The sequence below is a fragment of the Bacillus sp. 005/A4HT-01/001 genome (assembly GCF_004634445.1).
Lineage (GTDB): Bacteria > Bacillota > Bacilli > Bacillales > Bacillaceae > Bacillus > Bacillus altitudinis.
On record NZ_SEIZ01000003.1, the window covers coordinates 470591 to 585933 of the forward strand.

General features: G+C 42.1%; 123 protein-coding genes, 1 riboswitch and 1 other annotated feature (2 of these 125 running past the window's edge). Of the genes, 121 read left to right on the top strand and 2 right to left on the bottom strand.

Features of this window, described 5'->3' with window-relative positions:
• The 37 genes from sigG to ES896_RS12270 form a co-directional block, all read left to right on the top strand.
• Nucleotides 1-160, top strand: the end of a protein-coding gene (sigG, locus tag ES896_RS12085) for an RNA polymerase sporulation sigma factor SigG (RefSeq protein ID WP_003211879.1). Its footprint begins 620 nt before the window's first position; only the last 160 of its 780 coding nucleotides appear in the window; the start codon falls outside the window, past its left edge; it ends in the stop codon at nucleotides 158-160.
• A 150-nt stretch (nucleotides 161-310) separates the two neighbouring features.
• The gene (locus tag ES896_RS12090) at nucleotides 311-1249 is read left to right on the top strand and encodes a sugar-binding transcriptional regulator (RefSeq protein WP_007499742.1); all 939 of its coding nucleotides are present in this window, start codon (nucleotides 311-313) and stop codon (nucleotides 1247-1249) included.
• 243 nt (nucleotides 1250-1492) lie between these two features.
• The gene (locus ES896_RS12095) at nucleotides 1493-2737 is read left to right on the top strand and encodes an NAD(P)H-dependent oxidoreductase (protein WP_135226833.1); all 1245 of its coding nucleotides are present in this window, start codon (nucleotides 1493-1495) and stop codon (nucleotides 2735-2737) included.
• Nucleotides 2738-2749: 12 nt separating this feature from the next.
• Entirely contained in the window at nucleotides 2750-3181 is a 432-nt protein-coding gene (locus tag ES896_RS12100; protein WP_008354650.1) for a transcriptional regulator GutM, read from the top strand.
• Nucleotides 3182-3198: 17 nt separating this feature from the next.
• Entirely contained in the window at nucleotides 3199-3729 is a 531-nt protein-coding gene (gene srlA, locus ES896_RS12105; RefSeq protein ID WP_003210918.1) for a PTS glucitol/sorbitol transporter subunit IIC, read from the top strand.
• Nucleotides 3730-3742: 13 nt separating this feature from the next.
• On the top strand, nucleotides 3743-4753 hold the full coding sequence (srlE, locus tag ES896_RS12110; protein WP_024720315.1) for a PTS glucitol/sorbitol transporter subunit IIB: 1011 nt from the start codon (nucleotides 3743-3745) through the stop codon (nucleotides 4751-4753).
• A 26-nt stretch (nucleotides 4754-4779) separates the two neighbouring features.
• Nucleotides 4780-5136: a PTS glucitol/sorbitol transporter subunit IIA gene (locus ES896_RS12115; RefSeq protein ID WP_007499733.1), complete on the top strand. Its 357-nt coding sequence runs from the start codon at nucleotides 4780-4782 to the stop codon at nucleotides 5134-5136.
• Between the two features lie 128 nt (nucleotides 5137-5264).
• Complete coding sequence (locus tag ES896_RS12120; RefSeq protein WP_019743283.1) at nucleotides 5265-6041, top strand: ABC transporter ATP-binding protein; 777 nt, start codon at nucleotides 5265-5267, stop codon at nucleotides 6039-6041.
• 79 nt (nucleotides 6042-6120) lie between these two features.
• On the top strand, nucleotides 6121-6357 hold the full coding sequence (locus ES896_RS12125; protein WP_008344958.1) for a YlmC/YmxH family sporulation protein: 237 nt from the start codon (nucleotides 6121-6123) through the stop codon (nucleotides 6355-6357).
• Between the two features lie 212 nt (nucleotides 6358-6569).
• On the top strand, nucleotides 6570-7433 hold the full coding sequence (gene pgeF / locus ES896_RS12130; protein WP_135226834.1) for a peptidoglycan editing factor PgeF: 864 nt from the start codon (nucleotides 6570-6572) through the stop codon (nucleotides 7431-7433).
• Nucleotides 7434-7439: 6 nt separating this feature from the next.
• Entirely contained in the window at nucleotides 7440-8129 is a 690-nt protein-coding gene (locus tag ES896_RS12135; RefSeq protein ID WP_234922855.1) for a YggS family pyridoxal phosphate-dependent enzyme, read from the top strand.
• Between the two features lies 1 nt (nucleotide 8130).
• Nucleotides 8131-8589, top strand: coding sequence for a cell division protein SepF (sepF, locus tag ES896_RS12140; protein WP_017359354.1), 459 nt, complete (start codon nucleotides 8131-8133; stop codon nucleotides 8587-8589).
• A 6-nt stretch (nucleotides 8590-8595) separates the two neighbouring features.
• Nucleotides 8596-8877, top strand: coding sequence for a YggT family protein (locus ES896_RS12145; RefSeq protein WP_017367203.1), 282 nt, complete (start codon nucleotides 8596-8598; stop codon nucleotides 8875-8877).
• A gap of 54 nt (nucleotides 8878-8931) precedes the next feature.
• Entirely contained in the window at nucleotides 8932-9708 is a 777-nt protein-coding gene (locus ES896_RS12150) for a YlmH family RNA-binding protein (RefSeq protein ID WP_017367204.1), read from the top strand.
• 26 nt (nucleotides 9709-9734) lie between these two features.
• Nucleotides 9735-10229, top strand: a complete 495-nt coding sequence (locus ES896_RS12155) for a DivIVA domain-containing protein (RefSeq protein WP_008344947.1) — start codon at nucleotides 9735-9737, stop codon at nucleotides 10227-10229.
• Between the two features lie 59 nt (nucleotides 10230-10288).
• Nucleotides 10289-10526: a binding site (T-box leader), on the top strand.
• 58 nt (nucleotides 10527-10584) lie between these two features.
• Nucleotides 10585-13350 carry an isoleucine--tRNA ligase gene (gene ileS / locus ES896_RS12165; protein WP_008344945.1) on the top strand — a complete coding sequence of 922 codons (2766 nt, stop codon included), beginning with the start codon at nucleotides 10585-10587 and terminating at the stop codon, nucleotides 13348-13350.
• Nucleotides 13351-13510: 160 nt separating this feature from the next.
• The gene (locus ES896_RS12170) at nucleotides 13511-13885 is read left to right on the top strand and encodes a TraR/DksA family transcriptional regulator (protein ID WP_008344944.1); all 375 of its coding nucleotides are present in this window, start codon (nucleotides 13511-13513) and stop codon (nucleotides 13883-13885) included.
• A gap of 94 nt (nucleotides 13886-13979) precedes the next feature.
• Nucleotides 13980-14447: a signal peptidase II gene (gene lspA, locus ES896_RS12175; protein WP_008344942.1), complete on the top strand. Its 468-nt coding sequence runs from the start codon at nucleotides 13980-13982 to the stop codon at nucleotides 14445-14447.
• Nucleotides 14444-15358, top strand: coding sequence for an RluA family pseudouridine synthase (locus tag ES896_RS12180; RefSeq protein ID WP_007499719.1), 915 nt, complete (start codon nucleotides 14444-14446; stop codon nucleotides 15356-15358). The genes lspA and ES896_RS12180 overlap by 4 nt, the downstream gene beginning before the upstream one ends.
• A 170-nt stretch (nucleotides 15359-15528) precedes the next feature.
• A complete protein-coding gene (gene pyrR / locus ES896_RS12185) occupies nucleotides 15529-16071 on the top strand; it encodes a bifunctional pyr operon transcriptional regulator/uracil phosphoribosyltransferase PyrR (RefSeq protein WP_007499718.1) in 543 nt (180 codons plus the stop codon).
• A 155-nt stretch (nucleotides 16072-16226) separates the two neighbouring features.
• Nucleotides 16227-17555 carry a solute carrier family 23 protein gene (locus tag ES896_RS12190; protein ID WP_135226837.1) on the top strand — a complete coding sequence of 443 codons (1329 nt, stop codon included), beginning with the start codon at nucleotides 16227-16229 and terminating at the stop codon, nucleotides 17553-17555.
• A gap of 130 nt (nucleotides 17556-17685) precedes the next feature.
• Nucleotides 17686-18609: an aspartate carbamoyltransferase catalytic subunit gene (locus ES896_RS12195; RefSeq protein ID WP_017367206.1), complete on the top strand. Its 924-nt coding sequence runs from the start codon at nucleotides 17686-17688 to the stop codon at nucleotides 18607-18609.
• The gene (locus ES896_RS12200) at nucleotides 18593-19879 is read left to right on the top strand and encodes a dihydroorotase (RefSeq protein ID WP_025207306.1); all 1287 of its coding nucleotides are present in this window, start codon (nucleotides 18593-18595) and stop codon (nucleotides 19877-19879) included. The genes ES896_RS12195 and ES896_RS12200 overlap by 17 nt, the downstream gene beginning before the upstream one ends.
• Complete coding sequence (locus ES896_RS12205; protein ID WP_019743288.1) at nucleotides 19876-20970, top strand: carbamoyl phosphate synthase small subunit; 1095 nt, start codon at nucleotides 19876-19878, stop codon at nucleotides 20968-20970. The genes ES896_RS12200 and ES896_RS12205 overlap by 4 nt, the downstream gene beginning before the upstream one ends.
• Nucleotides 20955-24170: a carbamoyl-phosphate synthase (glutamine-hydrolyzing) large subunit gene (carB, locus tag ES896_RS12210; RefSeq protein ID WP_007499710.1), complete on the top strand. Its 3216-nt coding sequence runs from the start codon at nucleotides 20955-20957 to the stop codon at nucleotides 24168-24170. Before ES896_RS12205 ends, carB begins: the two co-directional genes overlap by 16 nt.
• Entirely contained in the window at nucleotides 24167-24943 is a 777-nt protein-coding gene (locus tag ES896_RS12215) for a dihydroorotate dehydrogenase electron transfer subunit (protein WP_116306838.1), read from the top strand. Before carB ends, ES896_RS12215 begins: the two co-directional genes overlap by 4 nt.
• Entirely contained in the window at nucleotides 24937-25869 is a 933-nt protein-coding gene (locus ES896_RS12220) for a dihydroorotate dehydrogenase (protein ID WP_017359348.1), read from the top strand. Before ES896_RS12215 ends, ES896_RS12220 begins: the two co-directional genes overlap by 7 nt.
• Nucleotides 25841-26545 (top strand): orotidine-5'-phosphate decarboxylase, encoded by a 705-nt coding sequence (pyrF, locus tag ES896_RS12225; protein WP_017367211.1) that lies wholly within the window; start codon nucleotides 25841-25843, stop codon nucleotides 26543-26545. Before ES896_RS12220 ends, pyrF begins: the two co-directional genes overlap by 29 nt.
• 7 nt (nucleotides 26546-26552) lie before the next feature.
• Nucleotides 26553-27191, top strand: a complete 639-nt coding sequence (pyrE, locus tag ES896_RS12230) for an orotate phosphoribosyltransferase (RefSeq protein ID WP_017367212.1) — start codon at nucleotides 26553-26555, stop codon at nucleotides 27189-27191.
• Between the two features lie 159 nt (nucleotides 27192-27350).
• A riboswitch (SAM riboswitch) is annotated at nucleotides 27351-27453 on the top strand.
• A gap of 74 nt (nucleotides 27454-27527) precedes the next feature.
• Complete coding sequence (locus ES896_RS12235) at nucleotides 27528-27674, top strand: YezD family protein (protein ID WP_008344920.1); 147 nt, start codon at nucleotides 27528-27530, stop codon at nucleotides 27672-27674.
• A 45-nt stretch (nucleotides 27675-27719) separates the two neighbouring features.
• Nucleotides 27720-28421, top strand: a complete 702-nt coding sequence (locus tag ES896_RS12240) for a phosphoadenylyl-sulfate reductase (protein WP_008344917.1) — start codon at nucleotides 27720-27722, stop codon at nucleotides 28419-28421.
• Nucleotides 28422-28434: 13 nt separating this feature from the next.
• Nucleotides 28435-29499 carry an inorganic phosphate transporter gene (locus ES896_RS12245; protein ID WP_008344915.1) on the top strand — a complete coding sequence of 355 codons (1065 nt, stop codon included), beginning with the start codon at nucleotides 28435-28437 and terminating at the stop codon, nucleotides 29497-29499.
• A gap of 57 nt (nucleotides 29500-29556) precedes the next feature.
• Nucleotides 29557-30693, top strand: a complete 1137-nt coding sequence (sat, locus tag ES896_RS12250) for a sulfate adenylyltransferase (protein WP_008344912.1) — start codon at nucleotides 29557-29559, stop codon at nucleotides 30691-30693.
• A 13-nt stretch (nucleotides 30694-30706) separates the two neighbouring features.
• Nucleotides 30707-31300: an adenylyl-sulfate kinase gene (gene cysC / locus ES896_RS12255; RefSeq protein ID WP_008344911.1), complete on the top strand. Its 594-nt coding sequence runs from the start codon at nucleotides 30707-30709 to the stop codon at nucleotides 31298-31300.
• A gap of 28 nt (nucleotides 31301-31328) precedes the next feature.
• Nucleotides 31329-32084 (top strand): uroporphyrinogen-III C-methyltransferase, encoded by a 756-nt coding sequence (cobA, locus tag ES896_RS12260; RefSeq protein ID WP_008344909.1) that lies wholly within the window; start codon nucleotides 31329-31331, stop codon nucleotides 32082-32084.
• A 43-nt stretch (nucleotides 32085-32127) separates the two neighbouring features.
• Nucleotides 32128-32946 (top strand): sirohydrochlorin chelatase, encoded by an 819-nt coding sequence (locus ES896_RS12265; RefSeq protein ID WP_346427549.1) that lies wholly within the window; start codon nucleotides 32128-32130, stop codon nucleotides 32944-32946.
• A complete protein-coding gene (locus tag ES896_RS12270) occupies nucleotides 32927-33430 on the top strand; it encodes a precorrin-2 dehydrogenase/sirohydrochlorin ferrochelatase family protein (protein WP_116306841.1) in 504 nt (167 codons plus the stop codon). Before ES896_RS12265 ends, ES896_RS12270 begins: the two co-directional genes overlap by 20 nt.
• A 31-nt stretch (nucleotides 33431-33461) precedes the next feature.
• Here ES896_RS12270 and ES896_RS12275 read toward each other — a convergent pair whose 3' ends face one another.
• Entirely contained in the window at nucleotides 33462-35171 is a 1710-nt protein-coding gene (locus ES896_RS12275; RefSeq protein ID WP_135226838.1) for an Rqc2 family fibronectin-binding protein, read from the bottom strand.
• A gap of 165 nt (nucleotides 35172-35336) precedes the next feature.
• Between ES896_RS12275 and ES896_RS12280 the strand changes: the two genes are divergently transcribed.
• The 17 genes from ES896_RS12280 to spoVM all read left to right on the top strand — a co-directional run bounded on the left by ES896_RS12280 (nucleotide 35337) and on the right by spoVM (nucleotide 52907).
• On the top strand, nucleotides 35337-38012 hold the full coding sequence (locus ES896_RS12280; protein WP_135226839.1) for a calcium-translocating P-type ATPase, SERCA-type: 2676 nt from the start codon (nucleotides 35337-35339) through the stop codon (nucleotides 38010-38012).
• Between the two features lie 83 nt (nucleotides 38013-38095).
• A complete protein-coding gene (locus ES896_RS12285) occupies nucleotides 38096-38971 on the top strand; it encodes a YicC/YloC family endoribonuclease (protein ID WP_007499682.1) in 876 nt (291 codons plus the stop codon).
• A 76-nt stretch (nucleotides 38972-39047) separates the two neighbouring features.
• Nucleotides 39048-39317 (top strand): extracellular matrix/biofilm regulator RemA, encoded by a 270-nt coding sequence (gene remA, locus ES896_RS12290; protein ID WP_008344898.1) that lies wholly within the window; start codon nucleotides 39048-39050, stop codon nucleotides 39315-39317.
• A gap of 9 nt (nucleotides 39318-39326) precedes the next feature.
• Nucleotides 39327-39941 (top strand): guanylate kinase, encoded by a 615-nt coding sequence (gmk, locus tag ES896_RS12295; RefSeq protein WP_007499680.1) that lies wholly within the window; start codon nucleotides 39327-39329, stop codon nucleotides 39939-39941.
• A 3-nt stretch (nucleotides 39942-39944) separates the two neighbouring features.
• Nucleotides 39945-40148, top strand: a complete 204-nt coding sequence (gene rpoZ / locus ES896_RS12300) for a DNA-directed RNA polymerase subunit omega (RefSeq protein WP_008344896.1) — start codon at nucleotides 39945-39947, stop codon at nucleotides 40146-40148.
• A gap of 115 nt (nucleotides 40149-40263) precedes the next feature.
• Nucleotides 40264-41481 (top strand): bifunctional phosphopantothenoylcysteine decarboxylase/phosphopantothenate--cysteine ligase CoaBC, encoded by a 1218-nt coding sequence (coaBC, locus tag ES896_RS12305; protein WP_058213789.1) that lies wholly within the window; start codon nucleotides 40264-40266, stop codon nucleotides 41479-41481.
• Nucleotides 41478-43886, top strand: coding sequence for a primosomal protein N' (priA, locus tag ES896_RS12310; protein WP_135226840.1), 2409 nt, complete (start codon nucleotides 41478-41480; stop codon nucleotides 43884-43886). Before coaBC ends, priA begins: the two co-directional genes overlap by 4 nt.
• Nucleotides 43887-43901: 15 nt before the next feature.
• Complete coding sequence (gene def / locus ES896_RS12315) at nucleotides 43902-44384, top strand: peptide deformylase (RefSeq protein WP_076821731.1); 483 nt, start codon at nucleotides 43902-43904, stop codon at nucleotides 44382-44384.
• Nucleotides 44385-44389: 5 nt separating this feature from the next.
• Nucleotides 44390-45343 (top strand): methionyl-tRNA formyltransferase, encoded by a 954-nt coding sequence (fmt, locus tag ES896_RS12320; RefSeq protein ID WP_017359336.1) that lies wholly within the window; start codon nucleotides 44390-44392, stop codon nucleotides 45341-45343.
• Nucleotides 45330-46673 carry a 16S rRNA (cytosine(967)-C(5))-methyltransferase RsmB gene (gene rsmB / locus ES896_RS12325; RefSeq protein WP_135226841.1) on the top strand — a complete coding sequence of 448 codons (1344 nt, stop codon included), beginning with the start codon at nucleotides 45330-45332 and terminating at the stop codon, nucleotides 46671-46673. The genes fmt and rsmB overlap by 14 nt, the downstream gene beginning before the upstream one ends.
• Before the next feature lie 3 nt (nucleotides 46674-46676).
• Nucleotides 46677-47765 carry a dual-specificity RNA methyltransferase RlmN gene (gene rlmN, locus ES896_RS12330; protein ID WP_007499669.1) on the top strand — a complete coding sequence of 363 codons (1089 nt, stop codon included), beginning with the start codon at nucleotides 46677-46679 and terminating at the stop codon, nucleotides 47763-47765.
• A gap of 3 nt (nucleotides 47766-47768) precedes the next feature.
• Nucleotides 47769-48539 carry a Stp1/IreP family PP2C-type Ser/Thr phosphatase gene (locus ES896_RS12335; RefSeq protein WP_034647887.1) on the top strand — a complete coding sequence of 257 codons (771 nt, stop codon included), beginning with the start codon at nucleotides 47769-47771 and terminating at the stop codon, nucleotides 48537-48539.
• Nucleotides 48533-50488: a Stk1 family PASTA domain-containing Ser/Thr kinase gene (gene pknB / locus ES896_RS12340; RefSeq protein ID WP_025207318.1), complete on the top strand. Its 1956-nt coding sequence runs from the start codon at nucleotides 48533-48535 to the stop codon at nucleotides 50486-50488. The genes ES896_RS12335 and pknB overlap by 7 nt, the downstream gene beginning before the upstream one ends.
• Before the next feature lie 12 nt (nucleotides 50489-50500).
• The gene (rsgA, locus tag ES896_RS12345) at nucleotides 50501-51397 is read left to right on the top strand and encodes a ribosome small subunit-dependent GTPase A (protein WP_135226842.1); all 897 of its coding nucleotides are present in this window, start codon (nucleotides 50501-50503) and stop codon (nucleotides 51395-51397) included.
• Between the two features lie 3 nt (nucleotides 51398-51400).
• Nucleotides 51401-52051, top strand: a complete 651-nt coding sequence (gene rpe, locus ES896_RS12350) for a ribulose-phosphate 3-epimerase (protein WP_135226843.1) — start codon at nucleotides 51401-51403, stop codon at nucleotides 52049-52051.
• Nucleotides 52052-52110: 59 nt separating this feature from the next.
• Nucleotides 52111-52755: a thiamine diphosphokinase gene (locus tag ES896_RS12355; protein WP_135226844.1), complete on the top strand. Its 645-nt coding sequence runs from the start codon at nucleotides 52111-52113 to the stop codon at nucleotides 52753-52755.
• Between the two features lie 71 nt (nucleotides 52756-52826).
• The gene (gene spoVM / locus ES896_RS12360; RefSeq protein WP_008354550.1) at nucleotides 52827-52907 is read left to right on the top strand and encodes a stage V sporulation protein SpoVM; all 81 of its coding nucleotides are present in this window, start codon (nucleotides 52827-52829) and stop codon (nucleotides 52905-52907) included.
• 69 nt (nucleotides 52908-52976) lie between these two features.
• Here the strand turns inward: spoVM and rpmB are convergent, their stop codons facing one another.
• A complete protein-coding gene (rpmB, locus tag ES896_RS12365) occupies nucleotides 52977-53165 on the bottom strand; it encodes a 50S ribosomal protein L28 (RefSeq protein WP_003212514.1) in 189 nt (62 codons plus the stop codon).
• A gap of 271 nt (nucleotides 53166-53436) precedes the next feature.
• Here rpmB and ES896_RS12370 point away from each other — a divergent pair, with 271 nt between their 5' ends.
• The 67 genes from ES896_RS12370 to rpsB all read left to right on the top strand — a co-directional run.
• Complete coding sequence (locus ES896_RS12370; RefSeq protein ID WP_008344871.1) at nucleotides 53437-53799, top strand: Asp23/Gls24 family envelope stress response protein; 363 nt, start codon at nucleotides 53437-53439, stop codon at nucleotides 53797-53799.
• 15 nt (nucleotides 53800-53814) lie between these two features.
• Nucleotides 53815-55488 carry a DAK2 domain-containing protein gene (locus ES896_RS12375; protein WP_048002836.1) on the top strand — a complete coding sequence of 558 codons (1674 nt, stop codon included), beginning with the start codon at nucleotides 53815-53817 and terminating at the stop codon, nucleotides 55486-55488.
• Nucleotides 55489-55637: 149 nt separating this feature from the next.
• Complete coding sequence (sdaAB, locus tag ES896_RS12380; RefSeq protein WP_008344864.1) at nucleotides 55638-56300, top strand: L-serine ammonia-lyase, iron-sulfur-dependent subunit beta; 663 nt, start codon at nucleotides 55638-55640, stop codon at nucleotides 56298-56300.
• A 20-nt stretch (nucleotides 56301-56320) separates the two neighbouring features.
• Nucleotides 56321-57223 (top strand): L-serine ammonia-lyase, iron-sulfur-dependent, subunit alpha, encoded by a 903-nt coding sequence (gene sdaAA, locus ES896_RS12385; protein ID WP_024720342.1) that lies wholly within the window; start codon nucleotides 56321-56323, stop codon nucleotides 57221-57223.
• On the top strand, nucleotides 57201-59249 hold the full coding sequence (gene recG, locus ES896_RS12390) for an ATP-dependent DNA helicase RecG (protein WP_135226845.1): 2049 nt from the start codon (nucleotides 57201-57203) through the stop codon (nucleotides 59247-59249). Before sdaAA ends, recG begins: the two co-directional genes overlap by 23 nt.
• A 112-nt stretch (nucleotides 59250-59361) precedes the next feature.
• Complete coding sequence (gene fapR, locus ES896_RS12395; RefSeq protein WP_017359102.1) at nucleotides 59362-59928, top strand: transcription factor FapR; 567 nt, start codon at nucleotides 59362-59364, stop codon at nucleotides 59926-59928.
• Nucleotides 59929-59943: 15 nt separating this feature from the next.
• Entirely contained in the window at nucleotides 59944-60942 is a 999-nt protein-coding gene (plsX, locus tag ES896_RS12400; RefSeq protein ID WP_050827257.1) for a phosphate acyltransferase PlsX, read from the top strand.
• A gap of 15 nt (nucleotides 60943-60957) precedes the next feature.
• The gene (fabD, locus tag ES896_RS12405) at nucleotides 60958-61902 is read left to right on the top strand and encodes an ACP S-malonyltransferase (RefSeq protein ID WP_060832326.1); all 945 of its coding nucleotides are present in this window, start codon (nucleotides 60958-60960) and stop codon (nucleotides 61900-61902) included.
• Nucleotides 61902-62645 (top strand): 3-oxoacyl-[acyl-carrier-protein] reductase, encoded by a 744-nt coding sequence (gene fabG, locus ES896_RS12410; protein ID WP_060832327.1) that lies wholly within the window; start codon nucleotides 61902-61904, stop codon nucleotides 62643-62645. Before fabD ends, fabG begins: the two co-directional genes overlap by 1 nt.
• Nucleotides 62646-62726: 81 nt before the next feature.
• On the top strand, nucleotides 62727-62960 hold the full coding sequence (acpP, locus tag ES896_RS12415; protein WP_008344853.1) for an acyl carrier protein: 234 nt from the start codon (nucleotides 62727-62729) through the stop codon (nucleotides 62958-62960).
• 184 nt (nucleotides 62961-63144) lie between these two features.
• Nucleotides 63145-63888, top strand: coding sequence for a ribonuclease III (gene rnc / locus ES896_RS12420; protein ID WP_008344850.1), 744 nt, complete (start codon nucleotides 63145-63147; stop codon nucleotides 63886-63888).
• Between the two features lie 105 nt (nucleotides 63889-63993).
• Nucleotides 63994-67554 (top strand): chromosome segregation protein SMC, encoded by a 3561-nt coding sequence (smc, locus tag ES896_RS12425; RefSeq protein ID WP_135226846.1) that lies wholly within the window; start codon nucleotides 63994-63996, stop codon nucleotides 67552-67554.
• 21 nt (nucleotides 67555-67575) lie between these two features.
• Complete coding sequence (gene ftsY / locus ES896_RS12430) at nucleotides 67576-68562, top strand: signal recognition particle-docking protein FtsY (protein ID WP_007499644.1); 987 nt, start codon at nucleotides 67576-67578, stop codon at nucleotides 68560-68562.
• Between the two features lie 141 nt (nucleotides 68563-68703).
• On the top strand, nucleotides 68704-69036 hold the full coding sequence (locus ES896_RS12435) for a putative DNA-binding protein (RefSeq protein ID WP_008344844.1): 333 nt from the start codon (nucleotides 68704-68706) through the stop codon (nucleotides 69034-69036).
• 13 nt (nucleotides 69037-69049) lie between these two features.
• The gene (gene ffh, locus ES896_RS12440; RefSeq protein WP_008344842.1) at nucleotides 69050-70393 is read left to right on the top strand and encodes a signal recognition particle protein; all 1344 of its coding nucleotides are present in this window, start codon (nucleotides 69050-69052) and stop codon (nucleotides 70391-70393) included.
• A gap of 105 nt (nucleotides 70394-70498) precedes the next feature.
• A complete protein-coding gene (gene rpsP, locus ES896_RS12445) occupies nucleotides 70499-70771 on the top strand; it encodes a 30S ribosomal protein S16 (protein ID WP_008344841.1) in 273 nt (90 codons plus the stop codon).
• A complete protein-coding gene (locus ES896_RS12450; protein ID WP_012009937.1) occupies nucleotides 70771-71016 on the top strand; it encodes a KH domain-containing protein in 246 nt (81 codons plus the stop codon). The genes rpsP and ES896_RS12450 overlap by 1 nt, the downstream gene beginning before the upstream one ends.
• A 103-nt stretch (nucleotides 71017-71119) precedes the next feature.
• Nucleotides 71120-71506, top strand: coding sequence for a YlqD family protein (locus ES896_RS12455; RefSeq protein ID WP_046526650.1), 387 nt, complete (start codon nucleotides 71120-71122; stop codon nucleotides 71504-71506).
• Between the two features lie 8 nt (nucleotides 71507-71514).
• Nucleotides 71515-72039, top strand: coding sequence for a ribosome maturation factor RimM (rimM, locus tag ES896_RS12460; protein ID WP_076821719.1), 525 nt, complete (start codon nucleotides 71515-71517; stop codon nucleotides 72037-72039).
• Nucleotides 72036-72770, top strand: coding sequence for a tRNA (guanosine(37)-N1)-methyltransferase TrmD (trmD, locus tag ES896_RS12465; RefSeq protein ID WP_007499635.1), 735 nt, complete (start codon nucleotides 72036-72038; stop codon nucleotides 72768-72770). Before rimM ends, trmD begins: the two co-directional genes overlap by 4 nt.
• A 137-nt stretch (nucleotides 72771-72907) precedes the next feature.
• On the top strand, nucleotides 72908-73255 hold the full coding sequence (rplS, locus tag ES896_RS12470) for a 50S ribosomal protein L19 (protein WP_008344834.1): 348 nt from the start codon (nucleotides 72908-72910) through the stop codon (nucleotides 73253-73255).
• Between the two features lie 90 nt (nucleotides 73256-73345).
• Nucleotides 73346-74194, top strand: coding sequence for a ribosome biogenesis GTPase YlqF (gene ylqF, locus ES896_RS12475; RefSeq protein WP_007499632.1), 849 nt, complete (start codon nucleotides 73346-73348; stop codon nucleotides 74192-74194).
• Nucleotides 74195-74270: 76 nt separating this feature from the next.
• Nucleotides 74271-75035 (top strand): ribonuclease HII, encoded by a 765-nt coding sequence (locus tag ES896_RS12480; RefSeq protein WP_076821715.1) that lies wholly within the window; start codon nucleotides 74271-74273, stop codon nucleotides 75033-75035.
• A 28-nt stretch (nucleotides 75036-75063) separates the two neighbouring features.
• Nucleotides 75064-76797, top strand: a complete 1734-nt coding sequence (locus ES896_RS12485; RefSeq protein WP_135226847.1) for a glycosyltransferase — start codon at nucleotides 75064-75066, stop codon at nucleotides 76795-76797.
• Nucleotides 76794-77069, top strand: a complete 276-nt coding sequence (locus ES896_RS12490; RefSeq protein ID WP_008344827.1) for a FlhB-like flagellar biosynthesis protein — start codon at nucleotides 76794-76796, stop codon at nucleotides 77067-77069. Before ES896_RS12485 ends, ES896_RS12490 begins: the two co-directional genes overlap by 4 nt.
• Nucleotides 77070-77235: 166 nt before the next feature.
• Nucleotides 77236-78396 (top strand): ADP-forming succinate--CoA ligase subunit beta, encoded by a 1161-nt coding sequence (sucC, locus tag ES896_RS12495; RefSeq protein ID WP_008344824.1) that lies wholly within the window; start codon nucleotides 77236-77238, stop codon nucleotides 78394-78396.
• A 22-nt stretch (nucleotides 78397-78418) separates the two neighbouring features.
• Nucleotides 78419-79321 carry a succinate--CoA ligase subunit alpha gene (sucD, locus tag ES896_RS12500; protein ID WP_017367239.1) on the top strand — a complete coding sequence of 301 codons (903 nt, stop codon included), beginning with the start codon at nucleotides 78419-78421 and terminating at the stop codon, nucleotides 79319-79321.
• Between the two features lie 63 nt (nucleotides 79322-79384).
• Entirely contained in the window at nucleotides 79385-80287 is a 903-nt protein-coding gene (gene dprA / locus ES896_RS12505; RefSeq protein ID WP_041090524.1) for a DNA-processing protein DprA, read from the top strand.
• A 194-nt stretch (nucleotides 80288-80481) separates the two neighbouring features.
• Nucleotides 80482-82557: a type I DNA topoisomerase gene (gene topA, locus ES896_RS12510; RefSeq protein ID WP_008344821.1), complete on the top strand. Its 2076-nt coding sequence runs from the start codon at nucleotides 80482-80484 to the stop codon at nucleotides 82555-82557.
• 70 nt (nucleotides 82558-82627) lie between these two features.
• Nucleotides 82628-83932, top strand: coding sequence for an FADH(2)-oxidizing methylenetetrahydrofolate--tRNA-(uracil(54)-C(5))-methyltransferase TrmFO (gene trmFO, locus ES896_RS12515; protein ID WP_135226848.1), 1305 nt, complete (start codon nucleotides 82628-82630; stop codon nucleotides 83930-83932).
• A gap of 62 nt (nucleotides 83933-83994) precedes the next feature.
• On the top strand, nucleotides 83995-84912 hold the full coding sequence (gene xerC / locus ES896_RS12520) for a tyrosine recombinase XerC (protein WP_135226849.1): 918 nt from the start codon (nucleotides 83995-83997) through the stop codon (nucleotides 84910-84912).
• Between the two features lie 14 nt (nucleotides 84913-84926).
• Entirely contained in the window at nucleotides 84927-85472 is a 546-nt protein-coding gene (gene hslV, locus ES896_RS12525) for an ATP-dependent protease subunit HslV (protein ID WP_007499614.1), read from the top strand.
• A gap of 16 nt (nucleotides 85473-85488) precedes the next feature.
• The gene (gene hslU / locus ES896_RS12530; protein WP_017367242.1) at nucleotides 85489-86889 is read left to right on the top strand and encodes an HslU--HslV peptidase ATPase subunit; all 1401 of its coding nucleotides are present in this window, start codon (nucleotides 85489-85491) and stop codon (nucleotides 86887-86889) included.
• A 34-nt stretch (nucleotides 86890-86923) separates the two neighbouring features.
• Nucleotides 86924-87703 carry a GTP-sensing pleiotropic transcriptional regulator CodY gene (gene codY, locus ES896_RS12535; RefSeq protein WP_007499612.1) on the top strand — a complete coding sequence of 260 codons (780 nt, stop codon included), beginning with the start codon at nucleotides 86924-86926 and terminating at the stop codon, nucleotides 87701-87703.
• Between the two features lie 288 nt (nucleotides 87704-87991).
• On the top strand, nucleotides 87992-88381 hold the full coding sequence (gene flgB / locus ES896_RS12540) for a flagellar basal body rod protein FlgB (protein WP_017359092.1): 390 nt from the start codon (nucleotides 87992-87994) through the stop codon (nucleotides 88379-88381).
• Nucleotides 88381-88833 (top strand): flagellar basal body rod protein FlgC, encoded by a 453-nt coding sequence (gene flgC, locus ES896_RS12545; RefSeq protein WP_007499610.1) that lies wholly within the window; start codon nucleotides 88381-88383, stop codon nucleotides 88831-88833. Before flgB ends, flgC begins: the two co-directional genes overlap by 1 nt.
• Before the next feature lie 11 nt (nucleotides 88834-88844).
• Nucleotides 88845-89162, top strand: coding sequence for a flagellar hook-basal body complex protein FliE (fliE, locus tag ES896_RS12550; protein WP_007499609.1), 318 nt, complete (start codon nucleotides 88845-88847; stop codon nucleotides 89160-89162).
• A gap of 50 nt (nucleotides 89163-89212) precedes the next feature.
• Nucleotides 89213-90805, top strand: coding sequence for a flagellar basal-body MS-ring/collar protein FliF (fliF, locus tag ES896_RS12555; RefSeq protein WP_017359091.1), 1593 nt, complete (start codon nucleotides 89213-89215; stop codon nucleotides 90803-90805).
• Nucleotides 90806-90816: 11 nt separating this feature from the next.
• Complete coding sequence (gene fliG, locus ES896_RS12560) at nucleotides 90817-91833, top strand: flagellar motor switch protein FliG (RefSeq protein ID WP_008344808.1); 1017 nt, start codon at nucleotides 90817-90819, stop codon at nucleotides 91831-91833.
• Nucleotides 91826-92590, top strand: a complete 765-nt coding sequence (gene fliH / locus ES896_RS12565; RefSeq protein ID WP_017359090.1) for a flagellar assembly protein FliH — start codon at nucleotides 91826-91828, stop codon at nucleotides 92588-92590. The genes fliG and fliH overlap by 8 nt, the downstream gene beginning before the upstream one ends.
• On the top strand, nucleotides 92587-93903 hold the full coding sequence (fliI, locus tag ES896_RS12570; RefSeq protein WP_008344803.1) for a flagellar protein export ATPase FliI: 1317 nt from the start codon (nucleotides 92587-92589) through the stop codon (nucleotides 93901-93903). Before fliH ends, fliI begins: the two co-directional genes overlap by 4 nt.
• 8 nt (nucleotides 93904-93911) lie before the next feature.
• Nucleotides 93912-94355, top strand: a complete 444-nt coding sequence (gene fliJ / locus ES896_RS12575) for a flagellar export protein FliJ (RefSeq protein WP_024720352.1) — start codon at nucleotides 93912-93914, stop codon at nucleotides 94353-94355.
• A 12-nt stretch (nucleotides 94356-94367) separates the two neighbouring features.
• Entirely contained in the window at nucleotides 94368-95054 is a 687-nt protein-coding gene (locus ES896_RS12580; RefSeq protein ID WP_007499599.1) for a MotE family protein, read from the top strand.
• Nucleotides 95055-96377 (top strand): flagellar hook-length control protein FliK, encoded by a 1323-nt coding sequence (locus tag ES896_RS12585; RefSeq protein ID WP_135226850.1) that lies wholly within the window; start codon nucleotides 95055-95057, stop codon nucleotides 96375-96377.
• Complete coding sequence (flgD, locus tag ES896_RS12590) at nucleotides 96377-96820, top strand: flagellar hook assembly protein FlgD (RefSeq protein WP_052320406.1); 444 nt, start codon at nucleotides 96377-96379, stop codon at nucleotides 96818-96820. The genes ES896_RS12585 and flgD overlap by 1 nt, the downstream gene beginning before the upstream one ends.
• 21 nt (nucleotides 96821-96841) lie before the next feature.
• Complete coding sequence (gene flgG / locus ES896_RS12595; protein WP_008344796.1) at nucleotides 96842-97636, top strand: flagellar basal body rod protein FlgG; 795 nt, start codon at nucleotides 96842-96844, stop codon at nucleotides 97634-97636.
• A gap of 37 nt (nucleotides 97637-97673) precedes the next feature.
• Nucleotides 97674-97889, top strand: a complete 216-nt coding sequence (gene swrD / locus ES896_RS12600; protein ID WP_008344794.1) for a swarming motility protein SwrD — start codon at nucleotides 97674-97676, stop codon at nucleotides 97887-97889.
• Nucleotides 97886-98314 (top strand): flagellar basal body-associated protein FliL, encoded by a 429-nt coding sequence (gene fliL, locus ES896_RS12605; protein ID WP_007499592.1) that lies wholly within the window; start codon nucleotides 97886-97888, stop codon nucleotides 98312-98314. The genes swrD and fliL overlap by 4 nt, the downstream gene beginning before the upstream one ends.
• A gap of 32 nt (nucleotides 98315-98346) precedes the next feature.
• The gene (fliM, locus tag ES896_RS12610) at nucleotides 98347-99345 is read left to right on the top strand and encodes a flagellar motor switch protein FliM (RefSeq protein ID WP_008354483.1); all 999 of its coding nucleotides are present in this window, start codon (nucleotides 98347-98349) and stop codon (nucleotides 99343-99345) included.
• Nucleotides 99335-100456 (top strand): flagellar motor switch phosphatase FliY, encoded by a 1122-nt coding sequence (fliY, locus tag ES896_RS12615; RefSeq protein WP_007499588.1) that lies wholly within the window; start codon nucleotides 99335-99337, stop codon nucleotides 100454-100456. Before fliM ends, fliY begins: the two co-directional genes overlap by 11 nt.
• Nucleotides 100457-100483: 27 nt before the next feature.
• On the top strand, nucleotides 100484-100846 hold the full coding sequence (locus tag ES896_RS12620; protein WP_007499584.1) for a response regulator: 363 nt from the start codon (nucleotides 100484-100486) through the stop codon (nucleotides 100844-100846).
• Between the two features lie 18 nt (nucleotides 100847-100864).
• Entirely contained in the window at nucleotides 100865-101524 is a 660-nt protein-coding gene (gene fliZ / locus ES896_RS12625) for a flagella biosynthesis regulatory protein FliZ (RefSeq protein WP_135226851.1), read from the top strand.
• Nucleotides 101517-102182, top strand: coding sequence for a flagellar type III secretion system pore protein FliP (gene fliP / locus ES896_RS12630; protein ID WP_007499580.1), 666 nt, complete (start codon nucleotides 101517-101519; stop codon nucleotides 102180-102182). Before fliZ ends, fliP begins: the two co-directional genes overlap by 8 nt.
• 16 nt (nucleotides 102183-102198) lie before the next feature.
• A complete protein-coding gene (fliQ, locus tag ES896_RS12635) occupies nucleotides 102199-102468 on the top strand; it encodes a flagellar biosynthesis protein FliQ (protein WP_003211206.1) in 270 nt (89 codons plus the stop codon).
• A gap of 6 nt (nucleotides 102469-102474) precedes the next feature.
• On the top strand, nucleotides 102475-103254 hold the full coding sequence (gene fliR / locus ES896_RS12640) for a flagellar biosynthetic protein FliR (RefSeq protein WP_007499578.1): 780 nt from the start codon (nucleotides 102475-102477) through the stop codon (nucleotides 103252-103254).
• A complete protein-coding gene (flhB, locus tag ES896_RS12645) occupies nucleotides 103251-104339 on the top strand; it encodes a flagellar biosynthesis protein FlhB (RefSeq protein WP_041090513.1) in 1089 nt (362 codons plus the stop codon). Before fliR ends, flhB begins: the two co-directional genes overlap by 4 nt.
• A gap of 29 nt (nucleotides 104340-104368) precedes the next feature.
• Nucleotides 104369-106402: a flagellar biosynthesis protein FlhA gene (gene flhA / locus ES896_RS12650; RefSeq protein WP_008344782.1), complete on the top strand. Its 2034-nt coding sequence runs from the start codon at nucleotides 104369-104371 to the stop codon at nucleotides 106400-106402.
• The gene (gene flhF, locus ES896_RS12655) at nucleotides 106402-107520 is read left to right on the top strand and encodes a flagellar biosynthesis GTPase FlhF (RefSeq protein WP_017359083.1); all 1119 of its coding nucleotides are present in this window, start codon (nucleotides 106402-106404) and stop codon (nucleotides 107518-107520) included. Before flhA ends, flhF begins: the two co-directional genes overlap by 1 nt.
• Entirely contained in the window at nucleotides 107517-108422 is a 906-nt protein-coding gene (locus ES896_RS12660; RefSeq protein ID WP_052320407.1) for a MinD/ParA family protein, read from the top strand. Before flhF ends, ES896_RS12660 begins: the two co-directional genes overlap by 4 nt.
• The gene (locus tag ES896_RS12665) at nucleotides 108419-109501 is read left to right on the top strand and encodes a protein-glutamate methylesterase/protein-glutamine glutaminase (protein WP_008344775.1); all 1083 of its coding nucleotides are present in this window, start codon (nucleotides 108419-108421) and stop codon (nucleotides 109499-109501) included. Before ES896_RS12660 ends, ES896_RS12665 begins: the two co-directional genes overlap by 4 nt.
• Nucleotides 109502-109506: 5 nt before the next feature.
• On the top strand, nucleotides 109507-111534 hold the full coding sequence (locus tag ES896_RS12670; protein WP_052320408.1) for a chemotaxis protein CheA: 2028 nt from the start codon (nucleotides 109507-109509) through the stop codon (nucleotides 111532-111534).
• Nucleotides 111535-111558: 24 nt separating this feature from the next.
• Nucleotides 111559-112020, top strand: coding sequence for a chemotaxis protein CheW (locus ES896_RS12675; protein ID WP_135226852.1), 462 nt, complete (start codon nucleotides 111559-111561; stop codon nucleotides 112018-112020).
• Nucleotides 112021-112032: 12 nt separating this feature from the next.
• A complete protein-coding gene (locus tag ES896_RS12680; RefSeq protein ID WP_017367253.1) occupies nucleotides 112033-112659 on the top strand; it encodes a chemotaxis protein CheC in 627 nt (208 codons plus the stop codon).
• Nucleotides 112659-113159 (top strand): chemotaxis protein CheD, encoded by a 501-nt coding sequence (locus ES896_RS12685; RefSeq protein WP_007499566.1) that lies wholly within the window; start codon nucleotides 112659-112661, stop codon nucleotides 113157-113159. The genes ES896_RS12680 and ES896_RS12685 overlap by 1 nt, the downstream gene beginning before the upstream one ends.
• Nucleotides 113160-113183: 24 nt before the next feature.
• Nucleotides 113184-113951 carry a FliA/WhiG family RNA polymerase sigma factor gene (locus ES896_RS12690; RefSeq protein ID WP_007499565.1) on the top strand — a complete coding sequence of 256 codons (768 nt, stop codon included), beginning with the start codon at nucleotides 113184-113186 and terminating at the stop codon, nucleotides 113949-113951.
• A 21-nt stretch (nucleotides 113952-113972) separates the two neighbouring features.
• Nucleotides 113973-114512, top strand: a complete 540-nt coding sequence (locus tag ES896_RS12695; RefSeq protein ID WP_017367254.1) for a hypothetical protein — start codon at nucleotides 113973-113975, stop codon at nucleotides 114510-114512.
• Between the two features lie 155 nt (nucleotides 114513-114667).
• Nucleotides 114668-115343 carry the 5' portion of a 30S ribosomal protein S2 gene (gene rpsB, locus ES896_RS12700; protein WP_007499561.1) on the top strand. Its footprint extends 59 nt past the window's final position, so 676 of the gene's 735 nt are visible here — the first part of the coding sequence; its start codon is at nucleotides 114668-114670; the stop codon falls past the right edge of the window.

Consider the following 115343-nt stretch of genomic DNA (forward strand, 5'->3'; position numbering starts at 1 on the left):
AATGCGCAGATTGAATGATCGAGAAAAAATGATTCTTCGTAAACGCTTTTTCCAAGGCAAAACACAAATGGAAGTGGCAGAAGAAATCGGCATTTCTCAAGCACAAGTATCAAGGCTTGAAAAAGCAGCAATCAAACAAATGAATAAAAATATTTTTTAAAGCCGCCGCTAATGTGCGGCTTTTTTCATTCTTTTTAGAGAACCCATCTCTAGTATTGACTCTGTTATTTTTTTCATTTAATCTGTTTTTAACAAATGTTATTTGAAATATCATTTGTGAGGGAATAGAGAAGCGGAAAGAAGGGTTATTATGACATTCCATGATGAAAGAAGGCTGCTCATTAAGGTTGCGCATATGTACTATGAAGAAGGCGCCACTCAATCTAAAATTGCAGAAGCTGTTGGGGTTAGCCGTTCGCTCATATCGAAATATTTGGCAAAAGCACGTGAAGCAGGAATCGTGGAAATCATTATTCATGATGAAGTAAATCAACAATATGGTTCGTTAGAAAGAAAAATAGAGCGAAAATATGGGCTGCGAGAAGTCGTGTGTGTGGAATCTCTCAGTCAAGAAACAACAAAAAGTCGGATAGGAGCTGCGGCTGCGGGCTTTTTATTAAAAGTCATGAAGGATGGACAAGTCATCGGTTTTTCATCAGGGACAACCTTGCATGAAATGGCGAAAGCGCTTACGTCTGTTCAGCATTTTCCGTCTGTGACATTTGTTCCGCTTGTCGGAGGCGTCGGAAATGAAGATGTTGATATTCATGCCAACTATATTATTGGAAGATGCTCAGAAGCACTCAAATCCAAATGTGAGTTTTTACATGTGCCTGTCATGCTTGATACGAAAGAAGCGAAAGATGTACTCATTAGACAGCCGTCGATCAAAAAAGTCATTGAATTAGGAGAATCATCAAATATCGCGGTCGTAGGAATAGGCGGGGTTCCGCAACATTCAACGATGGTGAAATCCTATATGACAAGTGGTGAGGAAGATATCCTGCAAGCGAAAGATGTCGCGGGTGACATTTGTTATAACTTTATTGATCATAAAGGTGAAGTGTATCCGCATCCGTGGAACGACCGGGTGATGGGGATCAGTCCTCAAAAACTGAAAGAGATCCCGCTTGTGATAGGTGTCGCTGGAGGAGAAGAAAAAATTGAAGCGATCAGGGCAGCGTTAGAAGGTGGATTAATTCATGTGTTAATTACAGATGAACAAACCGGAGATGCCCTATTAAAGTAACTACCTAAGCCGATTAGGTAGTTTTTTTGAGTCTTTAGACTCAAAAAGATTGAAAATTTTATCGATTTTATCTTGACACAAAGTTGACACATCATATAAACTAAGTTCATAACAAATGATAAATAAAATAACAAATGTTACAAGAAACAGATTTTTGTTAATTTTTATAACATTTGTTAAAAGTTTCAGATTATTTTTCTAGCAATCTATTGTGAAGCAAGAAAACCTGAAAGGATGATTTAGATGTCAATTTATCAACAATTGTTAGCACGAGAACGCAGCGGAGATCAAATTAAAGTTGGGATTATCGGGGCAGGCCAAATGGGCTTTGGACTCATTTCACAAATTTCTAAAATTCCAGGCATGATTGTCGCAGGTGTTTGTGATATTCATCTTAGTGCAGCTGAGAAAGCAGCGAATTTTTACAAGCAACATGCGAAACCACATCAAATGGTCGTCACAAATGATTACAGAGAAGTGATTCAATCAGATTCTGTGGAAGTCGTTGTGGATGCAACAGGTGTTCCAGAGGTCGGAGCAAACATTTCTTTGGAAGCGCTTAATTCAAAAAAACATCTCGTTCTTTTAAATGTAGAAGTCGATATTACGATCGGCTTGGTCATGCATAAATTATTCACGAATGCAGGACTTGTTTACTCTGGATCAGCTGGAGATGAACCAGCAGCAACGCTAGAACTATATGAATTTGCAAAAACAATGGGGCTTGAAGTATTGGTTGCTGGGAAAGGTAAGAACAACCCATTCTTCCCAGAAGCAAACCCAGATACGTGTAAAGCTGAAGCAGATAGTAAACATATGAGTGCCCACATGCTGGCAGCATTCCAAGACGGAACAAAAACGATGGCAGAAATGAACCTATTAAGTAACGCAACAGGACTTTTGCCTGATAAAGTCGGCATGCATGGAGTAGAAGCGAATTTAGAAAATGTAGCAGATAAATTAAATCAAAAACAGCAAGGCGGCGTACTGGATAACTTCGGAGTCGTTGAATATGTAAACGGACTGGCACCAGGTGTCTTTGTCATCGTCAAGAGTGATCTTGAGCCAGTAGATGAAGAACTTCGCTACTTAAAAGTTGGAAAAGGTCCTCACTACACACTGTATCGTCCTTTCCACTTAGCAAGTCTTGAAACACCAGTGACGATCGCAAAAGCAGTCTTACAACATGATTCTTCAATCCATCCAATTGGTGTACCAGTATCAGAAACTGTCGCTGTGGCGAAAAGAGATATTAAAGCAGGAGAAACACTTGATGGTATTGGCGGATACTCCGTAAGAGGTGTACTTGAAACACATCAAGACATGAAATCGAACGGCCACATCCCAATTGGCTTAATCAGCGGAAAAGTGGTAGCGAAAAAAGATATCAAATTGGGGCAATTCCTATCTCATGATGATGTAGAACTTGATGCAAACACAACGGTCTGGAAGCTGCGTTCATTACAAGATCACTTATTTCAATCATAAGGACGTGAGGCTATGGAAAAATTAGCAATCGTACTTTGTATCATTCTAATTGTGCAGTATGGTTTATCGTTTATTCAAATCAAGTACTACCGCAAAAGCATGGATTCACTGATTGACGACTATAAAGGGAAACAAGGCTATCACTTGTTTTCAGGAATGGAGCGGCGCAAATTTGGTCCTGGAGCCATTGCGCTCATCATTGTCGATGAATCATACATCATTCAAAAGTGTCATGTGCTGGGTGGCGTCTCGATTTTGTCTAAATTTAAGGAACTGCCTTCCTATGAAGGAAAACATGTGGGGGCTGTGCTTGATGAGCATCACATGATGAAACAAACATTGAAAAAGCGCAAAAGGGGACCAGCTGTCATGCAAGCACTCTCCATGGCAGCGGAGCAGGCGCTTGTCTCGATTTCTAAAAAAAATATAACAAATGTGAACTAAGAAAGGGGAGATGAAACATGGAATGGATTCAATGGTTTGGAGAGCACTTTATCGGGATGTTTGAAGCCGGCGGAAAGCAGTTCATGGGTCTTGTTACAGGTATCGTTCCAACGCTTGTTGTGTTACTTACTTTCACTTATGCTGTCATGAAGTTTATTGGAGAAGAGCGAGTGAATAGAGCGATTCAGTTTGCAGCGAAATATACCATTTTGCGCTATACGTTAATGCCGATCTTATCCGTTCTTATTTTGACAAACCCAATGGCTTATACGTTTGGCCGCTTCTTACCTGAAAAACAAAAACCAGCATTCTATGATTCAGCTGTTTCATTTGTTCATCCGGTGACATCGCTGTTCCCGTATGCCAACGCAGGAGAACTGTTTGTCTACTTAGGAATTGCGAACGGGATTAAAGAAGCTGGATACTCTATGTCAGAGCTGGCTGTTCGTTACTTCTTAGTCGGGATCGTTGTCATTTTACTTCGCGGAATCATTACGGAATGGATCACAAAGTACTTAGCAGGAAAAATGAAAGCGAATTCACAATAGGGGAGGGTTAGACATGACAAACCACAAAGTATTTGTTGCAAAAGGTGCTGGCGGATGGGGAAAAGGATTAGAGCTTGAACCAACCGGTAAAAGAAGAAAGGTCGTTTCCATTACAGGAGGAGGCATTCACCCAGTTGCACGTAAAATTGCAGAAATGACAGGGACAGAAGCATGTGATGGCTTTAAAAATTCTATACCAGAAGATGAAATGATGTGTGTTGTCATTGACTGCGGAGGAACAGCGCGAATCGGACTTTATCCAATGAAACGCATTCCTACTGTCGATGTGCTAGCATCCTCTCCTTCTGGACCGCTTGCAAAACACATTACAGAGGATATCTTCGTATCAGGTGTCACAGAAAAAGATATTTCCTTTGCTGAAGCATCTGATAGTGAAGGGAATGTAGAAGGTCAAGAAAGCAGCGGCCCAATTGACAAAGAGAATTTCAAAGAAACCTATTCAAAATTGAAAGAGGAAAATATCGAACGTCAAGAAAAAGGGAATTTCCTCATGAGATTCTCAAGAGGAATCGGAAAAGTAACCGGCACATTCTATCAAGCTGGTCGTGATTCTGTTGATATGCTCCTTAAAAACATTATTCCATTCATGGCCTTTGTCAGTATGTTAATTGGAATTATCAATTATACAAAAATCGGTGATCTGATTGCCCATTTCCTTTCACCTTTGGCAGGATCTTTATGGGGGCTCTTACTGCTCGTTGTTGTCTGTACCTTACCGTTCCTGTCGCCTGTCTTAGGACCTGGGGCAGTCATCGCACAAGTCATCGGTGTACTGATTGGTAGTCAAATTGCACTAGGAAACATTCCGCCTCAATTTGCTCTTCCAGCACTGTTTGCGATCAACGGTCAAGTAGGGTGTGACTTTATCCCGGTTGGGCTATCACTTGGTGAAGCGAAGCCGGAAACGGTACAATATGGGGTACCAGCTGTTTTGTATAGCCGTCTCATTACAGGCGTTCTATCTGTTGTGATCGCATACGTTGCCAGCTTCGGTATGTATTAAACGTATTAAAGGAGGAATCGAGATACATGGTAACACAATCTGTCGTAAAAGAAATTGGGATCTTAGTCCCGCAGTTTAAAGAAGATAAGCTGATTGTTTTATTTGGACCAGCAGCGCCGCAGGAATTAAGAGATATGTCTGTCATTCATGAGTTTGAACACTTAGAAGAAGAGCCGCTGAAATTAGGCGGAACGATTCAAGTGGGCGACCAAACTTATACCATTACTGCTTTAGGCAATAAAGCAAATGACAACTTTAAGGAACTCGGCCATATTTCGATCTACTTCCAAGAGCCGTTTGATGATGTATTACCGGGAGCTGTCTTTGCATCCCCACATACGTTTCCTGATATTAAAGAAGGCGTACGAATTGAAATTTCGTAACCATGGAAAAAAGCTGTTCCTTATAGGGAGCAGCTTTTTTGCGTTAGGTTTACTGATTGAAACATTTGCGATATGCTGTAGACGTTATTATTTGTATATTCAGAATTTTTATTCAGGGGGAAAAGATCGTGTCGCTTGACTTGAAGGATGTTTCTTTAAAACGAAATGGAAAATGGCTGCTTCGTTCTATTGACTGGCAGGTGAAAAACCAGGAACACTGGGTGCTTTATGGTTTAAATGGTGCTGGGAAAACGGCTTTATTAAATATGCTTTGCTCATATTATTTTCCAACGTCAGGTGAGATGACGGTGTTAGGCCATGTGTTTGGCAAGGAAGCGCTTGGTGAAAAACTAAGGAAGAAAATTGGTCTCATCTCTGCTGGTCTTGAAAAGAAGCTGCACAGAGATGACAATGCATTTGAAATTGTTTTGAGCGGGGCATTTGCTTCCATCGGACTGTATGAAACACCGACAGATGAGATAAGAGAGAAGGCGATTGATTTATTAAAAACATTTGGCTCGTTTCAATATGCCAATCGCACGTATGAAACCCTCTCGCAAGGAGAGAAACAGAAAGTGCTCATCGCAAGAGCTTTAATGAATGATCCGAAGCTTCTAATATTAGATGAACCTGTGACGGGTCTTGATTTTTTAGCAAGAGAACAGGTGCTAGAGACGATCTCATTGATTGCATCAAAACCAGATGCGCCCACATTGCTCTATACGACCCACCATGCAGAAGAGATTCTCCCGATTTTTCAGCACACCTTATTATTAAAAGAAGGTACTGTTTTTCATAAAGGGGAGACAAAGCAGATGATGACAAGTGACTTGCTTTCTTCCTTTTTTGAATGTCCAGTCGAAGTCATGTGGCAAAACGGCCGCCCTCACTTAAGTAAATTGTAGATAAGAGAAACTATTGGTCTGCTTCCCTGCTTTTCCATCATACATATTATAGTAGAAAACGAAAGGCGGGGAAGGACAGATGATCAGTATTTCTGAATTCCAAATCAAAGATGTCGTCGATGTGTCCAGCGGAAAAAAATTAGGTACTATTGGAGACATCGATATCAATGTCACGAGCGGTAAAATACAAGCGATTATCATTGGCGGTACAGGTAAAATGATGGGATTTTTCGGAAAAGAAGAGGAAATGATTGTCCCGTGGCGAAATATAGTAAAAATTGGCGAAGATGTGATACTTGTCCGTTTGTCTTCTTAATTTGTGTAAATTCCTCAACTAATAGATCAAATTTTCCTTAAAACAAGCTCTCCATTCTCAGCAATCAATGTCTTTTTCGGGTAAAAAGATTACGTTTTCATATCAATTTGAAAAAAAACCTGTAGAAAGGGCACATTTGAGTGTAATATTTAATGAATCCCACTAACTGTCTTAGCAGGTCTTGTGGTAAAATAGGAGCGATATAAAGAGAGATGAATGAAAGGTGGGAGGCAGCTTTGATAGACAAATATGACCCCTTTCAGCAGAAATCACCTTATGCAATGCTGATTCATGATTGGACGAACATGACATGTTCTGGAAAAGAGATATTGGCCGGTTTTACGACAAAAAATGGCGGCTTTAGTCTTTCTCCATATCAATCAATGAACACTGGACTCCATGTAGGAGATGATGCTTCTAGTGTCCAAATGAATCGTCAAGTCATTGCAGATGCTACTGCTGTGCCGCTCTCTAATTGGGTGTTTGCTGACCAAACACACGAGGATCGCATCATGAAAGTCACAAAGGAACAAAAGGGAAGAGGAAGTCTTCAGTATGATGAAGCGCTCTCTAGAACAGATGGTTTATACACCTCTGAACCAAACATCATGCTCGCTCTTTGTTTCGCTGACTGTGTTCCGCTTTATTTTCTAGCGCCGCAATCTGGGCTGATTGGAACGGCTCATGCCGGCTGGAAAGGAACCATCAAACAAATTGGCGCCAACATGGTTGATGCATGGGTTCGCCAAGAAGGCGCTGATGCCGATCATATACAAGTCGTCATTGGACCATCCATTGGCAGCTGCTGCTACATAGTAGATGATGTTGTCATAGATCAAGTGAAACAGCTTCCTTTTACAACAGAGGATGTGTATTCCGAGATGTCACAAGGACAATACAAAATTGACTTAAAAACACTAAACAAAAACGTATTACTTCATGCAGGATTAAAAGAAGAAAACATACATGTCAGTTCGATGTGCACAAGTTGCAATGAGCAGCATTTCTTCTCACACCGGCGTGATCAAGGGAAAACAGGACGTATGATGTCTTTTGTCGGGTTTAAGGAGGCATAAGTGCAATTGAATGTACGAGAGAATCTCAGACAAATAAATGAACAAATCAACGGAGCATGTAAAAGAGCAGGTAGACATCCAGACGATGTATCGGTTGTCGCTGTCACAAAATATGTCTCGATTGAACGAGCATTAGAAGCAAAGGATGCCGGAATTTTGCACTTTGGTGAAAATCGTGACCAAGGGTTACTTGAAAAACAGGCAGCCATAACCGATGAAAACATTAGCTGGCACTTCATCGGCAGTTTACAGACGCGAAAAGTGAAATCTGTCATTCAGACCATTGACTACTTACATTCGCTAGACAGAATGTCCCTTGCGAATGAAATTGAAAAAAGAGCGGATCACACGGTTCGCTGTTTTGTACAGGTGAACACATCACTTGAGGAGTCAAAACACGGCTTACAAAGCGAAGACGTGATTCCATTTGTCAAACAGCTCGCTGATTTCAAATATATTGAAATTGCTGGACTCATGACGATGGCTCCATTTACAGATGATCATACTGTGATACGAAACTGTTTTAAAACATTAAAAAGCCTTCAACAAGAGGTAAAACAACTGAACCAAGTAAATGCACCTTGTCAGCATTTATCGATGGGCATGTCAAACGATTTTGAAATCGCAATTGAAGAAGGTGCGACATTTGTTCGGATTGGCTCTTCACTTGTTGGAAATGAAACAGGAGGTGCGTGACATGAGCATAAAAAATAAGTTTAAAAGCTTCTTCACACTCGATGATGAAGAGTATGAGTACGAATATATTGATGAAGAAAGAGAACCAGCGCAAGAAGAAAAAAACACAAAAGATAAAGCGGCATTTCAAGAGCGTCCTCAGGCAGGGAAACAAAATGTCGTCAGCTTGCAAAGCGTGCAAAAATCCTCTAAAGTGGTGTTAAGTGAGCCGCGTGTTTATGCAGAGGCTCAAGAGATTGCAGATCATATAAAAAATCGGCGTGCAGTCGTCGTCAATTTGCAGCGCATTCAGCACGATCAAGCAAAGCGAATCATCGACTTCTTAAGCGGAACGGTTTATGCAATCGGTGGAGACATTCAGCGTATTGGCTCGAATATATTCCTTTGCACTCCTGATAATGTGGATGTATCTGGCACAATATCAGAGCTATTGACAGAGGAAGAACCTCAGAGGTGGTAAACCAAAGTGATTCTATATTACATTTTTCAGTTTCTACAGACTGTATTAACGATTTACTCATTCGCGATCATTATTTACATCTTTATGTCATGGGTACCATCTGCAAGAGAAACAGCGATTGGCCGCTTCTTGACAAACATTTGCGAACCGTATTTAGAACCATTCCGTAAAATTATTCCGCCAATTGGCATGATTGACATCTCGCCAATTGTGGCATTGCTTGTGATTCGTTTCGCATCATTGTATGGACTAACTGGTCTTTATAATATGATTGTACGATTCATGTAGACAGGCTGCCGGGCTTGGCATATGCCAGGCTCTTTTACATAAAAGGGGAACAAAATGAGCGATATTTATCAACATTTTAGAAAAGACGAACAGCCATTTGTCGACCAAGTATTAGGCTGGAAAAACATCGCACTCGATCAATATCGAATGAAATTAACAGACTTTCTTGATCCGCGTGAGCAGTTCATTACCCAGTCCGTGATTCAGCATTCTGATGAACTGGGTCTCATGTTTTTTGGCGGGTATGAGGAAGCAGAGCGGAAAAGGGCTTTGATCTATCCTGACTATTTAGCACCGACCATACAGGATTTTGAACTGACTTATTTTCAGGTGAACTATGCGAAAAAGTTTATTTCTATAGAACACCCCAACCTTCTCGGTTCGCTCATTGGGACAGGCCTGAAGCGTCAAAAATTCGGTGATTTGTTGTTTTCAGAGGACAACGTGCAATTTATTTGTACAAGCGATGTTGCCGATTTTGTTCGGGCTCAGCTGACGCATGTCGGCAGAGCATCTGTTTCATTAGAGGAAATCAGCAAGGCAGATCTTCAGCCAGTCATCAGCAAAACCGATATCAAAGAAGATACGATTTCTTCACTGCGGCTTGACGCTGTATGTGCTGCTGTCAGCCGTCAGTCTCGGCAAAAAGCACAGCTTTTGGTCAAAAATGGTCTTGTCAAAGTAAACTGGAAAGTCACTGAAGACCCTTCCTTTACAATTGGTGAAGGTGATCAGCTCTCTGTCAGGGGATTTGGCCGCTTTAGCTTAAAAACAATTGATGGGAAGACAAAAAAAGATAAATTCAAAGTAACATTTGAGCTTCTGACATAACGAATTTGAATCTGGAGGTGGCAAAATTGCCATTAACACCTAATGATATTCATAATAAAACGTTCACAAAAAGTTTTCGCGGCTATGACGAAGATGAAGTAAATGAGTTTTTAAGCCAAGTACGTAAAGATTACGAGATCGTACTTCGCAAAAAGAACGAGCTTGAAGACAAAGTCAACGAGCTTGATGAAAGACTAGGCCATTTTGCAACAATTGAAGAAACATTAAACAAATCCATTCTTGTGGCGCAAGAAGCAGCAGAAGACGTGAAGCGTCATTCTGATAAAGAAGCGAAATTGATCATTCGTGAAGCTGAGAAAAATGCAGACCGTATTATCAACGAAGCGTTATCAAAATCAAGAAAGATTGCAATGGAAATCGAAGAGCTCAAGAAACAGTCGAAAGTCTTTAGAACTCGTTTCCAAATGCTCATCGAAGCTCAGCTTGATCTTCTAAAAAATGATGATTGGGATCATTTGCTGGAATATGAAGTTGACGCTGTCTTTGACGAAAAAGAATAAGTGCATCATCTTGACATGACGTGCTCATGTTGCATATAATACCATCATAAATTAACAAGAGATAAACGTTTGAAAGGGACACTCGCAGTTGTCACATGCGTAATTAAGCGAATCAGGGACGGTGGAAGCCTGACATTACGGGACGCTGCAATGAGATCACCCCTTTAGTTCCTTTTCTGAAATGAATGAGTAAGAAAAGGCGTCAGATCACGTTACGATTTTAGAGTGGATAAGCGGCAATTTCAAAGCGCTTGTCTAAAAGGGTGGTACCGCGAGACAAGCCTTCTCGTCCCTTATGGGATGAGGGGCTTTTTTTATTGTTTTTTAATACGAATTTGCATGTGGAGGAATAGGTATGAACTACAAAGACACCTTATTAATGCCAAAAACAGAATTCCCGATGAGAGGGAACCTGCCGAACAAAGAGCCTGAAATCCAAGAGGAGTGGGCAGAAAAAGACATCTATCAAATGGTTTTAGAGCGGACAAAAGGACGCCCGACCTTTATTTTGCATGATGGACCTCCATATGCGAATGGTGACATTCATATGGGGCACGCACTCAATAAAATCCTCAAAGATTTTATTGTCCGTTTTAAATCAATGAATGGATTCCATGCACCGTATGTACCGGGCTGGGATACACATGGCTTACCGATTGAAACAGCCCTTACGAAAAATAAAAAAGTCAAACGCAAAGAAATGTCGACAGCAGAATTCCGTAAACTATGTGAGGAGTATGCTTGGAAACAAATCGAAGGTCAGCGCAATCAGTTTAAACGTTTAGGCGTAAGAGCAGACTGGGACAATCCATATGTGACATTGAAGCCCGAATACGAAGCGCAGCAAATCCTTGTATTTGGTGAAATGGCGAAAAGAGGCTATATTTACAAAGGTCTTAAGCCTGTTAACTGGTCTCCATCAAGTGAATCAGCACTTGCTGAAGCAGAAATTGAATACAAGGACAAACGTTCACCGTCGATTTACGTATCATTTAAAGTGAAAGATGGCAAAGGCGTACTTGAAAACGGCGAGCAGTTCATCATCTGGACAACAACACCTTGGACACTTCCTGCAAACCTTGGCATTTGTGTACATCCAAACCTAGAGTACAGCGTGCTTCAAGTGGGTGCTGAGCGATATGTCATCGCATCTGAGCTAGTTGAACAAGTGGCAAAAACACTTGGCTTTGAAGAGTACGAAGTTGTGAAAACGTTAAAAGGTAAAGAATTAGATAAGGTCGTTGCAGCACATCCAATTTACGATAGAGATTCTCTTGTGATGCTTGGCGATCACGTCACAACAGATGCAGGAACAGGCTGTGTTCACACAGCGCCAGGTCACGGGGAAGATGACTTTATCGTAAGTATGAAGTACGGTCTTGATGTGTTATGTCCAGTAGATGAAAAAGGTGTGATGACAGAAGAAGCACCTGGTTTTGAAGGACTATTCTACGAGGATGCCAATAAAGCCATCACAGAACAGCTTGAAGCAAAAGGCGCATTGAAAAAGCTCGACTTTATCACGCACTCCTATCCGCATGACTGGAGAACGAAAAAACCAACAATTTATCGTGCAACTGCTCAGTGGTTTGCTTCCATTAAAGATTTCAGAGAAGCACTATTAGATAATATTAAAGAAACGAAATGGGTTCCAGCTTGGGGCGAAACGCGTCTGTTCAATATGGTGCGTGACAGAGGTGACTGGTGCATTTCAAGACAGCGTGTATGGGGCGTTCCAATCCCGGTCTTCTATGCTGAAAATGGTGAGCCAATCATCACAGATGAAACGATTCAGCACGTCTCTCAATTATTTAGAGAACATGGCTCGAATATTTGGTTTGAAAAAGAAGCAAAAGAATTATTGCCTGAAGGCTTTACACATCCAGGCAGCCCGAATGGTGAATTTACAAAAGAGCAAGATATCATGGATGTATGGTTTGATTCTGGTTCTTCTCACCAAGCGGTATTAGAAGAACGAGATGACCTTGTTCGTCCGGCAGACCTTTACCTTGAAGGTTCTGATCAATATCGCGGCTGGTTTAACTCATCTTTATCTACAGCAGTTGCTGTCACTGGAAAAGCGCCATATAAAGGTGTTCTCAGCCATGGCTTTACGCTTGATAAAGAAGGACGCAAGATGAGTAAATCATTAGGCAATACGATTGATCCGACGAAAGTGGCGAAGCAGCTTGGTGCGGAGATTCTTAGACTTTGGGTATCTTCTGTCAACTATCAAGCCGATCATCCAGTGTCTGACGACATTTTAAAACAAGTCGCAGAAGTTTATCGTAAAATCCGTAACACGTTCCGCTTCTTGCATGGTAACCTGTTTGACTTTGATCCAGCAGTCAATGCAGTACCAGTCGAAGAGCTTCGCGAAGTGGATCAATATATCTTAATCAAATTAAACAAATTGATTGATAAAGTGAAAAAAGCTTATGATGATTACGAATTTGCGGTTGTCTATCATGCCATCCACAACTTCTGTACGATTGAGCTTAGCTCTTTCTATCTCGATTTTGCAAAAGATGTGGTATACATTGAGCATGCGGATCATCCAGACCGCCGCAGCATGCAAACGGTCTTCTACGAAACATTAATGGCGTTAGTGAAGCTGACAGCACCAATTCTTCCGCATACAGCAGACGAACTATGGAGCCACTTAAGCTTTGTTGAAGAACCAAGTGTTCAGTTAACAGATATGCCAGAAGGTGTAGCTGTTCCTCAAGCAGAAGCGACAGAAGTGAAGTTTGACCGCTTTATGGAAGTACGTGACGATGTGCTAAAAGCGCTGGAAATTGCGCGTAATGAGAAAGTCATCGGACGTTCACTTGAAGCAAGTGTAACCCTTTATGCAACAGAGGAAGTGAAAAACCTTCTTGCATCCATTAAAGAAGATGTGAAGCAGCTCTTTATCATTTCTGAGTTAACAGTAGAAGATGAGAAGCATGCAGACGCATCAGCGCCTGAATACACATCAGGACGTATTGTTGTTCAAAAAGCAGAAGGAGAACTGTGCGAACGCTCCCGCATTATTTCAAAAGATGTTGGCGCAAATCCAAAATACCCAACATTGTCGCTCAAAAATGCTGAAATTGTGGAGAAATATTACCAGAATTAACAGCACGATATCACCAACTAGCGCCCCGCATATAGCGGGGCGTTTTTGAGATAGAGAAAATGACAGCGTTTAGAACGAAAGGAAAAATCTTATGGCTTTAAAGTGAACAGGCGGGGCAACAATATGATTATCACGACAGGGCAGGAGTTGAAACAGCGACATGAATGGCGATCTAGAGACGATTTACATGGAACTCCTTCAAATGAGAGAAGAACTGCAATCGAAACTGTTTGAATATGCATCATTGCGTTCACCCGCTGAACATGTCACTTTCGATCAAGCAAAAACGACCACGCTTCTTTATCACATCAAAGAAGAACTGCAAGATGTTTCGCTCGCGATTGCAAAAATTGAACAAGGAACTTATGGCATATGTGAGGCGACTGGGCATACAATGCCCATTGAACAAATGAGTATTCTTCCGACTGCTCGTACGACTGACGACTTTTTATATCATAAGCAATACGAGAAAAAAGCATTCACCCCTTATCCTTATGAATCAAATGATTCTCATTTTGAAGCCTTCCACATGTAGGGAGGTTTTTGTCTGTCAACTAAAGTTTCTTTACTCCATCCTGTTTTCTTGATAAAATGCTTAAAGACCAAAGTATGAAGATGGAGGAACGTGTGTGTTCTATTACATAATCGCATTCGTGATAATTTGTTTAGATCAATTAACAAAATGGCTCATTGTCAAACATATGATGCTCGGTGATTCTATTCCTGTGATTGATGGCTTCTTTTACATCACATCCCACCGAAATTCAGGAGCCGCATGGGGGATTCTCCAAGGACAAATGTGGTTTTTCTATGTGATCACACTCGTTGTTATTGCAGGAATTGTTTATTATTTGCAAAAACATGGACAAAAGGACAAGCTACTTGGCGTAGCACTTGCCTTAATGCTTGGCGGAGCGATTGGGAACTTTATTGACCGTATTTTCCGTCAAGAAGTGGTTGATTTTGCTCATTTCGTATTTGGGGATTATCATTATCCAATCTTTAATATCGCAGATTCCTCTCTATGTGTGGGGGTCATTCTGCTCTTTATTCAAATGCTGTTAGATGGAAAGAAAAATAAGGAGTCAACTACATGAATCAAGTAAACATTGCCGTTTCAGAAGAACAAACGAGTGAACGGCTTGATAAATTTTTAAGCACAACTGAACCAGAATGGTCAAGAACCCAAGTCCAGCAGTGGGTGAAAGATGGGCTCATCGAAGTAAATGGAAAACAAGTGAAGGCCAATTATAAAGTACAAGCTGGAGATCAAATCAAAGTAGAGATTCCAGATCCAGAAGCACTAGATGTAGAAGCGGAATCAATGGATCTTGATATTTATTATGAGGATGAAGATGTACTAGTGGTCAATAAACCAAGAGGAATGGTCGTTCATCCAGCACCAGGACATGTGACAGGTACTCTTGTCAATGGCCTCATGGCTCATTGCAATGATTTGTCAGGCATTAATGGTGTGATGAGACCAGGAATTGTCCACCGGATTGATAAAGATACGTCAGGACTTTTAATGGTCGCAAAAAATGATATGGCGCATGAATCACTCGTCAATCAGCTGGTGGCGAAAACGGTCACTAGAAAATATACAGCGGTTGTTCATGGTATCATTCAGCATGATACTGGAACGATTGATGCACCAATTGGTCGAGACAAAAAAGATCGCCAAAGCATGACGGTCACAAAAGAAAATGCAAAGCAGGCAGTCACTCATTTTGATGTGATGGAGCGCTTTAAAGACTTTACCGTTGTAGAATGCCGCCTTGAAACGGGAAGAACCCACCAAATTCGTGTTCATATGAAATACATTGGCTATCCGCTTGCAGGAGATCCAAAATATGGCCCGAGAAAAACCGTTGATTTCAATGGACAACTGCTGCATGCAGGCGTGTTAGGATTTGATCACCCTAGAACAGGAGAATATATGGAGTTTACAGCTCCAATTCCAGCTGATATGCGGGGCTTTATAGATTCATTAAGAAATAACGATTGACAGGCCGTTCTTTTTTTGAAATAATAAACGAAGAAATTGAGATTCTTTAAAACAGTCCAGAGAGGCTGAGAAGGATAACGGATCAATTTGTGCACGAGTATGCACAAATGAGCGCCCCTCTCTGCCCTTTGCAGAAGGGGCTTTTTATTTGTCAAAAAGAGGTGTAAAAGATGGAACAAAAAGCAGTCATTCTTGATGAACAAGCGATAAGACGAGCGCTTACCCGTATTGCACATGAAATGATTGAGCGCAACAAAGGGATGAAGGATGTCATCCTAGCCGGGATCAAGACAAGAGGCATTCATCTTGCAAAGCGCCTTGCAGAGCGCATCGAGCAAATTGAAGGAAACCCAGTGACTGTGGGTGAACTTGATATTACGCTATACCGTGATGACCTGACAAAAAAGACAGAGAACCAAGACCCGCTTGTCAAGGGTGCAGACATCCCAGCTGACATTAATGACAAAACACTGATTGTCGTAGATGATGTTTTGTTCACAGGTAGAACCGTCAGAGCGGCTATGGATGCGCTTGTGGATGTAGGAAGACCATCTTCCATTCAGCTAGCTGTTCTAGTCGACCGGGGACACCGGGAGCTGCCGATTCGAGCGGATTATATCGGGAAAAACATCCCGACATCAAAAGCAGAGACAGTCATGGTTCAGCTCAATGAAGTAGATCAAAACGACCTTGTCGCTATATATGAAAAATAACCTTTTTAAATGCATTCCAGAGAGTTTGCAAAGAGGGCATTAACAAGAGACACCGAGCACACGGCTAAAGTGACGTGTACGGTTTTTCTAGGCCTCTTTGCGCATACTCGCAAAGAGGCTTTTTAATGAAAAAGGACACATCTAGGAGGAAAATCATGAGTCAGCAAAAAGCCAATTTAGGCATTCGAAATATCCCAAAACCGTTCACATGGCTGTCACTCAGCCTGCAGCACTTGTTTGCGATGTTTGGTGCAACCATTCTTGTACCAAAGATCATTGATATGAGCCCAGCCGTCGCGCTCATATCAAGCGGGGTTGGAACCATTGTGTACTTAATCATCACAAGAGGGCAGATTCCGGCGTATCTTGGATCGTCCTTTGCCTTTATCGCCCCTATCTTGAATGTAAAAGCCACCGGCGGCCCTGGAGCCGCAATGGTAGGTGCCTTTATGGCTGGTGTGGCATATGCACTCATCGCATTATTTATCAAATGGCTTGGCACAGGCTGGCTAATGAAGCTTCTGCCGCCTGTCGTTGTAGGACCCGTCATTATGGTCATCGGACTCGGACTCGCTGGAACAGCTGTTAACATGGCGATGTACGTGGATCCGAATGCAAAGGAGCTTGTTTACAGCCTGAAGCACTTGATGGTTGCAGGCTTCACACTCGCTGTCACCATTATTAGTATGATCTTCCTAAGAGGATTCCTTAGCTTGATTCCAGTCTTAATCGGCATTATTAGCGGCTACCTCTTTGCCTTAACACAAGGCATTGTGAACTTCCAGCCGGTCATTGCTGCAAAATGGTTTGCTGTACCAGACTTTGTTGTACCATTTGTCGACTATACACCTGCTGTGACTTTAAGCATTCTCACAGTGATGGTGCCGGTTGCCTTTGTGACCATGTCTGAGCACATCGGCCATCAAGTCGTGTTAAGCAAGGTGGTCGGGCAGGATTTTATTAAAAAACCAGGTCTTCACCGCTCCATTTTAGGAGACAGTGCAGCGACGATCTTTGCGTCACTCATTGGCGGACCTCCAACAACGACTTATGGAGAAAACATTGGCGTCCTTGCCATCACAAGAGTGTTCAGTATCTTCGTTATCGGCGGAGCAGCTGTGTTTGCGATCTGCTTCGGCTTTGTTGGGAAGATTTCAGCATTAATCAGTACAGTACCATCCGCGGTTATGGGGGGCGTTTCGTTCCTGCTCTTTGGAATCATAGCCTCAAGCGGACTGCGAATCCTGATTGATCATAAAGTGAATTTTGAAGAAAAGCGCAATCTCATTATCGCATCAGTCATCTTAGTCATTGGAATTGGCGGGGCATTCATTGAGGTGAAACAAATCAATCTGACGCTGTCAGGAATGGCACTCGCTGCTATTACTGGCGTCCTGCTAAACCTGATTCTGCCGCATCAAAAGGCAGAAGATGATGAGTCAAATGAATCGAATACCGAAAACCTTTTAAAAGAAGTCCAGTGAGGCTGACAAGGGTTCTAAACGGAGCAGAACGTGCGAAAGCACCCCTGCTTCTTTTGGAGAACCCTAAGCTGCCGAGGCTTAGGGTTTTTTTGAACCTGAAAGTGATGAAAAACTAGAGGGGGCAGAAAAAATGAATGATTTATCGACAATGAGCAGCTTGTCAAAGGAAGAAATTTTACAGCTGATTGAAGAAGCATGTGCATTGAAAAAAGGGAAACAGGAACATGGTTTAGCAGGTGAATTTGTAGCGAACCTCTTCTTTGAACCAAGTACAAGAACGCGTTTTAGCTTTGAGGTGGCAGAGAAAAAACTTGGAATGAATGTGCTGAACCTAGACGCAGCAAGTACCTCTGTTCAAAAGGGAGAGACCCTTTACGATACAGTGAAAACACTTGAATCCATCGGAGTCAAGGCATGTGTCATCAGAGACAGTACCGACGAATATTACAAAGAGCTGATTGGGAAGGTCGGGATTCCAATCATTAATGCGGGAGATGGCTGCGGACAGCACCCTACACAATCATTGCTGGATTTGATGACGATCTTCGAAGAGTTTGGCGGCTTTGAAGGCTTAACGATCTCGATTCATGGTGATATCAAACATAGCAGGGTGGCAAGGTCCAATGCTGAAGTCCTCGCAAGACTAGGAGCGACAGTGCTCTTTTCAGGACCAGCTTCCTTCCAAGATGAACAAAATCCTCATGGAACGTATGTCGAAGTGGACGAAGCCATGAAGCGGTCTGATGTGGTGATGCTGCTGAGAATTCAGCATGAAAGGCACTCAGAAAAGATGGGCAATGAGGGTTACTTATCGACTTATGGATTAACAGTAGACAGGGCAAGCAAAATGAAAGAAAGAGCGATTATTATGCATCCAGCACCAGTAAATAGAGGTGTTGAAATAGATGATTCATTAGTAGAGTCAAAACAGTCAAGGATTTTTAAACAAATGGAAAATGGTGTGTATATCCGAATGGCTGTGTTAAAAAGAGCTTTTCAAAATAGCAGACTACATCAAAAAGGGAGAGATTCTGTCTATGTCATATCTCATTAAAAACGGTTTTATCTTAACAAGCACAGGGGAAAGAGTGCAGCAGGATATTAGGGTAGAAGGAAAAGTGATTCAAGCAGTGGGTCACTTAAAAAGAGAAGACGGAGAAGAAGTCATTGATGCAGCAGGGCTATTTGTATCACCAGGTTTGATTGATCTGCATGTGCATTTAAGAGAGCCAGGCGGTGAGAAAAAAGAAACCATTGAAACAGGTTCTAAGGCAGCAGCAAGAGGCGGGTATACGACCATTGCAGCGATGCCAAATACACGGCCAGTTCCAGATACAAAAGAACAAATGGAATGGCTGATGAATCGAATCAAAGAGACCTCATCTGTAAGAGTACTGCCATACGCTTCCATCACGACGAGACAAATTGGCGAAGAGATGACAGACTTTGCGGCGTTAAAAGAAGCGGGTGCATTTGCCTTTACGGATGACGGTGTTGGTATTCAAACCGCAGGCATGATGTACGAAGCAATGAAAAAGGCAGCAAGCCTTGATCAAGCCATAGTGGCGCACTGTGAAGATAACTCACTCATTTATGGAGGATGCGTTCATGAAGGAGACTTTTCAAAAGCAAATGGGTTAAACGGGATACCGTCAATTTGTGAATCGGTGCATATTGCAAGAGATGTCCTCTTAGCAGAAGCAGCGAATTGTCATTATCATGTATGCCATATCAGCACAAAGGAATCAGTCCGAGTGGTACGCGATGCAAAAAAAGCAGGCATTCGTGTGACGGCTGAGGTCTCTCCACATCACCTGCTCTTATGTGATACAGACATCCCAGGTCTTGACACAAACTATAAAATGAATCCGCCGCTCAGAGGAGCAGAAGATCGCGAGGCACTGATCGAGGGGCTTTTAGATGGCACGATTGATTTTATCGCCACAGACCATGCACCGCATACAGAAGAAGAAAAGAACGAAACGATGCAGAGGGCACCTTTTGGGATTGTTGGACTTGAAACAGCGTTCCCGCTTCTTTACACACGTTTTGTGAAAACAGGGGAATGGACATTAAAAGAACTTGTTGATTATATGACCATCAAACCAGCAGAAGCCTTTGCTCTTCCATACGGAAAGCTGGAAGAAGGTCAAATCGCTGATATCACACTGATTGATTTAAACAAAGAAATGGCAATTGACAAAAAAAGCTTCTTATCTAAAGGACAAAATACACCGTTTGACAAATTGACTGTATCAGGATGGCCGGTCATGACACTTGCATCTGGGAAAGTCGTTTATGAAGAGGGGAGACTAGTAAAATGAAGAGACGCTTAGTGCTAGAAAACGGAACAGTATTCGAAGGAACAGGCTTTGGCAGCTTAGAACCGTCAGTCGGAGAAGTCGTCTTTAACACAGGGATGACAGGCTATCAAGAGATTTTGTCTGACCCGTCGTACTGCGGACAAATTGTCACACTCACTTACCCGCTGATCGGCAACTACGGCATTAACCGTGATGATTTTGAATCGATCACACCGTTTGTGAAAGGGCTGATCGTGAAAGAGCTTTGTGAAAAGCCTTCAAACTGGCGCTCTTCATACTCACTTGATGAGTATTTAAAAATGAAAAATATCCCGGGTCTTAGCGGCATTGATACACGCAAGCTCACGCGCATGATTCGAAGTGCAGGTACATTAAGAGGAGCTTTTGCAGGACCGGATGAACAAGTAGAAGACGTTGTAAGCCGCCTTCAAACAATGCAGCTGCCAACAGATCAAGTAAGCCAAGTATCTGTGAAAAATGCGTATCCAAGTCCAGGAAGAGGCAAAAGAATTGTGCTTGTCGATTTCGGCATGAAGCATGGCATTTTGCGCGAACTCAATAAGCGAGATTGTGATGTCATTGTGGTGCCATACAATATCACGGCAGATGAAGTATTACAGTTAAAACCAGATGGCATCATGCTGTCAAACGGACCTGGGGATCCAGTCGATGTGCCAGAAGCGGTTGAAATGATTCAGCAGCTGATTGGAAAGGTACCACTCTTTGGTATCTGCCTAGGACACCAGTTATTCGCGCTTGCGTGCGGCGCAAGTACAGAAAAAATGAAATTTGGGCATAGAGGATCCAATCATCCAGTCAAAGAACTAGCAACTGGCAAGGTAACCTTGACGTCTCAAAACCATGGCTACACGGTTAGCGCCATTAATGAAGACGTGCTTGAAGTCACACATATTGCGCTAAATGACAATACCATTGAAGGATTAAAACATAAAGAAGCACCAGCATTCACTGTCCAGTATCACCCAGAAGCATCACCGGGTCCAGAAGATGCGAACTACTTATTTGACGAGTTCATGGACATGATTCATACAACTGAGAAAGAAGGGGAAGAAGTATGCCAAAACGCGTAGATATCAAAAAGATTTTAGTGATCGGTTCAGGTCCAATCATCATCGGTCAGGCAGCGGAGTTTGACTATGCAGGCACACAGGCTTGCTTAGCGCTAAAAGAAGAGGGCTATGAAGTCGTTCTTGTGAACTCTAACCCGGCGACGATCATGACAGATACGGAAATGGCCGATAAGGTATACATCGAACCACTGACACCAGAATTTTTAACACGAATCATTCGAAAAGAACGTCCTGATGCGATTCTGCCAACACTTGGCGGACAAACTGGATTGAACCTTGCTGTTGAATTATCAGATCTTGGTGTACTCGCTGAATGCGGTGTGGAAGTACTGGGCACCAAGCTGTCAGCTATTCAAAAAGCAGAGGACAGAGATTTATTCCGTAATCTAATGAATGAATTAAATGAACCTGTACCAGAAAGTGAAATTATCCATAACCTTGAAGAAGCGATGGCATTCACAGATCAAATCGGTTTCCCGGTCATTGTTAGACCAGCCTATACACTAGGCGGCACAGGCGGCGGAATTTGTACAAATGAGCAAGAATTAAAAGAAATCGTCGAGAATGGACTGAAATTAAGTCCGGTGACACAATGTTTGCTTGAAAAAAGTATCGCAGGCTTTAAAGAAATTGAATATGAGGTCATGCGTGACAGCGGAGATCATGCCATTGTGGTTTGTAACATGGAAAACTTTGATCCTGTCGGCATCCACACAGGTGACAGTATCGTTGTGGCACCAAGTCAAACGCTAAGTGATCGTGAATATCAGCTGCTTCGTAATGTGTCACTCAAGTTGATTCGTGCACTTGGCATTGAAGGCGGATGTAACGTACAGCTGGCGATTGATCCAGACAGCTTCCAATACTATATTATCGAAGTAAACCCGCGCGTGAGCCGTTCTTCTGCTCTTGCGTCTAAAGCAACTGGATATCCAATTGCAAAACTTGCAGCGAAAATCGCAGTTGGCCTAACACTTGATGAAATGATGAACCCAGTCACAGGTAAAACATATGCAGCGTTCGAGCCAGCACTCGACTATATCGTTTCAAAAATCCCGCGCTGGCCGTTTGATAAGTTTGAATCTGCCAACAGACGACTTGGAACACAAATGAAAGCAACGGGTGAAGTCATGGCGATTGGCCGCACATTAGAAGAGTCTCTTTTAAAGGCTGTTCGTTCACTTGAAGCGGATGTGCATCACATTGAATTAAAAGACGAAGCGGACATTACAAACGAAGTGCTTGAAAAGCGGATTATCAAAGCAGGAGATGAGCGTCTGTTTTATATCGCTGAGGCGCTAAGAAGAGGCTATACCGTCGAACAGATTCATGAATTCTCGAAAATTGATTACTTCTTCCTTCATAAACTGGAAGGCATCATCGCATTTGAAAAGACACTAAAAGAAAACAAAGGCAATGTAGACGTTTTAAAAGAAGCGAAAGAAAAAGGTTTCTCAGATATTTATATTAGCCGCGAATGGAATATGAATGAGGCAGATGTCTATAACCTAAGAACAGAAGCAGGCATCGTTCCTGTGTATAAGATGGTGGACACATGTGCGGCAGAATTTGAATCAGAAACACCATATTTCTACAGCACATATGAAGATGAAAATGAATCCGAACGAACAGATAAGAAAAGTGTCATCGTGCTAGGCTCAGGTCCAATCAGAATCGGACAAGGGGTTGAATTTGATTATGCGACCGTTCATTCAGTGTGGGCAATCAAACAAGCAGGCTATGAAGCCATTATTATTAACAACAACCCTGAAACCGTCTCAACAGACTTTAGTATTTCAGATAAGCTCTACTTTGAACCACTCACTGTAGAAGATGTGATGCACATCATCGACCTTGAACAACCAGAAGGTGTCGTTGTTCAGTTTGGCGGACAAACAGCGATTAACTTAGCAGATGAATTATCAAATAGAGGGGTTAAGATACTTGGAACATCGCTTGAAGACCTTGACCGTGCGGAAAACCGTGACAAGTTTGAACAAACATTAGAAACTCTCGGCGTGCCGCAGCCAAAAGGTAAGACAGCAACGTCTGTGCCAGAGGCAGTAGCGATTGCGAATCAAATCGGTTACCCCGTGCTTGTCCGTCCTTCCTATGTATTAGGCGGCCGTGCAATGGAAATTGTGTATCAAGAAGCTGAGCTCCTTCACTACATGGAGAATGCGGTGAAAGTCAATCCGCAGCACCCAGTGCTCATTGACAAGTATTTGACAGGAAAAGAAATTGAAGTAGATGCTGTGTCTGACGGAGAAACGGTTGTCATACCAGGCATTATGGAACACATTGAAAGAGCCGGAGTTCACTCTGGAGACTCGATTGCGGTCTACCCGCCGCAAACTTTGTCTGAGGACATCAAAGCGAAAATCGCAGAATACACGATTAAACTCGCAAAAGGCCTTAACATCATTGGGCTTTTGAACATTCAATTTGTGCTATCAAAAGGTGAAGTGTATGTACTTGAAGTGAATCCGCGTTCAAGCCGGACTGTTCCATTCTTAAGTAAAATTACAGGCATTCCAATGGCGAACTTAGCTACAAAGGTTATTTTAGGAGAAAAACTGAAAAACTATGGCTACCAAGAAGGGCTTCATGTTGAGCAAGAAGGCGTATATGTGAAAGTTCCAGTCTTCTCTTTTGCAAAACTAAGAAGAGTAGATATTACACTAGGGCCTGAAATGAAATCAACAGGTGAAGTCATGGGGAAAGATGTCACAATCGAAAAAGCCCTCTACAAAGGATTGATTGCATCAGGTATTCAAATTCCAAAAGACGGAACGGTTCTCCTGACAGTGGCTGATAAAGATAAAGAAGAAGGACTTGAAATTGCAAGAAGATTCCATTCCATCGGCTATCATATTTTAGCAACAGAAGGAACAGCGAATTACTTAAAACAAGCCTCCATTCCATCAAGTGTTGTCGGCAAAATAGGAGAAGAAGGAAAGAATCTGCTGGATGTCATTCGAAATGGTGAAGCCCAATTTGTCATCAACACCTTAACAAAAGGAAAACAGCCGGCAAGAGACGGCTTTAGAATTAGACGTGAATCTGTTGAAAATGGTGTCGCTTGCTTAACGTCACTAGATACAGCGGAAGCGATTTTAAGAGTGCTAGAGAGCATGACATTTAGAGCAGATGAAATGCCAGAAGTGAAAACGAATGCTGAGGTGACAGTAACGATATGAAAAAAGCATACTTGACGGTCGTCTCAAACCGAGAGATCGCTGATCATATTTACGAAATGACATTAAAGGGTGATCTTGTTGAATCCTTTCAAACAGCTGGACAGTTTCTTCATATAAAGGTCAGTGAATCCATGACACCGCTGCTGAGAAGACCGATCAGTATTGCCAACATTCATGCCGAAAAGCAAGAAGCAACCATCATTTACCGCGCAGAGGGAGAGGGCACAAAGCTCCTTTCCCAAAAGCGGGCGGGAGAGGCAGTCGATGTGTTAGGACCGCTTGGAAACGGCTATGACCCTTCAGTCGTTCAGGCCGGACAGACCGCATTATTAGTCGGTGGAGGAATCGGTGTGCCTCCGCTATATGAACTTTCTAAGCGGTTAACGAAAAAAGGCGTCATCGTAAAGCATGTTCTCGGTTTTCAATCGAAAAAGGATGTATTCTATGAGGAGAAGTTTCAAGCACTCGGAGATACGTTTATCGCAACCGTAGATGGGACATATGGTTCGAAAGGTTTCGTGACAAATGTCATTGAAGAGAATGAGCTGGACTTTGATGTCTTGCTTTCTTGTGGACCGACACCTATGTTAAAAGCACTAAAAGACTCTTATCCCGATAAGCCTGTCTATATTTCAATGGAAGAACGAATGGGCTGCGGAATCGGTGCATGCTTTGCTTGTGTCTGTCATACCGATCAGCACGAGAAACCGTACGTTAAAGTTTGTCTGGATGGACCTGTTTTTAAAGCGGAGGAGGTGGCGCTATCATGCTAAACATCGAATTACCCGGCTTATCTCTAAAAAATCCAATCATTCCTGCATCAGGCTGTTTTGGATTTGGAAAAGAATTCGCATCATTATATGACCTTTCCTTGCTGGGCGGCATCATGATTAAAGCCACGACCCTTGAACCGAGATTTGGCAACCCGACACCGAGGGTAGCTGAGACAGGAGCCGGTATGCTGAATGCGATTGGTCTCCAAAATCCAGGTCTAAAAGGCGTGCTTGAACATGAATTACCTTGGCTTGAGCAGTTCGATACCCCTATTATTGCCAATGTTGCTGGATCACAAGTTGATGATTATGTTGAAGTAGCGAAGCAAATTAGTCAAGCAAGTAATGTTCACGCCCTTGAACTGAATATCTCGTGTCCGAATGTGAAAACAGGTGGAATTGCCTTTGGGACCGATCCAGAAATGGCGGCTACATTGACAAAAGCCGTTAAGGAAGTTTCCTCCGTTCCTGTTTATGTGAAACTGTCACCTAATGTAGCCAATATCGTTGAGATTGCTAAAGCGATTGAATCGGCTGGAGCGGATGGACTCACCATGATCAATACCTTGATTGGGATGCGTTTAGATTTAAAGACAGGCAAACCCATTCTTGCCAATAAAACAGGCGGATTATCAGGTCCTGCTGTAAAACCTGTTGCCATCCGAATGGTGCATGAGGTCAGTCAGGCCGTTTCTATTCCGATTATTGGGATGGGCGGGGTGCAAAGCGCTGAAGATGTACTTGAATTTTTACTAGCTGGCGCAAGTGCGGTAGCTGTTGGGACAGCCAATTTTGTGAACCCATTTATTTGCCCGGAAATCATTGATGAACTGCCGAATGTGTTAGCGGCTTATGGGTATTCATCTGTAGAGGAATGCATCGGAAGGAGCTGGAAACATGAAGCACTTGCCCATCATCGCGCTTGATTTTCCATCAGGACAGGAGGCGCACGCCTTTATAGATCGTTTTGAAGGCACTCCATTATTCGTAAAGGTTGGCATGGAGCTGTTTTACCAAGAAGGTCCTGCCATTATTGACGCACTGAAAGAAAAAAATTGCCGTATTTTCCTTGATCTGAAGCTTCATGACATTCCAACAACTGTGCAAAAAGCGATGAACAGGCTTGCTGCACTTGGTGTTGATTTGGTGAATGTACATGCAGCCGGCGGGAAAAGAATGATGCAGGCGGCCGTAGAGGGACTTGAAAGCGGAACCCCTGCCGGGCAAAATCGCCCGGGTATTATTGCAGTGACCCAGCTGACAAGCACGTCAGAAGATATGATGAAAAAAGAATTACTAATTGACCGCCCATTGCAAGAGGCTGTGCTTCATTATGGACAATTGGCATATGAAAGTGGACTTGATGGTGTGGTGTGCTCTGTTCATGAATCAAAACAGCTTCATGAACAAATCTCTCCTTCCTTTCTCACTGTGACGCCAGGAATTCGCTTACCAAATGATCAAACGGATGACCAAAAGCGTGTGGCGACACCTGCCTTTGCCAAAGAGCAGGGTGTTTCACAGATTGTTGTGGGAAGATCGATCACAAAAGCCACAAACCCAGTGGAAGCTTATCAACAAATTTTGAAAGAGTGGGAGTGACTGCCGGATGAAAACGAAAATCGCGAAGCATTTATTACAAATCAAAGCTGTCTCTTTAAAACCAGACGAACCATTTACATGGGCGAGCGGTATCAAATCACCGATTTACTGTGACAATCGCCTCACCTTGTCTTATCCTGAGGTCAGAGGGGACATTGCGGAAGGTTTAAAAGACTTGATTCTCACTCATTTTGAAGGAGCGGAAGTTGTCGCAGGTACAGCTACAGCTGGCATTCCTCATGCGGCATTAGCAGCTGATCGTCTGAACGTACCGATGTGTTATGTAAGAAGTAAACCAAAAGCACACGGAAAAGGAAATCAAATTGAAGGAGCCGTATCACCTGGACAAAAGGTGGTTGTCGTAGAAGACCTCATCTCAACTGGAGGCAGCGTTCTTGAAGTTGTAGCGGCTCTAGAAGAAGAAGGCTGTGACGTACTCGGAGTTGTTGCGATCTTCACTTATGGACTGCCAAAAGCAACTGCGGCTTTTCAAGAGAAAAACATTCCCTATGTCACGCTGACAGACTATGACACACTGACAGAAGTGGCACTTGAGCTAAAAGCAATCGAGTCTTCTGCTATGAATAAACTAAAACGCTGGAGACAGGATCCTTCGTCTGAATCTTGGATGGAAGAAACGGTCTAAAAAGCTTGTTTTGTTTTAAAAAAAGCTGTGCTGCGCTGCACAGTTTTTTATTTGGTTAAAAATAGTAAAATAGACTCAAATTTAAATAAAAACTAATCCTATCAATAAAGTCGGGTTGACTTTTGTTTGAATTGTGTTAATATTTAATACAAATTAAAACTCTTATCCAGAGAGGTGGAGGGACTGGCCCGATGAAGCCCGGCAACCTGCGATTTGCAAGGTGCTACTTCCTGCAAAATGATTCTATTTTGAAAGATAAGGAAATCGTGAGCTTCCTCATCTTTCTTTCGGACTGAAAGAAAGTTTTTTTATTTTAACGGTGAGGAGGAAGAGGAGATGGAACTGAAACAAAACCAGGATGAGGACTTAGTGAAGCATATGCAAGAGCTGATTGGGGATATGAAATTCGGTTCAATTACGTTGATCGTTCAGGACGGTCAAGTGATTCAAGTGGAAAAAAATGAAAAAATCAGATTAAAGTAGTGCGGAGAATAGCAATAGAAGCAGTACTCCGGAAGGGGAGAAACAATGTTAACTTATGAAAATTGGCAAGAGCCGTCCATTACATTTCAAGAGGACGATTTGTATAAAGGGGCCCTATCTGTGCTGAAATGGGCGTACGGCCACTATGGTGATCAGCTCGTTTATGCATGCAGTTTTGGCATTGAGGGCATTGTCCTGATCGATCTTATTGCGAAAGTAAAAAAAGATGCAAGAATTGTCTTTTTAGATACAGGTCTGCATTTCAAGGAAACATACGACACCATTGATGCAGTTAAGGAAAGATATCCTGGTTTAGACATCGTGCTGAAAACACCTGAGCTGACGGTGGAAGAGCAGAATGAGCAGCATGGTGATAAATTATGGGAAACGAATCCTCAAAGCTGCTGCCATATGAGAAAGGTCATTCCATTGCAAGAGGCACTATCTGGCTATCCGGCATGGCTGTCTGGTTTAAGAAGAGAGCAGTCGCCTAAACGAGCAGGTACGAACTTCTTAAATAAGGATGAAAAATTCCAATCAGTTAAAGTATGTCCGCTCATCCACTGGACGTGGAAGGACATATGGAGATATGCGTCTAGAGAGGATCTTACTTATAATCCGCTGCATGACCAAGGATATCCAAGCATCGGGTGTGCACCTTGTACACAGCCGGCATTTACTGCTGATGATTTGCGTTCTGGAAGATGGTCAGGGACAGCAAAGACTGAGTGCGGATTACATGAGTAAGGGAGTATAATGTATGGAAATCGCCGCAATTTTATTTAGCTTATTCTTTGCTTTAAATATTGGCGCAAGCGGAGCAGCCGCTTCGATGGGCATCGCATATGGTTCAGGTGCGATCAAAAAGCCAATATACGCGCTCAGCGTTTGTGCGGTTGGAATATTAGCAGGTTCAGTGATTGGCGGCGGTGAGGTCGTCAAAACGATCAGCTCCGGGATTATGCCGGAATCTGTCATCACACTTGAAATTGTGTGTATCATCATTGGCTCGGCCGCATTATCACTTTTCATAGCGAATCTCTTGGCCATTCCTTTATCCACAAGTGAGGTCACAGTAGGAGCTGTGGTCGGTGTGGCAGCCGCATATAAAGTGCTGTATGTGAAATCGATCTTAGTCATTGTCTCTTTTTGGGTGATTATTCCGATTGTTGCCTTTGTTTTTACCTTTGCTGTTGTCAAAATCATCAGATTGTTCCCTAAACGAACATTATCCAAAAAAGGTACATTGATCTTATCTGTTGTTTTGATTATCAGTGGGTTTTTAGAAGCATTTTCAGCCGGCATGAACAATGTCGCCAATGCGGTCGGCCCGCTTGTCGCGTCAGGTGTTTTATCAGTCGGGCAAGGAACCCTTTACGGCGGAATCTTTGTGGCCATTGGGGCGCTGCTTCTAGGAAGAAGGGTACTAGAAACAAACGGAAAGAAAATTACACGCTATCAAACGGGTGAAGGCATTCTATTATCGAGCACCGGTGCAGGACTTGTCATCGTCAGCTCTATATTCGGACTCCCTGTTCCCCTTACTCAAATTACCTCCTCGTCCATTATTGGGCTAGGTATGGCAAAGGGTGGACCGAACATTTTTCATAAACATGTTGTGAAAAAAATGCTGAAGGTATGGGTTGTGTCACCTTTCTTATCACTTAGTCTATCTTATTTGCTAGTAAGCCTTTTCTTAAAAGGAGACTATTACTCTATCTTTATCATGATGAGTGTACTGCTTGCTTCACTAGGTGCACTGAGTCTTATGAAGGCAGTTAAAAATGAGAGCAGCTCGATTCATGAACAGGGCGGCGGGATTTAAATATAAATCCGACTATTAACATCTAATAAATATGAACATTGAGAGGAAGATGAACAAATGAGTTTAACACCACATGGTGGCGTATTAATTAATCGAGTAAATGAAGAATTTGATCTAAGCACAGCTGCGAAAGAAATTGAGCTGGATGCCATCTCTTTTGCAGACCTTGAACTCATCGCAATTGGCGGGTATAGTCCAATTGAAGGGTTTTTAACGAAAGCTGATTATGAAGCAGTTGTCAGCAGTATGCGACTAGCAAGTGGTGTCGTTTGGTCTCTTCCGATTACTTTGCCTGTCACAAAGGAAAAAGCAGCGGAGATCAATCAAGGTGACATTGTTCGTCTATCGTATAATGGAACAGTATACGGGGTCATTGAGGTGGAAGATCAATACACACCTGATAAGGAAAAAGAAGCAGTGAATGTGTATAAAACAGATGACCGCAATCACCCAGGCGTGAAAAAATTATTTGAACGCGGTGACACGTATATTGGTGGTAAAATTACACTGACAAAACGCAGTGAAAAACCTTTCCCGCAATTTACGTATGAGCCAGAAGAAACAAGAAAACATTTTAAAGAAAACGGCTGGAAAACCATTGTCGGTTTCCAAACGAGAAACCCAGTCCATCGTGCGCATGAATACATTCAAAAGACAGCACTGGAAACAGTGGATGGTCTATTTCTAAATCCACTTGTTGGTGAAACAAAATCTGATGATATTCCAGCAGATGTAAGAATGAAAAGCTATCAAGTGTTACTGAACGGTTATTACCCGAAAGACCGCGTCTTTTTAGGTGTTTTTCCTGCTGCCATGCGTTATGCTGGACCAAAGGAAGCGATTTTTCATGCGCTTGTGCGTAAAAATTATGGCTGTACACATTTTATTGTCGGCAGAGATCATGCAGGTGTTGGTGATTATTACGGCACATACGAAGCGCAGGAGCTATTTGAACAATTTACAAGCGAAGAAATTGGGATCACACCATTAAAATTTGAGCACAGCTTTTACTGCAATACATGTGAAGCCATGGCAACACCAAAAACATGCCCACATGATAAAAGCGAACATGTCATTCTTTCAGGTACAAAGGTCAGAACGATGCTAAGAAATGGTGAATTACCACCGAGCACGTTCAGCCGAAAAGAAGTCATTGAAACATTAATCGAAGGATTAAAAACGACGGTATCTTAAAGGAGGATATGACATGAGCAACGAACATATCGTGTGGCATGATTCATCTATTACTAAAAAAGAATATCAACAGAAAAACAACCATACAAGCGGGATCATTTGGCTGACAGGTCTAAGCGGTTCAGGTAAATCGACGATCGCCAACGCAGCGGCTCGAGAGCTGTTTGAACAGGGGTACCAAGTGACAGTCCTTGACGGCGATAACGTACGTCATGGACTCAATAAAGACTTAGGCTTTTCAGATGACGACAGAAAAGAGAACATTCGGCGCATCGGTGAAGTGGCGAAATTATTTGTTGAGCAAGGAACGATTGTCATTACTGCTTTTATTTCACCATTTCAAGAAGACCGCCAAATCGTAAGACAGTTAGTCGAAGACGGAGAATTTCACGAAGTGTTTGTGAAATGTGATCTGAACGTGTGTGAAGAGCGTGATCCAAAGGGATTATATAAAAAAGCAAGAAACGGCGAAATTCCATTTTTCACGGGAATCGATTCACCATACGAAGAGCCAGCTGCGCCTGAGCTCGTCCTAGATACAGGTGAATTATCACGCGAGGAGTCAAAACAGCGCCTTGTTGATTATGTAAAGGATAAAACGAAATAATCGCCTGATGGCAGGGGGAGAAAGCAAGATGGGGAAAGTATACATTGTTGGTGCCGGACCGGGTGACCCAGACTTAATTACGCTAAAGGCCCATAAGGCAATACAGCAGGCAGATGTCATTTTATATGATCGTCTTGTCAATCAAGAGATTCTTGCCCATGCCAAACCGGAGGCGGAGTTGATCTATTGCGGCAAACTGCCAAATCATCATACGATGAGACAGGAAGCGATTAATGAAGCGCTTGTTGCTTATGCGAAGGAAGGGAACATAGTCGTTCGTCTAAAAGGCGGTGATCCCTTTGTATTTGGCCGTGGCGGTGAAGAAATCGAATGCTTAGCTGAGCATGGTATTCCGTATGAAGTTGTCCCGGGGATTACTTCTGGCATTGCAGCCGCTGCTTATGCAGGCATTCCAGTCACGCACCGAGAATTCAGCTCAAATGTTGCGTTTGTGACAGGGCATTATCAAAAGGATGAACATTTTGAAGAAAAGTGGGAAGCGCTGGCGACGGGGATTGATACCCTTGTCATTTACATGGGCGTCAAAAACGTGGAAAGAGTTCAGCGGCTGCTTTTGAAAAATGGGCGGAATCCTGAAACCCCAGCTGCGTTTATTCACTGGGGAACGACCACAAGGCAAAAGACGACTTGCTGCACGGTGGCGACACTATCTGAAACGGTTGAAAAAGAAGGGATCGAGCACCCAAGTTTAATCGTGGTAGGAGATGTCGTTCACTTTCATCAAAAGTTGAACTGGTTTGAACCAGCACTGATTGAGAAATGAAAACAAAGATGAAAAGACACGTGTGGACATCGTGTCTTTTCGTCTGAATAAAACTAAGGTCGCAAGGAGGAGTCAAATGAAACAAGCTGTCCTTTATGTTGGGCATGGAAGCAGGGTAAAAGAAGCACAGGATAAAGCCATTTCTTTTATGAAAAGCTGTATGCCGTTAGTGGAAGCAGATATCCAAGAAATTTGTTTTTTAGAGTTGACGGACCCTTCAATCGAAGAAGGGTTTGAGACTTGTGTACAAAAAGGAGCAACCCACATTGCGATCGTCCCGCTCCTCCTTTTAACTGCCATGCATGCCAAATCAGATATTCCAGATGAGATTGTGAAAGTACAAAAACGTTTCCCACAAGTGAAGGTGACATATGGAAGACCTATAGGCGTGAACCAAGAAGTCACGAAAGCGGTTATCGCAAGGATTGAAGAAGCAGGATACAAGGGAGAGCACGCAAAAATTCTCTTAATTGGCCGTGGAAGCTCTGATCCAGATGTAAAACGGGATGTGTTTGGCATTGCAGATGATGTCCGAAGTTTGTTGCCTTGTGCAGAAGTTTTTCCGTGTTTTATTACAGCGTGTGAACCGAATTATCGTGACGTCTTAGCACAGTTAACAGTAGATGACGATACGCCTGTCTATCTCGTGCCTTATCTTTTATTTACCGGCATTTTAATGAAAGAGATTGAGAGTGAAGCGAATCAGGCGAGAGAGCGGTTGCGAGATGTCCGTGTCTGCCGATATATTGGGTTTCATCCCCATGTAAAAGCAGCTTATATTGAACGTGTGCAGGAAACCATCTTAAACAAAGAGGATGCGTTTCGTTTTCAAGGAGAAAGCCATGCTTCCAGTTCATCTTGATCTAACCAATAAACACGTGCTGATTGCCGGCGGTGGAAGGGTTGCGGCTAGAAGGACGAGTGCGCTATGCATGGAGCCATGCAGCATAACCATTGTGAGCCCTGACATTTGTGATGAAATGGCGAATCTTATTGAGACATATCAGCTGACTTGGAAGAAAAAGAAAGTTGATGCGGAAGATGTAAAGGATGCATTTTTGATTGTCGCTGCTACAGACGATCCTTCAGTAAACGAGTGGATGACGCAATCAGCGCTTCCTCATCAGCTCGTCAACTGTGTGAGCCAGTCAGAGCTTGGCAATGTGATTGTGCCAAAGGTTGTGAGGGCAGGAAAAGTGACAATCTCTGTATCTACGAGTGGTGCAAGCCCAGCCCGCACTAAACAGCTGACTGAGGCCATTGAGACCTTGCTTGAACAAGAGGATGTAGATGCACTCGATGAGCTCTATATAGAAAGAAAAAAACGACAAAGAAAAAGCCGATAAAATCTCATCTAAAGATTTAATCGGCTCTTTTTTATTTTCTCAGCTTTAGGACAACATCCTCATCAGGCGTTACAAATAATGTTTGCTGCTGATCATACGTGACAAAGCCCGGTTTTGCTCCGTTTGGTTTTTTCACATGCCGGATTTTCGTATAATCGACAGGGACGGAGCTTGATTCTTTTGCCTTTGAGAAGTAGGCAGCAATTTGTGCTGCTTCAAGCAAGGTTTGTTCATCAGGCGCTTTGTGACGAATGACGACATGTGATCCAGGAATATCCTTTGTGTGCAGCCAAATGTCATCACGAGCTGCCGCCTTTGTGGTCAAATATTCATTTTGCTTGTTGTTTTTTCCAACGAGAATCGGAACTCCTTGAGAGGATTCATATGCTTCAAGCTGAATGGTCGATGGTTTTTTCTTTTTGGCGTTGCGTTTTTGTTTGGGACGCAAATACTTTCCTTCCACCAGTTCTTCTCTTATTTCCTCTAAATCTTTTGGTGAGGCAGAGGACAGCTGCTGGATCAGCTCGTCAAAATAAACAATTTCTTCATGTGTTCGCTTGATTTGTTCATTTACGGCCTCTACTGCATTTTTTGCCTTTTGGTATTTTGTAAAATACGCTTGTGCATTTTCAGAAGGGGTTTTGTTTGTTTTGAGCGGGATCGTGATCTCTCCGCCTTCTTCATCATAATAATTGATGACAGTCGCTTCTTTATCCCCTTTTTTAATCGCATATATATTGGCAGTAAGCAATTCACCATAAAGCTGGTACTTATGCGCATTTTGAGATTCTTCAAGCGTTCTTGTTAGTTTTTTTAGCTTGTTTTCATTTTTCTTTTTTTCATTCGCAACAAAACGTTCAAGATCAGCCGCCTGCTGTTTGACTCTGTCTCTTTCAGCTTTTCCGAAATAAAAGCGGTCAAGTAGCCCACTAAGAGAATCAAACGTCTTCATGTCACCATCGACGTGCTGAAGTTCTAATAAATAAAAATACTCTTTCCCATCTTTTCTCGTGAGCTGAGGGGTAAAAGAATGCGCCTGAATGAGCTGAAACATCTCGAGCAATGTACTTGGAATCGTTTCCTGATTGGCAAGGCCGGCCCTGTGGACAGCTTCCTTAGCAAACAGCGGAGAAACCCCAGAGAATGTATCGACAATTTGATTGACGATTTTCCCTTCCTGAAAACGTAAATGCTTTAAAATATCTTCCTTCGTCACGTCAAAAGGATTCAGCTTTTGCTGTGCCGGCGGCAGAAGATATTGATGTCCTGGTAGCACCGTTCGATAGCTGTTCACAGATGGAGAAAGATGTTTCAGTCCGTCAATGATCTGCTCCGTTTCGTCCTCCACGAGAATTAAGTTGCTGTGCCTGCCCATAATTTCAATATACAGCTTACGGGTTTGTTCATCGCCAATTTCATTTCGGCTTCGCACGTGCAGCACGATCACCCGATCTAACCCAATTTGTTCAAAACGTTCAATGAACCCACCCTCAAGATGTTTTCTGAGGAGCATACAAAACATTGGCGGTTCGCTCGGATTATCATCATGGTGCTCAGTGAGCTGTACCCTTGCATAGCTCGGGTGAGCGGATAAAAGAAGCTTATGATTCTTCCCCTTTGACCGGATATGAAAAATCAGCTCATGCTTGTAGGGCTGATGTATTTTCGAAATTCTTCCACCAGTTAATGTTTCTTGCAATTCATTTGTCATACCATATGTAAAAATGCCGTCAAATGACATGTTGGATACACCCTCTTCTTTCACACAAATCTACTGAAAGAACCTTACGTTTTCTCGTTCTTTAGGCAGTCTTATTATTATAGCATGATTTAGGACGAGTCTGAATAAACTGGCTTATAGAACACTGCATAAGAGAGAGAACAAAAGAGGAGTGGACGAGGTCAAATGAATTGGCATGAACTGAACCAAACCGATTTATTAAAAACAATGAATACATCGATAGGTGACGGACTGTCAGAAAAAGATGTGCAAAAGCGGCTTGAAAAGCATGGGCCAAATGAATTACATGAAGGGAAAAAGGCGTCGGCGTTCGTTATTTTTTTAGCGCAATTTAAAGACTTTATGGTGTTAATCTTGCTTGCGGCAACGATTATTTCTGCTTTTTTAGGTGAATACATTGATGCTGTGGCGATTGTGGCGATTGTGCTGATAAATGGTGTGCTTGGCTTTTATCAGGAACGCCGTGCGGAAAAGTCCCTCCAAGCACTAAAGGAATTATCAACGCCGCATGTCTATGCAAGGAGAAACAATGAATGGGTCAAGATCCCGTCCAAGCACCTCGTGCCGGGAGATATTGTGAAGTTTTCAAGCGGGGACCGAATTGGGGCAGATGTCAGATTACTAGAAACAAAGAGTTTGGAAATCGAAGAATCTGCCCTCACTGGAGAGTCCATCCCAGCGGTCAAACATGCGAGTCCGCTCTCGCGAGATCATGTCTCACTTGGAGATTTGACGAACATGGCCTTTATGGGGACGCTTGTCACAAGAGGAAGCGGTGTAGGGGTTGTCATTGGTACAGGGATGAATACAGCGATGGGACAAATTGCCGGTATGCTGGATTCAGCAGGTAATATGGAAACACCGCTGCAAAGACGCCTTGAGCAGCTGGGGAAAATTTTAATTGTTGCTGCATTATTTTTAACTGTTCTTGTGGTTGTTCTTGGTGTGGTGCAAGGTCATGATTTGTATCATATGTTCTTAGCGGGTGTATCTCTCGCTGTTGCTGCGATTCCAGAAGGACTGCCGGCGATCGTCACTGTCGCACTTTCCTTAGGTGTGCAGCGGATGATTAAACAAAAATCCATTGTCAGAAAGCTGCCGGCTGTGGAAACACTCGGCTGCGCCTCGATTATTTGCTCAGATAAAACAGGCACAATGACACAAAATAAAATGACAGTGACACATGTATGGGCAGAGGGGAAAACATGGAATATTTCTGGCACTGGGTACGAGCCGTCAGGTGATTTTACCTTAAACGGAGAACTTGTCCATGTAGACAAACATCCAAGCCTGCAAAAGGTGCTATTATACGGAGCACTTTGTAATACATCGACCATCGTTGAAAAAGACGGAGAGATGAGACTTGATGGCGATCCGACAGAAGGAGCACTTCTAACCGCTGCGCGTAAAGCGGGTTTTACAGAGCAATTCATCGAAGCGGGATTTCGTGTGGTGGAGGAATTCCCTTTTGACTCTGAAAGAAAAATGATGTCAGTCGTCGTGGAAACGAATCAGAAGGAGCGGTATGTCGTTGCCAAAGGGGCGCCAGATGTGCTGATGAAACGTTCAAGTCATATGATGCACGGCGGACGCACCGCCTCATTTTCAAAGGCCCACCGGCAAGAAACAGAAGCTGCCATTCAAGGTTTAGCAAGACAAGCGCTCAGAACCATTGCGATTGCATATAAAAAAGTAAGCCTGACAGAAAAAATCACCTCTGTTCAGCAGGCAGAAACTGGCCTCACATTTATCGGTCTAGAGGGCATGATTGATCCACCTCGCCCTGAAGTGAGACGAGCGATTAAAGAATGCCGGGATGCTGGCATTAAAACAGTGATGATTACAGGCGATCACGTAGAAACGGCTAAAGCGATCGCTAAAGATTTAAGTCTCTTACCGAAGCAAGGAAAGGTGCTTGATGGAAAAGCTCTGGATCAGCTAAGCGACAAAGAGCTGGAGCAAACAGCAGAAGATGTGTACGTCTTTGCCCGTGTATCACCTGAGCATAAACTGAGAATTGTGAAGGCCTATCAAAAAAATGGCCATATTGTCGCGATGACAGGTGATGGGGTGAATGATGCGCCAGCGATTAAACAGGCGGATATCGGTATATCCATGGGGATTACCGGAACAGACGTTGCCAAAGAAGCTTCTTCTCTTATTTTGCTTGATGACAACTTTGCGACCATTAAATCCGCTATTAAAGAGGGCCGGAATATTTATGAAAACATTCGCAAATTTGTCCGCTATTTGCTGGCATCGAATGTGGGAGAGATTTTGGTCATGCTGTTTGCGATGCTTCTTGCGCTTCCATTGCCTCTCGTTCCAATTCAAATTTTGTGGGTAAACCTTGTCACAGACGGCTTGCCGGCTATGGCACTTGGAATGGATAAACCAGAAGGCGATGTCATGAAGAGAAAGCCGCGGAACATGAAAGAGGGGATTTTTGCAAGAGGGCTTGGTTGGAAGGTCATATCAAGAGGGTTTCTGATCGGGATTGCCACTTTGTTAGCCTTTATGTTTGTGTATCACCGTGATCCGAACAATCTTCAATATGCGCAGACGGTTGCATTCAGCACACTCGTTTTGGCGCAGCTCATTCATGTGTTTGACTGCCGCAGTGAACGGTCTATTTTTGAACGCAATCCATTTGGGAATATGTACTTGATCGGCGCTGTTGTGTCTTCCCTGCTGCTGATGCTTGTGGTCATTTATTATCCGCCGCTTCAGCCAATTTTCAAAACGGTGGCGGTCGCACCAGTCGATTGGCTTCTGATCATCGGTATGTCTGCATTGCCAACTTTTTTACTGGCAGGATCACTTTTGACAAGAAAAAAATAATTGGTTATGGTATAATTTTGAGGTAATAGTGTCTGCTATTACCTTTTTCATTTTATTAATATGAAAGAATTGGGTGTTTTCACATGATACGCAGTATGACGGGATTCGGCCAAGCGAGTAAAACGGATGGTGAACTGACAGTGTCAGTTGAGCTAAAATCGGTCAATCACCGTTTTAAAGAGGTTCATGCCCGTTTGCCGAGGCCGCTTTTATATTTCGAAGATACATTAAAAAAAATCATTCTTCGTCACGTGCAGCGCGGTCGAATTGAGCTGTTTGTTACGATTGAAGGCGGTAAACTTGCAAGCCGGTCTTTACAGATTGACTGGCCGCTGCTTGATGAATATATGAAAGCCGCAAAAGACCTTGAGGACCGCTATCATATTTCAGGTATTCAGCATGCACATGACTTACTGAAGCTGGAACAGGCTGTTCAGGTGGAAGAGTCAGTCAGCCGAAATGAGCAGCTGGAGCATTTGCTGATAGACACTTGTGAAGAAGCTGTCAAGGAGCTTTGCTTCATGAGAGAGCAGGAGGGAACATCACTTCAAAAAGACTGTGAACTCAGGCTGTCTGAACTCGAGGCATTTACAGAAGAAATCAAAGTGTTTGCACCAGAGGTTGTGAGTCAGTACAAAGAACGATTGAATCAAAGATTGCAAGAATGGATCGGAGAGGCGCTTGAAGAGAGTAGGCTGACCACAGAAGCGGCCATCTTTGCTGATCGCTGTGACATTACAGAAGAGATTACCAGGCTGAAAAGTCATTTTCAGCAGTTCCAGCAAATTTTGACGCAAGGCGGCGCTGCCGGACGAAAGCTTGACTTTCTTGTACAGGAGCTCAACCGTGAAGTGAACACGATTGGATCAAAAGCAAACCATCACCATTTAACAAAGCTGGTGGTTGAAATGAAAAGCGCTATTGAAAAAATAAAAGAACAAGTGCAAAATATAGAATAGTCATTGTGTATGCTGTTTACAGTGCGTCTCTTTCGGCGAGACTAGAGACGTTTATATTACAGGGGGACGAAAGAAGATGACCATAAAGTTGATCAATATCGGATTTGGAAACATCATTTCAGCGAATCGGATGATTTCGATCGTCAGTCCGGAATCAGCACCGATTAAACGAATGATACAAGACGCAAGAGATCGAGGCATGCTCATTGATGCGACATACGGAAGAAGAACCCGTGCTGTTGTCATTATGGACAGTGACCATGTCATCTTATCTGCCGTTCAGCCTGAGACTGTCGCGCAAAGACTTTCTGTAAAAGAAGAAATCATAGATGAAGGGCAGGGGTAATACGCCATTATGAAAGAAAGAGGACTTTTAATCGTTCTCTCTGGACCTTCGGGAGTTGGAAAAGGAACGGTCAGACAAGCCATTTTCTCCCAGGAAGATACGAAATTTGAATACTCTATTTCTGTGACAACCCGCAAACCGCGTGAAGGTGAAAGAAATGGTGTTGATTATTTCTTTAAAACCAGGGAAGAATTTGAACATATGATTGAAAACAAAAAGCTGTTAGAATGGGCAGAATATGTCGGGAATTACTACGGCACGCCTGTTGACTATGTAGAACAAACATTGAGCGAAGGAAAAGATGTTTTCCTTGAAATCGAAGTGCAAGGTGCACTTCAAGTAAGAGAAGCATTCCCGGAAGGTCTCTTTATTTTCCTTGCACCGCCAAGTCTTTCAGAACTTCAAAACCGCATTATTACACGCGGGACAGAATCTGAGGATCTCATCCGTAACCGAATGGCTGCTGCAAAAGAAGAAATTGAAATGATGGATGCTTATGACTATGTCGTTGAAAACGACGATGTCGAGCTTGCATGTGAAAGAATTAAAGCGATCGTCCTTGCAGAGCACCTGCGAAGAGACAGAGTCGCACCAAGATATAAAAAAATGCTGGGGGTAGAATAAACCATGTTAGATCCTTCAATTGACTCATTGATGAACAAACTTGACTCAAAATATACACTTGTCACAGTGTCTGCACGCCGTGCACGTGAAATGCAAATCCATCAAGATCAACAAATCGAAAACACAAAATCCTATAAATTTGTAGGGAAAGCTCTTGAAGAAATCGATGCTGGTCTTTTGACATTTGAAAAAGAAGAGCAAGAATAACATCGCTTCTGCCATGCAGATACGATACGTTCAAAAAAGTCAAAACTATGATTGGTTTTGACTTTTTTGAATTGTAGACGAATTTGTGAAAAAGGCCGTTAAGGGGGACAAACAAATGTTACAGTCAAAAAATATTTTGCTCGGCGTCAGCGGAGGAATCGCCGTATATAAAGCAGCTGCACTCACTAGTAAACTCGTACAGGCAGGCGCAAACGTAAGAGTGATTATGACAGAATCTGCCCGTGAGTTTGTGTCTCCGCTCACCTTTCAAGCCCTATCTCGGCATGAGGTGTATGTGGATACATTTAAAGAAAACAATCCAAAAGTCATTGCGCATATTGATGTAGCTGACTGGGCCGATCTCATTCTTGTTGCCCCTGCAACAGCACATACCATTGGTAAAATGGCCGCAGGACTTGCTGATGATATGCTCACAACGACCTTGCTTGCTTCAACAGCTCCTGTATGGGTTGCACCGGCTATGAATGTGCACATGTATGACCATCCAGCTGTCAAGCGGAACATCCGCACTTTATATGAAGACGGCTACCGGTTTATAGAGCCAAGTGAAGGCTATTTAGCATGCGGCTACATTGGAAAAGGACGCTTAGAGGAGCCTGAAAAAATTGTTGAACACATCCGTGCGTTTTTTGATGAGCCAGCCAGTTTGCCGCTTTCAGGTAAAAAAGTCGTGGTCACAGCTGGCCCTACACGAGAAGTGATCGACCCTGTTCGTTTTCTTTCAAATCGATCTTCTGGGAAAATGGGCTATGCCATTGCAGAAGCTGCCGAGCAAATGGGGGCTGATGTCACGCTCATTTCAGGACCTGTTTCGTTAACTGCGCCTGAGCATGTGGATGTGGTGCAAGTGGAATCGGCTGAGGAGATGTATCAAGCAGCGTTAGATGTATACGAGACAGCAGATATAGTGATTAAATCAGCAGCCGTTGCTGATTATACGCCTGTCACGACGTATTCTCATAAAATGAAAAAACAAGACGGTGAACTAGCGGTTGAATTTAAGCGGACGAAAGATATTTTAAAAGAGCTTGGGAAAAGAAAAGAACATCAGGTGCTAGTCGGCTTTGCAGCTGAGACGCAGGATGTAGAATACTATGCGAAAAAGAAAATCGAATCCAAGCACTTAGATATGATTGTCGCGAACAATGTTGCAGCAGAGGGCGCAGGCTTTGGCACAGATACGAATGTCGCAGCATTGATCAAAGCAGACGGAACAAAAAAAGAGCTGCCAATGATGAGTAAAAAAGACCTTGCCTTTGAAATCTTACAGGAGGCAAAACAGCTGCTGCCAAAAGAGCGTGATCGAGCATGATTGCTGAAGTGATCGTCGATGTCACAACGAAAGCCATTGACAGGCCATTTGACTATCGTGTGCCAGACCGCTTTAAAGGCCTTGTCAAGGCTGGTATGAGGGTAGTGGTTCCTTTTGGCCCAAGGAAGATTCAAGGGTTTGTGACAAAAATCAAAGAAGAAACAGACGTACAGTCAGGAAACATCAAGGACATTGTCGATTTATTTGATTTATCTCCTGTTCTGACAGATGAGCTATTGGAGCTTTCCCACTGGCTGACGGAAAAAACATTGTCCTATCATATTACGGCGCTTCAATCGATGCTTCCAGCAGCGATGAAAGCAAAATATGAAAAAGAAATTCAGGTGTTATCAGCTGAGGAACTTCCGCAGTCATTGAAAGAGCTTTTCGGTCAGCAAGAGAGCATCCTTTACGCTGACATTCCGCCTGAACAGCTGAAGCCTATTCAAAAGCATGTCCAAAAAGGCCATCTAGAAGTCAGATATCACGTCTCACAAAAATCCGGAAAGAAAAAGGTGCGGACACTTCAGGTAGCAGTTACGAAAGAAAAACTTGAAGAAAAACAGAAGCAGTTAAAGAAAAATGCGGTGAAACAGAAGGTGCTGCTTACCTTTTTATTTCAAGCGAATGAAACGACGTTTTTAGCAAAAGATTTGCAGCAGCAAACAGGTGCTAGTTCTCAAACGATAAAAGCCTTGATTCAAGAAGGTCTATTAACAGAAAGCTATGAAGAGATTTATCGAGATCCTTATCGGGATAGGGAGTTTACACCATCTACTCCTCTTGATCTCACAACAGAGCAAGCAGAAGCGGCAAAACCCATTCATCAAGCAGTGAGCGATGACAAACATGAAACGTTTTTACTGCACGGGGTCACAGGAAGCGGTAAAACCGAAATTTATTTACAGACGATTGATCATGTCCTCCAAAAGGGAAAAGAAGCGATCGTCCTAGTTCCTGAAATTTCATTAACGCCTCAAATGGTCCAGCGTTTTAAAGAGCGCTTCGGCTCCAATGTGGCTGTCCTTCATAGCGGCTTATCGACTGGGGAAAAATACGATGAATGGCGGAAAATCCACCGCAAGGAAGTCAAGCTTGTCGTTGGCGCAAGATCGGCTGTTTTTGCCCCGTTTGAAAATCTAGGAATGATCATTATAGATGAAGAACACGAATCGTCATATAAACAAGAAGAAATGCCTCGGTATCATGCGAAAGATGTGGCCATTGAACGAGCAGGGCGGCACCAATGTCCGGTTGTATTAGGCAGTGCAACGCCTTCACTTGAGTCATATGCGCGTGCGAAAAAGGGTGTGTATACACTGCTGACGCTCAAACGGCGCGTCAATCAGCAGCAGCTGCCGCACGTTTCTTTAATTGATATGAGAGAAGAATTAAGAAACGGCAACCGCTCCATGTTCTCAGAAGAATTAATGCTCAGGTTAAAAGAAGTACTTGAAAGGAAAGAGCAGGCAGTTTTATTTCTCAATAAAAGAGGTTATTCATCCTTTGTGATGTGCCGGGATTGCGGATATGTGGAACAATGTCCTCATTGTGAGATCTCTCTCACTTATCACCGCTTTCAAAAACGGCTGAAGTGCCATTACTGCGGTCACGAAGCTCCTGTACCTGCAGAATGTCCAGAATGCCATAGTGAGCATATTCGCTATTTTGGTACAGGCACGCAGCGTGTGGAAGAAGAGCTGACGAAGGTATTGCCAGAAGCGAGGGTCATCCGAATGGATGTAGATACAACCTCTCGGAAAGGTGCGCACGAAAAGCTTCTTACGTCCTTTGGCAACAAAGAAGCGGACATTCTGCTTGGGACGCAAATGATTGCAAAAGGCTTAGACTTCCCAGATGTTACACTTGTCGGTGTCCTTAGTGCGGATACGTCTCTTCACATCCCTGATTTTCGTTCAAGTGAAAAAACGTTTCAGCTTCTCACGCAAGTAAGCGGACGTGCGGGACGTCATGAAAAAGCGGGGTCAGTCATTATTCAATCATATACACCTTCGCATTATAGTATTGAATTAACCAAACAGCATGATTATGAAGCCTTTTATGAGCAGGAGATGTTGCACCGTCGTCATCAGTCCTATCCGCCATTTTATTTTTTGGCGATGGTGACTGTATCACATGAAGAAGTGACAAAGGCAGCGCATGTCACAGACAAAATTGTTCAGTTCCTGAAAATGAATTGTGCACCGAATACAAGAATTCTCGGTCCTGCTGCTTCTCCGATCGCTAAGATCAAAGATAGATATCGATATCAATGCGTGATAAAATACAAAAGGGAAAATGAACTGGCAAGTTTATTACGAAAAATACAAGATCATTATCAAAAAGAAATGGAACAAAAACAGTTGATGATATCAATCGATATGAATCCATATATGATGATGTAAAACGGAGGTCTTTTCGTGGCAATCAAACCGATAGTCTTACATCCTGCAGACGTGCTTGAACAACAAACAGAGCTTGTTGATACATTCGATAAAAAACTGAAAAAACTGCTGGATGATATGTATGATACAATGCTTGAACTAGATGGAGTCGGCCTAGCCGCACCACAAATCGGCGTCTCAAAAAGAATCGCCGTGGTCGATATCGGAGAAGATTCTGGGAGGATTGACTTAGTAAATCCTGAGATTCTTGAAGTGGAAGGGAGCCAGACAGACATTGAAGGCTGCCTGAGCTTTCCATCTTTGTACGGAACGGTTGAAAGACCAAATTATGTGAAGGTGAAAGCCTTTGATAAGAAAGGCAAACCATTTACAATAGAAGCAGAAGGATTTTTAGCAAGAGCTTTATTGCATGAAATTGATCACTTAGACGGTGTATTATTCACGTCGAAGATCATTCAAACGTATACAGAAAAAGAACTTGCGGAAATGGAAGGGTGAAGAAAATGGCACGTATCGTATTTATGGGAACCCCTGATTTCTCAGTACCTGTGCTGCAAACACTTATAACAGAAGGATACGAAGTGGTCGGGGTCGTCACACAGCCAGATCGCCCGAAAGGCAGAAAACGAGTGCTCACGCCGCCTCCTGTAAAAGTAGAAGCCTTAAAACACGGCATTCCAGTTTTACAGCCTGAAAAGGTACGTCTTGATGAAGAAATTGATAAAGTGCTTGCGTTAAAGCCAGATTTGATCGTAACAGCAGCATTCGGACAAATTTTGCCAAAAAGATTACTTGATGAACCTGAATTTGGCTGTATCAACGTTCATGCCTCACTGCTGCCAGAACTAAGAGGCGGTGCACCGATCCATTATGCGATCCTGCAAGGCAAAAAGAAAACAGGCGTGACGATCATGTATATGGTAGAAAAGCTTGATGCAGGTGACATGATTAGCAAAGTAGAAGTAGAAATTGATGAATTAGACAACGTCGGAACACTGCACGATAAATTAAGTGTGGCTGGTGCGGCCTTATTAAAAGACACCGTTCCAAATGTGTTAAGCAGGTCTATCTCGCCAATTCCGCAAAATGAAGAGGCAGCAACGTATGCACCAAATATTAAGCGGGAGCAGGAAAGATTAGACTGGACCAAGCCAGGAGAAGAGCTTTACAACCAAGTTCGCGGCTTAAATCCATGGCCAGTTGCCTATACTGAATGGAACGGTGCTAACTTAAAGGTATGGGAAGCGAAAAAAGTGCCGCTTCAAGCACCAGAAGAACCTGGGAAAGTGATTGAGCTTCAAAAAGAAGGACCAGTCGTTGGAACAGGAAATCAGCAAGGCCTTTTATTAACGAGTGTACAGCCCGCTGGAAAGAAAAAAATGAGCGGTGAAGACTTCTTAAGAGGCGCAAATATCGAAATTGGACAGAAATTAGGGCTAATCAATGAAGAAAAGTAATGTGAGAGAAGTAGCGCTAGACGCTTTAATCAAACTCGAACAAAATCAAGCCTACAGTAACTTGCTTTTGCAGTCAGTGATGAAAGAGAAAGAACTTTCCGATCAAGACAAACCGCTATTAACAGAACTTGTATACGGTACACTGCAAAACAAGCTGGCACTTGATTATATGCTCACACCCTTTGTGAAAAAACCGCAAAAAGTGGCTCCATGGGTGATGCAGCTTTTGCGGATGTCTCTTTATCAGATGGTTTATCTTGAAAAAATTCCAGATCGTGCAGCCATCCATGAAGCAGTGGAACTAACGAAAAAGCGCGGACATAAAGGCATTTCTTCACTAGTGAACGGCGTTCTTCGTTCTGTGCAAAGAGAAGGCGTGCCATCATTTGATGCGATCAAAGATCCGGTCAAACGGCTATCGGTTGAGACAAGCCATCCATTATGGCTCGTACAAGAATGGGTGGAGGCGTACGGTTTTGAAGCAGCAGAAAGCATGTGCCGTATTCATTTAGTCCCGCCAAAGCAGACATTGCGTGTCAATCAAATGAAAAAAAACCGCACTGCACTGCAGCAAGAACTCATGGAGGCAGGAATTGAGACAGAGCTCGGCGACCTATCTGAGGATGCACTCAAACTCATGAAAGGATCTATCGTATCCACTCCTTTCTTTCAAGAGGGCTTTGTCACGATCCAAGATGAAAGCTCCATGCTTGTCGCAAGAGCGCTGGACCCTCAGCCGGGAGAAATGGTGCTTGATGCCTGTGCCGCTCCTGGTGGTAAATCAACACATATCGCAGAGCGAATGAACGATGAGGGGAACATTGTGTCTCTTGATTTACATGAGCACAAAGTAAAACTGATTAAACAGGCGGCAAAGCGTCTGAACTTAACGCATATTGAGGCAAAAGCGCTTGATGCAAGAAAAGCATCCGACCATTATTATGATGCTTCGTTTGACCGTATTCTCATTGATGCACCATGTTCAGGTTTTGGCGTCATCAGACGAAAACCAGATATGAAATATACAAAGTCCTCGGAAGACTCAGCAAGACTTGCGACAATTCAGCAATCGATCTTGCATGAAACAGCCCAGCTGCTAAAGCCAGGCGGAACCCTTGTATACAGTACATGTACAATGGATCCAACAGAAAATCAACAAGTGATTCATGCGTTTTTACAAGAACACCAAGACTTCGAACCCGATCTATCTCTTAATGAACGGCTGCCTGAGCAGGTTGCTCCGTTTGTTCAAAACGGAAGTGTACAAATTCTTCCTCATTATTTCGGAACAGATGGTTTCTTTATTTGCAGCATGAGAAAGAAGGGATAAAAAATGACAGAACAAAAACAAAAAGTAAGAAAAGAACTGAAAACAGACATGCCGTCGATCTACTCGTTTGAGCTAAATGAAATCAAAGACTGGTTAAAGGAACAAGGCGAAAAGCCTTTCCGTGCAACACAAATTTTTGAGTGGCTTTATGAAAAACGCGTCACATCCTTTGATGAAATGTCTAACCTATCAAAGGAATTAAGAGAAAAATTAAAAGATCAATTCGCCATCACGACTTTAAAAACAGTGATCAAACAAACTTCTCAAGATGGAACGATCAAGTTTTTATTTGAATTACATGATGGTTATACGATTGAAACAGTGCTGATGCGCCACGAATACGGCAACTCTGTCTGCGTCACAACACAGGTTGGCTGTCGAATTGGCTGTACATTCTGTGCATCTACACTTGGCGGGTTAAAACGAAACCTTGAAGCAGGAGAAATTGTGGCCCAAGTATTGAAAGTACAACAGGCGCTTGATGAAACAGATGAACGCGTCAGCTCAGTTGTCATCATGGGTATTGGCGAACCGTTTGATAACTTTGATGAAATGCTTGCATTCCTTAAAATCATTAACCATGACAACGGTTTAAATATTGGTGCACGTCATATTACCGTTTCGACGAGCGGGATCATTCCAAAGATTTATCAATTTGCGGATGAGCAAATGCAAATCAACTTTGCTGTCTCCCTGCACGCACCAAATACTGACATTCGAAGCCGCCTCATGCCAATCAATAAGGCATACAAGCTGCCAAAATTAATGGAAGCTATTGAATATTACATTCAAAAAACAGGCAGACGCGTGAGCTTTGAATACGGTCTGTTTGGCGGAGTCAATGATCAAGTCCATCATGCAGAAGAACTTGCTGATTTATTAAAAGGAATCAAATGCCATGTAAACCTCATCCCGGTGAACTATGTACCAGAAAGAGATTACGTGAGAACACCAAGAGAACAAATCTTCCTATTTGAAAAAACGCTGAAAGAACGAGGCGTAAACGTAACGATTAGACGAGAGCAAGGCCATGATATTGATGCTGCTTGCGGTCAGCTAAGAGCGAAGGAGCGTCAGGAAGAGACGAGGTGACGAATGTTGATAAGGGCAGCCTTTCAAACCGATACAGGAAAAGTCCGTCAGCATAATGAAGATGATGCAGGTATTTTTGAAGCAAAAGAAGACACACTTCTAGCTGTTGTAGCAGATGGAATGGGAGGTCATCTTGCTGGTGATGTAGCCAGCAAGATGGCAGTTTCTTCTTTAAAAGAATACTGGCAGGAAACATCTTCAATTCCAAATAAACCAGCCGATCAAGAAAATTGGTTAATCTCAAAAATTAGCGATATTAATGACCAAGTATACGAACATGCGAAAAACAATGAGGAGTGCCAAGGAATGGGGACGACCATCGTTTGTGCGCTTGTTCATTTGCAAACGGTCACAATTGCCCATATTGGTGACAGCCGCTGCTATTTGCTAAGAGAAGGCGCGCTGACCCAATTAACAGATGATCACTCACTAGTGAATGAGTTAGTGAAAACAGGAGAGATTTCAAAAGCGGATGCAGAATATCATCCAAGAAAAAATGTGCTGACCAAAGCGTTAGGAACGGATAAACACGTTCAAATTGATGCACGAACTTTTGAAGTGGATCCAGGAGATCAAATTTTGCTTTGCTCAGACGGATTATCGAATAAAGTAGAAGAAGAACATCTGATTCAGATTTTATCGCAAACAACCGCACCAGATGAAAAAGTAACAGAGTTAGTTCAAACAGCGAATGACAACGGCGGTGAAGATAACATTACAGCAGTACTGTTAGAAATCTCCTCCCAAACAGAGGAGGGTGACAGCAAGTGTTGATCGGAAAAAGGATCAGCGGCCGTTATCAAATTCTTCGCGCCATAGGCGGAGGCGGAATGGCCAACGTTTATTTGGCGGAGGATATGATTTTAGATCGCGAAGTGGCGATTAAAATTTTACGGTTTGACTTTGCAAGCGATGATGATTTTATTAGACGGTTCCGGCGAGAAGCGCAATCAGCAGCCAGCTTAGATCATCCGAATATTGTCAGTATCTACGATGTAGGAGAAGAAGATGACATTTATTATATTGTCATGGAATATGTCGAAGGGATGACGCTGAAAGAATACATACACGCCAATGGACCGCTTCATCCAAAAGAAGCCGTTCGCATTATGGAGCAAGTCGTTGCGGCGATGGAAGAAGCCCATGCGAAACAGCTCGTCCATCGAGACATTAAGCCTCACAATATATTAATAGACAACTTGGGGAATATCAAAGTCACTGATTTTGGCATTGCCATGGCACTTAGCTCAGCGACCATTACCCATACGAATTCTGTTCTTGGTTCCGTGCATTATTTGTCCCCAGAGCAAGCGCGCGGCGGTCTTGCAACGAAAAAGTCAGACATTTATTCACTTGGTATTGTTCTTTATGAGCTGATTTCAGGACGCATGCCATTTGAAGGAGAATCCGCTGTCAGTGTCGCACTGAAGCATTTGCAATCAGAGCCGCCATCTGTGAGAAGGTGGAATCCTTCTGTACCACAAAGCGTGGAGAACATCATTTTAAAAGCGATGGCCAAAGATCCATTCTATCGATACGAAGATGCATCTGAAATGCAAAAAGACTTAAAAACGGCTTTTGACCCTGCAAGACTAAAAGAAAAGCGCTTTGTCATTGAAGAAGATCATGAAGCAACAAAAGCCATTCCTATTATAAAAGATCATCAAGTCGATCAAGACAATGAAAAAACAGCCGTCCACCCGGTTCAAAAACCAAAGAAAAAAGAGAAACAAAAGCCGAAGAAAAAACGGAAAAAATGGCCGTGGATTGTAGCATCGATCTTATTTGTCTTGACGGCTGCGACCATTTTAGCGATCACGGTCTTCCCAGGATTACTCTTTCCAAAGGACGTAGAGGTGACCGATGTTTCTGGCATGACGGTTGAAAAAGCGGAAGACACCTTAAAGAAAGCCGGATTTACCGTCGCTTCTGAACCCATTGATATTGCCGACGAGAAGATTGAAAAAGGGCTGGTTGTCAAAACAGACCCGAAAATCGGAACTAAGGTAAAAGAAGGGACAGAAATTCAGCTTTATCAAAGTACAGGTAAAGAAAAAACCGAATTACCTGATGTAACAGGTGAAAAGGTCGAGAAAGCAAAAGAACTATTAGAGAAAAAAGGGTTTAAACAGGTTGTTGTGGAGGAAGTGAATGATAATGACACAGAATCAGGCATTGTCATGGAACAGAAACCTTCCGCAAATACAGAACTTGTCGCAGCAGATGAAGAGGTCACATTGACCGTCAGTATAGGCCCTGCCGATATTACCTTACGGGATTTAACGACCTATAGTAAACAGGCCGCATCAAATTATCTAGAGGATAATGGACTAAAGCTAGATGAAAAAGAAGCATATTCTGACGATGTGCCGAAAGGTGAGGTCATGAAGCAGGAACCGGGAGCGGGGACAGCTGTTAAACCTGGTGATACGGTTAAAATTACGTTCTCCCTTGGACCAAAAGAGAAACCAGCCAAAACAGTGACTGAAAAGATTGCGATCCCATATGAACCAGAAACAGAAGGACAAGAAATGAATGTTCAAATATCTATTGATGACGCAGAACATAGCATTTCTGATTTATATGAAACCTTTAAAATCACTGCGCCCACTGAGCGAACGATTAAATTTAAGATAGAACCTGGTCAAAAAGGATACTATCAGGTGACTGTGGATGATAAAGTAGTGAGCTCCAAAACGATTGAATACCCTGATGATGAATAAAGGAGGGACTTTATGCCTGAGGGCAAAATTATTAAAGCATTAAGCGGATTTTATTATGTGCTGGATGAGTCTCTAGAAAGTGGCAAAGTAATTCAGTGTAGAGCAAGAGGGATTTTTCGTAAAAACAAAATAACCCCTCTTGTTGGAGATTATGTCGTCTATCAAGCAGATAACGATAAGGAAGGCTATTTGCTGGAAGTAAAAGAGCGGACAAATGAGCTGATTCGGCCGCCTATTAGCAACGTTGATCAAGCGGTGCTCGTTTTCTCAGCAGCAGAGCCGACCTTTAGTACATCGCTGTTAGACAGATTCCTAGTGCTTGTTGAAGAGAGCCAGATTGAACCGATTATCTGCATCACAAAAATGGACTTGCTGAAAACAGAGCAAGAGCGAGAAACGATTCAAGCCTATGCAGAAGACTATCGCCAAATTGGATACGACGTTCATTTAACATCGACGATCGAAGGGGATGGAATTGAAAAGCTGACCCCGTATTTCCATCACAAGATTACTGTTTTTGCAGGTCAATCGGGTGTAGGGAAGTCTTCCCTCTTAAATGCGATGAGTCCTGATTTAGCACTGAAAACAAATGATATTTCCTCCCATCTTGGCAGGGGGAAACATACAACAAGACATGTGGAACTCATTCGAACGGCTGAAGGGCTCATTGCCGATACACCAGGATTTAGCTCGCTTGAATTTACAGGTATCGAAGCGGAAGATTTAGGGCTCTATTTCTTAGAAATCAGAGAGAAGAGTGCAGAATGTAAATTCAGGGGCTGTTTGCACGTAAAAGAGCCTGGATGTGCAGTAAAAGAGGCAATAGAACACGATCGCATCAGAGAGTATCGCTATCAGCATTATTTAGAGTTTTTAACTGAAATTAAAGACAGAAAGCCGAGGTACTAAATCATGGTTTATATTGCACCATCCATTTTATCAGCCGATTTTGCCAATCTTGCGAAAGATATCCGTGATGTGGAACAAGGTGGAGCGGATTATATTCATATTGATGTGATGGACGGTCATTTTGTGCCGAATATGACATTTGGACCAAATGTAGTGGAGGCGATCAGGCCGCATACAAAGCTGCTGCTCGATGTTCACTTAATGATTGAGCAGCCAGACCAGTATATCCCTGCATTTGCAAAAGCGGGCGCTGATATTATTTCTGTTCATGTCGAGGCGTGTCCACACTTACATCGCACGATTCAGCATATAAAAGAACAAGGTGTCAAAGCAGGGGTCGTTTTAAACCCGCACACACCCGTTTCTCAAATCGCGCATGTATTAGAGGATGTTGACCTAGTCTTATTCATGACGGTGAACCCTGGTTTTGGCGGACAGGCGTTTATTCCTTCTGTTCTCTCAAAGGTAAAAGAAGTAAAGACACTTAGTGAACAAAAGGGCTTAACCGATTTACTCATTGAAATAGATGGCGGTGTCAATGTAGAGACAGCAAAGAGCTGCAAAGAAGCAGGCGCTAATCTACTGGTTGCCGGCTCAGCGGTATATGGGAAAGAAGACCGCGCGGCGGCCATTCAGGCCATTCGAGAAGCATAAGAAAAAGAACCAAAGTCATTGTGATCTTTGGTTCTTTTTCAATGGAGAGGAGCGTAATCATGCACATACATATCGTAGCCGGCGGTCCTTTTTCGTACATCCCGCCGCTTGATCTTGAAGCATCTGAGGAGGACATTCTCTGGGTCGGCGTAGATCGGGGAACCCTTTTCTTACTAGAGCATGGCATTGTACCTGACAGAGCATTTGGTGATTTTGATAGTGTGACAGAAGAGGAGCTTCATGAACTGAAAAAGAAATTGCCTGCACTCAATCTATTTCAGGCAGAGAAAGATGAAACGGATTTAGAACTTGCGCTGAACTGGTCTTTGCGTCAGAATCCAGCACATATTCAAATTTACGGCATCACAGGCGGAAGAGCAGATCATTTTCTTGGGAATATCCATCTCCTTTATAAAGGCATTCACCACAAACAGAGCATGACCCTTGTAGATAAGCAAAATATCATTCAAATGTTTGGACCTGGTACATACGACATCAAACAAGACCCGGATAAAAAATATGTGTCGTTTTTGCCCTTCGGTACATCGGTTGAAAAGCTGACATTAAAAGGTTTCAAATATCCTCTGAAAAATTGTCATATTGAGCCTGGTTCCACACTATGTATTAGTAACGAACTCATCCACTCAAATGGTACTTTTTCTTTTCATGAAGGCATATTAATAATGGTAAGAAGCAAAGATTGACCAACCTATCAATGTGGATGGCTGATTAAGCTCAATTGTGCTGCAAGCGGTACTTTTAGGAGGGGGACAAAATGAAATTTTATACAATCAAACTGCCTAGATTTCTTGGCGGCATTGTCCGTGCGATGCTTGGTTCATTTAAGAAAGATTAATGAGTAATCTCCTTTATTTCCACATAAAAACGCCTGCTACATTTAACTGTAGCAGGCGTTTACTCTTGCTTATACACGCTCAACTTTACCAGATTTCAAAGCTCGAGCTGATACATATACTCTTTTAGGCTTACCGTCCACTAGAATACGAACTTTTTGAAGGTTCGCGCCCCATGTACGTTTTGTAGAGTTCATTGCGTGAGAACGGTTGTTCCCAGCTTTTGTTTTTCTGCCTGTAATAACGCATTTACGTGCCATTTGTTTCCCTCCTAACTGCGAAAACATCATCATATTCTTCATATACGTACTTAGAGATGCCTCAAGATACTTTAATAATTTACCACAGCTTCAAGGGGTTTGCAAGGATTGTTTGCTCCTCTTTCAAGAAAAATACCTTGACATCTTGATAAAAATTCAAGGCTATAGTATAAGTAGGATTGGGTCGGATTGAATGATTTCTTTTAAAAAGAAGGGTCTTATAGTAAAATAGTGATAACTCAGGGCAATTTCTCAAAAAGGGGGAACCAATGTGTCCATTGAACTTAGAACGAAATACGGACAAATTGATATATCAAATGAAGTCATTGCAATGGTGGCAGGAGGCGCTGCGATCGATTGCTATGGTATTGTTGGCATGGCGTCCAAAAATCAAATAAAGGACGGCTTGACGGATATTCTCCGCAAAGAGAACTTCAGCCGGGGTGTTCTTGTGCGTCAAAAAGAAGATCGCATTCATATTGATATGTACATCATCGTCAGCTACGGTACAAAAATATCAGAAGTCGCACATAATGTTCAAACGAAAGTCAAATATACGATTCATCACACGATTGGACTTTCAGTTGACTCAGTCAACATTTATGTACAAGGAGTAAAAGTTACGAACCCGTAGTAAGGAGGAAATATATTGTCTATTAGAAATCTGGGTGGCCGCTCATTTGCAAAAATGATTCTTGCAGGTGCTCACCATCTTTCTCAAAACGCACAAATTGTTGATGCGTTAAATGTTTTTCCAGTGCCAGACGGAGACACGGGGACAAATATGAATTTGTCAATGACTTCAGGGGCAAAAGCAGTTGAAGAAACAAATACCGATCACATTGGTAAGGTCGGGGTGGCTCTGTCGAAAGGGCTGTTAATGGGGGCAAGAGGAAACTCAGGTGTGATCCTGTCTCAGCTCTTCAGAGGTTTCAGCAAAAATATAGAACAAAAAGAAACAATTGACGCAAAAGAATTTGCGCTTGCCTTGCAGGCCGGTGTTGATACAGCATATAAAGCCGTCATGAAACCGATTGAAGGAACCATCTTAACGGTTGCAAAGGACGCAGCAAAGAAAGCGGTTGCTGTTTCAACAACAGAAGACCAAATCGATCGTGTGCTTGAATTAACGATTGAGGAAGCAAGAGCATCACTTGACCGCACGCCAGATCTCCTTCCTGTTTTAAAAGAAGTCGGCGTTGTAGATAGCGGCGGTAAAGGGCTTCTTTGTGTATATGAAGGTTTCCTTGCTTCATTAAGAGGAGAAGAGCTTCCTCCTAAAACGGCCTCTTTGCCAACATTAAAAGAATTAGTGAGTGCAGAGCATCATAAAAGTGCACAAAGCCATATGAACACAGAAGATATTGAATTTGGCTATTGTACAGAATTTATGGTGAAATTCGAAGAAGACAAACAGTCCTTTGACGAAAATGCCTTCAGAGAAGAATTAAGCGAATTCGGAGATTCACTTCTTGTGGTATCTGATGATACGCTTGCAAAAGTTCATATTCATGCAGAGCAGCCAGGAGATGTCTTATCATATGCACAGCGCTATGGCAGCTTAATTAATATGAAAATTGAAAACATGAGAGAGCAGCATAGCTCGATCGTCAATGAAGAAAAAGATCACTCGCCTGCTGCACCAAAAGCAACAGCTGCTGAAAAACAGCGTTTTGGAGTAGTGAGTGTCGCAATGGGAGAAGGGATTGCTGACTTGTTTAAAAGTATCGGAGCATCCGTCGTCATTGAAGGCGGACAGACAATGAATCCGAGCACAGAAGACATTGTCAAAGCAATTGATAGCATTCATGCCGAAACCGTCTTTATCTTACCTAATAATTCTAATATTGTCATGGCAGCTAAACAGGCGGCAACTGTCTCAAGTCGTGAGGTCGTTGTTATTCCGACAAAGACCGTTCCTCAAGGAATGTCGGCACTTCTTTCTCTCAATGAAGCAGCTTCAAATGAAGACAATGAAGCAGCGATGTTAGAAGCGATTGATCATGTGAAAAGCGGCCAAATTACCTTTGCAGTGAGAGATACCCAAATTGATGGGATCGACATTGCCAAAGGCGACTATATGGGCCTATACAATGGAAAAATCACCTTAACAGCTAAAAATCAATTAGATGCAGCAAAAGAGCTTTTGACCCAAATGGTGACAGAAGATGATGAGATTGTCACAATCATCAAAGGGGAAGATGCATCATCTGATGAGATGGAAGCTTTAGAAGCATATATTGAAGACACATTTGAAGATGTAGAAGTTGAAGTCCACGATGGAAAACAGCCGCTTTATTCATATATTTTGGCTGTTGAATAAAGAAAGAAGGGCACATGAAGCCCTTCTTCTTCTTTTGCATTTTTTTACTATGTGTTCATCGGTGAAATGAGTTGCGGGAATCGAATGAATCCATTAGTCTAAAGGGAGTAACAAACCAATCTGTGATTGGTGATGAGAGGGGAAGACCTATGAAATTTAGAAGTGTGTTTGATATTATTGGACCCGTCATGATTGGTCCATCAAGTTCGCACACGGCGGGTGCGGCTCGTATTGGAAGAGTGGCTCGCAGCTTGTTCGGAAGGGAACCGAAACGAATTGTTGTGTCGTTTTATGGCTCTTTTAAAGATACGTATAAAGGACACGGGACAGATGTAGCCATTATCGGCGGTGTTCTTGACTTTGATACATTTGATGAACGAATTAAAACAGCGATTGATATTGCAAAAAGCAAAGAAATCGACATTGAGTTTAAAGAAGAAGATGCGGTACCAGCGCATCCAAATACAGCAAAAGTAGAAATTTCAGATGCGAATGGAAGCCTTGAATTAATCGGGATTTCCATTGGCGGAGGTAAAATTGAAATCACAGAATTAAATGGCTTTGAACTGAGACTCTCAGGGAATCATCCGGCCATTCTTGTGGTTCATAACGACCGCTACGGGACGATTGCAGCAGTTGCCAATGTGTTAGCGAAATTCGCCATCAACATTGGTCATATGGAAGTGGCACGTAAAGAGGTCGGGCAAGAAGCACTCATGACGATTGAAGTGGATCAGAATATTGATCCAGCGGTTTTAACAGAGCTTGAGACGCTGCCAAACATTATTCAAGTCACACAAATTGCAGAGTAACAACAAGGAGGTTATGTATGATGTTTAAAAACGTCAAAGAACTCGTGCAGCTAACAGAAGAACGGAATACCTCCATTTCAGAAATTATGATTACTCAAGAAATGGAAGTGACAGGGAAGTCACGTGAAGACATTTTCTCGCAGATGTACCGCAACCTAGAAGTGATGGAACAGGCCGTTGAAAACGGATTGAAAGGTGTGAAATCATTATCTGGTTTAACAGGCGGGGATGCGGTGAAACTTCAAGCATATATCGCATCAGGCAAAACATTGTCTGGTCATACCATTTTAGATGCCGTGAGTAAGGCAGTGGCAACAAATGAAGTGAATGCAGCAATGGGAACGATCTGTGCAACGCCTACAGCTGGCTCAGCAGGTGTTGTGCCAGGAACGCTCTTTGCGGTGAAAGAAACATTAAAGCCAACAAAGGAACAGATGGTCAGATTCCTATTTACATCTGGTGCATTTGGTTTTGTTGTCGCCAATAACGCAAGTATCTCTGGTGCAGCAGGCGGCTGTCAGGCAGAAGTAGGATCTGCATCAGGTATGGCAGCAGCAGCCATTGTAGAAATGGCAGGCGGTACGCCGCAGCAATCCGCTGAAGCCATGGCCATCACCCTAAAAAATATGCTGGGTCTTGTTTGCGATCCAGTCGCAGGACTTGTGGAAGTGCCATGTGTGAAACGAAACGCAATGGGCGCTTCTAATGCGATGATTGCAGCAGATATGGCACTTGCCGGCATTACAAGCCGCATCCCTTGTGATGAAGTCATTGATGCGATGTACAAAATTGGTCAAACGATGCCAACAGCTCTTCGTGAGACTGCACAAGGCGGACTTGCTGCAACACCGACAGCAAGGGAGCTTGAAAAGAAGATTTTCGGAGGTGTGACCTCATCTCGTGATACAGAAATTGCAAGATAAGATCTCTGCCCTCAAAGGGATTGGAGAAGAAACAGAAAAAACACTAAATGAACTTGGAATCTACACAGTAGCCGATTTACTCGGCTACTTTCCTTATCGATATGACGACTATGAGCTTCGCAACTTAGAGGAAGTCAGGCATGACGAACGTGTCACAGTTGAAGGAAAAGTGCACAGTGAGCCCGTTCTCACCTATTATGGAAAAAAACGAAGCAGGCTGACATTCAGGCTGCTTGTCGGTCGTTTTTTGATTACAGCTATATGCTTCAATCGCCCTTATTTAAAACGAAGTCTTGTTTTAGGCGATACGGTATCAGTTACAGGGAAGTGGGATAAAAACCGGCAATCCATTATGGTGCAGGAATTTAAAAAAGGAACACACGAACAAGATGGCAGTATAGAACCTGTTTATTCAGTCAAAGAAAATGTAACCGTGAAGATGATGAGACGATTTGTAAAACAAGCGTTGTCACTCTATGTAGACCATGCAGATGATCCACTGCCAAAGCAGCTTGTAGCTGCTTATAAACTCATGTCTTATCAAGAAGCACTAAAAACCATTCATCTCCCTGAAACGAGAGACTCGCTCAAGCAAGCAAGACGACGCTTCGTGTACGAGGAATTTCTCATCTTTCAGCTGAAGATGCAGGCGATCAGAAAAAAAGAACGAGAAAAAACATCAGGCATCCAGCATCCGTTCTCAAAAGAGGCGGTCTTTGAGTTTGTTCATAGCCTGCCGTTCCCGCTGACAAAAGCACAATCAAGAGTGCTGGATGAAATTATGTCAGATATGGAATCCCCGTACCGGATGAACCGGCTTCTTCAAGGGGATGTTGGATCGGGGAAAACAGCTGTTGCAGCAATTGCCCTTTATGCCGCTCATTTATCCGGCTTTCAAGGTGCGCTGATGGTGCCAACTGAAATCTTGGCAGAACAGCATGCCGATTCACTGTATCAGCTATTTGAAAAATGGGGGCTAAATATTGCTCTTTTGACGAGTTCAGTGAAAGGAAAGCGCCGCAGAGAACTGCTTGAACGTCTGAAAGAGGGAGATATTGATATTTTAGTCGGCACGCATGCCCTTATCCAGGACGAAGTGGAATTTCAGCAGCTTGGTCTTGTTATTACAGATGAACAGCACAGGTTCGGCGTGGAACAACGGAAAAAGCTGCGAAGCAAAGGGCAGGACCCAGATGTTTTGTTTATGACCGCAACGCCGATTCCAAGAACGCTTGCCATCACAGTATTTGGAGAAATGGACGTCTCAGTCATTGATGAGCTGCCAGCCGGCCGAAAGCAGATTGAAACGTATTGGGTGAAGCATGACATGCTTGAGCGGATTCTTGCTTTTGTTGATAAAGAGCTGAGAAAAGGCAGACAAGCGTATATTATTTGTCCACTTATAGAAGAATCAGACAAACTGGATGTCCAAAATGCGATTGATGTTCACAGCATGCTGACAGAGGCGTATCGGGGAAAATGGTCGATCGGCTTAATGCATGGGAAACTTGCCAGTGATGAAAAAGATCAAGTGATGAGAGATTTCACTTCCAATGAAGTGCAAATCCTTGTGTCAACGACAGTTGTTGAAGTTGGTGTCAACGTGCCGAATGCGACCATCATGGTCATTTATGATGCGGACCGCTTTGGACTGTCACAGCTTCATCAGTTAAGAGGCCGGGTCGGACGCGGAGAGCATCAATCTTTTTGTATTTTAATGGCGGACCCTAAATCAGAGACCGGTAAAGAGCGCATGCGGATCATGTCTGAAACAACGGATGGCTTTGAACTGTCTGAAAAGGACTTAGAACTAAGAGGCCCTGGCGACTTCTTTGGCAAGAAACAAAGCGGAATGCCTGAATTTAAAGTGGCAGATATGGTTCATGACTATAGAGCGCTTGAAACCGCTAGAAAAGATGCGGCAGAGCTCGTGCAGTCTGAAGCCTTTTGGACAGAACCTGAATACAAAGAACTTAGGCAAACACTCGTAGACAGCGGTGTGCTAGGCGGAGATAAATTGAGCTGATCAAGTGCTGGAGGAATTTTCTTGTCTTTTTGAAACAAGGATTGATTTATCATCTATGAGATTATATACTACTATTAGTACCTAGTCATAAATGTACGGATGGTGTCTGCATATGAAACTAAATAAAAAAGAACGACAAAAGCTTCTCCAGCAAACGATCAGCTCGACTCCGTTCATTACTGATGAAGAATTGGCAAGTAAGTTCGGTGTAAGCATTCAAACAGTTCGTCTTGACCGTTTGGAGCTGTCAATCCCTGAATTACGCGAACGAATTAAGCACGTGGCCGAAAAGACATTAGAGGATGAAGTGAAGTCTCTTCCGCTGGATGAAGTCATTGGAGAAATGATTGATGTAGAGCTTGATGATCAAGCGATTTCCATTTTTGAAGTGAGAAAAGAGCATGTATTCAGCCGTAACCAAATTGCCAGGGGACATCATCTTTTTGCCCAGGCAAATTCGCTGGCAGTAGCCGTCATCGACGATGAACTGGCTTTGACAGCAAAAGCAAATATTAAGTTTACAAGGCAGGTCAAACAAGGCGAAAGAGTCGTCTCAAAAGCCAAAGTTGCCTCACATGATAAAGAAAAAGGCAGAACCGTAGTTGAAGTAAACAGCTATGTAGGTGAGGAAGTTGTCTTCTCAGGCGATTTCGTCATGTATCGCTCAAAACAAAAGTAAAAGGTGGCACATAACATGAGAATTGCAGTCGATGCAATGGGGGGAGATCATGCCCCTAAAGCCATTATTGACGGTGTGCAAAAAAGCTTAGAAGCATTTTCAGATATCGAGATTACACTAGTCGGCGATGAAAGCAAGATCAAATCATACATAACAAATCATGAACGCATCACGATCTTAGATGCAAAAGAAGTCATTGAACCGACGGATGAACCAGTGCGTGCAGTGAGACGTAAAAAGGATTCTTCTATGGTGAAAATGGCGCAGGAAGTTTCAGAAGGAAGAGCAGATGCCTGTATTTCAGCTGGAAATACTGGGGCACTCATGACAGCAGGCCTGTTTATCGTAGGCAGAATTGATGGTATTGACAGACCAGCACTTGCTCCGACGTTGCCAACACTTGATGGCAGCGGGTTCTTATTATTGGATGTCGGCGCAAACGTTGATGCAAAGCCAGAGCATCTTGTGCAATATGCCATGATGGGATCTATTTACGCAGAGCATGTCTTCCCGAAGAGCAATCCACGCGTTGGACTTTTAAATGTCGGGACAGAAGATAAAAAAGGCAACGATTTAACGAAAAAAACCTTTGAATTATTAAAAGCATCAGATTTGAATTTCATAGGAAATGTAGAATCGCGTGACTTATTAGAAGGTGTAGCTGATGTCGTTGTCACAGATGGTTTCACGGGGAATATCGCCCTTAAAACGATCGAAGGCACAGCTCTTTCTGTTTTTAAAATGCTGAAAGAAACCTTAACATCCAGCTTCACAGCTAAAATAGCAGCAGGTATGATGAAGCCAAAATTAATGCAGATGAAATCTAAAATGGATTACTCCGAATATGGTGGTGCCGCATTATTTGGTTTAAAAGCACCCGTTATTAAAGCGCATGGTTCCTCTGATGAAAATGCGATTTTTCATGCCATTCGTCAGGCGCGCGACATCGTTAAAAAAGACGTTTCAGCTATCATTCATCAAGAAGTTCAAAAAGAAGACACGAATGAGTCGTAATGGAGGTAGAGCAGCATGAGTAAAATTGCTTTTTTATTCCCAGGCCAAGGCTCTCAAAAAATTGGCATGGGAAAAGATTTATTTGACCAAGAAGCAGCATCTAAAGCTGTGTTTGAAGAAGCAGATCAGACCCTTGGTTTTGATTTATCTTCAATGATTTTTGAAGGAGATGCAGAAGAACTGACGCTGACATATAATGCACAGCCAGCTCTTTTAACGACAAGCATCGCGATCTTAAAGAAATTTGAAGAGAGCGGAATCAAAGCAGATTATGCAGCAGGGCACAGCCTAGGTGAATATACAGCCCTTGTTGCAGCGGGAGCTCTTTTGTTTAAAGATGCCGTTTTCGCAGTGAGAAAGCGCGGCGAATTAATGAATGAAGCCGTTCCAGCAGGAGAAGGCGCAATGGCGGCGATTCTTGGCTTAGACCAAGCAGCGCTTTTAGAAGTGACAAAAGAAGTGACAGAAAGCGGTCATCTTGTAGAACTTGCGAACTTAAACTGTCCGGGCCAAATCGTCATCTCCGGTACAGCAAAAGGTGTGGAACTTGCATCAGAGAAAGCGAAAGAAAAGGGCGCAAAACGTGCAATTCCACTTGAAGTGAGTGGACCTTTCCATTCTGCATTAATGAAACCAGCAGCTGAAAAATTCACAGATGTATTATCTAAATTAGACATTTCTGATGCCGCGACGCCAGTGATTTCAAACGTAACAGCAGACATCGTGACATCACGTAATGAAATTGAAACGAAGCTGATTGAACAATTGTATTCTCCTGTTCGATTTGAAGAAAGTGTAGAACGCCTGATTGACTTAGGCGTGACAACATTTATTGAAATTGGTCCTGGTAAAGTGCTCTCAGGTCTTGTGAAAAAAGTCAATCGCCGCCTGACGACCATTTCCGTATCAGATCAAGCAACAATTGAAGCAGCTATTCAAACACTCAAGGGGGATTCTTGATGCTTACAAATAAAACAGCCGTTGTCACAGGTGCATCACGCGGTATTGGCCGTTCGATTGCGATCGATTTGGCGAAAAAAGGTGCCAATGTTGTGGTGAACTATTCAGGCAACGAAGCAAAAGCAAACGAAGTCGTCGATGAGATCAAAGCACTTGGCCAGCAGGCTTTTGCTGTCAAAGCGGATGTGTCAAATGCAGAAGAAGTACAGGCATTAATGAAACAAGCCGTTGATACATTTGGTTCAATCGACATTCTTGTGAATAATGCTGGAATTACAAAGGACAACCTGCTCATGAGAATGAAAGAAAATGAATGGGATGATGTCATTAACATAAACTTAAAAGGTGTCTTCAACTGTACAAAAGCTGTGACACGTCAAATGATGAAACAGCGCAGCGGAAGAATCATCAATGTAGCATCTGTTGTCGGCGTTTGCGGAAACCCTGGACAAGCAAACTATGTTGCAGCAAAAGCTGGTGTGATCGGTTTAACGAAAACAACAGCGAAAGAGCTGGCAAGCCGTCATATTACAGTCAATGCCGTAGCACCAGGCTTTATTTCTACTGATATGACTGACAAGCTTGATGAGAATGTTCAAACAGAAATGCTTAAGCAAATCCCGCTCGCACGCTTTGGTGCGCCTGAAGATATAAGCAACGTCGTTGTCTTTTTAGCTTCAGAAGGAGCAGGTTATATTACAGGTCAAACCATCCAAGTAGATGGCGGAATGGTTATGGCCTAAGAAATATCAAAATTTCGTTACGTTTTCTCTAGTTTTTTAAAAACGAATCAACTATAATACTTTGAGGGGAGGTGAAAGGCAATGGCAGACGTATTAGAGCGTGTATCAAAAATTATTGTAGACCGCCTTGGCGTTGATGAGGCTGACGTGAAAATGGAAGCTTCATTTAAAGAAGATTTAGGCGCTGATTCCCTTGATGTAGTTGAGCTAGTTATGGAACTTGAAGATGAGTTCGATATGGAAATTTCTGACGAAGATGCTGAAAAAATTGCAACAGTCGGTGACGCTGTGAACTACATAAATAACCAGCAATAAGCGTAACAAAGTCCCGTCTATTTTCATGGCGGGACTTTGAAAATTTATGTTAGTTTCAACATATTCAGCTGATCAATTGTCAGCCTTTTTCAGATGCTAAGGAGCACGGTTTCCTTGCATGTAGAAAGAGAGACTCCATATAATCAGTATCCTTAAAGGCGATGACGCCTACCTGGAGGTTGCTATGCCAAAACAATATAAAGACAAACAGAAACAGAGCAAAAAACTAGAGCAATTCAGAGAATTTCAGCAGCGCATTTCTGTACACTTTAAAAATGAGAAACTACTCTATCAAGCCTTTACACATTCCTCTTATGTGAATGAGCATCGGAAAAAACCTTATGAGGATAATGAAAGACTTGAATTTTTAGGGGACGCTGTTTTAGAATTGACGATCTCACAGTTCTTATTTGCAAAGTACCCAGCCATGAGCGAGGGAGATTTAACAAAACTGAGAGCGGCGATCGTATGTGAGCCATCACTTGTGTCATTAGCGCATGAGCTGTCCTTCGGAGACCTTGTTCTTTTAGGAAAAGGGGAAGAAATGACAGGCGGTAGAAAGCGTCCGGCACTCTTAGCAGACGTATTTGAGGCGTTTATCGGAGCGCTTTATTTAGATCAAGGACTTGAGCCTGTTGAGCGATTCCTAGAAGCCTATGTGTACCCGAAAATTAATGACGGGGCATTCTCACATGTCATGGACTTTAAAAGCCAGCTTCAAGAATTTGTTCAGCGAGATGGAAAAGGTGTACTTGAATACCGAATCCTGCATGAAAAAGGCCCAGCACATAACCGGGAATTTGAAGCAAATGTATCCCTTAGGGGAGAAGTGCTCGGAATTGGAAATGGTCGTTCAAAAAAAGAAGCGGAACAGCATGCTGCACAGGAAGCACTTGCTAAATTACAGAAACATCATATGAACCAATAAAATCCCCCTCGTGATTCAGGGGGATTTCACTCTGTTTTCCATCATCTTTTTTCAGTTCATATGGTAAGATAATAGTACTTTAAATACATAAGGAGGATCACTCTCATGTTCCTCAAACGTTTAGACGTGATAGGATTCAAATCTTTCGCACAGCGGGTGACTGTAGACTTTGTCAAAGGGGTTACAGCTGTTGTTGGACCAAACGGAAGCGGCAAAAGTAATATTACTGATGCGATCCGCTGGGTACTTGGAGAGCAATCAGCAAAAAGCCTCCGCGGAGGAAAAATGGAAGACATCATTTTTGCAGGAAGTGACTCAAGAAAACGAGTCAACTTAGCAGAAGTGACATTAACGCTCGATAACGAAGATCACTTTTTGCCGATCGATTTTCACGAAGTCAGTGTGACAAGAAGAGTCTATCGTTCTGGAGAAAGTGAATTTCTCATTAACAATCAATCTGTCCGCTTAAAGGATATTATTGATCTTTTCATGGATTCAGGTCTTGGAAAAGAAGCTTTTTCGATCATCAGCCAAGGTAAGGTAGAAGAGATTCTATCGAGTAAAGCTGAAGAAAGACGTAGCATCTTTGAAGAAGCAGCTGGTGTCCTGAAATATAAAACAAGAAAGAAAAAAGCCGAGAATAAACTGTTTGAAACGCAGGACAACTTAAACCGGGTAGAAGATATTCTGCATGAACTAGAAGATCAAGTAGAACCACTAAGAATGCAGGCATCTATTGCAAAAGACTATCTGCAAAAGAAAGAAGAACTTGAAAATGTAGAAATTGCTCTCACCGTCCATGATATTGAAGCACTGCACAAAAAATGGACAACACTTGGTGAAGCTGTCGAGCGGTTCAAACAAGATGAAATGAAGCAGTCCACAGACATTCAAGCGAAGGAAGCCAAAATCGAAGAATCGAGAGACCGTATTCAGGCGCTTGACGATTCGATTCATGACCTCCAAGAAGTCCTCCTTTTCACAAGTGAAGAACTAGAAAAGCTTGAAGGGAAAAAAGAAGTTCTAAAAGAACGGAAAAAAAATGCGGCCGCTAACCAAGGGCAGCTAGAAGACACGCTCGTGCGTTTAACCGAAAAACAGGCGTTGTTAACGGAAAAGATTGAACAGCAGAAAGTCACACGTGACAGCCTGCAAACAGAAGTGCAGCAGCTAAAAGATGAAGTGAAAACAAAACAGCATCAGCTGTCTCTTCATAGTGAAGATGTGGAAGGGCAAATTGAACAGCTGAAAAGCGATTATTTTGACCTATTAAACGAGCAAGCTTCTATCCGAAACGAACGTAAATTACTAGAAGAGCAGCAGCGCCAAGCAGCCTTGCAGCTAGAGCGGTTAACGCAAAATAATCAGAAACATATCGAAGAACGGGTGTCTGTGAAGGAAAAGAAAACAGAAGCCGAGAAGCAACTTTCAGAACGAGAAGAAGACATTTTGGCTCAGGTGAAACGCTTTAGAGAAGCGGAACAAAAGCTAGAGCAGATGAAGCGTCAATACGAGAAAAAAGAAACGGCTCTTTACCAAGCCTATCAATATGTACAGCAGGCAAAATCTAAAAAAGAAATGCTTGAATCGATGCAGGAAGACTTCTCAGGTTTTTTCCAAGGAGTAAAAGAGGTTTTAAAGGCAAAGGACCGGTTAGGCGGTATTTACGGGGCGATTGCAGAGCTGATTCAAACAGAGCAGCAACATGAAACAGCGATTGAAATTGCACTTGGCGCAGCCACGCAGCATGTCGTTACTGAAAATGAAGCGGCTGCCAGACAGGCCATTGGATACTTAAAGCAGCATTCCTTTGGGCGTGCGACCTTCCTGCCGATGAACGTCATTAAAGAACGAACCATTCAGTTTAGAGATATTCAAACAGCTGAGCAGCATGACGCATTTATCGGCGTAGCGAGTCAGCTCGTTTCCTTTGACGAAAAGTATGAAAAAGTCATACAGAATTTGCTTGGAACGGTCCTGATTGTTCAAGACTTAAAAGGTGCCAATGAGCTGGCGAAAATGCTTGGACATCGTTATCGCATCGTGACCCTTGATGGGGACGTGGTGAACCCAGGCGGTTCAATGACTGGGGGCGGCGTAAAGAAAAAGAACAATTCCCTCCTCTCCAGAAACCGAGAGATTGAAACATTAACAAAGCAGCTCGTTGAAATGGAAGAAAAAACAACGATCCTTGAAAAAGAAACAAAAGAAACGAAGCAATCGATTGCCGCAAGCGAAGTCCAATTAAATGAACTGCGTCAGCGCGGCGAAATTCTTCGAGAAAAGCAGCAAGAGTTAAAAGGGACATTATATGAACTGCAAGTAGCCGAAAAAAATATTAACGCTCATCTAGAGCTCTATGATCAAGAAAAAGAAGAGTTGCAGCAGCGCTCTAGCGAACTTGCGAGCAAGGACAAAGAGCAGGCAGCCCTTGAAACATCTATAGGTGAGAAACTGACCTCTCTTGACGAAGAGATCAACACGTTAACAAAACGGAAGCAAACCCAAAGCTCAACGAAAGAAACCATTTCTTCCGAATTAACAGAGCTGAAAATCTTGCTTGCCAAAAAAGAGCAGTCTTTAGCAAATGAACAAGAAAAACTGTCGAGCTTAACGGCTGAATTAGAAGAGGCTGAAAAGACGCTGACGGAAACAAAAGAAGATTTGTCCCTCTTAACAAGTGAAATGTCATCCAGCTCAAGCGGCGCCGAACAACTGGAAGAAGCGGCAAAAGAGAAACTGGAACATAAAAACAAAACGACAGCGCTTATCTCAGAGCGACGCAAACAGCGCCTGGCTCTTTCTGAAACATTAGAATTCGCTGAACGTGAACTGAAAGAGCAAAAACGCCTGTATAAACAGCTCACGACAAGTTTAAAAGATGAAGAGATCAAGCTTGGTCGCATGGAAGTTGAACTTGATAACCTCATCGCCTATTTAAATGAAGAGTATGCCCTTTCGTTTGAAGGAGCAAAAGAAATGTATCATCTGACGCTATCGCCGGATGAAGCAAGAAAACGCGTGAAATTGATCAAACTAGCCATTGAAGAGCTTGGAACAGTGAACTTAGGCAGCATTGACGAGTATGAACGTGTGAATGAACGTTTTCTCTTCTTAACAGAACAGCGCAATGATCTGACAGAAGCGAAAAATACGTTATTCCAAGTCATTGAAGAAATGGATCAGGAGATGACGAAACGTTTCTCTGAGACATTCTCTCAAATCCGCGGGCATTTTGAATCTGTTTTCCAAGCATTATTTGGCGGAGGAAGAGCAGACCTTAAGTTGACAGATCCAAACGATTTACTAAACTCAGGCGTCGATATTGTGGCGCAGCCGCCGGGGAAAAAGCTGCAAAATCTAAGCCTGCTTTCAGGCGGAGAAAGAGCATTAACAGCCATCGCCTTATTATTCTCGATCTTAAAAGTGAGACCAGTTCCATTCTGTGTGCTAGATGAGGTAGAAGCGGCACTTGATGAAGCGAATGTGTTCCGCTTTGCCCAGTATTTAAAGAAATATAGCCAAGAAACACAGTTCATTGTGATTACACACCGAAAAGGAACCATGGAAGAAGCAGATGTTCTGTACGGTGTCACGATGCAGGAGTCGGGTGTCTCAAAACTAGTATCTGTCAAACTAGAGGAAACGAAAGAGCTTGTCCAGTAATTAAAGGAGGTTTTTGAACCCATGAGCTTTTTTAAGAAATTAAAAGAAAAATTTACGCAGCAAACCGATTCAGTATCAGAAAAGTTTAAAGATGGACTTGAAAAAACGAGAAATTCGTTTCAGGGAAAAGTAAATGAACTCATTTCTCGCTATCGTAAAGTGGATGAAGACTTTTTTGAAGAACTAGAAGAAGTGTTAATCGGTGCGGATGTTGGTTTCACGACTGTGATGGAACTGATTGATGAGCTGAAAAAAGAAGTGAAATTAAGAAACATTCAAGACCCAAGTGAAGTACAAGCAGTCATCTCTGAAAAACTCGTAGAGATTTACAATAGCGGTGAGGAACAAATCTCTGAACTGAACATTGAAGACGGACGTTTAAATATTATTTTATTTGTAGGCGTGAACGGTGTCGGTAAAACCACAACCATTGGTAAGCTGGCAAACAAGCTAAAAAATGAAGGGAAATCCGTCATTTTAGCAGCAGGTGATACGTTCCGTGCGGGGGCGATTGAGCAGCTTGAAGTATGGGGCGAGCGCTCTGGTGTTCCTGTCGTTAAACAAACAGCAGGCTCTGACCCGGCAGCGGTCATCTATGATGCCGTTCAATCAGCTAAAGCCAAAAAAGCAGATGTCTTGATCTGTGATACAGCAGGCAGACTGCAAAACAAAGTCAACTTGATGAAAGAGCTAGAGAAGGTCAAGAGAGTCATTGAACGCGAAGTGCCCGATGCACCGCACGAAGTACTGCTTGCCCTTGATGCGACAACGGGTCAAAATGCGATGGCGCAAGCGAAGGAATTTTCTAAAGCAACAAACGTGACAGGTATTGCTTTAACAAAGCTTGACGGTACTGCAAAAGGCGGGATTGTTCTTGCCATTCGCAATGAGCTCAACATCCCTGTAAAACTTGTCGGACTAGGTGAAAAAGTAGACGATCTGCAAGAGTTCGATGCTGAATCGTATGTGTACGGATTATTCTCAGACATCATTGATCAAGAAGACTAATCAAGATGCCGGCAAAATTGCCGGCATTTTTATTTATATATCGCCGCAGGAAGTGACAAGATAAAAACTTGACACATAGATCAGAACCGTGTAAACTTAGTTGTTGTAAAGGGAATGAACTTAACAAAGGGGAGAGAGCCCATGACGCTTGAAAAGACAACGAGAATGAACTACTTGTTTGATTTCTATCAATCGTTGTTGACCGCAAAACAAAAGAGCTACATGTCGCTTTACTACCTAGACGATTTTTCCCTCGGTGAAATTGCGGATGAATATGAAGTATCAAGACAGGCTGTTTATGATAATATTAAACGGACTGAAGCGATGCTTGAACAATATGAAGAAAAGCTGCTCTTGTTTAAGAAATTTAAAGAGCGTAAAGAACTTCTCACAAAAATGAGAGAGCTTGTAGCAGATTCCGCGCAAAAGGAAGAAGCAGAAGCTTTAATTGAATCGCTTGAGAAATTAGATTAGGAGGCGGCACAGTATGGCATTTGAAGGATTAGCCGACCGACTGCAGCAGACGATTTCAAAAATCCGCGGCAAAGGAAAAGTGTCAGAGCAAGATGTAAAAGAAATGATGCGCGAGGTACGCCTTGCCCTTCTTGAAGCTGACGTCAATTTTAAAGTAGTCAAAGACTTTGTGAAAAAAGTAAGCGAGCGGGCAGTTGGACAAGAGGTCATGCAAAGTCTTACCCCAGGACAACAGGTCATTAAAGTTGTAAAAGAAGAACTCACTGAATTAATGGGCGGGGAAGAGAGTAAAATCGCTGTAGCGAAAAAATCTCCAACTGTCATTATGATGGTTGGTCTTCAAGGGGCAGGTAAAACGACCACAACTGGAAAGCTTGCCAACTTACTTCGCAAAAAACATAATCGCAAGCCGATGATGGTGGCCGCTGATATTTACAGACCAGCAGCGATCCAGCAGCTTCAAACGCTTGGGAAACAGCTTGATATGCCCGTATTCTCATTAGGTGATCAAGTTAGTCCTGTCGAAATTGCCAAACAGGCAATTGAAAAAGCGAAAGAAGAACATCATGATTATGTCATTTTAGATACAGCAGGACGTCTTCATATTGATGAAGACTTAATGGATGAACTTCAGAAAGTAAAAGAAGTCGCAAATCCAGAAGAGATTTTCCTCGTTGTTGACTCGATGACTGGTCAAGATGCTGTCAATGTCGCAAAAAGCTTTAATGAACAGCTTGGTTTAACAGGTGTCGTTCTGACAAAACTAGACGGTGATACGCGAGGCGGGGCAGCACTTTCAATTCGTGCAGTCACAAATACGCCGATTAAATTCGCCGCACTAGGTGAAAAGCTTGATGCAATTGAACCATTCCATCCAGAGCGTATGGCATCGAGAATTCTTGGCATGGGAGATGTGCTCACGCTTATTGAAAAAGCACAAGCAAACGTTGACCAAGATAAAGCGAAAGAGCTTGAACAAAAAATGCGGACAATGAGCTTCACGCTCGATGATTTCCTCGAGCAGCTTGGGCAGGTTCGCAACATGGGTCCACTTGATGAACTGATCCAAATGATGCCGGGAGCCGGTAAAATGAAAGGGCTCAAAAACGTCCAAGTAGACGAAAAGCAGCTCAATCACATCGAAGCGATCATTAAATCAATGACGACCGAAGAAAAAGAACAGCCAGAGGTCATCAATGCAAGCCGCAGAAAACGGATTGCAAAAGGAAGCGGAACATCTGTACAGGAAGTCAATCGCCTTTTAAAACAATTTGACGAAATGAAAAAGATGATGAAGCAAATGACCAATATGTCCAAAGGAAAGAAAAAAGGCGGCTTTAAATTACCATTTATGTAATTGGTTATACATGATAAAACCGTTGTTAAGAAAAAACACTTTACAAACCCTTTTATCATTGTTAATATACTATCTTGTTGAAATATTTTCGGAGGTGCTAGTAAAATGGCAGTAAAAATTCGTTTAAAACGTATGGGAGCAAAAAAATCTCCTTTCTATCGTATTGTTGTAGCAGATTCTCGTTCACCACGTGACGGTCGTTTCATCGAAACAGTTGGAACTTACAACCCAGTGGTATCACCAGCTGAGGTGAAAATCAACGAAGAATTAGCGCTTAAATGGCTTCAAAATGGTGCGAAACCATCTGATACAGTTCGTAACCTTTTCTCAAGCCAAGGAATTCTTGAAAAATTTCATAATGCGAAAAACAGCAAATAATGAATGAGCTGTCCTTGGAAGAATTGATTGTGTCCATCGTCGAGCCACTTGTTGATTTCCCTGAAGATATTCACGTATCTTCATTAGAAAAAGATGAGCAGGTCATTTACACACTGTCTGTCAATGCTGAAGATACCGGAAAAGTGATCGGTAAGCAGGGACGTACAGCTAAAGCGATACGAACAGTCATGTTTGCAGCAAGTGCAGAGTCTTCTAAGAAAGTTCAACTTGAGATTGCTGACTAAAAAGGGAGAGGGCTTAGGACCTCCCCTTTTTTTACACGTTTAAATCTATTTTTCGTTATACTGTAGAGGACAAATGCCTTCGGATAGGGGGACAAAAAGGAAGATGCAGATCATTCAACATGTCACCGTCATGCAAGTATTAACTGAAAGCAGTAAGGACAAACTGTTAACGACTTTTTTGGAGAAAAAAGAAAGACTAGAACGTGAGTGCAATCAACTATATTTTCAACTAAAAAAGCATGAAAAAGAACCACATCAGCAAGAAGCCATCCCTCAATTTCAAAAAGCCATTGAAAAAAGACAAGAGAAAATGAGGCAAATTGATTTTCAAGTCGAGCAGCTGCATATCTTGCCTCTTGGCAGTGAAATGAAAGAAACAGAAGTGGATGCGCTGGTTGAAGTGAAAATAGGTGATAAATGGGATGACAAAATGCAAGACAATGTCATCGTCGTGAAAGACGGCACCATTGTGGAAATACGTCAGGGGTGATTGAGAACATGGAGATAGAATGGTTGAATGTCGGAAAGATCGTCAATACACATGGAGTGCGCGGAGAAGTACGTGTTGTGTCAAAGACTGATTTCCCAGAAGAACGCTACAAAAAAGGCAGCGTCCTTTATATTTTCAAACAAAATCAAAAAGAACCGCTAAAAGTGACTGTCGCATCACATAGACAGCACAAACAATTTGATTTACTGACATTTGAAGAAGTCGGCTCGTTAAATGAAGCTGAGCAATTAAAAGAGTCGATTTTAAAAGTAGAAAAAGAACATCTTGGTTCATTAGATGAAGGGGAATTTTATTTCCACGAAATCATCGGCTGTGAAGTATATGATGAAGAGGACAAACTGATTGGTCAAATCAAAGAAATTTTAACGCCAGGGGCAAATGATGTATGGGTGGTTGGAAGAAAAGGCAAAAAAGATGCCCTCATCCCTTATATTCCATCTGTCGTCAAAACAGTTGATATTTCATCCAAGAAAGTACACATTGAAGTGATGGAAGGACTCATTGACGAATGAAAATTGACTTTTTAACACTGTTTCCTGAAATGTTCGAAGGAGTGCTTCACTCATCGATCTTAAAAAAAGCTCAGGAAAAAGATGCGGTCTCATTTGATGTCGTGAATTTTAGGGAGTATTCCGATCATAAACATAAAACAGTGGATGACTATCCGTATGGCGGCGGTGCTGGCATGGTTCTGAAAGCACAGCCTGTATTTGATGCGGTAGAAGATTTAACGAAAAAAGCAAACAAGAAGCCCCGCATTATTCTTGTCTGTCCTCAAGGAGAAAGATATACACAAAAGAAAGCAGAAGAGCTTGCAAAAGAAGAGCATCTTATGTTCATTTGCGGCCACTATGAAGGCTACGATGAGCGCATCAGGGAGCATCTTGTCACAGATGAAATCTCAATCGGAGATTTCGTTCTCACAGGCGGAGAGCTGCCGGCGATGATGATTGCAGACAGTGTGGTCAGGCTTTTGCCTCATGTGCTTGGAAAAGAAGCGTCTCATATCGAAGATTCATTTAGTACAGGTCTGCTTGAGCATCCGCACTATACAAGACCAGCTGATTATAAAGGATTGAAAGTACCAGATGTGCTTCTCTCTGGAAATCATGCCAAAATTGAAGAGTGGCGGCGTAAAGAATCGTTGAAGCGAACCTATACAAGACGGCCAGATTTGATCGATTCTTGCAAAACATTAACGGATGAAGAAAAAAGATGGCTTTGGCAGCTTCATAATGACTAGATTGTATTGCACAAGGTATACAGGTGTGGTATGATACTACTTGTGACTTGGACGGCTTGCCGATTCAAGTTTGAAAACGATGTTCCGCTGCAATGAAGAAAGAGGACATGAGCATCTGTTGGAAGGAGTTGAAAACGATGCAACAATTGATTGAAGAAATCACAAAAGAACAATTACGCACTGATCTTCCTGCGTTCCGTCCTGGTGACACTTTACGTGTACACGTGAAAGTTGTCGAGGGTACTCGTGAGCGTATCCAGATCTTTGAAGGTGTTGTAATTAAGCGTCGTGGTGGTGGAATCAGCGAAACTTTCACAGTTCGTAAGATCTCTTACGGTGTAGGCGTTGAGCGTACATTCCCTGTACACACACCAAAAATCGCTAAGATCGAAGTTGTACGTCACGGTAAGGTACGTCGTGCGAAACTTTACTACCTACGTGAACTTCGCGGTAAAGCGGCTCGTATCAAAGAAATCAGACGATAATGATATCAAAGGAAAGAGCTTGTTACCTGTAACAGGCTCTTTTTTTGTACAATGTATAGAGACAACCGTTAGAAGAGAGAAGGTGCACATATGACAATTCAATGGTTTCCAGGCCATATGGCAAAAGCAAGACGGGAAGTCACAGAAAAATTAAAGCTCATCGACATCGTATTTGAATTAACCGATGCAAGGATTCCGATGTCCTCTAGAAACCCAATGATTGAAGAAATCCTCCAAAACAAACCGAAAATTATGCTTTTGAACAAAGCAGATAAAGCAGATCCTCGTATGACAAAAGAGTGGCAGGCACACTTTGAAGCGCAAGGTGTACGGTCGCTTGCCATTAATTCTGTCGATGGACAAGGGTTAAATCAAATCATTACGACATCAAAAGAAATCTTAAAAGAAAAGTTCGATCGAATGAAAGCAAAAGGTGTTAAGCCGCGTGCCATTCGAGCTTTGATTATCGGAATTCCCAATGTCGGCAAATCAACGCTGATTAATCGGTTGGCAAAGAAAAATATTGCGAAAACAGGAGATCGACCTGGTATTACGACGTCACAGCAATGGGTGAAGGTAGGAAAAGAACTTGAACTGCTCGATACCCCTGGAATTCTCTGGCCGAAATTTGAAGATGAACAAGTAGGTCTTAGGCTGGCCGTCACCGGAGCGATTAAAGACTCAATCATCAACTTGCAGGATGTCGCAGTGTATGCGCTGCGCTTTTTAGAAGAGCACTATCCAGAGCGATTAAAAAAACGCTATGATCTAGCAGAAATACCTGAAGATACAGTTGAGCTGTTTGATGCCATTGGCACAAAACGCGGCTGTCTGATGAGTGGAGGATTCATTAATTACGACAAAACGACCGAAATCATTATTCGGGATATTCGAACGGAAAAATTTGGTCCCCTCACTTTTGAGAAGCCTGAAAGCTAAAAGACACGCAGCTCATGCGGGTCTTTATTTTTTGCGAAAAACTGCCGATATAAAGAAGGAGGCTACGGAAAAGCCAATGTACACGGTCAAACAAATAAAAGAATTAATAGAACAACATGCTGACGACGAGTCATACATTCGTGAACTATTGAAAGACGATACAAGAAAAAGTGTCCAAAAGTTGATGGACAAATGGAACAAAGACAGAGAAAAGCAGCAAGAACTGCATGCAGCATGGAAGCAAATGCTGCAATTTGAAACCAAAGCAAAAGCGCAAGGATACACTTATATTGCAGGCATAGATGAAGCAGGAAGAGGACCACTGGCTGGCCCAGTTGTTGCGGCAGCTGTGATATTAAAAGAAGATACCGTCCTACTCGGTTTAAATGATTCAAAACAGCTATCTGAGAAAAAAAGAATGACCTATTATGAGCTCATTCAAAAGGAAGCACTCGACATCGGCATCGGCATTGTTGATGCGGCAACGATTGACGAAATTAATATATACGAAGCATCAAGACTGGCGATGGTGAGGGCTGTAAAGCAGCTCACTCACACACCTGATTATCTACTCATAGATGCGATGACGCTACCGCTTCCTACTCAACAGGAGAATATCATCAAAGGAGATGCTAAAAGCGCATCCATCGCAGCTGGTGCATGTATTGCCAAAGTGACAAGGGACCTAATGATGGAAGAGTATGGACGCCAGTACCCTGAGTATCAATTTGAAAAACATAAAGGGTATGGAACGAAAGAGCACCTAGCTGCCATTCAAACACATGGCGCCACACCTATCCACCGGTTATCATTTGCACCAGTGAAATCTGTTATTTCATAAATATATTGACACAAGGAGGCTGCCTGTGATGACAAGAGTTGAAGATATACATACTGCACTGAATAGTCGGCTGAATACGGCAGAATCTGTTCCGCTTAACACGGAAGGAAAGGAAAATATTCACCGGCTCATTCTTGGTAAAGTACTAAAAATGCTTGGAGATGATACAGCGCTTGTTCAAATAGGCGCTACTAAAATAAAAGCGCAGCTAGCGGCTCAGCTTAAAGCCGATTCATTCTATTGGTTCCAATTAGAACAAGAAGGTGGAGGCAGCCTGAGTAAATTAAGACCTGTTCAGCAATTTGACCAAGATCCTAAAACATTAAAGGATGCCGCAGCTAAACTACTAGAAGGTCTGTCGCTTAAAAATGGACTTGAACAAATGTTAACAGCTACAGCCTTTTTAAAAGAAAAACCGGTCATCAACGAAGCAGAGTTAAAAACGGCAGTAAAATGGATTGAACAACTTCAAGGCGCGGATATCAAAAAAGGTCTGCAAGCACTTCTTTTTGCTTTAAAGAAAGATTTGCCGATTCAGCAAGGAGTGCTCCAATCAATATTAGCGATGAAATCCCCCTCTGCACTTCATCAGGATGTGACAGCACTGCTAGATCGATTAACACAGCTTCCGAAGCAATCAGAAGCCACACAGGCTCTTACACAGGCCGTTCGTACGGTTGTAAATGCTGAGACAACTGTTCATGCAGAAAAGCTCTTATCGGTGCTTCTAGGAGCAAAAGAAGGTCAAACGAAGCAAGGAGAAAGCTTGCAGCTGGTGCAGCCTCATGTCAATCCGGCTCAGCAAACAAAGCAGAGCCAGCCCGCCGCTATACAAGGGCGACAGGCGGATACAGTGAATCAGAACAGCGTGCAGCAATTATTAAGTCCAAAACAGCTCCCGCTTCAGCAAATAGAACGCATTCTGACGAGCATCACAAAGCAAGGTACAGACGGACAGCAGCAGCTTGATGTAAAACAACTCACATCACTGGTTCAAGCAGTCCAGCAGGCAGGGCCACAGGCTGACGCAAAGGCAGCCGTGCTTCAAAGGGAATTTCCGTTTCTTTCAAAAACAGAGGCGAACGCATTGGCAAAGGTCATTCAGCAGACTGAACCAGCATTAAGCAATAAAACCGATGTACTCGATTTACTGATGACGATGAAAAAAGCGATAGGTGTACGAGATGAAATTGGGGTGCTGAAATTACTGGAAAAGGGCAGCCAAGATGTCAAAAGCCAAGAGCTTCACCAATTAAAGATGGTTTTAAATGATGCAAGGCAAGCTGATGTTCCCGAGCCCGTAAAAAAAGAAGTGGATCAATTATTCCATAGATTAAATGGGCAGTTACTAGTGCATCAGGAAAACCAAACAGTTAGTCAAATGATGGTTTCTTACCCGCTTTTCTCAAAACATAGTGTTCAAGATTTAACCTTTATTCTAAAAGGGCATAAGAAAAAAGATGGCTCTATCGATATTTCTCAGTGCCGTTTAATGTTTTATTTAAACATGGAAAACTTAGAAGAAACGTTAATAGACTGTACGATTCAGCAAAAAGTGATGTCAATTACAGTCGAGACGGCTCACGAACTTCAAGGGACCATTAATCCAATGATTCCAGCTGTTCGAGAGAATTTAAATGCCCTAGGGTATAGTTTAACGGGGATTACAGCGAAAAAGAGAGAAGAGCCAATTGATCCGTCTGACTTTCTAGATGAACACTTTCATAAAATCAGCGAGAAAGGGCTGGACTTACGAGTATGAAAGATTCAAAACCGCTTAGAAGAGCGGTCGCTCTACACTATGATGAAGAAAAACAAAAGGCGCCAAAAGTCGTTGCAACAGGCAGCGGCTATGTGGCAGATCATATTATTGAAGAAGCTCAAAAAGCTGGAGTTCCTATCCAAGAAGACCGTAATTTAGTAGAACTGATGCGCCACTTAACGCTCGATGAGGAAATCCCAGAAGCGTTATACGATACTGTAGCAGAAATATTTTCATTTATCTATCGATTGGATCAAAAAATGAAAAAATAAGTGTTTTGACTGAAAAATTTATATTTTTAATAAAATAAAAGTTTGAATGTTTAGAAGGATTTTACGATTTTACATAGAACCCTAGACATTCTCTTTTTTATTCTTTAAAATGAAAGCGCAGTCTATTTTATAATTTTTGTTTCTACATATGTTGGGAGGATGGGAAATGAATATCCATGAGTACCAAGGAAAAGAAATCCTAAGAAAATATGGGGTTTCAGTTCCAAATGGTAAAGTAGCATTTACACCTGATGAAGCAGTGAAAGCATCAGAAGAGCTTGGAAGCTCTGTATATGTCGTAAAAGCACAGATTCATGCAGGCGGCCGTGGTAAAGCAGGTGGGGTAAAAATTGCAAAAACAAAAGATGAAGTGAAAGGGTTTGCAGAGGAATTGCTCGGCAAGACACTTGTCACACATCAAACAGGGCCTGAAGGGCGTGAAATAAAACGCTTACTTATTGAAGAAGGCTGCGATATTCAAAAAGAGTACTATGTAGGACTCGTTTTGGATAGAGCGACATCAAGAATTGTTTTGATGGCTTCTGAAGAAGGCGGTACTGAAATTGAAGAAGTAGCAGAAAAAACGCCAGAAAAAATCGTGAAAGTGGTCATCGACCCAGCGATTGGTCTCCAAGCCTATCAGGCGAGAGAAGTTGCGTTTAAAATTAATATTCCAACAAAATTAGTTGGTCAAGCTGTTAAGTTTATGACAAGTCTTTACAATGCGTTTATTGAAAAGGATTGTTCAATTGCCGAGATAAATCCTCTTGTTGTAACAGGTGATGGAAAAGTCATGGCACTTGATGCAAAATTAAACTTTGATAGCAATGCCTTATATAGACAAAAAGATATATTAGAATACCGTGACCTTGATGAAGAAGATCCAAAAGAGATTGAAGCATCTAAATATGACCTAAGCTACATTTCTCTAGATGGGAATATTGGCTGCATGGTGAATGGAGCAGGCCTTGCGATGTCTACAATGGATATCATCAAGCATTACGGCGGGGACCCTGCAAACTTCCTTGATGTTGGCGGCGGTGCAACTGCTGAAAAAGTAACGGAAGCATTTAAAATCATCTTATCTGATCAAAATGTCAAAGGGATTTTCGTGAACATTTTTGGCGGCATCATGAAATGTGATGTCATTGCAGAAGGTGTTGTTGAAGCGACGAAACAAGTCGGCTTAACATTACCACTCGTTGTACGTCTTGAAGGAACAAACGTTGAATTAGGGAAGAAAATCCTGAGTGATTCAGGCTTAAATATCACTTCTGCTGAGTCTATGGCTGACGGGGCAGAAAAGATTGTATCTTTAGTCAAGTAGAGCAGAAAGGCAGGGAACCTAAATGAGTGTATTTATTAATAAAAATACGAGAGTAATTGTTCAGGGGATTACCGGTTCAACCGCATTATTCCATACAAAACAAATGATTGAGTATGGAACAAATATCGTTGGCGGTGTCACACCTGGAAAAGGTGGAACTGAAGTAGAGGGAGTTCCTGTATTTAATACTGTATCTGAAGCAGTACAGACAACTGGAGCAAATGCTTCTGTTATCTATGTACCAGCACCATTTGCAGCAGACGCCATTTTAGAGGCTGTTGATGCAGAAGTGGATCTAGTGATTTGTATCACAGAACACATTCCAGTTCTGGATATGGTTAAAGTGAAACGCTATATGGAAGGTAAGAAGACAAGACTTGTTGGACCGAACTGTCCTGGTGTGATTACACCTGAAGAATGTAAAATTGGCATCATGCCTGGCTACATTCATAAAAAAGGTCATGTTGGTGTTGTGTCTCGTTCTGGAACGCTTACATATGAAGCGGTACATCAGCTTTCAGAGGCTGGTGTTGGTCAATCAACAGCTGTAGGAATTGGCGGAGACCCTGTCAATGGCACGAACTTTATTGATGTATTAAAAGCCTTCAATGAAGATCCTGAAACGCATGCTGTGATCATGATTGGTGAAATCGGTGGTACTGCTGAAGAAGAAGCAGCTGAATGGATAAAAGCAAATATGACCAAGCCGGTTGTCGGCTTTATTGGCGGTAAAACAGCGCCTCCAGGAAAACGTATGGGACATGCTGGTGCCATTATTTCTGGTGGTAAAGGAACTGCTGATGAAAAAGTAAAAACAATGCGTGAATGTGGAATTGAAGTGGCAGAGACACCATCTGTCATGGGAGAAACCTTAATTAAAGTGTTAAAAGAGAAGAATCTCTTCGAAGCTTGTAAAACGCATTAATGACACAAGAAGACTTGTTCTTTGACAAGTCTTCTTCTTTCTATCTTAAACTGGAGGAATGGTATGTACAACGTGTCCGAAAGAATGATTTTTCACCGCTTAAAAGGCCTCATCTCACCCTCTTTGTTAACAAAATGGTGGAAAGTCGATCCTGAGCTATATATAAATGAAGAAACACATCATTTCAAACAGGATCGATCATTACAAAAGATCGACTTTACCCGCTTACAACAAGCTGAAGAAAATGAATTCCCCATTTTTCAACACATCGTTCAAGCCTATTTAAAGCAAAATATTCACATGATTCCCATCACATCACCTTTATATCCCAGCTCACTAAAACACATTTATGATCCTCCCCCAGTATTATTCCTAAAAGGAAACGTTACCTATTTAAATGAAGAAAAAAGTTTAGGTGTAGTAGGTACACGAGTGCCATCCTCTTATGGAGAAGCGTGCGTGAAGAAAATTGTTGGAGAACTTGTAGAGGAAGATTGGATGATTGTGAGCGGTTTAGCAAAAGGAATTGATGGACTTGCACACAAAGAGTGCATAAGAAAAAAAGGAAAAACGATTGGTGTTGTAGCTGGCGGCTTTCAACATGTATATCCAAAAGAACATGTGCAAATGGCTCAATATATGGGAGAACATCATTTACTGTTGTCAGAGCACCCGCCTTATATCAAACCAGAAAAATGGCATTTTCCAATGAGAAACCGATTAATTAGTGCCCTGACAAGAGGAACCATCGTGGTCCAGTGCAAAGAAAAGAGCGGTTCGCTTATTACAGCCTACCAGGCATTAGAGCAAGGAAAAGAAGTGTTTGCTGTTGCAGGATCAATCTTTGATTCTAATTCTATAGGTCCAGCTAGACTGATTCAGCAAGGTGCCAAGCTTGTTCATTCAACGAAGGATATTTTAGAGGAATTCTCCTTGAGTGGTGTTCAATATACTGAACTCCCATAAAAATATCGTTTGACAAAAGACATCGGAATATTTAATAATAGTGAGGATTTAAGTTTACACTTTGTTTTTCGTGTTTATAATGATGTTCATCATAAAGAATTTTTAACGATTGCCTGTTAGATAGGTGCAATTAACATAAATATAAATTTGTGAAATGGATAAAGAGAGAACACCTCTTAAGGGGGATTTTGAGTATGGCTGATTATTTAGTCATCGTTGAGTCGCCAGCAAAGGCGAAAACGATTGAGCGTTATTTAGGAAAAAAGTATAAAGTAAAGGCTTCAATGGGGCATGTAAGGGATTTACCGAAAAGTCAGCTTGGTGTTGACACTGAGCATGACTTCGAACCGAGATATATTACGATTCGAGGAAAAGGTCCAGTCTTAAAAGAATTAAAAACAGCAGCGAAGAAAGCAAAAAAAGTATATCTCGCAGCTGACCCCGACAGAGAGGGAGAAGCGATTGCTTGGCATTTAGCCCACAGCCTTGACCTTGACCTCTCTTCAGATTGCCGCGTTGTCTTTAACGAGATTACAAAAGATGCAATTAAAGATTCCTTTAAACATCCACGTATGATCGATATGGACTTGGTTGATGCACAGCAGGCAAGACGAATCTTAGATCGTCTGGTTGGATATAAAATCAGCCCAATTTTATGGAAGAAAGTCAAAAAGGGCTTAAGCGCCGGTCGTGTTCAATCAGTTGCACTCCGCCTGATTATTGACCGCGAGAATGAAATTAATGAATTCAAACCAGAAGAATACTGGACAATTGATGGCACCTTCCTAAAAGGGAAAGAAAGCTTTGAAGCGAGTTTCTTTGGCGTAAATGGCAAAAAACATCCGCTAAAAACAAAAGAAGATGTAAAAGAAATCCTTTCGAAATTAAAAGGAAGCAAATTTTCTGTTGAAAAAGTGACGAAAAAAGAACGTAAACGCAACCCAGCTGTTCCGTTTACAACATCTACCTTACAACAAGAGGCAGCGAGAAAACTAAACTTCCGTGCGAAGAAAACGATGATGATTGCACAGCAATTATATGAAGGGATTGATCTTGGTAAAGAAGGTACAGTAGGTCTCATTACATATATGAGAACGGACTCAACACGTATTTCCAATACGGCAATTGAAGAAGTATCTGCTTTCATTGATCAAACGTATGGCAAGAATTTCTTGAATACAACAAAACGAACTGCCAAAAAGAACGAAAATGCACAGGATGCTCACGAAGCCATCCGTCCGACTTCTACGCTAAGAAAACCAGCAGATGTCAAACATGTGCTAAGTAGAGATCAGCTTCGTCTTTATAAATTGATTTGGGAACGTTTTGTGGCAAGCCAAATGGCACCAGCTGTTCTTGATACAATGAGTGTGGATCTTGAAAATAACGGGCTTACTTTCCGTGCAAATGGAAGTAAGGTGAAATTCCCTGGATTTATGAAAGTATATGTTGAAGGGAAGGACGACCAGTTAGAAGAAAAGGACAAAATGCTTCCTGATCTGAAAGAGGGAGACACCGTTCTTTCAAAAGATATTGAACCAGAGCAGCACTTCACGCAGCCGCCTCCACGTTACACTGAGGCAAGACTTGTCAAAACCCTTGAAGAGCTAGGTATTGGCCGCCCATCTACGTATGCACCAACATTAGATACCATTCAAAAGCGTGGCTACGTGGCACTTGATAACAAACGGTTTATTCCAACAGAGCTTGGAGAGATTGTGCTCAACTTAATTATTGAATTCTTCCCTGAAATCATTAACGTAGAATTTACTGCGAAAATGGAAAAAGAACTTGATAGCGTTGAAGAAGGTACGATTGAATGGGTACGCATTATCGACAGTTTCTATCAAGATTTTGCAAAACGGGTAGAAAAAGCAGAAGCAGAGATGCAGGAAGTTGAGATCGAGCCTGAATACGCCGGAGTTGATTGCGAAGAGTGTGGTCATCCAATGGTGTACAAAATGGGGAGATACGGTAAGTTCATGGCATGCTCTAATTTCCCTGACTGCCGTAACACAAAACCAATTGTCAAAGATATTGGTGTCAAATGCCCGACTTGTCACGAAGGAAATATCGTTGAACGGAAATCTAAGAAGCGCCGCATTTTTTACGGTTGCGATCGTTTTCCAGAGTGTGAATTCGTTTCTTGGGACAAACCAATTGAAAGAAAGTGTCCAAAATGCGAAAATATGCTTGTAGAGAAAAAGCTGAAAAAAGGCATTCAAGTTCAATGTGTGAACTGTGATTATAAAGAGGAACAACAAAAATAGCGGTGAGCAGCCTTGTTCACCTGCTTTTTTATGTCATCAAATAGAACTTACGAAATAGGAGAGTTGTACAATGAGTCAATTTGTAAATGTGATCGGAGCAGGTTTAGCAGGAAGTGAAGCGGCATGGCAAATTGCCAAGCGCGGAATTAAAGTCCATCTGTATGAAATGAGACCTGTCAAACAAACACCAGCTCACCACACAGATAAATTTGCGGAGCTCGTATGCAGTAACTCATTGCGTGCGAACGCTTTAACAAACGCAGTAGGTGTACTAAAGGAAGAAATGCGTCATTTAGACTCAGCAATCATCGCAGCAGCAGATGAAAGCTCGGTTCCTGCTGGTGGAGCGCTTGCAGTAGATCGTCATGAATTTGCAGCGAACGTCACAGACCGCGTGAAAAATCACCCGAATGTGACGGTCTTTCAAGAAGAAGTGCAAAGCATTCCAGAAGGTCCGACGATTATCGCAACGGGTCCTCTTACATCAGAAGCACTTTCAAAAGAATTGAAATCCTTAACAGGTGAAGAGTATTTATATTTCTACGATGCAGCAGCGCCGATCCTCGAGAAAGACAGCATCGATATGGATAAAGTGTATTTGAAATCACGTTATGATAAAGGGGAAGCGGCTTATTTAAACTGTCCGATGACAGAAGAAGAATTCGATCGTTTTTATGAGGCGCTCATTTCGGCTGAAACTGTGCCGTTAAAAGAGTTTGAAAAAGAAATCTTCTTCGAAGGCTGTATGCCCATTGAAGTCATGGCCAAAAGAGGGAAAAAAACCATGCTCTTTGGACCGATGAAACCAGTTGGACTTGAAGATCCGAAAACAGGAAAAAGACCTTACGCTGTTGTTCAATTAAGACAGGATGATGCAGCAGGTACTTTATATAATATTGTTGGTTTCCAAACACATCTAAAATGGGGCGATCAAAAGGAAGTATTCCGTTTGATCCCAGGTCTTGAAGAGGCAGAGATTGTTCGTTATGGTGTGATGCACCGTAATACATTTATTAACTCGCCAAGCCTTCTAAAACCGACGTATCAATTTAAAAATAGAGACGACTTATTCTTTGCCGGACAAATGACTGGTGTTGAAGGATATGTTGAGTCCGCGGCTTCAGGACTAGTGGCTGGAATCAACGCAGCTCGTTTTGTTAAAGGAGAAGAGCTTGTGACACTTCCAGGAGAAACAGCGATTGGCAGTATGGCTTACTACATCACATCAACAAACAAGAAAAGCTTCCAGCCGATGAATGCAAACTTTGGCTTGCTGAAAGATCTTGGCGTTCGAATTAAAAACAAACAAGAGCGCTATGCAGAGTACGCTAAACGCGCAATCGAAACTATTCAAACTATTTCGAAATCTCTGTAGTAAAACATTGCACGGGAAGCAAGATATGTGATACCATTTAAAAGCCTTAAAGAGGTGTAAAAATGACAGATAAACAGCGTCTTGTCCACTTATTCATTGAATATTTGCAGATTGAAAAGAACTATTCAGCTTTAACGATCTCAGGTTATACTGAGGCGATTGAAGAGTTTGTCAGATTTATGAACATTCAAGGAATAGACGGTTTTGAAGAGGTATCCTATCAAGATACGAGAATTTATTTAACAGAAGCTTATGAAAAAGGCCTTACAAGAAGAACGATTAGTAAGAAAGTCTCTGCACTTCGCAGCTTTTATAAATTTTTATTAAGAGAACAGCTTGTGAAAGAAAATCCTTTTTTACTCGTTAGCTTACCAAAGCAGGATAAGCGAATTCCTTCATTTTTGTATGAAGAGGAACTAAAAGAGCTATTTACAGTTTCTGATGTAAATACACCGCTTGGTCAAAGAAATCAAGCCATTTTAGAACTTCTTTATGCAACAGGTATGAGGGTCAGTGAGTTATGTTCATTAAAAGAATCTGATCTTGATTTATCGATGGATACAGTGCTTGTTCATGGGAAAGGCAGCAAACAGCGGTATGTACCTTTCGGCTCTTATGCACATGAAGCGCTCTCCACATATTTAGAGGATGGAAGGCAGAAGCTGAAAGTGAAGGGAAAGGATCGTGCTGATTCACATATGTTTTTGAATCAGCGCGGAGCTCCTCTTACAGACAGAGGCGTTCGATTCATTCTCACTGAATTAATGAAAAAGGCATCTGGCACATTACATATCCATCCTCACATGTTAAGGCACACCTTTGCTACGCATCTTTTAAACGAGGGAGCGGATTTAAGAAGTGTTCAAGAACTTCTCGGTCACTCAAATTTATCATCAACACAGGTGTACACGCATGTATCAAAAGATTCTTTAAGAAAAACGTACATGTCTCATCACCCAAGGGCTTTTAAACGATCCTAAAAGGAGGTTTTTTCATGTCATCATTTCATGCAACCACAATCTTTGCCGTTCAACATAAAGGAAAAAGTGCGATGGCTGGAGACGGTCAAGTCACTTTTGGGCAGGCTGTCGTCATGAAACACACAGCAAAAAAAGTGCGCCGTCTTTTCGGAGGCAAAGTACTCGCAGGTTTTGCTGGTTCAGTTGCAGATGCATTTACACTCTTTGAGAAGTTTGAAACGAAGCTTGAAGAATACGGTGGTAACCTAAAACGAGCAGCTGTAGAACTGGCGAAAGAATGGCGAAGTGACAAGATGCTCAGACAGCTTGAGGCCATGCTGATCGTCATGAATAAAGAAAGCATCCTGCTCGTATCTGGAACAGGAGAGGTCATCGAGCCAGACGATGGCATTTTGGCTATCGGGTCAGGCGGTAACTACGCGCTTAGCGCCGGGAGAGCACTCAAAAAACATGCAGGTGACCATCTCTCAGCTCGAGAGATTGCAAAGGCGGCTCTTGAAACGGCCGGAGAAATCTGTGTCTACACGAACGATCAAATCACTTTAGAAGAGCTTGAATAGAAAGGACATGAGACGTATGGAGAAAAAGCCGTTCACCCCAAGAGAGATAGTTGAAAAGCTCGATCAGTACATTATTGGTCAGCTTGATGCGAAAAAAGCAGTGGCGGTGGCTTTAAGAAACCGTTACAGAAGAAGTCTTTTACATGATAAGCTAAAGGATGAAGTCGTTCCTAAAAACATCTTAATGATTGGTCCGACAGGTGTGGGGAAAACAGAAATTGCCCGCAGAATTGCAAGGATTTCTGGTGCACCTTTCATTAAAGTGGAAGCGACGAAGTTTACTGAAGTTGGATATGTCGGACGTGACGTAGAATCAATGGTCAGAGATTTAGTGGAAACAGCAATCAGACTAGTCAAAGAAGAAAAAATGAAGGATGTTCAAGAAGAAGCGGAAAAACAAGCAAACAAACGGCTTGTTCATTTACTTGTTCCTGGAAAGAAAAAAAGTCAGTCTGTGAAAAATCCTTTTGAGATGCTGTTTGGTGGTTCTGATGCTGATGAAAGTGATCGAGATCACTCAAGTGAAGAAGTAGAGCTTGAGTCGACGAGAAAACGCATTGCGCACCAGCTGGCGATGGGTGAACTTGAAGACCATTACGTCACGATTGAAGTTGAAGAGCAGCAGCCTTCCATGTTTGATATGCTTCAAGGCTCGGGTATGGAGCAAATGGGTATGAACATGCAGGATGCGCTTAGCAATCTCATGCCTAAAAAGAAAAAACGCAGAAAGCTGACCGTCAGAGAAGCGAGAAAAGCGTTAACTGCTGAGGAAGCTTCAAAACTGATTGATATGGATGAAGTCGGTCAGGAAGCCGTGCAAAAAGCAGAGCAGCAAGGAATCATCTTTATCGATGAAATCGATAAAATTGCCAAAAGCGGTGGTACATCGTCTGCAGATGTTTCTCGTGAAGGGGTTCAACGTGATATTTTACCGATTGTAGAAGGTTCCACTGTGATGACGAAGTATGGGGCTGTGAAAACAGATCATGTTCTATTTGTAGCAGCAGGCGCTTTTCATATGGCGAAACCATCGGATTTGATTCCAGAGCTTCAAGGACGCTTCCCAATCCGTGTAGAATTAGATAAATTAAGTATAGAAGACTTTGTGAAAATCTTAACGGAACCAGATAACGCGTTATTAAAGCAATATAAGGCTTTACTTGAAACAGAAGGTATATCTCTTGAATTTTCTGACGATGCTATTCATAAGATTGCCGAAGTGGCTTATCACGTCAATCAGGAGACGGATAACATCGGTGCAAGAAGGCTTCACACCATACTTGAGAAGCTGCTAGAAGAGCTCTCATTTGAGGCGCCTGATATTACAATGGAAACAGTGACCATTACCCCTCAGTATGTAGAAGAGAAGCTAGGAAAGATTGCAAATAACAAAGACTTAAGTCAATTTATACTTTAACAAATGAATAAAGTAATCTAGGAGGATCATTATTATGGCGTTACTACAAAAAACAAGGATTATTAACTCGATGCTGCAAGATGCAGCGGGGAAACCGGTTAATTTTAAAGAAATGGCAGAAACACTGAGAGATGTCATTGATTCAAACATTTTCGTATTAAGCAGAAGAGGGAAGCTTCTTGGCTACTCCATTAACCAGCAGATTGAAAATGCACGTATGAAAAAAATGCTGGAAGATCGTCAGTTCCCTGAAGAATATACAAAAAGCTTATTCAATGTCCCTGAAACATCTTCAAACCTTGACATCAACAGTGAGTACACAGCTTTCCCGATTGAGAACCGTGATTTATTCCAATCAGGTTTGACAACGATTGTACCAATCATCGGAGGCGGAGACCGCTTAGGGACGTTAATCCTTTCTCGTTTGCAGGATACATTCACAGATGATGATTTAATTCTTGCTGAATACGGCGCAACAGTTGTTGGAATGGAGATTCTTCGTGAGAAAGCGGAAGAAATTGAAGAAGAAGCAAGAAGTAAAGCGGTTGTTCAAATGGCGATCAGCTCTCTTTCATACAGTGAACTTGAAGCGATTGAACATATCTTTGAAGAACTTGATGGAAACGAAGGGCTGCTTGTGGCAAGTAAGATTGCTGACCGTGTAGGAATCACTCGTTCAGTGATCGTAAACGCACTTCGTAAATTAGAAAGTGCAGGCGTTATTGAATCTCGTTCTCTTGGAATGAAGGGAACATACATTAAAGTATTAAACAACAAATTTTTAATTGAACTTGAAAATTTAAAATCTCACTAATCAAAAAACCCTTTTCGGCCGAAATAAACGCTGAAAAGGGTTTTTTTGTATAAAAAAAGAGGATTTGTCCGAAAAATGACACTCTTTTTTCCAAGAAACCCCTTACAATTCTGTAGTGCTTTGAATCTAGGTCTTTATACCTATTCGTAAAATAGATATATATTACGAGTTTTTTTTACAATTACATCATAGACTTTAATCCTATTATTTCTTACAATGAACATATGGTTTTACAAATCTCGACATGATTAAATGGAATGAAATACATATGATTGGAGGTATATGGTTTTGGATATATTTTCTGGAACGATAAGCAACCTTGAGAATGCCTTGGGCAGAGCGAATGTTAAGCAAAAAGTCATAAGCAATAATATCGCGAATATAGACACACCGAACTACAAGTCTAAAAAAGTTGCATTCCACGACATGCTAAATGATGCGTCAATCAAATTAGATGCTAAAAAAACATACCAAGGTCACATTGATTTTTCTAAAACAGGGTCTAATTATTCAGTTGTTTCGAGTAACCGTACTTCTTATCAAGAAAACGGAAATAATGTCGATATTGATCAAGAGATGAGTGAACTCGCTAAAAACCAAATTCAGTATAATGCGTTGGTTGAAAGAATGAGCGGAAAGTTCAATTCTCTTAAAACAGTTTTGACAGGAGGTAAGTGATGTCGATTTTTTCAGGCGTTAACGCTTCGGCCTCAGCATTAACAGCACAGAGGCTCAGAATGGACGTTGTATCCTCGAACCTTGCGAATATGGATACAACAAGAGCTAAACAGGTTGATGGCAAGTGGGAGCCTTATAGACGCAAGCTCGTCACATTACAGCCGTCAGGTGAATCATTTTCATCTATATTGAACTCAAGCATGAATTCGAGCGGCAAATTAGGAAACGGCGTCAAAGTAACAAAAATTACTGAAGACGAAACTCCATTCAACCTTCAATATGATCCTACAAATCCCGATGCCAATGAAAATGGATATGTTCAAACACCAAACGTTGATCCATTAAAGGAAATGGTTGATCTCATCAGCAGCTCAAGGTCATATGAAGCAAACGTGACTGCGCTGAATGCGAATAAAAGCATGCTGATGAAAGCTTTAGAAATAGGAAAGTAAGGTGAAAAGAATTGGTTAACGCAATATCTCCTTTCCAGCTTCAAACCGCTCAGCAAGCAAGTGAATTGACGAATGCGTCGTCTGTGCAGGCGGCTGCACCTAAAAGTCAAACGAATTTCTCTGATGTGCTGAAGAATTCCATTGAGGCATTAAATCAATCACAGCTGAAATCAGACCAGTATACGAATGCTCTCGCACAAGGGAAAGATGTCAATCTCGATGAAGTCATGATTGCTTCACAAAAAGCGAGTGTGACACTCACAGCTGCAACCGAGTTTCGGAATAAAGCAGTCGAAGCGTACCAAGAGATTATGAGAATGCAGATGTAGGAGGTGCTGGTGGACAAAAAATAGACTGAATGGAATGACCGGGGGTTAAGATGAATCGTACTTTAATGCAATTAAGAACAAAAACAGTTGAGTTTTGGCGAAATCGATCAAAATTACAAAAAATACTCATGATTGGCGGCGTAGCTGCCCTAGCAATCATTATTACGGTTGTTAGCATCTTTGCTTCTTCTGAAAAAATGGTTCCGTTGTTTAGAGATTTGTCTGAGGCAGAAGCAGGACAAATCAAACAGGAACTGGATGGCAAAAACGTTAAATCGGAACTTGCAAATAACGGAACGACGATTTTAGTTCCAGAAAAGCAAGCCGACACTTTAAAAGTAACACTTGCATCAGAAGGACTTCCTAAAACGGGGAATATTGATTACTCCTTCTTTGCGAACAATTCCGGCTTCGGTTTAACAGATAATGAATTTGATGTTCTGAAAGTAGACGCAACTCAGACAGAACTATCCAATCTGATCAACACGATTGATGGGATTAAAGATTCAAAGGTTATGATTAACCTGCCAAAAGATTCCGTTTTTGTTGGAGAAGAGCAAAGTAATGCATCAGCATCAATTGTGCTGCAAGTTCAACCAGGCTACACGCTTACTCAGCAACAAGTAAAAGGCCTTTATCATCTTATTTCAAAAAGTGTGCCGAATTTAAAAACAGAAAACATTGTCATTATGGACCAAGATTCCAACTACTATGACTTAAACAGCAGCTCAGATTCCTATGCAAGTGGAATGGATGCACAGCAGCAGAAAAAAGAGGAGATTGAAAAGAATCTTCAACGAAAAATTCAACAGCTGCTTGGAACGATGATGGGTCAAGAGAAAGTTGCCGTATCGGTCACTACAGACATTGATTTTACTGAAGAAAAAAGAAAAGAAGATCTTGTCGAACCAGTTGATCAAGAAAACATGCAAGGAATTGCTGTCAGCGCTGAAAAGATTGCTGAAACTTATTCAGGTAATGGCGCAGCAGCTGGAGGCACCGCTGGAACAGGTGACGATGATGTCACAAATTATCAAGGTGCCGATGGAACGAATGGAAGCGGAGATTACGAAAAGAGCGAAGATCGTATCAATTATGAAGTCAACCGCATTCATAAAGATATCAAAGAAAGTCCTTATAAAATCAGAGACGTTGGCATTCAGGCACTAGTTGAACCGCCTACTGCAAACGATCCGAACTCATTAACTGCTGAAAGGCAGGATGATATCAAAAAAATTCTTTCAACCATCATCAGTACATCGATTGATAAAGAATACACAAACGGTCAAGCACTCACTCAAGCTGACTTAGATAACAAAATCGTTTTATCTGTATCAAAATTAGACGGTAAACAGCAAACGGCAGCAGAAAACCCTTCAAACAATATTCCGATTTGGGTTTATATTGTTGGCGGTGTGCTACTACTCGCCATTATCGCTCTCATCATTCTTCTCGTACGTAAGCGAAGAAAAGAAGAGGAAGAAGAGTTTGAGTTTGATGAACGTACACCAATCCATGTTCCTGATATCGATACTGAGCCAGAAACAGAAGAAATGGTGAGAAAAAATCAGCTTGAAAAAATGGCAAAAGATAAACCAGAAGACTTTGCTAAATTGCTACGCAGCTGGCTGTCCGAGGATTAGGAGGAATACACATGTCGAGAAAAGATCCAAATCGACTAACAGGCAGACAAAAAGCAGCAATCCTAATGATTTCCTTAGGGCTAGACGTGTCAGCATCTGTATACAAACATCTGTCTGAAGACGAAATAGAAAAATTAACATTAGAAATTTCAAATGTAAGAAGTGTAGATACTGCTAAAAAAGATGAGATCATCGAAGAATTTCACAGCATTGCCATCGCGCAGGACTACATATCACAAGGCGGCCTTATGTACGCAAGACAAGTGCTTGAAAAAGCGCTTGGTGAGGACAAAGCGGACAGCATCTTAAATCGCTTAACATCCTCACTTCAAGTGAAACCATTTGATTTTGCTAGAAAGGCTGACCCAGAGCAAATTTTAAACTTTATCCAGCATGAGCATCCACAAACCATTGCGCTCATTCTTTCCTACCTAGATCCAGTACAGGCTGGACAGATTTTATCTGAGTTAGGCGAGGAAGTACAAACCGAGGTTGCAAGAAGAATTGCTTTAATGGACCGCACATCTCCAGAGATCATCAATGAGGTGGAACGTATTCTTGAACAAAAGCTCTCTTCAACCTTTACGCAAGATTATACCCAAACGGGCGGAGTCGAAGCGGTAGTCGAAGTCCTGAATGGTGTAGACCGTGCAACGGAGAAAACCATTTTAGATACACTGGAAATTCAAGATCCTGAGCTTGCTGATGAAATTAAGAAACGTATGTTTGTCTTTGAAGACATTGTCACTCTTGATAGCAGAGCCATTCAGCGCGTGATTCGAGATGTTGAAAATGACGATTTACTACTTGCACTCAAAGTGGCAAGCGAAGAAGTCAAAGAAATTGTCTTCCGCAACATGTCGCAGCGTATGGTCGAAACGTTCAAAGAAGAAATGGAGTTTATGGGACCTGTCCGGCTTAGAGATGTCGAGGAAGCACAGACTCGTATTGTCAGCATCGTAAGACGACTTGAAGAGGCTGGAGAAATCGTCATAGCTCGAGGTGGAGGAGACGATATCATTGTCTAGGATTATCAAACATGAAACATCTGTTATTCCTGAACAAGGCCGTCAAACCATTCCCTTGCAGCAAGTGGAATTCAAAAGAGAACATCACGAAGAAGAGCTTGTCAACGAAACAGAAGCATCTCAACTTGTATTAAGTGATGCACAAGATGAAGCAAGCCGTATTTTAGAACAAGCAAATCGTGAGCTGGAACAAACAATGGCTGAAATCAATCAGCGGCGAGCTGATTTTGAAGCAGAAAGAGTACAGCTCATTGAAGAAGCGAAACAAACAGGATATCAAGATGGTTTTCAAAAGGGCGAAGCAGATGCGACTTTACAGTATCAATCGATTCTTGATCAAGCGAATGACATTGTCAGCCTTGCAAAGCAGGACTATGAAGCAAAAATTGAAAGCTCTGCTGAAGAAATTGTCGAACTTGCCTTTGAGCTCGCTAAACGAGTATGGAATGCAGCTGAGGATACAAAAGAACAATTTTTAACGCTAGTGAAGCAGGTCATTTCAGAAGTGAAAGAATATGACGATATTTCCATCTATGTCGACCCTGCACATTACGAACATGTGATGGAATATAAAGACGAATTAAATAGAATCCTTCAAAAGAATACACATCTTGCCATTTACTCGGATGAAAAAGCACCAAAAGGTACTTGTTACGTCGAAACAAGCTTTGGAAAAGTGGAAGCGAGTGTTGATACCCAAATGAATCAGTTAAAAGAAAAGTTATTAGAAGTCATTGATTCAGGTGATCACAAATGAACATAGATGTGCTAAAAGAAACGATTGAAACCGCCGATCCTTATAAACGTTTTGGTAAAGTCAATCGAGTTGTTGGACTGATGATCGAGTCCAAGGGGCCAGAAAGCTCAATCGGTGATGTATGTCTTATTCACAAAAAAGGGAGTAAGAATCATCCGATCAAAGCAGAAGTCGTTGGTTTTAAAGATGAAAACATTCTGCTCATGCCCTATGTAGAAGCCTCTAACATCTCACCAGGCAGTCTTGTTGAAGCAACAGGTGAGTCGTTAAAGGTCAAAGTAGGAACTGGTTTAATCGGGCAGGTTGTTGATGCCTTCGGTGATCCACTGGACGGCAGCATGCTTCCTAAAGGACTTGCACCTGTCTCAACAGAACAATCTCCTCCAAACCCGATGGACAGACCGCCTATTCGTGAAAAAATGGGCGTTGGTGTCAGAGTGATCGACAGCTTGCTCACAGTCGGCACTGGTCAAAGAATTGGCATATTCGCGGGAAGCGGTGTTGGTAAAAGTACCTTGATGGGGATGATTGCCAAGCAGACAGAAGCGGATCTCAATGTCATTGCACTTGTTGGAGAGCGTGGACGTGAAGTTCGCGAGTTTATCGAAAAAGATTTAGGAGCTGAAGGACTGAAGCGTTCGATTGTTGTTGTCGCAACTTCAGATCAGCCCGCACTGACAAGATTAAAAGCAGCCTATACAGCAACAGCTATTGCCGAATATTTCAGAGACAGAGGAAAAAATGTCATGTTTATGATGGATTCTGTCACAAGGGTCGCCATGGCACAGCGGGAAATAGGACTTGCAACCGGTGAACCGCCAACAACAAAAGGATATACGCCTTCAGTGTTCGCTATACTGCCAAAATTGCTAGAACGAACTGGTACAAATCAACTTGGTTCCATCACAGCGTTTTACACAGTGCTTGTTGATGGTGACGATATGAATGAGCCGATCGCTGATACAGTGCGGGGGATTTTAGATGGCCACATAGTACTTGATCGTGCATTGGCCAACAAAGGACAGTTTCCAGCTGTCAATATTCTGAAAAGTATCAGTCGTGTCATGAGTAATATCGCAAGTCATGATCATAAGGAAGCGGCTAACCGGTTCCGCCAGCTTTTATCCACATATCAAAACGCTGAAGACCTCATTAACATTGGAGCATATAAAAAAGGCTCCTCTAAAGATATTGATGAGGCTATGCAAGCTTACCCACAACTGATTTCATTTTTGAAGCAGGACGTTGAAGAGGCTGTATCGATTGAAGACAGCGTGAGGATATTGCTCAGTTTGATGAATAGAGAGGATTGACAAAAACAGTGAGATATCAATACAAATTTCAAAAGCTCTTAGAATTGAAAGAAAGTGAAAAAGACAAATCACTCGCAGCGTATCAACAATCCGTTTCGGCATTTGAGCAAGCCGCTGAAAAACTCTATGAAAATATGAGTAAAAAAGAGCTAATGGAAAAGAGCAAAGAAGAAAAGCTGAGAAGTGGGATGAGTGTTCAAGAAATGCGTCATTACCAGCAATTTGTGACGAACTTAGATAACACCATTCATCATTATCAGCAGCTTGTGATCATGAAACGCCATCAAATGAATGAAAAACAATCTGATTTAACAGAAAAAAATATTGAGTTTAAAAAGTTTGAAAAAATGAAAGAAAAGCAATTTGAAAAGTTCTCCCTTGAACATAAGGCAATTGAAATGAAAGAAATGGATGATATCTCTATCAGCCAATTCATGTTTCAAGGACATTAGGAGTCGAGATGAATGCCTAAGAAGGAAAAAACAAAGGAATCAAGTGGCGGCGGTAAATTTCAATGGATCTTGTTTATTGTCATTATCCCATTGGTTGTGCTTGTGATTGTAACGGGCACAATCCTTTATATGGCAGGTTATGATCTAAAGAAACCGCTCCAAAACATTCCGGGGATTAGCAGCTTGGTTGGATCAGATGACACATCAAAAACGTCATCTTCAAATAACGATCAACGTGATACAGAGTTGAAAGCGTTGAAAAAGACGATTAAAGAACAAGAGAATGAACTTGAAATTGCTCAAAAAGACTTGAAGACAAGTGATGAAGAGATTAAACGATTGAATCAAAAAATCAATTCACTTGAAAAAACATCTGATAAAGAGAACACGTCAGCAAGTGACAGTTCATCAAACAGTACATCATCAAGTAATAACGCATCAGGATCTTCAACTGATTCGTCAGCATCTTCTAATCAGCAATCAAAAGGGAAGGTCGCCAGCATTTATGAAAGCATGGATGCAGGGAAATCTGCCAAAATTCTATCAGAGCTAAGTGATAAAGAAGCTTTGAAGATCCTTGAAGAGCTGAGTAAAAATAAGCTGACGGACATATTAGCAAAACTGACACCTCAGAAGGCAGCAACGTTCACGAAGGAGCTTGCCAAAAAAGAAGAAAGTGAAAATGGAGGTGGACAATAAGTGAAGCTATTGGACATTGGAGCCTTACAGCAATCTTCCCAAGGTCTCTCGGGACTAAAGGGAGAGGGGGCAGTATCTGCTCGCGGCCTGTTTAAACAATTGTTAAATGGCGCAGGTATTCAAAGTGGTCCAGTTATTTCTCAGCCGGCGGAAACCAATCTATCCATGAATGATGCGATGCAAATTATTGAAAAATGGATGCAATCACCTGAAGAAGGAATAGATGGAGATCTTCTTGCGGCACTTCAGGCGCTGCAAGGTCAAAAGCTTGAAGGGGCTGACTTAAAGCCACTTGAAGAGCTATTTCAAAAGATGGAATCGGTAATCTATGACGATCAAGATGAGAAGCCAGTTGCTGAACATAGTGAACAGCTCATACAAGTCCACTTTTTCTTATATCAAATACTGAATCAGCAGACAGTGAGCTTTGATGCAAAACTTGTACAGGATATTCAAGCAAAAGGTGAAGATTTCATCAAGTTTCTAACGAAAAACGGAGCAGATGAAAAGCTCATTCAACAAGTAAAAGAGCAGTTCTTCTCGCAAGGATCGGCACCTAAGCTGAATAATATGTCGCAAAGCGAGCTGAAACACTTTAATCAGTTAATCGATCATATGATGGCGAATGCGAAAGGGTCAGATAAAGAGTGGAAAATTTCCTTAGGAGAGTTAAAAGAAATGGTTGCTCCAAGGCAAGAATCTTCCTTCTCATCTCCAGCAAAAGGTGCTGCCTCACTTGAATGGCTTATGAAAAAAGAAGTCACCAAAGGTCAAGGCACTACGGCACCTGCTTCTGAAAAAACAATCACCCATACGCTGCTTCCAGGGCATAAACAGTTCTTCCAACTGCAATCAGCTGCTCCTGTGCAGCAGACGCAAACAACTGACGAAAAGCCAGGCACGGTTGATCAGCAGATTTTAAATACGTGGAAACAAATGAAGTTCACACCATTTGGCAATTCAAGCGGACGGTTTACCGTACGATTAAATCCAGAAAATCTAGGGTTTATTACCATCCAGCTAACGAAACAAAACGGGATGTATGCGAGTAAAATTACAGCTTCAACGCAAGCAGCAAAAGAGCTGCTCGAGCATCATCTGCCGCAGCTCAAGCAGGCGTTACCGAATATGTCGGTTCAAGTTGACCGTTTCCATATACCGCTTCAGTCAAATGAGCAGCCGTCTTTTGGACAATTTAATGAGGAAGGCAAGCAGCAGCCATCAAAAGGACAAAGTTTCCAGCAGCCTGATGAACAGGAAGCTGAATTCCAAGATGTACTGGATGCGCTTGTTGGATCAGAAGAAGAAGAGGAGGAGATCTAATGGCAACTGTTGATGCGACGAATAGAACAGCCGCACAAGCGGACACTTCTTCAAACACAGCAAAGAAAACAGATACACTTGGCCGAGATCAGTTCTTAAAAATCTTGCTTACGCAGCTTCAAAACCAAGATCCGACAAACCCGATTGATGACCGTGAGTTTGTCACACAGCTTGCAACATTTTCTTCTTTAGAACAGCAAATGAATATGAACGAATCTATCACTCAAATGAATCAGATCATGTCTACATTTGTTGCACACCAAGATCCATTTACGACATATGTAGGCTGGATTGGTAAAGAAGTAGAGGGTAAACAAGATGATAAAGACATATCTGGCATTGTGAAGTCTGTGAAAAACATAAACAATGAATACTTCCTATATTTAGAAGATGGAACGAAAATCAGCCCTTGGGACGTTACAACTGTTGGAGAAAAATCGTAAGCAAATCGAGGAGGAAAATAAATGTTACGCTCACTTTACTCAGGAATTAGCGGAATGAAAAACTTCCAAACAAAATTAGATGTGGTAGCCAATAACGTAGCAAACGTCAATACACACGGATACAAAAAAAGCCGTATCACGTTTAAAGATATGGTCAGTCAAACCATTGCAAGTTCTGGTGGACCGACAAATAACTCTGGTTCAATCAACTCAAAACAAGTTGGATTAGGATCAGCTTTATCTTCTATTGATAAAATCATGACATCAGGTTCTTCTCAAAATACAGACGAACCATATGATTTCTATATTAATGGAGATGGATTTTTCCGTATTGAAAAGCAAGGTGAAATCCTATTTACAAGAACAGGGAACTTCAAACCTGATTCAAATGGGGATTTGGTAACATCTGATGGAAACTATCTTCTTGGCATGGATGGGCAAAGAATCAACATTCCACGAGACAATGTGTCAAGTGTTAGTGTTGGGCCAGATGGGACCGTTTCTGTTGTTGAGAACAACGTTTCTCGTACTGTTGGACAAGTATCACTTGTGTCTTTCAGTAATGCAGGAGGATTAGATAAAGTTGGGGATAACTTATATCGCCAAACACTCAGTTCCGGTGCACCAAGTAATGCCATGGCTCCTGGAACTCAAGGAACAGGTGAACTTCAAACAGGTAAACTTGAAATGTCAAACGTTGATTTAACAGACGAGTTTACAGAAATGATTATCGCACAGCGTGGATTCCAATCGAATGCAAAGACGATCACAACATCTGATGAAATTCTGCAAGAACTTGTGAATCTGAAACGATAGGAGGTAGGGGGAGCGGTTTATCGCTTCTCTGCTTAATATGATTGAAGTGACAAGATTAAATGGCAAAGGATTTATGCTCAACGCTCTCCATATCGAGCAAATCGAAAGCTTTCCAGACACGACCATTACACTCGCCAATGGAAAGAAATTCGTTGTGAAAGAAGATGAAGAGCAGCTTCAAGAGAAAATCATTTCTTTCTATAGAAAAATCCAAGTCATTTCATTGAATCAAGGAATAGAGGAGTTTGAATGAAGAAGAAATTAGTCGTAGTAATGCTAATCATGATTATTGCTATCGTCGGAATTGGAGCAGGTATTGTCTTTCTGGTGAATGGGTCAGACGAAGCAAAAGCAGAAAAAGAGCCAACAGCAGATGAAGTCGTAAAAGCTTCTGTTGAAATTCCTGAGATTGTGACCAATTTAAAATCTGAAGGAAATGCGGTTAAACTTGTACTAAATATTGAAACAGATTCAGAAAAAGCCAAAGAAGAGCTTGAAAAAAGAAGCTTCCAAGTGAAAGATGCCGTGATTGACATTTTATCAGACACGAATGCAGATGAACTTGATGGCAAAAAAGGCAGAGAACATTTTAAAACACAGGTCAAAAACAAAGTGAATAACTATTTGCAAGATGGCAAGGTGAAAGAAGTTTATATAACCTCCTTTAATCTGCAATAGAGGCGATTAATTGACACGATGGAGGTGAAGAAATGTCAGGAGAAGTGCTTTCCCAGAATGAGATCGACGCATTATTATCCGCCATATCAACAGGCGAAATGGATGCAGAAGAGCTGAAAAAAGAAGAAACGACGAAAAAAGTGAAAGTGTATGACTTTAAACGTGCACTGCGCTTTTCAAAAGACCAGATTCGAAGTTTAACAAGAATTCATGATAACTTCGCTAGACTGCTTACCACACACTTTTCAGCGCAGCTAAGATCATATATTCAAATTTCTGTCAGCTCGGTTGACCAAGTACCATATGAAGAATTTATTCGTTCGATTCCTAATATGACATTATTAAACTTATTTTACGTCAGCCCGCTTGAAGGAAGAATCATGCTTGAAGTGAACCCAACGATTGGCTATGCCATGATGGATAGGCTGATGGGTGGGATTGGCATTAGTCATAATAAGACAGAATCACTGACAGAAATCGAAACAAAGATTATCTCAAACATGTTTGAGGGAGCTTTGGAAAACTACAGAGAAGCGTGGCAGTCCATAACCGACATCGAGCCAGAAATGGCAGATTTCGAGGTAAATCCCCAGTTTGTTCAAATGGTGTCACCAAATGAAACAGTTGTCGTCATTTCTCTTAATACACAAATTGGTGAGGTAAGCGGGGTTATTAACCTCTGTATTCCTCACGTAGTATTAGAGCCTATTATTCCGAAGCTGTCTGTACACTACTGGATGCAATCTGAACGAAATGAACCGAAACAAGAAGAAACAAAGGCCATTGAAAAACGGATTATGACGGCGAAAATACCGGTAGTCGCAGAGCTTGGACAATCGGAAATGACGGTGGAAGAGTTTTTGAATTTGGAAATTGGTGATTGTATTGCCTTGGACAAACCAGTAAATGCGCCTCTTACTGTTATGGTCGGAAATAAACCGAAATTCTTGGGACAGGCCGGCCGCGTGAATCGGAAACAGGCGATTCAAATTCTAGATCACGACATAAGAGGTGAAGAAGATGGAGAATAACGGAAGTAAATTATCACAAGATGAAATCGATGCGCTACTTAAAGGAGGCAGCAATGACGATATAGAGCCTGATACACTCCTTTCTGCAATGGAACAAGATGCCATTGGGGAAATCGGAAATATATCATTTGGAAGCTCTGCAACAGCACTTTCAACCCTATTAAGTCAAAAAGTGGAGATTACAACTCCAACTGTCACAGTGATTCAAAAAAGCAAGCTGAATGAGGAATTTCCTCATCCATATGTCGCAATTGAAGTGAATTATACGGAAGGCTTCAGCGCTAGTAACCTGCTTGTCATCCAGCAAACCGATGCGGCAGTCATTGCGGATTTAATGATGGGCGGAGATGGAACAAATGCTGACCCGTCGTTAAGTGAAATTCACTTAAGTGCAGTACAAGAAGCGATGAACCAAATGATGGGTTCAGCAGCGACGTCCATGTCAACAGTCTTTAATAAAAAGATTGATATTTCTCCGCCTCGCGTTGAGTTGCTTGATGTGAAAGAAGGAGAAGGCACAGACCGCATTCCAGCTGAAGAGATGCTTGTCAAAGTGTCCTTTAGATTAACAATAGGTGAACTCATAGATTCAAATATTATGCAGCTTTACCCTATTACGTTTGCGAAAGATTTGATTGCAGAATTAACAGACCCAGCGGAAGAAGAGCCGGTTCAAGAAGCACCTCAGAGTGCACCTGAACCACAGCAGGCTGCTCCGCAAGCACAATCTGCTCCTATGCAGCAATCGGCACCGCCGAAAAGACAGGCGAAGCCAAAGCCGGCAGAACCTGTCAATGTGGCGCCAGTTGAATTTGAGGCATTTAGTGAGCCTCAGCATACAACAAGTCAGCTCGGTAATCTTGATATGCTGATGGATATTCCACTTTCCATTACAGTGGAGCTTGGAAGAACGCAGCGCAGTGTGAAAGAAGTACTTGAACTTTCCGCTGGAAGTATCATTGAACTGGACAAACTTGCAGGTGAGCCAGTCGACATTCTGGTCAACAAACGAATCGTCGCCAAAGGAGAAGTTGTTGTCATTGATGAGAACTTTGGCGTACGTGTGACTGACATTTTAAGTCAGTCTGAAAGACTTTCTAATTTAAAATAAACAAACATATAGGGAGAGAATAAGTAAATGGCTACTAAGGTATTAATCGTAGATGATGCAGCATTCATGAGAATGATGATTAAGGATATTCTTGTAAAAAACGGATTTGATGTAGTAGGAGAAGCAGAAAACGGCGCACAAGCTGTTGAAAAATATAAAGAAACATCTCCTGATCTAGTCACAATGGATATCACAATGCCAGAAATGGACGGGATCACAGCATTAAAAGAAATTAAACAAATCGATGCTTCTGCAAAAATCATTATGTGCTCAGCGATGGGACAACAATCAATGGTTATTGATGCCATCCAAGCAGGTGCAAAAGACTTTATCGTGAAGCCATTCCAGGCAGACCGTGTACTTGAAGCAATTAATAAAACGTTAGGCTAAAAAAGGGTGTAAGACTTGTTGAAAAAACGTTTGATATGTATAGCAATGATCAGTTTTATGCTTTTCTTGACAGCGCAGCCAGCCTCACTGTTTGCTGAAACAAAAGATCCTGAAAATGGCATGGTGAATGACTGGATCAAAGATGAGAAAGAAAGCAAAAAGGATACAGAAAAGAAAACCACTGACAATCAAACGAATCCGGCAGAAGAAGCTCCCTCTTCTTCTGTCTCCATTATGGATTTTGTCAAAATGATTGGTGCCTTACTTTTTGTCATCCTGCTCATTTACGGATTGGTGAGATTTGTTGGAAAGCAAAACCGCTTACTCAAGCCATTTCGCTATGTTGAAAATATTGGCGGAACGACGGTTGGTCAAAATCGTTCAGTTCAGCTGATCAAAGTGGGCAAACGAGTATTAGTTGTCGGCGTAGCAGACTCAATCCAGCTGCTAAAAGAAATCGATGATGAACAAGAATGCGAAGCGATTGTGAAACAATACGAAGAAGCGATGGAAAGTAAGACTGACTTACCGAAAATGATGCAAAAATTAACATCGCAAGTGAAGAAACACGATCAGCCGACCACTTCTTCTTTTTCAGCCAATTTAAAGGCGCAGCTAGCCGAATTGAAAAAGACCCAATCAGAAGTCAGAAAGAAAGGCCCGAAACAAAATGAATGAGTTTATCGATTTATTTAATTCCAGTGGCGCAGGGAATATTAGCACATCTGTCCGTCTTCTTTTATTGTTAACTGTATTTTCAGTTGCACCAGGCATTCTGATTTTAATGACCTGTTTTACACGGATTGTGATTGTTCTTTCGTTTGTTAGAACATCACTTGCAACCAACTCAATGCCGCCAAACCAAGTGCTTGTAGGACTTGCTTTGTTTCTCACATTTTTTATTATGGCACCCACGTTCTCAGAGATTAATAAAGAGGCACTCACGCCGCTGTTAAATGATGATATTACGTTAAATCAGGCCTATGAAAAAGCCGAAGTGCCAATTAAAGAGTTTATGAGTAAACATACGAGACAGAAAGATTTGGCTTTATTTCTTAGTTACGCAAAAATGGATACCCCTGAATCAATTAAAGATATTCCCTTAACGGCGATGGTACCAGCTTTTGCAATTTCAGAATTAAAGACGGCATTTCAAATTGGTTTCATGATCTTTATTCCATTTTTAATTATTGACATGGTGGTCGCAAGTGTCCTGATGTCGATGGGGATGATGATGCTTCCGCCGGTTATGATATCGCTCCCTTTCAAAATATTGTTATTTGTATTAGTTGATGGATGGTATTTGATTGTTAAATCTTTGCTGCAAAGCTTTTAGAGTAGGTGCTTAAAACATGAGTTCAGAATTTGTCATTACGATGGCTGAAAGATCAGTGTATGTTGTTTTACTTGTCAGCGGGCCGCTTCTTGCGCTCGCACTAATCGTGGGACTAATTGTCAGTGTGTTTCAGGCGACAACCCAAATCCAAGAACAGACGCTTGCGTTCATTCCAAAAATTGTTGCAGTGCTCATTGGACTTGTTGTGTTTGGCCCTTGGATGCTTTCAACAATTGTGTCATTTACAACAGAGCTGTTCTCGAATTTAGATCGATTTGCAGGTTAATCAGAGATGTCAATCATAGAATTATTTCCTGCCTTTCTTCTCGTTTTCATTCGGATCACCGCTTTTTTTGTGACAGTGCCGCTATTAGCGCATCGAACGATACCAGCAGTTCACAGAGTTGGTTTTTCACTGTTTTTGGCTGTCATTAGTTTTAGCACCATTAAAGAACCGCCAGCACTCGATATCGACGGTCTTTACATGATGCTTGCCGTGAAAGAAGCAATGGTCGGACTTCTTCTTGGACTGATTGCATATATCATGGTGTCCGCTGTTCAAATTGCCGGCTCATTCATCGATTTTCAAATGGGTTTTGCGATCGCCAATATTATTGATCCACAAACAGGGGCGCAAACGCCGCTGATGGGGCAGTTTTTTTATACGGTGACCTTGCTGCTGATGCTGGCAACAAATGCACATCATTTGCTGCTTGATGGAATCTATTACAGTTTTCAATATATTCAAGTTGATCAGTATGCGCTGAACTTCGGTAGTGAATCCTTTGCTTACTTTATTGCAAAGAGCTTCAACCAAATGTTCATCATAGCCTTTCAAATCTCAGCACCTGTTGTGGCTAGTTTGTTTTTAGTCGATTTGGCATTAGGAATTGTGGCACGTACAGTTCCGCAAATGAACGTATTTGTCGTTGGACTTCCCATTAAAATGGGCGTGAGTTTTATTATGATCATCATTTGTATGGGTGTCATCTTCGGGGTCGTCCAAAATACATTTGAAACGATTGTGCTCACCATGAGGAACTTCTTAGCATTGGTCGGTGGTTCGTCATGACGACAAGACTTAGACTCGACTTGCAATTTTTCGCAGGTGAAAAAACAGAAAAAGCAACACCGAAAAAGAGACGGGATTCACGTAAAAAAGGGCAGGTTGCCAAAAGTACCGACGTCAATACAGCCATCTCATTTCTACTAATCTTTTTATCATTCTTTTTTATTGGGCCTTTTATGAAAGAGCGTATTATTGCGCTCATTGAACGTTTTTATTCAACAACGATGCTAATGAAGGTTAGCACATCTAATATTCACCAGTTATTCTTGGAATTGCTTCAAGAGACAGGTCTCCTCCTCATGCCAATTCTTGGTGTTGGGATGCTTGCAGGGATCATCAGTAACTATTTACAAGTTGGATTTCTCTTTTCAACTGAAGTGATCAAGCCCAAATTAGAAAAGCTTGATCCAATCAAAGGGTTTAAACGAATATACAGTATTCGAGCACTCGTTGAGCTATTAAAATCCATTTTGAAAATTGGTTTTGTTGGTTTTGCGACATTTATCGCTCTATGGATGCACTTTGACGAAATCTTGCGGCTCCCTCTACTCACTGCAGAGGAAACCCTTCATTTCGTGGCTAATATGACCTTGATTATGGGGCTATATGCAGCAGGTGCTCTTCTGATCTTAGCCGGGCTTGACTACATGTATCAGAAATTTGATTATGAAAAAAACTTACGGATGTCTAAACAAGACATCAAAGATGAGTATAAAAAATCAGAGGGTGACCCGCTCATAAAATCAAAAATTAAACAGCGGCAAAGGGAAATGGCCATGAGACGGATGATGCAGGAAGTCCCAAAAGCGGACGTCATCATTACAAACCCGACCCACTACGCAATTGCCCTGAAATATGACGAAGAAAAGATGGACGCACCCTATGTTGTGGCAAAGGGAACGGATATTTTGGCTTTGAAAATTAGAACAATTGCGAAAGAACATGATGTCATGACTGTAGAGAACCGGCCACTCGCCCGCGCCCTCTATGATCAAGTGGATATCAACCAAGCGGTGCCGGAAGAGTATTTTAAGGCGATCGCAGAAATTTTGGCTTACGTATATAAAACGAAACAAAAGATTTTATGAATTTTTGGTTTTAAAAGGAGAGAACAGGCATGTCAGCAAGAGATTTATCTGTTTTATTCAGTGTTATTTTAATCGTGGCGATGCTGGTCATACCGTTTCCGCCCATCCTATTAAGTATTTTAATCATTATTAATATTTCTCTTGCGCTTATCGTGCTTCTCACCACAATGAACATGCAAGAACCACTGCAATTTTCCATTTTTCCGTCTTTGCTTTTGCTCTTAACACTGTTTCGTTTAGGGCTTAACATCTCTACAACCCGTTCTATTTTATCAACTGGAGATGCTGGTAAGGTTGTAGAAACGTTTGGATCATTTGTTGTTGGGGGCAATATACTCGTTGGTCTGGTTGTCTTCCTTATTCTGATCATCATTCAGTTTATTGTCATCACCAAAGGGGCGGAGCGTGTATCAGAGGTTGCGGCCAGATTTACACTCGACGCGATGCCAGGTAAACAGATGAGTATTGACGCAGATTTGAATGCAGGAATGCTGACAGAAAGTGAAGCTAGAAACCGCCGTGAAAAAGTAGCAAGAGAAGCAGACTTTTATGGTGCGATGGATGGTGCAAGTAAGTTCGTTAAAGGGGATGCCATCGCAGGTATTATCATCGTTATTATCAATATTATTTTTGGCATCATTATTGGGATGATTCAGCAAGGAATGTCGATTCAAGAATCAGCTTCCCACTTTACTCTTTTAACAGTAGGGGACGGAATTGTGTCGCAAATCCCTGCACTTCTCATCTCAACAGCGACAGGGATTGTTGTCACGAGAGCGGCTTCTAACGGAAACCTTGGTTCAGACATTACGGGTCAGCTCTTTGCCTTCCCTGCCATGCTTTACGTCACAGCAGGTACGATCTTCCTGCTTGGATTGTTTACGCCAATTGGCGTACTTTTGACAGGGCCGATCGCAGGTTTACTTGCACTCGGTGCGTACATGATGTCGAAAAACAAACAGGATCAAGAAGAGATTGAAGAAGTACTGGAAGAACAGGCAGAGGTAGAAGAGATGAAAAGTCCAGAAAGCGTCATTCATCTCCTGCAAATGGATGCCATTGAATTTGAATTTGGCTACGGGTTGATCCCGCTTGCAGATGCCAATCAAGGCGGAGACCTGCTAGACCGAATTGTCATGATCAGAAGGCAGCTTGCTCTTGAACTAGGTCTTGTTATTCCAGTTGTCCGTATTCGAGACAACATTGCGCTGAACCCGAACGAATACAGGCTCAAAATAAAAGGGAACGAAGTGGCAAAAGGAGAGCTGCTGCTCGATCATTACTTAGCGATGTCTCCAACGCCTGATGATGATCCGATTGAAGGAATTGAAACAATCGAACCATCCTTTGGCCTGCCGGCAAAATGGATATCAGAAGCAGAAAAAGATCAGGCTGAAATGCTTGGGTATACAGTGGTCGATCCAGCATCTGTTGTGTCTACCCACATCACAGAGAAGATTAGACAAAACACCCATGAACTGCTTGGACGCCAAGAAACGAAGCAATTAATCGATCATCTGAAAGAAAGTTATCCAGTTCTAGTAGATGAGGTAACACCGAATCCACTAGCGGTCGGGGATATCCAAAAAGTACTTGCAAAGCTTCTGAAAGAAAAGGTCTCCATTCGAAACCTTGTGACCATTTTTGAGACCCTTGCAGACTACGGAAAATTAACGACTGATACAGACTTGCTAACAGAGTATGTTAGACAGGCACTTGCAAGACAGATTACTGCACAGTATGCAAGAGAAAATGAATCACTGAAAGTCGTGACATGCTCAGGCCGAGTCGAAAAGGTGATTGCAGACAGCGTGCAGCAAACAGAGCATGGGAACTACTTATCGTTAGATCCAGAATCCTCTGAAAGTGTGATTCAATCAGTGGCGAGAGAAATTGAACAGCTTTCGCTTCGTCAGGAAACGCCGGTTCTATTATGCTCACCTCCTATAAGAATGTACGTCAAACAGTTGTTAGAAAGATATTTCCCAGATTTACCGGTACTATCTTATAACGAACTAGAAGCAAATGTGGAAGTACAGAGCATCGGAGTGGTGGATATCTAATGAAAATGAAAAAAATCACAGCGAATTCTATGCAGGAGGCAACGATCCAAATCAGGCAGCAGCTTGGGAAGGATGCCGTCATATTAAATTCGAAAACCGTTGTCAAACGAAAGCTGTTCGGTTTAAAGAAACAGCAAATGGTCGAAGTGATTGCAGTGCTGGATCAAGATTTTGAAGAAAGAGCCGGCAAAGGATTACAACCAGCAGCTGCGCCTATCCCGGTGTTACCGAAAAAGGAGCAGACTCAACACCTTACACAAGAGCTGCCGGCTGCTGCTCAAGCAGTCAAAGCAGCGCCTTCTCATTCTCAGCCTATAGAATATGCAAGAAACGAACGCCATGCCGGGATCTTGCCGGATTCTCTCATGAAAATGGATCAAAAGCTAAAGGATCAAGGTCTTGATGATGAGATTCGAGATGAATGCTTAAAGGGTCTTTTAACAAAGGGTGCTGTGAAAGAAGAGCAGATTGAAAAAGAACTTGAAAAATTACTCACAGGGATGCTGCCGGCTCACACTTCTGATGAGCCGATGATTCGTTCGAAATACATTGTGCTGTTTGGTTCAACTGGTGCTGGTAAAACGACAACGATTGCAAAGCTGGCTGCGAAAACGGCTATTCAGCAGCAAAAGAAAATTGCTTTTATCACAACAGATACGTACCGGATTGCAGCGATTGAACAACTAAAAACATATGCTGAACTGCTGAATGCACCTCTTGAGGTTTGTTATTCAAGAGAGGACTTTGTGAAAGCACAGCAGACCTTTAAAGACTATGATCATATTTTCATCGATACAGCAGGCCGTAACTTTAAAGAAGAGGCGTACATCAAAGAGCTGACAGATATCATTCCATTTGATGAAAGCATTCAAAGTTTTCTTGTCATGAGTGCGACATCGAAATATCAAGATATGAAAGCCATGGTCAAACGTTTTGAACACGTTCCAATCGATCAATTTATTTTTACAAAAGTTGATGAAACAGACACGATGGGAACGATCTTTCAAATCATTGCAGAATCTCAAATCGGGCTCGGGTTTTTAACAAATGGCCAAAATGTGCCTGAGGATATTCTTGAGAGTTCCCCCCTTGATTTGACAAGGATGGTCTTACAATGATGAAGCCTGACCAAGCCGAAGGTTTAAGAAAGCTTGTTCAGCAGAACCAACTGATCGTACCGAACTCTCTTCATGCGAATGGACAAGCGAAAACCATTGCTGTCATGAGCGGTAAAGGCGGAGTAGGTAAATCGAATTTGACACTGAATATGGCACTGTCTATCGCAAGTACGGGCAAGCAAGTGCTCATCATCGACCTCGACTTTGGCATGGGGAATATTGATATTTTACTAGGGAAAACATCGACCAGCTCTATATTAGACGTGCTTGTTAGAAAAAAATCCTTCCAAGCGGCTATGACAAAAGGAACGGACAATCTGTATTACATTTCTGGCGGAAGCGGGCTTGAACAGCTGTTTTCTTTAGACAAAGATCAATGGTCGTTCTTTTTAGAAGAGATGGAGAAAATATTGAATGACTTTGATTGTATATTCTTTGATATGGGTGCAGGCTTGTCAAAAGATCAACTCCCATTTGTCTTATCGGCAGGAGAAGTGGTCGTTGTGACAACGCCAGAACCAACATCCATCATGGATGCCTACAGCGCAATTAAGCACTTAGCCATTCATCAGTTTGAACAGTCTGTTCAAATCATTGTCAACCGGTGTAAAACCCCTTCGGAAGGATCTGAAACGTACCGGAAATTAGCGGGAGTGGTGACGTCATTTCTACACCGAAAGCTTGTGTTTGCTGGTGCGGTACCTGATGATCCTGCTGTTCCTAAAGCAGTCACTGAACAAATACCATTTTATATGAAGCAGCCTCATTCAAGGCTAAGTAAAACCATTAAAATGTTGGCTGAAACACTTTATCATCAGCAGATAAGAGAGGCACAGAGAGAGCAGCATACGTTTATAGATAAGTTGTCCTCTTTTTTTAAAAGGAGGAAAGTGGACTCATGATTAGAGTGCTTGTAGTAGATGACTCGGCTTTTATGAGAAAACTCATCAGTGATTTCCTAAGTGCCGAGCAAGAAATTGAAGTCGTCGGAACGGCGAGAAATGGAGAAGATGCCTTAAAACGGATTAAGGAATTGAATCCAGATGTTGTCACACTTGATGTGGAAATGCCTGTTCTAAATGGAACAGAAGCATTAAAACAAATTCTGGCTGAACACGACCTTGCTGTGATTATGGTGTCAAGCCAGACGAAGCAAGGGAAGGAATTAACCATCCATTGCTTAGAACTCGGTGCTTTTGACTTTGTGACAAAGCCTTCAGGAAGTATTTCGCTCGATTTACACAAAGTAAGAGGTCAAATTGTAGAGCGGGTACTTGCGGCAGGCCTGTCTAGAAAACGTACTGAGAAACAAGTTTCTCCTAAGCCGTTCATGAAGCCGCCAAGTCCAATTCCAGCGGCCGCTCCCCGCCTGCAAGAAGTAAGAAGCGGCTCATCACTCCGAAAGATTATTTCAATCGGAACTTCTACGGGAGGGCCTAGGGCGCTTCAACGAGTCGTCACGAAGCTGCCAAAAGACATAGAGGCGCCGATTTTGATTGTGCAGCATATGCCGGCAGGATTTACGGCATCGCTGGCTACTAGATTAGATCATTTATCACAAATTACGATCAAAGAAGCTCAAGATGGAGACATCGCTAAAAATGGAGTGGCTTACATAGCTCCTGGTGGATTGAATATGTCACTTCATGAACAAGGGGCAGCTTTAGTGATCAGGCTGTCCCCAGAAGACACTGACAGCCGTCACAAACCTTCTGTTAACTATTTATTTGAATCCATCAGCAACATAAAAGGTTACGAGAAAATCGCTGTCATTATGACAGGAATGGGTAGTGACGGCACAGAAGGTGTCAAAAAAATGGTCGCAAGTGGTCATACAAAAGTCATTGCAGAAAAAGAAGAATCATGTGTTGTTTTCGGAATGCCTAAATCAGTCATTAAAGCAGGCCTTGCACATGAAACAAGGCATGTGGATGACATCGCACATGCAATTATAAGCTCCATGAAAAAAGAGAGGGCGTGAACACGTTGGATGTAAACCAATACTTAGATATCTTTTTAGATGAAAGCAGAGAACACTTACAAACTTGTAATGAAAAACTTCTTGAATTAGAAAAGAACCCAACAGACTTGCAGCTAGTGAATGATATATTCAGAGCCGCTCATACACTGAAAGGCATGAGTGCAACGATGGGCTATGATGATATGGCTCAATTAACACATCATTTAGAAAACATGTTTGATGCCATCAGAAACGAACAAATGATTGTCACTCCTGAATCAATGGATACGATGTTTGAAGCACTCGATCACCTTGAAGCAATGGTTCAATCGATTGCAGAGGGCGGGGATGGAAAACGTGATGTCACGGAGATTAGTAAAAAACTAGATGTGACAGGAAGCCATGCAGAAACAGCATCTGCCGTTGAGACAGCTGAAGCATCATCAGCTGCAAGCGACCTAGATTATAACGAATTTGAACGAACAGTTCTTGATGAAGCAAGAGAACAAGGCTTTAAATGTTATGAGCTGACCGTGACATTAAGTGACGCATGCTTATTAAAAGCCGTTCGTGTCTATATGATTTTTGAAAGACTGAACGAAGCAGGAGAAGTTGTCAAAACGGTTCCGAATGCAGAACTTTTAGAATCAGAAGATTTTGAATCTGAATTCAGCATTTCTTACTTATCGAAACAGCCGATGGAAGAAGTGAAAAAAATCGTGACAGCGATCTCAGAGGTTGAACAAGTGGAGATTTCTGAAGTCTCTGCCTTTGAAGAAGCGGCTCCGGCTGAAACAAAAGCAGCGAAACCTGAGCAGAAAAATGAAGAAGCCACAGTTCCTGCCACTAAAGCGCCAGCAAACGATGCGCCAAAAGCAAATGGCAATAACGGTGCAGCTGCCGGCGGAACGAAAACGATCCGTGTCAACATCGATCGTCTAGATTCACTTATGAACCTGTTTGAAGAGCTTGTCATAGATAGAGGACGTTTAGAACAGATTGCCAAAGAACTTGAAAACAACGAACTCACGGATACAGTGGAAAGAATGTCCCGTATTTCTGGCGACCTGCAATCGATCATCTTGAACATGAGAATGGTGCCTGTAGAAACGGTGTTTAACAGATTCCCTCGTATGATTCGTCAATTGACGAAAGAGCTCAATAAGAAAATTGAACTGATCATTGAAGGTGCTGAGACAGAGCTTGATCGAACAGTGATCGATGAAATTGGCGATCCGCTCTTACACTTACTTAGAAACAGTCTCGATCACGGGATTGAATCACCAGAAGAACGTGTGAAAAAAGGCAAACCAGAAAAAGGAACTGTTCTTTTAAAAGCATATCATAGCGGAAACCATGTCTTCATTGAAGTAGAAGATGATGGCGGCGGGATTAACCGTAAAAAGGTCCTTGAAAAAGCATTAGAGCGCGGAGTTATTACGGAAAGAGAAGCGGAAACACTTGAAGATCACCAAATTGATTCATTGATCTTTGCAGCAGGGTTCTCTACAGCTGATACGATTTCTGATATCTCGGGCCGAGGTGTAGGTCTTGACGTTGTGAAAAACAAGCTGGAATCATTAGGTGGTTCTGTGAGTATTAACTCAACAGAAGGTCAAGGCTCACTTTTCTCAATTCAGCTTCCACTCACATTATCGATCATTTCCGTACTTCTTGTGAAACTAGAGGAAGAAACATTTGCTATTCCGATTTCTTCTATTATAGAAACGGCTGTCATTAAGAAGAGTGACATCCTTCAAACGCATGATCGTGAAGTCATTGATTTCCGCGGATTTATCGTACCGGTTGTGTACTTGAAGAAACAGTTCAACGTACCAAATGCGAATGATTTAGAAGAAGAACTGCACATTATTGTTGTCCGTAAAGGAGACAAGCTAACAGCATTTGTGGTCGATTCGTTTATCGGTCAGCAAGAGGTCGTATTAAAATCACTTGGAGATTACCTACCAAACGTATTTGCGATATCAGGCGCAACAATCTTAGGTGACGGTCAGGTTGCACTCATCGTTGACTGTAATGCACTGATCAAGTAAAAAACAATAGAGGAGCGGTCTGAAATGAGTACAGATATCAAAACTGGCGAAAAGATGATTGTGTTTATCGTAAACAAAAAAGAATACGCCATTTCAGTATCAGAAGTAAAGTCCATTGAAAAATGGCAGCAGCCGACAAGAGTTCCTGGCGTTGCCCCTTATATATGCGGTGTCATTAATCTACGCGGTGTCGTGACACCTGTCATTGACCTTAGAGTGAGACTTGGATCAACTGACAACGAGATTACAGACGAAACAAGAATGATTATTGTACAAGTTGGTGGCATTGAAGTCGGCTGGATTGTTGATGAAGCAAATGATGTCATTACTGTCCATCAGGAAGAGGTAGAATCTTCTACTGATTCAGCTGAAAAAGAAGGACTGTCATGGGTGACAGGAATTATTAAGCATGATCAGCGTCTATTCAATATCATTCATGCTGGTGCGGTCCTCGACAAGAGCGTGCAAGATGCACCTGTTCATTAAGGGGGATGTGAAATGAGCATTTTCAATGAAATTAAAGATGAACAGCTAGATATATTAAGTGAGGTTGGGAATATCGGAGCAGGCCATGCAGCGTCTGCTCTTGCCAGCCTATTGAATCGCAAAATTGATATGGCTGTTCCTTTTGTCAAAGTTCTCTCGTTTGAAGATTTAATGGATTTCTTTGGTGGAGCAGACCTTCCAGTTGCCAGTATCTTTTTGCGAATGGAGGGTGATCTTACCGGTTCAATCTTTTTCATTATGCCGTTTGAACAAGCTGAACAATTTGTAAGGGAGCTTGTTCAGGACCCAGCATTTGATATTGATACGATTCATGAACACATGCTAGGAACATCAGCGCTTCATGAGCTAGGAAATATTTTAGCAGGTTCTTATTTATCAGCACTTGCCGATTTAACAAAACTGCAGCTTCACCCAAGTGTTCCAGATGTCACGCTCGATATGTTCGGGGCTGTCATTAGTGAAGGGTTAATGCAGTTTAGTCCTCTCGGCGATCAGGCAATTGTGATTGATACATCGATTTTTGATGATCAAAATAAGCAAGAGCTGAAAGGAAATATGTTTCTATTACCAGACTTTGAATCGTTTGAAAAACTGTTCAAAGCATTAGGTAACCTATAATGAACGTGCAGATTCCGGCAGTTGTAAAGGTTGGTATAGCGGATGTTCAGCTTGTGAAAACACCGGACCGTATTCGGACATCCGGTCTTGGTTCTTGCGTAGGACTTGTCCTTTTTGACCAAGAAAAAAAACTGGCAGGACTTGTCCATGTCATGCTTCCAGACTCCTCTCTTTCAAAAGGAGCGGTAGAGAACTTGGCTAAGTATGCAGATACAGGTGTCAAGCATACAATTGATCTGCTCTTAAAAGAAGGAGCACGCAAACATGCGCTAAAAGCGAAGCTTGCTGGCGGCGCAGAAATGTTTAAATTTAAGTCAACCAATGATCTGATGAGAATTGGACCTAGAAATGTATCAGCTGTGAAAGAACATCTGTCTCTTCATCATATCCCGATCATTAGTGAGGACACGGGCGGGAACAATGGACGCACGATTGAATTCGATCCGCTTACAACAGAACTTGAGATCCGCACTGTGAAACAAGGCATTATGAAGATATAACTAAGGAAGTATAGGGGGAGAAAGATGCAATCCTTAAATTACGAAGATCAGGCGCTATGGGCTAGATGGAAAGAGTGGAAGGACCCAGCTGCTGGAGATGATCTTATGCGCCGCTATATGCCGCTCGTCACATATCATGTTGGAAGAATTTCCATCGGTCTCCCGAAGTCAGTGCACAAAGAAGACTTGATCAGTCTAGGGATGCTCGGTTTATATGATGCCCTTGAAAAATTTGACCCCGGAAGAGATCTGAAGTTTGATACATATGCATCCTTCAGAATTCGTGGGGCCATCATCGACGGTCTTCGTAAAGAGGACTGGCTGCCTCGTACATCAAGAGAAAAAACAAAAAAAGTAGAAGCGGCAATTGAAAAGCTTGAACAGCGATATTTGCGAAATGTGACACCAACAGAGGTTGCTGAAGAACTCGGCATGAGTGAACAAGATGTGGTCACAACGATGAATGAAGGGTTCTTTGCGAATTTGCTCTCGATTGATGAGAAGCTGCATGATCAAGAAGACGGAGAAAACGTTCAAGTCATGATTCGTGACGAAAAGACTGTGACACCTGAAGAAAAAATGCTGAAAGATGAATTAATTGAACAGCTTGCCGAAAAAATGACAGAGCTTTCGGAAAAAGAAAAGCTTGTGATTAGTCTTTTCTATAAAGAGGAATTGACGTTAACGGAAATCGGTCAAGTGCTTAATTTATCGACCTCTCGCATTTCGCAAATTCATTCAAAGGCATTGTTCAAGCTTAAGCATCTGCTTGATAAAGCCATTCAATCTTAAAGAGTTAGTGAGTGAAAAAATATGCTATGGCTGATTAGCTTTATGCTTCATGCTGCACTTATTTATTTTGTGATCATTTTATACACGAGAATGAATTCGCTGAAGGCAACAGAACAAAAGCAGCGAGAGCTTTTAGAAGAAACGGAAAATACCCTGGCTGCATTTTTGATGGAAGTCAAAGAAGAGAATGAAAAACTATCAAAAGCTGCAGCCACTTCCCCTGATTTTTCTGCTGAAGAGCTGAAATCGGATCTTCAGACACCAAAGCAACCACAACCACCAATTGAATCCCAGCAATCGGTAGAAAGTGAAGATCCAGTTCCAGAGCACCTGTCGGCTCTCCTTAGCGAAGTTGAGGTGCAGGAAGAGAAGGTAAACGAACCCGTTTCAAGTCTTGAAACAGAAGCTTCTGTGCCTTCTGAAAGTGAAATAGAAGAAACATTTGAGGATCAAGTAAAGGCCTTATATGATCAAGGGCTATCATTAGAAGAAATAGCGAAAGAATTAAAAACGGGCAAGACAGAAATCGAGCTTTTATTAAAATTTAGCGGAAAGCTGTAAAGGATTCTTGATTGTCAGTCCATCATGTGTTATATTATTTCTTGGTGTTAAATACACACGCTTAATGATTCGTATGAAGGTGCTGCCGTGGCGCAGTTTTATGTGAACATGACTTAAGCGGAGGAAAAAAAACCATTATATTAGGAGGCAACAACATGTCAGTTATTTCTATGAAACAATTGCTAGAAGCTGGTGTTCACTTCGGTCACCAAACACGCCGTTGGAACCCAAAAATGAAGCGTTACATCTTTACAGAGCGTAACGGTATCTACATCATCGATCTTCAAAAAACGGTGAAAAAAGTAGAGGAAGCTTACAACTTCACGAAAAACCTTGCTGCTGACGGAGGAAAAATTCTTTTCGTTGGTACGAAAAAGCAAGCACAAGATTCAGTGAAAGAAGAAGCAATCCGTTCTGGTATGTTCTATGTAAACCAACGCTGGCTTGGTGGAACGTTAACAAACTTTGAAACAATCCAAAAACGTATCAAACGTTTAAAAGATATTGAAAAAATGCAAGAAAACGGTACGTTCGAAGTTCTTCCTAAGAAAGAAGTCGTTCAACTGAAAAAAGAATTAGAACGTCTTGAAAAATTCCTAGGCGGAATCAAAGACATGAAGGGTCTTCCAGATGCACTTTTCATTATCGACCCTCGTAAAGAGCGTATTGCAGTTGCAGAAGCTCGTAAATTGAATATCCCAATTATCGGTATCGTTGACACAAACTGTGATCCAGACGAAATTGATGTTGTGATCCCTGCAAACGATGATGCAATCCGTGCTGTAAAACTTCTAACTGCTAAAATGGCAGATGCGATTCTTGAGTCTAAAC

Coding starts and splice junctions, on each gene's coding strand:
- ES896_RS12090 (WP_007499742.1), top strand. CDS start 311: ATGACATTCCATGATGAAAGAAGGCTGCTCATTAAGGTTGCGCATATG.
- ES896_RS12095 (WP_135226833.1), top strand. CDS start 1,493: ATGTCAATTTATCAACAATTGTTAGCACGAGAACGCAGCGGAGATCAA.
- ES896_RS12100 (WP_008354650.1), top strand. CDS start 2,750: ATGGAAAAATTAGCAATCGTACTTTGTATCATTCTAATTGTGCAGTAT.
- srlA (WP_003210918.1), top strand. CDS start 3,199: ATGGAATGGATTCAATGGTTTGGAGAGCACTTTATCGGGATGTTTGAA.
- srlE (WP_024720315.1), top strand. CDS start 3,743: ATGACAAACCACAAAGTATTTGTTGCAAAAGGTGCTGGCGGATGGGGA.
- ES896_RS12115 (WP_007499733.1), top strand. CDS start 4,780: ATGGTAACACAATCTGTCGTAAAAGAAATTGGGATCTTAGTCCCGCAG.
- ES896_RS12125 (WP_008344958.1), top strand. CDS start 6,121: ATGATCAGTATTTCTGAATTCCAAATCAAAGATGTCGTCGATGTGTCC.
- pgeF (WP_135226834.1), top strand. CDS start 6,570: ATGAATGAAAGGTGGGAGGCAGCTTTGATAGACAAATATGACCCCTTT.
- sepF (WP_017359354.1), top strand. CDS start 8,131: ATGAGCATAAAAAATAAGTTTAAAAGCTTCTTCACACTCGATGATGAA.
- ES896_RS12150 (WP_017367204.1), top strand. CDS start 8,932: ATGAGCGATATTTATCAACATTTTAGAAAAGACGAACAGCCATTTGTC.
- ileS (WP_008344945.1), top strand. CDS start 10,585: ATGAACTACAAAGACACCTTATTAATGCCAAAAACAGAATTCCCGATG.
- ES896_RS12170 (WP_008344944.1), top strand. CDS start 13,511: ATGAATGGCGATCTAGAGACGATTTACATGGAACTCCTTCAAATGAGA.
- ES896_RS12180 (WP_007499719.1), top strand. CDS start 14,444: ATGAATCAAGTAAACATTGCCGTTTCAGAAGAACAAACGAGTGAACGG.
- pyrR (WP_007499718.1), top strand. CDS start 15,529: ATGGAACAAAAAGCAGTCATTCTTGATGAACAAGCGATAAGACGAGCG.
- ES896_RS12190 (WP_135226837.1), top strand. CDS start 16,227: ATGAGTCAGCAAAAAGCCAATTTAGGCATTCGAAATATCCCAAAACCG.
- ES896_RS12195 (WP_017367206.1), top strand. CDS start 17,686: ATGAATGATTTATCGACAATGAGCAGCTTGTCAAAGGAAGAAATTTTA.
- ES896_RS12200 (WP_025207306.1), top strand. CDS start 18,593: ATGTCATATCTCATTAAAAACGGTTTTATCTTAACAAGCACAGGGGAA.
- ES896_RS12205 (WP_019743288.1), top strand. CDS start 19,876: ATGAAGAGACGCTTAGTGCTAGAAAACGGAACAGTATTCGAAGGAACA.
- carB (WP_007499710.1), top strand. CDS start 20,955: ATGCCAAAACGCGTAGATATCAAAAAGATTTTAGTGATCGGTTCAGGT.
- ES896_RS12215 (WP_116306838.1), top strand. CDS start 24,167: ATGAAAAAAGCATACTTGACGGTCGTCTCAAACCGAGAGATCGCTGAT.
- ES896_RS12220 (WP_017359348.1), top strand. CDS start 24,937: ATGCTAAACATCGAATTACCCGGCTTATCTCTAAAAAATCCAATCATT.
- pyrF (WP_017367211.1), top strand. CDS start 25,841: ATGAAGCACTTGCCCATCATCGCGCTTGATTTTCCATCAGGACAGGAG.
- pyrE (WP_017367212.1), top strand. CDS start 26,553: ATGAAAACGAAAATCGCGAAGCATTTATTACAAATCAAAGCTGTCTCT.
- ES896_RS12235 (WP_008344920.1), top strand. CDS start 27,528: ATGGAACTGAAACAAAACCAGGATGAGGACTTAGTGAAGCATATGCAA.
- ES896_RS12240 (WP_008344917.1), top strand. CDS start 27,720: ATGTTAACTTATGAAAATTGGCAAGAGCCGTCCATTACATTTCAAGAG.
- ES896_RS12245 (WP_008344915.1), top strand. CDS start 28,435: ATGGAAATCGCCGCAATTTTATTTAGCTTATTCTTTGCTTTAAATATT.
- sat (WP_008344912.1), top strand. CDS start 29,557: ATGAGTTTAACACCACATGGTGGCGTATTAATTAATCGAGTAAATGAA.
- cysC (WP_008344911.1), top strand. CDS start 30,707: ATGAGCAACGAACATATCGTGTGGCATGATTCATCTATTACTAAAAAA.
- cobA (WP_008344909.1), top strand. CDS start 31,329: ATGGGGAAAGTATACATTGTTGGTGCCGGACCGGGTGACCCAGACTTA.
- ES896_RS12270 (WP_116306841.1), top strand. CDS start 32,927: ATGCTTCCAGTTCATCTTGATCTAACCAATAAACACGTGCTGATTGCC.
- ES896_RS12275 (WP_135226838.1), bottom strand. CDS start 35,171: ATGTCATTTGACGGCATTTTTACATATGGTATGACAAATGAATTGCAA.
- ES896_RS12280 (WP_135226839.1), top strand. CDS start 35,337: ATGAATTGGCATGAACTGAACCAAACCGATTTATTAAAAACAATGAAT.
- ES896_RS12285 (WP_007499682.1), top strand. CDS start 38,096: ATGATACGCAGTATGACGGGATTCGGCCAAGCGAGTAAAACGGATGGT.
- remA (WP_008344898.1), top strand. CDS start 39,048: ATGACCATAAAGTTGATCAATATCGGATTTGGAAACATCATTTCAGCG.
- gmk (WP_007499680.1), top strand. CDS start 39,327: ATGAAAGAAAGAGGACTTTTAATCGTTCTCTCTGGACCTTCGGGAGTT.
- rpoZ (WP_008344896.1), top strand. CDS start 39,945: ATGTTAGATCCTTCAATTGACTCATTGATGAACAAACTTGACTCAAAA.
- coaBC (WP_058213789.1), top strand. CDS start 40,264: ATGTTACAGTCAAAAAATATTTTGCTCGGCGTCAGCGGAGGAATCGCC.
- priA (WP_135226840.1), top strand. CDS start 41,478: ATGATTGCTGAAGTGATCGTCGATGTCACAACGAAAGCCATTGACAGG.
- fmt (WP_017359336.1), top strand. CDS start 44,390: ATGGCACGTATCGTATTTATGGGAACCCCTGATTTCTCAGTACCTGTG.
- rsmB (WP_135226841.1), top strand. CDS start 45,330: ATGAAGAAAAGTAATGTGAGAGAAGTAGCGCTAGACGCTTTAATCAAA.
- rlmN (WP_007499669.1), top strand. CDS start 46,677: ATGACAGAACAAAAACAAAAAGTAAGAAAAGAACTGAAAACAGACATG.
- ES896_RS12335 (WP_034647887.1), top strand. CDS start 47,769: ATGTTGATAAGGGCAGCCTTTCAAACCGATACAGGAAAAGTCCGTCAG.
- rsgA (WP_135226842.1), top strand. CDS start 50,501: ATGCCTGAGGGCAAAATTATTAAAGCATTAAGCGGATTTTATTATGTG.
- rpe (WP_135226843.1), top strand. CDS start 51,401: ATGGTTTATATTGCACCATCCATTTTATCAGCCGATTTTGCCAATCTT.
- ES896_RS12355 (WP_135226844.1), top strand. CDS start 52,111: ATGCACATACATATCGTAGCCGGCGGTCCTTTTTCGTACATCCCGCCG.
- spoVM (WP_008354550.1), top strand. CDS start 52,827: ATGAAATTTTATACAATCAAACTGCCTAGATTTCTTGGCGGCATTGTC.
- rpmB (WP_003212514.1), bottom strand. CDS start 53,165: ATGGCACGTAAATGCGTTATTACAGGCAGAAAAACAAAAGCTGGGAAC.
- sdaAB (WP_008344864.1), top strand. CDS start 55,638: ATGAAATTTAGAAGTGTGTTTGATATTATTGGACCCGTCATGATTGGT.
- sdaAA (WP_024720342.1), top strand. CDS start 56,321: ATGTTTAAAAACGTCAAAGAACTCGTGCAGCTAACAGAAGAACGGAAT.
- fapR (WP_017359102.1), top strand. CDS start 59,362: ATGAAACTAAATAAAAAAGAACGACAAAAGCTTCTCCAGCAAACGATC.
- plsX (WP_050827257.1), top strand. CDS start 59,944: ATGAGAATTGCAGTCGATGCAATGGGGGGAGATCATGCCCCTAAAGCC.
- fabD (WP_060832326.1), top strand. CDS start 60,958: ATGAGTAAAATTGCTTTTTTATTCCCAGGCCAAGGCTCTCAAAAAATT.
- fabG (WP_060832327.1), top strand. CDS start 61,902: ATGCTTACAAATAAAACAGCCGTTGTCACAGGTGCATCACGCGGTATT.
- acpP (WP_008344853.1), top strand. CDS start 62,727: ATGGCAGACGTATTAGAGCGTGTATCAAAAATTATTGTAGACCGCCTT.
- rnc (WP_008344850.1), top strand. CDS start 63,145: ATGCCAAAACAATATAAAGACAAACAGAAACAGAGCAAAAAACTAGAG.
- smc (WP_135226846.1), top strand. CDS start 63,994: ATGTTCCTCAAACGTTTAGACGTGATAGGATTCAAATCTTTCGCACAG.
- ftsY (WP_007499644.1), top strand. CDS start 67,576: ATGAGCTTTTTTAAGAAATTAAAAGAAAAATTTACGCAGCAAACCGAT.
- ES896_RS12435 (WP_008344844.1), top strand. CDS start 68,704: ATGACGCTTGAAAAGACAACGAGAATGAACTACTTGTTTGATTTCTAT.
- ffh (WP_008344842.1), top strand. CDS start 69,050: ATGGCATTTGAAGGATTAGCCGACCGACTGCAGCAGACGATTTCAAAA.
- rpsP (WP_008344841.1), top strand. CDS start 70,499: ATGGCAGTAAAAATTCGTTTAAAACGTATGGGAGCAAAAAAATCTCCT.
- ES896_RS12450 (WP_012009937.1), top strand. CDS start 70,771: ATGAATGAGCTGTCCTTGGAAGAATTGATTGTGTCCATCGTCGAGCCA.
- ES896_RS12455 (WP_046526650.1), top strand. CDS start 71,120: ATGCAGATCATTCAACATGTCACCGTCATGCAAGTATTAACTGAAAGC.
- rimM (WP_076821719.1), top strand. CDS start 71,515: ATGGAGATAGAATGGTTGAATGTCGGAAAGATCGTCAATACACATGGA.
- trmD (WP_007499635.1), top strand. CDS start 72,036: ATGAAAATTGACTTTTTAACACTGTTTCCTGAAATGTTCGAAGGAGTG.
- rplS (WP_008344834.1), top strand. CDS start 72,908: ATGCAACAATTGATTGAAGAAATCACAAAAGAACAATTACGCACTGAT.
- ylqF (WP_007499632.1), top strand. CDS start 73,346: ATGACAATTCAATGGTTTCCAGGCCATATGGCAAAAGCAAGACGGGAA.
- ES896_RS12480 (WP_076821715.1), top strand. CDS start 74,271: ATGTACACGGTCAAACAAATAAAAGAATTAATAGAACAACATGCTGAC.
- ES896_RS12485 (WP_135226847.1), top strand. CDS start 75,064: ATGACAAGAGTTGAAGATATACATACTGCACTGAATAGTCGGCTGAAT.
- ES896_RS12490 (WP_008344827.1), top strand. CDS start 76,794: ATGAAAGATTCAAAACCGCTTAGAAGAGCGGTCGCTCTACACTATGAT.
- sucC (WP_008344824.1), top strand. CDS start 77,236: ATGAATATCCATGAGTACCAAGGAAAAGAAATCCTAAGAAAATATGGG.
- sucD (WP_017367239.1), top strand. CDS start 78,419: ATGAGTGTATTTATTAATAAAAATACGAGAGTAATTGTTCAGGGGATT.
- dprA (WP_041090524.1), top strand. CDS start 79,385: ATGTACAACGTGTCCGAAAGAATGATTTTTCACCGCTTAAAAGGCCTC.
- topA (WP_008344821.1), top strand. CDS start 80,482: ATGGCTGATTATTTAGTCATCGTTGAGTCGCCAGCAAAGGCGAAAACG.
- trmFO (WP_135226848.1), top strand. CDS start 82,628: ATGAGTCAATTTGTAAATGTGATCGGAGCAGGTTTAGCAGGAAGTGAA.
- xerC (WP_135226849.1), top strand. CDS start 83,995: ATGACAGATAAACAGCGTCTTGTCCACTTATTCATTGAATATTTGCAG.
- hslV (WP_007499614.1), top strand. CDS start 84,927: ATGTCATCATTTCATGCAACCACAATCTTTGCCGTTCAACATAAAGGA.
- hslU (WP_017367242.1), top strand. CDS start 85,489: ATGGAGAAAAAGCCGTTCACCCCAAGAGAGATAGTTGAAAAGCTCGAT.
- codY (WP_007499612.1), top strand. CDS start 86,924: ATGGCGTTACTACAAAAAACAAGGATTATTAACTCGATGCTGCAAGAT.
- flgC (WP_007499610.1), top strand. CDS start 88,381: ATGTCGATTTTTTCAGGCGTTAACGCTTCGGCCTCAGCATTAACAGCA.
- fliF (WP_017359091.1), top strand. CDS start 89,213: ATGAATCGTACTTTAATGCAATTAAGAACAAAAACAGTTGAGTTTTGG.
- fliG (WP_008344808.1), top strand. CDS start 90,817: ATGTCGAGAAAAGATCCAAATCGACTAACAGGCAGACAAAAAGCAGCA.
- fliI (WP_008344803.1), top strand. CDS start 92,587: ATGAACATAGATGTGCTAAAAGAAACGATTGAAACCGCCGATCCTTAT.
- ES896_RS12580 (WP_007499599.1), top strand. CDS start 94,368: ATGCCTAAGAAGGAAAAAACAAAGGAATCAAGTGGCGGCGGTAAATTT.
- flgD (WP_052320406.1), top strand. CDS start 96,377: ATGGCAACTGTTGATGCGACGAATAGAACAGCCGCACAAGCGGACACT.
- flgG (WP_008344796.1), top strand. CDS start 96,842: ATGTTACGCTCACTTTACTCAGGAATTAGCGGAATGAAAAACTTCCAA.
- swrD (WP_008344794.1), top strand. CDS start 97,674: ATGATTGAAGTGACAAGATTAAATGGCAAAGGATTTATGCTCAACGCT.
- fliL (WP_007499592.1), top strand. CDS start 97,886: ATGAAGAAGAAATTAGTCGTAGTAATGCTAATCATGATTATTGCTATC.
- fliM (WP_008354483.1), top strand. CDS start 98,347: ATGTCAGGAGAAGTGCTTTCCCAGAATGAGATCGACGCATTATTATCC.
- fliY (WP_007499588.1), top strand. CDS start 99,335: ATGGAGAATAACGGAAGTAAATTATCACAAGATGAAATCGATGCGCTA.
- ES896_RS12620 (WP_007499584.1), top strand. CDS start 100,484: ATGGCTACTAAGGTATTAATCGTAGATGATGCAGCATTCATGAGAATG.
- fliP (WP_007499580.1), top strand. CDS start 101,517: ATGAATGAGTTTATCGATTTATTTAATTCCAGTGGCGCAGGGAATATT.
- fliQ (WP_003211206.1), top strand. CDS start 102,199: ATGAGTTCAGAATTTGTCATTACGATGGCTGAAAGATCAGTGTATGTT.
- fliR (WP_007499578.1), top strand. CDS start 102,475: ATGTCAATCATAGAATTATTTCCTGCCTTTCTTCTCGTTTTCATTCGG.
- flhB (WP_041090513.1), top strand. CDS start 103,251: ATGACGACAAGACTTAGACTCGACTTGCAATTTTTCGCAGGTGAAAAA.
- flhA (WP_008344782.1), top strand. CDS start 104,369: ATGTCAGCAAGAGATTTATCTGTTTTATTCAGTGTTATTTTAATCGTG.
- flhF (WP_017359083.1), top strand. CDS start 106,402: ATGAAAATGAAAAAAATCACAGCGAATTCTATGCAGGAGGCAACGATC.
- ES896_RS12660 (WP_052320407.1), top strand. CDS start 107,517: ATGATGAAGCCTGACCAAGCCGAAGGTTTAAGAAAGCTTGTTCAGCAG.
- ES896_RS12665 (WP_008344775.1), top strand. CDS start 108,419: ATGATTAGAGTGCTTGTAGTAGATGACTCGGCTTTTATGAGAAAACTC.
- ES896_RS12675 (WP_135226852.1), top strand. CDS start 111,559: ATGAGTACAGATATCAAAACTGGCGAAAAGATGATTGTGTTTATCGTA.
- ES896_RS12680 (WP_017367253.1), top strand. CDS start 112,033: ATGAGCATTTTCAATGAAATTAAAGATGAACAGCTAGATATATTAAGT.
- ES896_RS12685 (WP_007499566.1), top strand. CDS start 112,659: ATGAACGTGCAGATTCCGGCAGTTGTAAAGGTTGGTATAGCGGATGTT.
- ES896_RS12690 (WP_007499565.1), top strand. CDS start 113,184: ATGCAATCCTTAAATTACGAAGATCAGGCGCTATGGGCTAGATGGAAA.
- ES896_RS12695 (WP_017367254.1), top strand. CDS start 113,973: ATGCTATGGCTGATTAGCTTTATGCTTCATGCTGCACTTATTTATTTT.